Here is a 115,343-nt window from a genome sequence, read left to right as displayed (position 1 = left end):
CCTAAGCGGTGGCCTTTTTTAAGTTGACATGAATTACACAATGAAACAATCGAGCTCTATTTATGTAAACTTATTTTTAAGTTTTTGATTAATAAAATAATCAGATTAAAAATTGTATAACTTTTAAAAACTTACCAAGCCTTTCTCCAATCTAAATGTTTCATTCCATTGTTATTTTCTGTTAAAAACTTCTTACTTTTTAGCATATTTCAGTACTTTTTTAAGCCTTGCTAGTAGCATTTAAAAAGGCGCAGTGATAGCATATTTGCAGACCAGTTAGACTGCTCCTGCATTGTTAGTACCTAACATAATTAGGAATAATAAAAGCACTTAACAGACTAACTTAGGTTTTTTTTAATCTCAATTTTTAGAGAGTGATGCCATGTTATTCAAAAAAATCGCTATTGCTGCTGCAGTTGCTACTACTTTAGCTTTCGTTGGTTGTGCTAAAAAAGCTGACGACGCTGCTGCTGACGCTAACCAAGCTGCATCTGAAGCTGTAGAAGCTGCATCTGAAGCTGAAGCTGCTGCTGACGCTGCTGCTGTAGAATCTACTTCTGAAGTTGCTGCTTCTGAAACTGCTGCTGTTGCTGAAGCTGACGCTGCTGCTGCTGTTGCTGTTGACGCTGCTGCTGACGCTACTGCTGCTTCTGAAGCTGCTGCTCAATAATCTTTTAGATTATTCAGTATAAAAAAAGAGAGCCTTGGGCTCTCTTTTTTTATTTTAAATACTGAAATTTAAAAAATAGCAGAATTTAAAAAAAGCAGATCAGTTGATCTGCTCATTTCCCACACGTTGACGAAACTTCTGTCCCGCACGGAAGGTCACTACACGGCGTGCAGAAATCGGAATCTCTTCACCCGTTTTCGGGTTACGGCCTGGACGTTGACGCTTGTCACGCAACTCAAAATTACCAAAACCCGAAAGTTTTACTTGCTCGCCTGAGATTAGCGCCTGGCTAATCTCATCGAAGAACAACTCAACCATTTGTTTTGCTTCACGACGGTTTAAACTCGTGAGCTCACTTAAATGATCAGCCATTTCTGCTTTAGTTAGTGCTGTCATGAAGCCCTCAATGTCGCTTGGTAAGTGTTTTCTAACACTTGAAGGATATTATCCATACCTGATTTAATTTCAGCATCTTCCAGTGTACGGCTTGGATGCTGCCAGAGAAGTGCAAATGCCAGTGAGCGTTTCCCTTCTTCTACTCCTTGTCCAGTGTACACATCGAACAACCAAGTTGAGTCTAAAAGCTCTCCGCCTGTTTTTTCGATAAGTCCCTGAATTTCGCTAACATTAATCTTATCATTAATTAAAAGAGCAATATCACGTCGAACCGATGGAAAACGTGATAATTCTGTAAAATTAGATACATAAGTTTGCAAAACAGCCGCTTGATCCAATTCTGCTACCCATGTGGTTGCCAGATCAAGCTCGTCTTCAAGTGAGGGATGTAAACGACCCAAGTAACCAATTGATTGACCATTCACGAGAATCTCTGCGGATTGTCCTGGATGCAACCAGCTACGCTCTGAACGTATATATTCCACTTTGACACGACCAGCAGCCAGAATTTCCTCTATATCGCCCTTAAAGTCAAAGAAGTCCATTGGCTGTGCCTTGCCATGCCAAGACTCAGGGGTACGTGCACCCGTTGCAATCAGGGCAAAGGTTGGAATCTGTTTTAAATCATGAATACTGTTCGCTTCTTGATAGTCAAAACGCAGACCTAGCTCGAAGAAACGTACCCGACTTTGCTGACGATTGATATTGTATTGAACACAAGGAATCAGGCTAGAGAGCAAGGTTGAACGCATTACCGCTAAATCACTTGAAATTGGATTCGCTAATGCTAAAGGTTTCACATGAGAATTAAGTTGCTTTTCAAGTTTTAGGTCTGCAAAACTAAAACTGATTGCCTCTTGGTAACCCAAAGTTACCGCGGTTTGACGAAGTTGGCCCAATTCGAATTGATCTTGATATTTGGCCAGCTTCACATCAATCACAGGCAAACTGATTTGAATATTGTCATAACCATGAATACGAGCCACTTCTTCAATCAAGTCTTGGTAAATCACCATATCATAACGATGTGATGGCGGCACTACAGACCACTCACCTTCTGCTTTTACTGTGACTTCACACCCTAAACGGGTTAAAGCATCAGTAATGAACGCTGAGTCAACACTATAACCTAGCAGTTGATCCACTTGGGCTTGATTCAACTCAATTGCATCGCGTGTTGGCAATAGGGCTGCATTTTCTGCAACCGTAATTGGCCCGAACTCACCGCCGGCAAGTTCCGCAATCAATTGTGATGCGCGGTGCATAGCGATCAATGGCAATTCAAAATCGACACCACGTTCATAACGCTGAGAAGCATCGGTATGCAAGCCAAAGCTACGTGCACGACCGGCAATATGCAGTGGCGCGAAGAATGCAGATTCTAGGAAAATTTCAGTGGTTGCATCGCTGACTGCTGAAGACAAGCCGCCCATAATACCGGCAATGGCCAATGCTTTTTCATCATCTGCAATCACCATCACTTTTTCGTTAAGTTCAACTTCTTGTTCATTGAGCAAAACTAACTTTTCAGCTTCCGTCGCTTGACGTACATGTACCGCACCTTTCACTTTACCGCCATCAAATGCGTGTAGCGGTTGACCCAGCTCCATCAGCACATAGTTGGTAATATCGACCAGAATGCTGTGCTGACGGATACCTGAACGCGCCAATGCACGCTCCATCCATTCAGGGGTTGGCGCTTTGGTATTTACGTTCTTGATCACACGACCCAAGTAGCGTGGGCAGCCTTCAGTCGACACAACGACTTTCTTTTCGTCGCTAATAGTCGCAGCTACTTCTTTAATTTCAGGGGCAGTCACTGGCAATTGGTTGATCACCCCAATTTCACGTGCGATCCCGCGAATACTGAAGCAGTCCCCACGGTTCGGCGTAATGCTGATGTCAATCACGTTGTCATCAAGATCCAGATATTCACGGATATTGACGCCAACCGGTGCATCTGCAGGCAGCTCTAAAAGACCATCGATTTTATCTTCCAGATCGATTTCTGAAGCGCCGCACAGCATACCTTGTGACTCGATACCACGTAGCTTGCCTTTCTTGATTTTGAAATCGCCTGGAAGTACTGCACCAATGGTCGCAACTGGCGCTTTCATGCCGGCACGTACGTTTGGCGCACCACATACAATTTGCAGTGGCTCACCTGAACCGATATTGACAGTAGTCACACGTAAACGGTCAGCATCTGGATGCTGTTCTACTGTCAGGACTTCACCAACCACTACACCAGTAAATGCTTTTGCTGCAGGTGCAAGCTCATCCACTTCCAGACCCAACATGGTCAATTGATCAGAAAGTTTTTCGCTATCGATGGCTGGGTTGACCCATGTGCGTAGCCAATTTTCGCTAATTTTCATTGATATAAAACCTGTAATTCAAATCTCTAGAATCCCCTCTAACTCCCACTTTCTTCCAAAGAGGGAGAGCCCTATGTCATATCTAGACACCCGTCTCCTTTTAGGAGAGGTTAGGGAGAGGTATAAATTTGTTTTTAAGCAAACTGGCGTAAGAAACGCACATCGTTTTGGAAGAACATACGTAAGTCATTCACGCCATAACGCAGCATTGCAAAACGTTCAACACCCAGACCAAAAGCAAAGCCTTTGTATTTTTCAGGATCAATGCCTGCAGCTTGCAGCACATTCGGATGCACCATACCGCAGCCCAGTACTTCCAGCCAGCGACCCCGTTCATCCATAATATCCACTTCCGCACTTGGCTCGGTGAACGGGAAATAAGATGGACGGAAACGTACTTTCAAATCTTTTTCGAAGAATTCGTTCAGCAGGTTAATCAGCAAACCTTTCAGTTCCGCGAAGCTGGTATTTTCAGCCACGTATAAACCTTCGATCTGATGGAACATCGGCGAGTGGGTTTGATCCGAATCACAACGGTAAACACGGCCTGGACACACGATCTGGATTGGTGGCTGCTGGGTTTCCATGGTACGAATCTGCACACCAGACGTATGCGTACGCAGCAAATGGTTCACATCAAAATAGAAAGTATCATGCATAGCACGCGCTGGGTGATGACCTGGAATGTTCAGTGCTTCAAAGTTGTGATAGTCATCTTCAACTTCAGGACCTGTTGCAACCGTAAAACCTGCCTTGGTAAAGAACTGGCAAATACGCTCTTGCACTTGGGTCACTGGATGGATACTGCCCACCTGCTGACCACGACCTGGTAAAGTAATATCAATGGTTTCGCTTGCCAGTTTTTGTTCTAAGGCAGCTTTATGCAGTTCTGCCTGACGTGATGTCAATGCAGCGGTAATGGTTTCACGTACAGCATGGATTTGTGCGCCGAAGACTTTACGTTCTTCAGGATCCATTTTACCAAGCGACTTAGATTGTTCCGCGAGCTGGCTTTTTTTCCCCGTAAATTGCACTCGTACTTGATCAAGTGCAGCAAGGTCTTGAGCTGCTGCAATCGCAGCGAGCGCTTCAGTGGTCAGGGCTTCCAGTGACATAGTAACTCTCAAAGCAACAGGTTAAAAAATATTTTAAAAACCCCACATTCTAACAGTTTTTAGACACTTTGATGAAGATGCGTTTTAAGGAAAATTAGATTGGCATGATTAAATATAAAAAGTATAAGATAAACACAATATCAATCAGATCAAATCACTATGGCACTCGATCAAATTTGGAAACAGCAACTGACCCTGGTCACTTATGGCAATGAATATTTGTCTCAGGGCCTGAGTTTCAATCGTTGGATTCAACATGCCATTTTTAATCAGCATCAGTTTGCCTTTCGGGATCTGATGTCACAACACCTGCTGGCTCAGCATTTTCAGATCTGGCTGGAAGGCCTGAAAAAACAAGGCGTACGCCGACTGAGCTTGCATCGCTCTGATTTACTGATTGATGAAAAAAATCCGAATGCCAATGTCGAGCTATTACCACTGGCGCATTTTATTGTCAGTCATGGTGCCAAAACCAAAACAGCCTGGATCATCGGCAAGGAACTGCCTGAATGGTACAGCGCAGACAATGATTACGAAGCTCCTAAATCACAGCAGTCCCCTTTACGCCATGAAACTTTCTGGTGTTATGAGTTAAATCCTAAACTGGCCAAGCGCATTGATGTCGATCTGGAAGCCCCAAACTGGGATGATATCCAGGCTTATACCGATCATGAACTGTTTGAAAGTAGCCTTGCCCAAGATTTTACCGAACCAGCGTATACCAATTTGCCCTATTACGGCACCATGCCTGCCATTCAGGCCGATAACGAAAGTCATTTGGCCTTAATTCCCACTGACTATTCAGCGGATTATGCTCACCAGACTTTGTACCGCCTAGATGCCTTAAATGACTTTATTCAAACGAAAATCCAGCATCCCTATCGTGCAGATGGCGAAGTACTCAGCCCGGAGCAGCAACTTAACCTGCGACATTTTTCGCAAAAAATTGATGATTTAAGTGCTAAATTCATCAGCAAAGTCGCCAACCACTATAAAACGGCACAGCTAACACCTAAAGTTGCGCCTGATCCATTTGTGGGTATGAGTACCGAAGACCGCTCACCAAAAATTTCTAAAGCAGAAAAACCTCAGGACCCAGGAAAATCCAGTTCGTCTGCAAATGTGCTGACCTTAATTGTGATTACCGTGATTATCTGTCTGATTGGCTACTATTTCGGCCTTTAACATTTTGCCAGAAAAGCTTACATCCCGGGCAGAATTCAATAGAGACGTTGATACTCAGGAGCAGACATCAGCTTGAAATAATGCTGAAGATTTTGTGATAGGTTTTGATTATCCAACCTATGATGGAATTAAGGTCAAGCAGCTGTCTGAAAATTGCAGCATTGTCGGAATGAGACCAAAGCTGTTATTTATGCTGATCGCCCGGAAATGCCCTTTTGATTGACTGGTGGAGATATTGAGATAAAAGGATAAATCAGCCCTACAGTGCAAGGGCTGATTTATTTCCCATCGTCTTTTTCCAGGGTTTAGATTTTTCTACGTTGAGCCAGCTTGCCCAGAGTCTTCAAAAATTAAATGTCCCACTGATAATATAAATCTTTAAGATTCTCACCCAGATCACTGGCATCTCCTTCACTGACAAAATAGGCGCCGGTCTTTTCATAAAAATAACGACTGGAATTCAGGTTCAATACGCTACATTGCATATGCTGATAGGATTTTTCTCGACTTAAGCCCAGACCCAATTGAACCAAATCACGTCCAATGCCGCGATCTTTAATATTTTGAAGCAAATAAAGTGCTCTCAATTCACTGATGGGTGCATCTACCGGAAAATTGAAAGCAGCAAAGCCCAGCACCTGAGCATTTTCTTCATAGACAAATACCCGTCGATTCGCCCCTTCAAGAACAGAACGCCACAAGGCGGCTCTTTGCTCTACACATAATGCATCTAAAATTTCTTGTTTGATGATGTTTTTATAGCTTTCACGCCAGCTTTGTACGTGCACTTGAGCAATCGGCAGGACATCCTGTTGAGTGGCAAGTCGAATCATTATTTTTAAGCCTTATTTTTGATTATGCAATTTAACAATGACTAAAAAATATAGGATTTACAATACTGATTTTTAAATAATATTTAAAATGACTACTTTTATTTAAGCATAAAAAAAGACCGCTAAAAGCGGTCTTTTTCAAGTCATAAAGACTTATGCAGCCAATGCATCTTTAGCTTTAGAAGCTAAAGCAGCAAACGCAACTGCGTCATGCATAGCGATGTCAGCAAGTACGCGACGGTCGATAATCACTTGAGCTTTTTTCAAGCCAGCGATCATACGGCTGTACGACAAACCATTTTGACGAGCACCAGCGTTGATACGTGCAATCCACAAAGCGCGGAATTGACGTTTCTTCTGACGACGGTCACGGTAAGCATATTGACCAGCTTTGATTACCGCCTGGAACGCTACGCGGTAAACGCGTGAACGAGCACCATAGTAACCTTTAGCGCGAGCAAGAATTTTTTTGTGACGGCGATGAGCCTGTACACCACGTTTTACACGAGCCATTTATAATCTCCTTAGATGTACGGGCACATACGACGAACTGAAGCAACGTCACTTACGTGAACCATTACACAGCCGCGCAATTGACGAATACGCTTAGCAGATTTTTTGGTCAAAATGTGGCGTTTGAACGCTTGTTTACGCTTAAAACCGTTAGCAGTCGCTTTAAAGCGTTTAGCTGCACCACGGCGAGTTTTCATCTTAGGCATAACAACCTCTTTTGAACACCTGTTCGGCTCGTTTGCACCATTACAAAACGACCTGCAGGTAAGGGAGCGAGTATTCTAAAGCATCTTTGTTTAAAACAAAAGCATCTTCACCCAATAAGCGAATTTAAAGAATGATTTCGCTCTGAAATAATATCCAAGACTGAATCAAGAAAATAGCTTCAGGCTTAGAACAAGGCAAAGGCCGCATAGACAAACAGATAACGTCCAATTTTAGCGATGCTGACCATCAGCAGAAAACGGGCGAAGTTTTCTTTTAATAGTCCCGCAATCAGGGTAATCGGATCACCAATGATAGGCACCCAGCTCAGCAGTAAAGACCAGTAACCATATTTCTGATAGGTCGTTTGCGCCTTGAGCATCTTGTCTGCCGAAACCGGAAACCACTTTTTATTTTTATAATGTTCAATCTTGAGGCCCAGATACCAGTTCACGCAGGAACCCAGTATATTCCCCAGACTGGCCACCGCAATTAACAGCACTTCATGCTGCTTGTTCTGCACTAAAAGCCCCAGCAAAACAGCTTCAGACTGTAAAGGCAATAAAGTCGCTGCACCAAAGGCCGACAGAAATAGTAGCAACAGACTCATACAGCTATTAACGGCTCAAACCCAGCTTTTTCTTGGCTTTGCTGTATTCCCAACTCGACCAAATTACTGCTGCCACCATGACAATAATCCGCCCCCATTTATACTGCTGAGTAATGGGTTCAATCGCTGCACGGAGAATCTGCTGATCTTTGGTATTCAAGGCTGCAATCACCTGATCAATATGCACAATTTCAGCAATATAAAGCACTAGACATGCGGCAATTCCAAAGAGGATACTCCAGTAAATTCGGGTATTGCTTTCAATAATCTTGGTAAAGTTCAGAAGAAAATCGTTCATATATCCATCCAATAAAAAACCACCGTAAGGGTGGCTTTATTTGCTTAAGGCTATTTTAGCATAAAGGCTACAGCTTAACTGACCTGTATCGCCAACGCTTTCTGAACTGCAGGACGTGCATTCAAGCGATCAATATATTTGGAAACTTCAGGATAATCTTCCAGATTGATCTGCTGCCAGTCGTATCGCAATAACCATGGAAATATCGCCATATCGGCAATCGAGTATTCGCCAGCCACATACTCCTGCCCGACCAGCTGTTTATTCAACACACCATACAGACGTTTGCTTTCATTGACATAACGATCTGTGGCATAAGCAATCCGCTCAGGTGCAAAACGGCTAAAGTGATGATTTTGTCCGAGCATTGGTCCCAGACCGCCCATTTGCCACATCAGCCATTGTTCCACCTGAACACGCTTTACTTCATCAACTGGATAAAACAAACCTGTTTTTCGACCCAGATATTGCAAGATCGCGCCTGACTCAAAGATTGAAATGGGCTGACCATTCGGCCCATTCTGATCAACGATTGCCGGGATTTTATTGTTGGGAGAAATAGCCAGAAAATCGGACTGGAACTGGTCATTTTCTAGAATATTGATTGGAATAATTTGATATTCCAGCCCCATTTCTTCCAGGGCTATACTGATTTTGTGGCCATTCGGGGTGCCCCAGTAATATAAATCGATCATTTTCTTTTAATACTCCCTGCACTTGTCACGTGCGATGATGTCTCCAACATAGAGGATTTAGAAGGAAACAACAAGCCTGGAGATAAAAATTATTTTATAATAAAAATCAATATATTATTAAAATTTTATATTTTTTATATTGGATATCTTGAAAATTTCAGCCACATACACATATTTATTTTTGCATAAGAATTAAGTCAGTCTTCTGCACTGTAGATGTCTCACCTGACAGATCTTATTTTCTTGTTTTTATAACTTTACTTAAATGAGAAGGTTCTAATCATGAGTAACTTAAATCTTCATCCCTTGTTTCGTCGTAGTATTGGTTTTGATCGCCTGAATGACTTTATTGATTACGCCGTGCAAAGCGATACACCGAATTATCCGCCGTATAATATCGAAAAGCATGGGGAGAATAATTACCGCATCGTGATGGCAACTGCGGGTTTTCGTCAGGAAGAACTCGACATTCGTCTGGAAAACAAGTTGCTGACCATCTTGGGGCAACCTGAAAATCAGGACAATAACGCTATCGAATTCCTGCACAAAGGAATTGTACGACGCGCGTTTAAATTGTCTTTACGCCTGGATGAGTATATTGAGGTACAACAGGCAGATTATGAAAATGGATTGCTGATCATTGACTTGCAGCGCATTATTCCAGAAGAGAAATTACCTCGACAAATTCCGATCGGCAAGAAACTGCTCATTGAAAATAGTGAAAAATCAGTGGAATAAGCTTGATTAGGCTAAAAAGCAAGGTCCGAAAGGGCCTTTCTTTTTGGCTACGGATTACCTAAGCTCATTGAGGCAATACGCTTTCTGATCATTAAAATAAACCATGAATGCGCCAGAAAATATCCTGTTTCATCAAGCCAGCCCAATCATGCGCGCAACTGGATATCTGCTACTGTGCTGTCCGGTTGGAATATTCGGCATTTTCTATTTGAGCAGTATGGGTAGCAATTCCAGTTTTCTTCAAGGGCTGCTATTTTTATGGCAGGAGGCTCCTGGCTTTTATATTTATATTGGTGGCTTTCTTGGTCTTGCCGTACTTATGCTTGGAACTAAATTAAAAATTACCTCACACGCCATTTATTATACTTTGGCAGATTTCCGAATCAGCCTGTGCTTAAAACGGCACTCGGTACAGTATAGTTTTCTGAATCCGCGCTATGATTCTCTCAAAGCCCATCTCAAACGCTGGCTCTATAACATGCCAGCGCATGTCATCAGTCAACGCGATGGCACTTTGGATTTTAAATTGCACCACCCCGGTCGGATAAATCAATTTTGTCTTGGATTTTTCCGGATTCAACTGTCGATGTTTTCTCGTCAGCAGGCTCAACAGATTATGCAGGCCATACAAAGTGCCTGGAATTTCAGAGCATAAAAAAGCCATCAACTGAACACTTTTTTATACCGGGTGAACAGGTTATGGTAATAAACACGCTGTCAATTCATCCACTGTTTGACACAAATAGGTTGGTTTGGCCTCTGCCAATGCATGCGCATGGTTAAATCCCCATGTCACCGCTGCCACAGGCATACCCAAGGCTTGTGCGGAATGAATATCTGAAATTTGGTCACCAATATAAATGGCGCGTTGTGCTGAACAATGGGTATGGCGTAATATCTTTCTGATTTGTCGCTGTTTACCATAAATTGAGGCATTTGGCATAATCCAGTCGAACAGAGCAAGACGCTGTTGGCCAAGACTGGCATGACAGTTCTCCAGCGAATTGGAGGTCACGACCGCCAAGCATATACCAGCTTGCTTTAACTGTTGCAGCAATTGATCCATTCCGTCGAACACGACAGGTTGCTGGCTGTGCTGTTGCATAGTCCGTTTACAATCCAATGCTAAACGAATCGCGCTTAAACGTGACAAGCCCAACTCTCTACGAATGGTACGCGGTGGAAAAGATCTAAAATATTCAATGCGTTCAGCATTCAACTCAGCATATTGGTACTTGGTAGCATGCCGGTTTAATAAACCGATGAAGAGCGGGAAAGAATCGACCAAAGTACCATCCACATCAAAAATCACCACTTGATAGGGCAAGTGATGCTGATGATCGATCATCGAATCATTTTTAAAAAACTCTTTAACCCACTGCATCATAAAAAAAATCATTAAATAATAAACGAATCAGGCTATAACAATTTTAATCTATCTGATTGTTTTATACTCTACATTTTCTGATTTTAATAAAAAAAGCCCTGCTGATGCAGGGCTTTTTTCGCTTAATGAGAGCTTACTTTTTCTTTTTAGGACCAAGCAGCATACCCATTTGACGGCCTTCCATTTTCGGCATCTGTTCAACAGTACCGAATTCAGCCACGTCAGCTTCAATTTTTTGCAATTGAGCTAGACCCAACTGTTGGTGTGCCATCTCACGACCACGGAAACGAAGCGTGATTTTCACCTTATTACCTTCTTCAAGGAACTTGATGATTGCACGTAATTTTACGTTGTAATCACCAACATCAGTACCCGGGCGTAGCTTGATTTCTTTCACCTGGACTTGATGTTGTTTTTTCTTCGCTTCTTTCTGCTTTTGCTTAAGATCAAACAAATGCTTGTTGAAGTCCATGATCTTACATACAGGTGGCTCAGCATTTGCTACGATCTCTACAAGATCAAGTTCAACACTTTCTGCTGCACGTAGGGCTTCAGCTAAGCTTACAATCCCTTTTTGCTCACCATTTTCGTCTACAAGACGGACTTCTTTCGCACGAATTTCATCATTCAAGGCAGGACGGTTTGATTTGTTACCGCCCTGTTGATTACGGTCAGGCTGTTTAATCGCTGTTACTCCACAATGTACCGGCCGCGTTCGGCTACGGCTGTTTTTACTAGATCAACGAAAGCATCGATTGACATAGTACCCAAATTTTTTCCTGAGCGGGTACGCACGTTTACTGTACCTTCCTCTACTTCACGGTCCCCAAGTACCAGTAAGTATGGAATACGCTCTAATGTACGTTCACGAATCTTAAAGCCGATTTTCTCATTTCTCAAGTCAGAAATTGCACGGATACCGTTTTCTTTAAGTTTTGCGACGACTGACTCACACGCTTCTGCTTGTGAATCGGTAATATTCATCACACAGGCTTGCACTGGTGCCAGCCAAGGTGGCATGAAGCCCGCATAGTGTTCAATCAGTATACCAATAAAACGCTCGAAACTACCAAGAATTGCACGGTGCAACATCACAGGCTGGTCACGATCGTTGTCTTCAGTTACATAAGATGCATCCAGACGTTCTGGCAAGTTGAAGTCACACTGAATGGTACCACACTGCCAGACACGGCCTAAGCAGTCTTTTAATGAGAATTCGATCTTCGGACCGTAAAATGCACCTTCACCCGGTTGAAGCTCCCACTCAAGACCCGCTGCATCTAAAGCATCAGCTAAAGATTTTTCAGCCATATCCCAAAGCGCATCATCACCTACACGTTTTTCAGGACGTGTCGACAACTTCATTTGTACTTCTTCAAAGCCGAAATCTTTGTATACGTCTAGTGTCAATTTGATAAAGTCTGCAACTTCAGGACCAATCTGTTCTTTAGTACAGAAGATATGCGCATCATCTTGAGTAAAGCCACGAACACGCATAATGCCGTGTAATGAACCCGATGGCTCGTTACGGTGACATGAACCGAACTCTGCCAAACGAATTGGAAGATCACGATAAGATTTCAAACCCTGGTTGAACACCTGCACGTGACATGGGCAGTTCATTGGTTTCACCGCATAATTACGGCTTTCCGAATGCGTGGTGAACATGTTGTCTGCATAGTTCGCCGCATGGCCCGATTTTTCCCACAAGCTAAAGTCTACGATTTGTGGTGTTTTAATCTCTAGATAGCCATTGTCCTGCTGCACTTTACGCATGTACTGTTCAAGGACTTGGTAAATGGTCCAACCATTTGGATGCCAGAACACCATACCCGGTGCTTCTTCTTGCATATGGAACAAGTCCAGCGCTTTACCAATTTTACGGTGATCGCGTTTTTCTGCTTCTTCAATACGCTTGATATAAGCTGCAAGCTGTTTCTTGTCTGCCCAAGCTGTACCGTAGATACGCTGTAACTGCTCGTTCTTCGCATCACCGCGCCAGTACGCACCTGACATCTTGGTGAGTTTAAACGATTTCAGGAATTTGGTGTTTGGCACGTGGGGACCACGGCACATATCCACATATTCCTGATGATAGTAAAGACCCATCTGGGTCTCATCTGGCATATCTTCAATCAGACGTAGTTTGTAATCTTCGCCGCGCTCAGTGAACACTTTGATCACTTCATCACGTGGCGTCATTTTTTTGATGACATCGTAGTCCTGATCGATGAGCTTTTTCATGCGCTCTTCAATCGCAGCCATATCATCTGGGGTAAATGGTTTTGCATTAAAAATGTCGTAATAGAAACCATCTTCAATGACAGGACCAATCACCATCTTCGCTTCTGGGAACAGCTGTTTAACCGCATGACCCACCAAGTGCGCACATGAGTGACGAATAATTTCGACGCCTTCATCATCTTTAGGCGTGATAATCTGTAAAGTTGCGTCTTCGGTAATTAAATCGCATGCATCAACCAGACGGCCATTTACACGTCCAGCGACTGTATTTTTTGCAAGACCAGGACCGATGCTTTGAGCAACTTCCATCACAGATACGGCATGATCAAACTGTTTTTGATCGCCATTTGGCAAAGTGATAATTGGCATAAGAAAATCCTTAAGGAGTGATGCCCCGTACCATGGAGCATATCACCGCGAGATTATGATCGAGGGAAAACCTCAAAAGATAAAAACGGTGGATAAATAAAAATCGATTCGAATTTTACACGGCTTGGCCGCATGATTAAACCTTTTCCCCAATAAAAATAAGATTTATCACCAAAACCATATCTGATTTAAAAAAACTTAAGCTCATTTTTTAGTTCAGAATTTTATTATTCCCGAAAAGTGTCCCATGCCATAAATTTTCTCTTGCTGTAGCTATAAAGCTGGGCAAATTGCGGAATGACAGCTTCACTTTGTGTCGGTCTCAAAAAGACATAATCATCCACTTGTAGCCCGCAGTATTTAGGCACCAAAACCATTTCCTGATTACTGCTGCGACCATACAACATATGCAGTCGACTTTTTTCAGGATAACAGTAACTTGCCTGCCAATAACCGCCATAAATAAATAATGCTTTATACGGATGTGGCAGATAATCAAGTACTTCGAGACCGGGAAGCTGACTATAAGGCAATACTTTTAGAATTGGCGCAGCAATCCATAAAGCGCAGTTCAAGGTAGAGAGATGATCCAGATCAAAATCACTGGGTTTGAGCAGCATGGAACCAAAAGACAGATCATTGCAGACACTTTGCTGGCAATGCTGCATAAAAGTAGCGCTTCCCCCACCATTCAAACACAGACCTTCATGCCATAAATAAGGGAATTGCTGCTGCAAAATAGTTTTATAGTGCTGATAAATCTGCTGCGATCGCCGATAGCTTTTTTCAGGACATTTCAGTATTTTTGGCAGTTTTGCCACATGCGCATCATAACCCATCAAGCCAGACAGTTTCAGGTATGAGGAATATTGCTGAATCAGTTTAAGTAAGCCGACAAACTGTGCCTGACTGCTTACACCTCCGCGATGCAGGCCCACATCAATTTCAATATTGACATTCAGGCAAAGATTCAGGTTCTGCGCGAGTTGCAGATATTGCTTCAGACGCTCTATATCATCAATCAGCCACTGGATATTTGCTTTATTCTGACTAGAGGATTTTTGGTAAAAATGTTTTAGCGCCTGAACCGGCATGGGTTTTCCCAGCAAAATATCGGCCTGTTGAAATGTCCCTATAATCTCCAGCAGATGGGGCAAATGAAAGACCATAAAGCGCCGGGTATTCAGTTTCTCACTGGCCAGTTGAAGTAACGGGGGACTCGCCAAGGATTTTACTACCAGACGTGGTTTTAACTGCGCAGGTAATCTTGATTGTACCAGACCCAGATTATGCTGATATTGGGTCAAATCCAGAATCAGTTGCGGTGTACCAGTCCCCTGCTGTTTTAAGTCCTGCGTCAGTTGCTGAAAATACTCTGTTTGCATCGCCAAAGCCTCAGTTTCCAGATAAAAATAATTGTTTTAGGTACGGATTCAGCCATTTTTTCTGTGGATCCAGTTGCTGACGTACTCGCATAAAATCATCCCATTTCGGATAGAGATCACGTAGCGAAGCAGCGCTCATGCTATGCAACTTGCCCCAATGCGGCCGTCCCTGATATTTCTGTAAAATCGGTTCAATCAGATCAAAGATGGTCCGGTAATCCTGTTTATAAAACTGGTGAATCGAAATCGAAACCGCGTCACACTGATAAAAAGGACTCAGCCAGATATCATCGGCTTTGACATAACGAAACTCGATGGGAAAAAACATCGGCACCTGATGTTTGCGTAAAATATGCAGAATCTCGTCCAGACACTGCAATCCCGAATCGACCGGAATCTGATATTCCATTTCATTAAATCTGGTCTTACGCGGAGTTGGAAAAATTCTGGATGACCAGTCTACATAACGAGTCGGTTTGACAAATACACCGAGCAGTTTTTGCAGATAAGGATTCGTCTGGGGGAAAAGCCGTGTCAACTCGGAACATAAGGTCAATAAAGTATCTTCCGAAGGCCAGCTCTCTTGCCTCGGCTGAACGTCATCTTCTGTTTCATCCAGAGTTTTCAGCATTACTTGATCAGCATGCAGAAAAGCCCAAAACTCAATATGTCGATGCTGATATTTCCATTGCTCAATATGCGTAAAAACATCTTTTAATGAACACAAACGGATTTGTTCTTTTAATTTATAGCATGGCCGATTTTGCAGGGTAATTTTGGTCAACACCCCCAAACTACCCAGCGCTACCCGTCCAGCCTGAAATATCTCGGTATTCTGCTGGGCATCGCATTGCAGCAGCTCTCCCGCTGCAGTCAGTAATTCAAAGCCTTCCACAAAAGCAGATAAACAGGGTAAATCGATACCGGTGCCATGGGTTCCGGTGGAAATTGCACCAGCCAGACTTTGCTGGTCAATATCACCCTGATTGATTAAAGCCTGATTAATGGCTGCCAGTTCTTTACCTAGATTATATAAACGGGTACCGGCCTGGACAGTGCATTGGGATTTCGCTTGATTAAAGGCCACCACACCTGTGAACTGATCAAGATTAAGCAGTCCTTTATCTGTTTTGGCGAGTGGGCTAAAGGAATGCCCTGCACCCACTGTACGCATCTGCGCCTGGGACTTCACCAAATTTTGTAATTCATTCATTTCTCCAGGCTGAAAAATGTGAGGAGAACTCAACTGGCTTCCTGACCAGTTTCGCCATGTGGCATCTGCCTGTTGTATTTTCATTATTATTCCTTGGCTTATATAATTTGAATGGCTCAATTAGAGTAAAATACCTAAAAAATCAAACATGGGAACCCATGGGTTCAAAACATTTAAACAGGATTAAATATTTTTATTAATATTCAATTACTTAAAATTATTAAAATCGTACTCGACTAAAGCATAAATGCAAGATTTCCAAGAAGTACATATCTTTTCAGCAGGATATCAAAATAAATATAGAACGGAGTTTTACCATGGTTAGCGCATATGATGAATTACCGCGTACACCCGCGAATTTTGTAGCTTTGTCACCTTTACGCTATCTGGATCGTGCAGCTTATATTTATCCAAATCAGAATGCGATTATCCACGGAAAGCGTCGGATCACCTGGCGTGAGAAATATAACCGTTGCCGTCAGTTTGCTCACCAGCTGCAGAAATTAGGCATCGGTAAAAATGACACTGTTTCTGTCCTGCTGCCTAATGTCCCTGCCATGATCGAAGCGCATTTTGCCGTACCGATGGCAGGCGCAGTCCTCAACACCTTAAATACCCGTCTGGATGCCAAAACCCTTGCTTTCATGCTGGAGCATGCTGAAAGTAAAGTCTTGCTGGTCGACCCCGAATTTACTGCACTTGCAGCAGAAGCACTGGCTTTGATTTCACAAGACATTTATGTGATTGATGTGGCTGATGAAGAGTTTGAAGGTGAAGAGCAGCGTATTGGTCAAATCGAATATGAAGACTGGATTGCCCAAGGCGACGCAAACTTTGAATGGCATTTACCCCAAGATGAATGGGATGCCATCAGCTTAAGCTATACCTCTGGCACTACCGGCAACCCGAAAGGTGTGGTCTATCATCATCGCGGTGCTTACATTAATGCAGCCAGTAATATCATTGCCTGTGGCATGACACCCCGCGCCACCTATTTATGGACCCTGCCGCTATTCCACTGTAATGGCTGGTGCTTTGCCTGGACCATGGCGGCCAACGGCGGAACCAATGTCTGCCTGCGTAAAGTCGATGCTGAACTGATCTTTAAGCTGATCGCTGAACATAAGGTCGATTATTTCTGTGGTGCACCGATTGTCCTGTCGATGCTGATCAATACGCCTGAAGAGAAAAAGACCAAGTTTGAGCACCGGGTCGAAGTCATGGTGGCAGGTGCTGCTCCTCCTGCGGCCATTATTGAGGGTATGCGCAATATCGGCATTAATGTAACGCATGTCTACGGCTTGACAGAAACCTATGGCCCTTCTGCCCTATGTGCATCTCAGGCAGGCTGGAGTGATTTATCCATTCAGGAACAGGCGCAGTTGCACTCCCGTCAGGGCGTACCTTATCCGTTGCAGGATGGCATGAAAGTGCTTGATCCCGACACCATGCAGGAAGTACCACACGATGGACAGACCATGGGTGAGATCATGTTCCGTGGTAATATCGTGATGAAAGGCTATCTGAAAAATCCCGAAGCCACCGCGGAAGCCTTTGCAGGAGGCTGGTTCCATACTGGCGATCTGGCAGTATGCCAACCGGATGGTTATGCCAAAATCACTGACCGCTCCAAAGACGTGATTATTTCCGGTGGGGAAAATATTTCCTCGCTTGAAGTCGAGGAAGTATTATATCGACATGCGGCCGTACTCACTGCAGCAGTAGTTGCCAAGCCTGATCCACGCTGGCAGGAAGTGCCATGTGCCTTTATTGAACTTAAAGAAGGTACCCAGGCCACTGAAGAAGAAATTATGGAATTCTGCCGTGAGCATCTGGCCCGCTTTAAAGTGCCTAAGGATGTGGTGATTACCGAGATTCCAAAAACTTCGACCGGCAAACTGCAGAAATTTGTTTTACGTGAATGGGCTAAAGAACGCGCACAAGGTGAGTTCTCTTAACTCCAGATAAGCAGGTTCCCGCAAAATCTGTCCGATAAAAAAATCGTGCTAAGTTTTATTAGCACGATTTTTTATTTGAAATAACCTCTCCCAAACCCTCTCCTATAAGGAGAGAACTTTAAGGAACTTACATCTCAACCATTTCTACGCCATCAATGCGTGCCACAGTCATCAAGTCCTTATCACCACGACCTGAAACCGTCGCAATAATAATCTGATCCTTGTCCATGGTCGGTGCAAGTTTAGTGACATAAGCCATGGCATGTGCACTTTCCAGCGCCGGAATAATGCCTTCAATCTTGGTTAAATCACGGAAACCCTGTAATGCTTCAGTATCTGTAATTGGTACATAGTTCACACGATCCATATCTTTCAGGAAGCTATGTTCCGGCCCCACACCCGGATAGTCCAGACCTGCAGAAATTGAATGAGTTTCAATGATCTGACCTTCTTTATCAGACATCAGGTAAGTCCGGTTACCGTGTAATACGCCCACATGTCCGGCATTTAACGGTGCAGAGTGCTTACCAGTTTCAATACCCAGACCTGCTGCTTCTACTCCGTACATTTTCACGTCCTGATCATTCAGGAATGGGTAGAACAAGCCCATGGCATTGGATCCACCACCGACACATGCGACCAGTGCATCTGGCAGACGGCCTGCCTGTTCCTGAATCTGACGGCGTGCTTCACGACCGATGATCGACTGGAAATCACGAACCAGTTGCGGATATGGATGTGGACCTGCCACGGTACCAATGACGTAGTAAGTTGAATCCACATTGGTCACCCAGTCACGCATGGCTTCGTTCATGGCATCTTTCAATGTTTTAGATCCACTTTCTACCGACACAACCGTCGCACCTAATAAACGCATACGGTAGACGTTCATCGCCTGACGTTTTACATCGTCTGCGCCCATGAATACTACGCATTCAAGACCTAAACGTGCTGCAATCGTTGCCGTTGCTACACCGTGCTGGCCTGCCCCTGTTTCGGCAATAATACGTTTCTTGCCGGAAAGCTTCGCCAGTAAGGCCTGACCGATTGTATTATTTACTTTGTGAGAACCGGTATGGTTCAGGTCTTCACGTTTCAGGTAAATCTGTGCGCCACCCAACTCTTTCGACCATCGTTCAGCATGATATAAAGGACTCGGACGACCGACGTAAAACGCCATGTCACGGTCAAATTCTGCCAAAAACTGCGCATCATCTTTCATACGAAAATAGAGCTTTTCCAAGTCTTCTAAAGCCGCCATGAGTGTTTCTGACACAAAACGTCCGCCATGAATACCGAAATGCCCGCGTTCATCCGGGAATTGGGTATAGTCAACTGCCTGACTGTTCTGGCTAGTACTTTGCTGATCCACGATGGACTCCTTGCATAAAGCGTTCTATGAGTTGTTGGTCTTTAATACCTTTTGCGGACTCGACACCGCCACTCACATCCACGGCATACGCCTGTGTGGTGAGAATTGCCTGTTCGATATTGTCAGGATTTAAACCGCCTGCCAAGATCAAGGGAATATTGAGTTTGGGAAATGTATCCCAATCGAAGCTGTGCCCTGTGCCACCTTTCAGGTCAGGATGCCATGCGTCTAACAGTACTGCACTTGCGCCTGCATCTTGATAACGCTGAATTTCTGCAACCACATCCAGATCAGGTTGCACCTGAATGGCTTTATACCAGCGGCGCCCCACCTGCTGGGCGATGGCCTGACATTGTTCAGGCGTTTCATCACCATGAAATTGTAAAATATCCAGTGGAACAGTTTTCAGAATATCCTGAATTTCATCTGCGCGACTATTTACAAATAAACCTACGGCCTGCACATAAGCTGGAACCGCCCGGATCAGGATTTCAGCCTGCTCTAAAGTGACATGCCGCGGACTCGGTGGATAAAATACAAATCCTATCGCATCACAGCCAGCATTGACTACGGCATGTACATCTTCAACTCGGGTGATTCCACAAATTTTGGCACGGGTTCGCATATTATGTTGGCTCTATATCTACCAATGTATTGAACAATCTATAAGATTGGGGCAAATCATTGTAATGCAATTTTCCTGACTTGCGTAAAGTTCATCCGGATTATTCTTGATGCAGATTGTGTATCCGCCATCCTGACTTTATACTGCGCTCACTTTGCAGCAAGTCCAAGCCTTCAGGCTTTAGGGAAGCTGGTGTAAATCCAGCACTGCCCCCGCAACGGTAAAAAATGAAACGTATCTCAATTTAAACCCTTCGGTTTACACCACTGCATCTTGATGTGGGAAGGTGGATATACAGCAAAGTCGCTGCTTTGCACATTTAAGTCCGGAAACCTGCTTGTTGTGTTCTATAACTCAATCATTCACGGGGAAGTGAATGTATGGAGCATTTCATGTCTATTCAATTTCAACCTACTGCCTTGGTAGGTGCGATCGCACTTGCGTTGGGTACCACTTCATCTGTTCATGCCACCGAGCAAAAAGTTGCAAAAGCATCTTTAGATACCATTGTAGTCACGGCGACTCGCTCTGGAGAAAAAATTGAAAATGTGCCAGCGCGTATTTCGATTATTGAACCTGCAATTCTTGAGCAGTCACCTCTTAAAGCACTACCAGATTTACTTAAAACAGACCCAAGTATTAATGTCGTGCAATCGGGTGGTTATGGCCAGCAAACTTCTATTTTCTTACGCGGCACCAATTCCAATCAAGTTTTGGTACTACGTGATGGTGTTCGTTTAAATACAGCCACCACAGGTGCAGCGTCTATTCCATTTTTAGACACCACAGATCTTAAACAGATTGAAGTCTTAAAAGGCCCTGCTTCTGTGCTTTATGGTACAGATGCAATTGGTGGTGTAGTGCAGTTTGTAACAAAAACGCCTGAAAAAACGGGTGCCTTTGTAACAGGTGAAATTGGTGAGAATCAAACCTACAAATCAATTATTGGGGCTGACTTGGCAGAAAATGGGGTGTATGCGCAGATTCGCGGTCAAGTTATAGAAACTGATGGCACACCTGTATTCAATATCAATGACAACCGTAACTACAGTTATGATCAAAAAGGCTATAGTGCAAAATTCGGTATTGAAAAAGAGCGTTATGCAACATCACTCGATTACAGTCAAAATTCAGGAAATGTCCAATACAGTAATTGGGGTGCATTTTCCAGCCAAGATTTTCAAAATGAAATTGTAAATTTAAAAGGTCGTATTAACCCAACACAAGCCACTGAAATTAATGCACGTCTATCTCAGTTTAAAGATGACTTAGATCAGGTCACCTCAAGCAGCTTTGTACATAGCACCACGCAAGAAGCAGAAATCTATGGCAAATGGAATTTCACGGCAGCACAAAATGTTTTACTGGGCATTACCCAGCGTAATACCGATGCAAAAACCCAGGATCTTGATGAAGACATTAATTCAACAGGCTACTATATTCAGCACCAGTATCAGACAAATAGCTTAAGCACTCAGGTGGGTGTGCGTATCGAAGATAACGAAAAATTTGGCTCACATACCGTTGCACAAGGTGGTATCCGTTATCAACTGCTTCCTAATACCAGCATTTATACCAATATTGGTTCAGCATTTAAGGCACCGACTTTAAATGATATGTATGCTTTTGGCGGCAATGATCAATTGAAGCCTGAAGAAAGCATTTCGTATGAAATGGGGATAGATCAAAAACTTCCATTAAATATTTTGGCAGGTGCTTCCGTTTTCTATACGGAAGTCGATAATTTAATCAACTCCATTTGTGTCAGTACCTGTAATGGCGACTGGGTCAATACCTTTCCGATTTACCAAAACCAGAACATTGATCAAGCCAAGATGACTGGCGGCGAATTGACGGCACAATGGGTAAAAGATCAGTTCTTTATTAATGCCGGTTACACTTATGTCAAAACTGAAGATACGAAACAGAATTCAGAGCTATTACGTCGCCCTCGTCAGTCATTCACTGTATCGACAGGTCTACAAAATGCGGATTACGGTTTAAGTGCTGCACTGGTAGCAAAATCGAAAGCGAAGGACTTTAGTCGTGATATTCCAGGTTATGCACGTGTTGACTTAAATGCCTATTGGAATATTAATCCCACAGTTAAACTGTTTACTAACATTGAAAATGTCGGTGATGTGAAATACAAAACTGTGCATAGTGCTGGCGACCAGTACTATGTGAACGGTGGCCGACTCGCTTCTGCGGGTGTGACCTTTAAATACTAAGTGCAACCTTTTTAGAAATACTTTTGAGAATCATGTCATGCCTATGGCATGATTCTTTTTATATTCAGCATTTAAAAAATCAAGGAATTCAAATGGGTCACCGTTTAAGTAAAATCTACACGCGCACAGGCGATTCGGGCACTACAGGGCTTGGTGATGGCTCACGCGTTGCCAAAGATGACTTGCGTATTACCGCGCTGGGTGATGTCGATGAGCTGAATGCAGTAATTGGCGTATTACGCGCGCAGATTTCTGCAAGCACTATTGAAGATAAAACTCCTTGGGATAAATCCCTAAGTCTGATCCAGCACTGGCTATTTGATCTGGGTGGTGAAGTGTGTATTCCGGGTTTTAATCTGGTGCAACCGGTATCGATTGAGTTTCTGGAAAATGATATCGACCGTATGAATGAAACTTTGCCGATGTTAAAAGACTTTATTCTGCCTGCTGGAACGCTGGTGTGCAGCTTTGCCCATCAGGCTCGTGCAGTCTGTCGTCGCGCCGAACGCAGCGTGATGTCAGTCCACCACCGTGACCAAAATATTCAGGCTGCATCGCTACAACTACTCAACCGTCTATCCGACTGGTTATTTGTCGCATCACGTACCCTGCAACGCGCTGAGGGTGGTTCTGAAGTGCTCTGGCAAAAAAATATCAATGACAGCATCGAAAAGTAAAATCAGCTTCCAGATTAGCATCTAAAAATACGCGTCAGATGTGTCTTGATTTTATAGGGCATCTGACGAAAATAGATAGTGTCATCCTTCTGTCACGTAGCCCTCGCAAAATGAACTTAACTTTCCCACTCATGAGCATCTTATGCGCATAATTGGACATCGTGGTGCACGTGGCGAAGCCCCTGAAAATACCTTGGGCGGTTTTCAGTATATTCAGGAAATCGGCATTCGCGCCGTTGAGTTTGATGTTCGTCAACTCAAAGACAATGCTTTAATCATCATGCATGACGACAATTTTGTTCGTACCACCGGCTTGCAGAAACCTTTGTATGAGTGTAACCGTCAAGATCTTGTCCAATATAATCATGCAGTCAAATGGTCAGAATGGAATAAAATCGAAGCCACTCCGCTCCTTGATCAAACCTTAAATGTCATTCGAAATTTTGAACATATTGAAGTTGAAATCAAAAGCGTTGACTCCGAAGCAGCAGCCGAAAAAATAGCATTAGAAGTCGAACAACAACTGCAAGGCTATGAGCAGGCAGCTATTGTTACCAGCTTTGATGCGAAAATCCTGAATGCCTTGAAACAGCAAAACTCCTGCTTAAAACGCGGTTTGTTGATTGAAACCGATGTCAAACACCAAGCCATTGATCAGGCGCTGGAACTGGGATGCTGTCATATTGGCTGGATGAATGAACTGGTTAGCCAAGACCTGATCCAGGCTACGCAGGCAGCCGAGCTAAATATCAGTGTCTGGACGGTCAATGATGTGACGCGTGCCAAGCAGCTTCGGGACTGGGGTATTCAGGGCTTAATTACAGATTATCCAAAACTGATGCTGCAACAGCTTTAAAGTACTAGTCTCATTTACATAATAAATTTGCAGTTATCTTCTTGTTTATATCTTTACCCTCATCAATTTTTTAAAAATAGAGAATCTGCTTAAACTTATGCTAAGTCTAGGTTAACTTAGGTTTATTTTCCGCATCTGTCTGCAAACTGATATGCAATCTTGTAGAAATTATGAACAACCCTTTCAGCTATCCTAAGCCAAAAATAAAAAAATAAAAGGTTGATAATCCTCAGCCACTTAGACAGAAATCAGGGCTTATCCAGCTTGGAAAAATGGCAGTTTTCGCCGGCTTATTCCAAGACTCACAAGTACAATACAACCGTACAATAATGCTAGTGAAGCCCTAGACCACATGCTAATATGAACAAGATAGGCTGCTGTTAAAACGAACAGCGGTTTCTGCTTATTGTTAAACCTTTCGAGGTTCTAGGAGTGCTGTTGGAGATGAATGCTCCCTTACCCAAAGCCCCCATCAACTGGATTGCTGTGTTTGCCTTGGTATTTTTACCAATCGTAGCCCTGATTGCGATTCCGTTGTATGCGTATCACCATGATTTTAGTGTTGCCGCTTGGATCAGTATGTTTGTTTTACTGGGCGTAAGCAGCCTTGGCATTACAGCAGGATACCATCGCCTGTGGGCACATCGTGCTTATGAAGCCACCTTACCATTAAAAATCATCTTGATGATCATGGGTACCTTTGCAGTACAGAATAGTATTTTATTCTGGGCATCTGGTCACCGTACCCATCACCGCCATGTTGATGACGTGGAGCAAGACCCGTACTCGATTAATCGAGGCTTCTGGTATGCACATATTGGCTGGATGTTACGTGATTATCCATCCGGTGTAGCCAACTACAAAAATGCGCCAGATCTGTTAAAAGATAAAGTAGTGATGTTTCAGGACGAATACTACGTTCCATTAGTGATTGCCGTTCATGCCGCAATTTTATTACCTATTGGCTTGATGGTAGGCGATGTCTGGGGTGTATTGCTGTTAGGCGGATTAATGCGTTTAATTTTGAGCCATCACGTCACTTTCTTCATCAACTCACTGTGCCATATGTGGGGGAATCGTCCATATACTGACGAAAATACTGCGCGTGACAATTTTGTACTCGCAATTGCAACTTGGGGTGAGGGTTATCATAACTATCACCACATTTTCCAGTACGACTACCGTAACGGCGTGAAATGGTGGCAGTATGATCCAACCAAATGGTTGATCTGGACCTGCTCTAAACTCGGTTTAGCAAAAAACTTGCGCCGTATTCCTAGCTTTAATATCAAAAAAGCGGAATTGGCAATGAAGTTTAAATATGCTGAACAGGATCTTGCAGTTTATGGCCATGACGTTTCTGAAGATATCTCGACAGTGAAAACCAAGATTGCACAGGAATATGATGCTTTTACCCAAACTTTAAATGACTGGGCGAAGTTGAAAGAACAGGAAATTCAGGTCAAGAAAGCATCGATGGCTGAAAAGATTCACCAGATGGATGACAAATTGAAAGTTGAATTCCAGCTGGTAGAACAACGTCTTTCCCATCACCGTGAGACCTTGAACTTACTGGTTCGTAATTTGAAAAAATCTGCAGTTTCTCAATAAAAATCTGTCAAAACGAAAAGCCCCGCTCGGGGCTTTTTTTATGCTGAAAGATAACGTGAACTCTCGCTTATACAACAGTTTTATACAACTATCTTTGTTATAGTTCATTTACTCCTAGCCTGTACTGAATGCCATGTATTTTAATTCTCGCTATCAAACACTTCCGTCCTGTCTCTATCATCATCAGCTTCCCCTTCCGTTAAAAGGCGCAAAAGCCGGACATTTTAATGCAGTATTGGCAGAACAGCTGCAATGGTCGGACGAAGACAAGGCACAATGGGTCGAGATTTGTAGTGGTCAGAAAGTCTTTGCTGAGTTTGAACCCTTAGCCATGGTCTATGCAGGCCATCAGTTTGGACAATGGGCAGGACAGTTGGGAGATGGTCGCGGGCTGCTGATTGCGCAAATTCTGGATAAAAATAATCAGACTATTGACCTGCATTTAAAAGGTGCTGGGTCTACGCCTTATTCGCGTATGGGCGATGGCCGGGCCGTACTGCGTTCAGTTATCCGTGAGTATCTGGCAGGTCATGCCTTGAATGCTTTGGGTGTCGCATCCAGTAATGCAGTTGGATTTACCTCGTCCACGCAGGGAATTCAGCGCGAGAAGCTGGAGCCGGGCGCGATGATGTTGCGCACTTCGGATTGTCATATCCGTTTCGGTCATTTCGAGTGGATCAATCAATATCAACCAGATGTATTAGTTGAGTTCACGCAAAAATGTATTGAGTGGCATTATCCGGAATGTCTGCAAGCTAAACAGCCTATATTAGCCTTTGCCAAAAAAGTCATTCAGCGCACTGCCGTCATGATTGCCAAATGGCAACTGGTCGGTTTTGCACATGGCGTCATGAATACCGACAACCTGAATATTACCGGATCAACACTCGACTTTGGCCCTTATGGTTTTATGGAACGTTTCCGTCCGAACTGGATCAATAACCATTCGGACTATCAGGGCCGTTACACCTATCAGCAGCAGCCCAGTATCGGACACTGGAATTTATGGATGTGGTTGAATAACCTGATTTCGCTCTGCCCTATAGACTATGATAAAGAACAGTGGAAACAAGATCTTTCCCAATGTCTGGAACACTATGAACCAACTTTCCTGGAACATTATGAACATGGTTTAAACCAGAAAATGGGGTTGCCAAGTTTCCATAAAGACAGTTTTGACTGTGCAATGGCATTCTTGCGAATTTTGCAAAGTGAGCAACTGGACTACACCCAGAGTTTTATCCGGTTGCAAAATAAAGACTATGAAGCCCTTAAAGATGATTGCCTGGACCGACGCCAGTTTGAAGCATTCCTGGCGCAATATGAATCTATCCGTGAACACCAGGATATAGAAGAATTGGATGCCGCCATGCAACTGGCCAATCCGCATTATATTCTGCGAAATCATATGGCACAGAAAGCCATTGAACTGGCAGAGCGGGATGATTTTTCTGAAGTAGACCGCCTGTTTAAATTATTGAGTCAGCCTTATCAGAAACATTCAGATCTGGAACAGCCTGAAGATTTAGCACCATTGCCAAGTGATGTGCCAGAAGTAATGGTCAGCTGTTCTTCTTAATTTATTCACATCTAAAATAAAAACTGTGGATAATTTAAACACTATCCACAGTTTTTTTATTTATTCACAGCTTATGACCTTACACACTCTTACTGCCCAAACTGCTTTAAAACTTCCTGAAATAACAGTCACCCAGCCTTTTGGTGAGGGCTGCGATGTTTATAAAGTCATGGATAAAGTCTTTATGCTGACTTTTCATTTGCGAGGTAAAGCTGCCATTAATTTAAAAGTCGAGCCTGAGCACGGTGCAATGCTGCGGGATATTTATCCATATATTCGTACTGGCTGGCATATGAATAAACAGCATTGGATTTCAGTTTACGAGAGTGAATATCTGGATGAAGCTTTGATCCAAGATTTGGTACTGAATTCTTATGAGCGGGTGGTAGCAAAGTTAAATAAAACAGATCAACAGAGAATTAAATTACTTAGGAGCATTTAAGCTGTACTTGAATAAACTGATCATATATTTTTAAACTAAGGCTAGAATTTTAAATTAAATAACTATGAAAACTCACAAAGTATTAGCTTCGCCTATAAAAACTGATCGTCTAAATTTACGTAAATTTCAGACTGGGGATGAAAATTCTCTCTTTACTGAATATTTCGGAGACTGGGAAGCGAGCAAATATCTCCAGAGAATGCCACATAAAAATATAAGTCAGACAAAAAACATGTTGGAAAATTGGTGTGGGGTCAACTGGGAAGACCCAGATAAAAATTTTGCCTGGATTGTTAGCGACAAGAAAACGGATTTGGCTCTGGGAATTGTATTGCTTTTTAATAAAGAGAGTTGTGGGGAAATCCACTTTGGACTAGGAAAAAAATTTCAAGGACAAGAATTCATGCAAGAGTCACTAAAAGCTGTAATTACCTATTTAAAAAATAATAGCACTCTTGAAAGAATTGAGACTTTTTGTAATGCAGAACATAGCAGATCAAAAAGCACCCTGATGAAATCAGGTTTCACCCAAACAGGCATTTTAAAAAATTGGGCAAGATTTCCTTTAATCGGTGAGGATACTAGAGACTGTATTCATTATTATATTGAAATAAATTAAAATATTGATAGCCAACAGTTTTTCGCACTCAATCAGAATCTAAAAAAGTAATAAATAATTTTCAGAATAAGTTCTTAACCATCAAAAACCCTAGGTTTCAGAACCCTCTAAAAATGATCCAGGAGGCATTATACAAGTGTCCTGTTCTTTTCATAAAATCAAAAGAATAATGCTTTATAAAAAAAGCGAATAAGTACTCACCCATTCGCTTCTCTTAAACATTAAAAACTTAATCAGTCTTCAGGATATTCAAAACGGTAACCGACCCCATACACCGCCTGAATCCACTCATGACGGTTACCGGTTTCAGCTGCATCGGAAATCTTGCGGCGCAGGTTTTTGATATGACTGTCAATGACCCGGTCTGCGACATCAAAACTGTCCGGATTGATATGATCCAGCAATTGCGCACGAGAATAGACCTGTCCAACATGTTCCAGGAATAATTCCAGTAAACGGAATTCAGTCGGTGTCAGGTTCAAAGCTTTTTGCTGGTACCAGATCCGTTGCTGGGATTTGTCCATGCGGAACAGGTCATTGCTTTCCGGTTCTGATTTACGGTCCAAACGACGTAACACAGCCTGTACCCGTGCTACCAGCTCCTTTGGACTAAATGGCTTACAGATATAATCATCAGCCCCCATATTCAGCCCCAGCACGCGATCAATCTCTTCGGTACGCGCGGTCACCATGATAATTGGCAAATCTGACTGTTCTCGTACTTTACGGCAAATGGTCAGACCGTCCATACGCGGCACCATCAGATCCAGAATCATCAGACTCGGTTTACGCTGGGTAAAGCTGTTATATGCTTCCTGCCCATCATGAAACATACTGACCTCAAAACCAGCAGCTTCCAGATAGTCTCGCACCAACTGTGCGAGTTCGATTTCATCTTCAACCAGCATGATATGTTTCATCAATATATTCCCTTCATGGTTTCATTTGTTTAGGAAAGCTCAGCTTGCATCGCAAACCACCCAACGGTGAATGTGCAAAGCTTAAGCTGCCGCCCAGCGCCTGCGTAATTTTACATGATAATGCCAAACCAAGGCCGGTTCCGCCAGTGGCCCGGGTACGTGAATCATCGACACGGTAGAAACGTTCACCAATACGTGCCAGCTGTTCATCGGTCAGGCCATACGGACTGTCATCAACATACAGGGTCCATTCTTTATCATCCTGTGTGGTATGAATATGAACCTGCCCGCCTGCTTCAGTATAGCGAATACTGTTGCTCAGCAAGTTCGCCACAATCTGTTTAAAACGATCCAGATCCAGATTTAACTCAGTACCTTCACCCTCTGCAGTGACTGTCAATTCAGCCTGTTCAAAGTTCGGCTGGAAGTTGATAAGTTCCTGCTGTACCACTTCCCAAGGATTGACCGTCGAGAAATAAAATTGCAATTGCTGGGCATCTGCCTGTGCCAGTGCAGCCAGATCTTGAGTCAGCTTTTTCAGGCTACTCACCTGCGCCAGCATGGAAGCAAAATGCTCAGGGGTTGGTTTACGGATTCCATCCTGCATTGCTTCAATCTGTGCCTGCAATACTGCCAGTGGGGTTTTTAATTCATGCGAAGTATCTGCCACCCACTGACGGCGTGAGGTTTCATGCTGATCCAGAATTACTGCCAATGCATTTAGTTCATTGGATAAATCACCCAGTTCATCATTGCGGTTCACTTTAATCTGATATTGATAATTACCCTGGGTTAAGGCTCGCGTACCATTCAGCAGACGTTGAATCGGCTTTTTAAAATAAGTCGCCAGTAACAAAGAAGCAATCAGACTTGCCAGAACGCTGAGTGCATATACCAGAAATAAATAACGCTTCTGGTTACTAAAGAAATTGATACTTAAGGCATCATCTTGGTCTAGTACCGGTTTTAAGCCCAAATAGCCGACAATCTGGTTATTTACCATAATCGGACGATAGGAGACCTGCTCATCCGAAGCCTCACCGACCACAAAACGACGCTTGGCATCATACAGGGAAAGACGTGAACTGAGACCAAGACGATCCGGCATCTGGATAAACTGCTTCTTGCCAGTCGGTTGCTGTGCTGGCTGTTCCCCATTCTTGCGGTCAGATCTAAACAGATTCTGATTGGAGCTGAGCGGGAATTTCAAACCTTCAAAGGGCTGAAACTGTGAAGGCAAATTAGATGCCAGCACACGTAATTCTTCTTCATTGACCTGACGTTGTGGCAGCGCCGGATCTACCATACTGGGTGCGACCTGAGCCAGGGTCTGTTCCTGAAAATAACGCTGCTGCAAGGCAATATCATACTGACGGCGCAGCCACCAACGTGATAAACGGTCATAATCATCCGGTGCGGCTTCACCTTCTATCTGGAGAATCTGTGCCTGAACCGCATTACCCCAGTCCTGATAGACCGCATAAACATCTGCCAGATTTTCAATCACATAATCCAGCTTCTGCATTTCGACATCGGCGACATAGCGGGCAAAATTACGCTGCATATTCAGATGCAATACACCCAGACTCACCGTGGTAATGACCAGCGTGGTCAACAGCACAGTCAAAAATAGACGTAATGCAATGGGAATACGGCGAATGTTCAAAATAGAAATCTCAATTTTTCTTCTATATTCATTATTGTAGCGAACACTGCATCAAAAAACCCTTCATTGTTTCTACATCTTTATTGTTTAATCTTTAACGATCAAAAGAATCAGACCTTTAACGGGATAAATCATATGCAAACCATGACAAAAATAGCATTAATCAGTGCCAGTGTTTTATCAATGGGTGCCTTGACTGCCTGTCAATCTACCAGCAATGTGCAAAGTAGTGATCACCCCCACATGATGAAACATCATGAAGGTAAAAAACATCATCTAAGCCCTGAACAGCGTGAGCAGTTTAAGGCGAAACGTGCAGAACGGATGCAGTTTGCCAAACAGCTTCAACAGGCCTGCGACAATAAAGCTGCTGGTTCAGCCATTCAGGTCAAGAGTGGCGATAAAACTATAGATGGTACCTGCCAGATGGTCTTTAAAGCAGATCGTAAAGAGATGAAAGGTCAACGTGGCGAATATCGCGGCATGCAAGCTGAATATGGTCCAATGCGTGGTGACATGCGTGGAAGCATGATGCGTGGCGAAGTCCTGACTGATGCCCAACGTGCAGAATTAACCAAACAGTTTGATCAGCGTCTGGCTCAACGTCAGGCACATCAACAGGCAATGCGCCAAGCCTGTCAAGGTAAAAAAGACGGTACTGCAGTACAGATCAAGATGGGTGAACACACCATCAATGGCAAATGCCTTGTTCGTTTCCAGCCTAAAGCGCCTGCCTATTAATACATAGGAATCAATGCGTCACCATCAGCACCTTCGGGTGCTTTTTTATTGTGTGCACTTTTTTGCATACAGTTGACTATTCCTTTCCTGCAGAATATGACTAAAGTCTTTATACGCAAGACATTTAAGGCACTATTCAGATTAATCTTTGACTTTACAGTCACCAACAAATCACCTCAAAAAGCTTGTACCGCAAGGGAAGTTGTTGCACGATTAGACTATTCCAAACCATGTCAGTGACGACAGGTTTTAGTTCATCTAAGATTATAACGCTGGTTCAACCAGTATTGAGGAACCCGATATGCCACAATACAAAGCGCCTTTACGTGATATGCAATTCGTTTTGCATGAGTTATTAAATGCTGAACAACACTATGCAAATCTCCCTGCATTCCAAGAAAACGTAAGCCGTGAGCTGGTGGATCAGTACTTAGAAGCTGCAGCAGACTTCTGTGAAAATGAATTATCTCCTATTAACCAGACCGGTGACCGTGAAGGCTGTACCTGGAATGATGGCGTTGTCACCACTCCAACTGGTTTTAAAGAAGCATACCAAAAATATATCGAGCTGGGCTTCCCTTCTCTTTCTGCTGAAGAGCAATATGGCGGCCAAGGTCTTCCTAACTCTTTAGGCATCACAATTTCTGAAATGGTCGGTACTGCGAACTGGGCATGGGGTATGTACCCGGGTCTGTCTCACGGTGCAGTTCGTACTTTAGAACACCACGGTTCTCAAGAACAAAAAGATACCTATCTGCCTAAACTGGTTTCAGGCGAGTGGACGGGTACGATGTGTCTGACCGAATCTCACGCAGGTTCTGACTTAGGTATTATCCGTACCAAAGCCGAGCCACAAGCTGACGGCAGCTATGCAATCTCTGGCGAGAAAATCTTTATCTCTGCTGGTGAACATGACATGGCAGAGAACATCATCCACATTGTACTGGCTCGCCTTCCTGGCGCACCGAAAGGTACCAAAGGTATTTCTCTGTTCATCGTACCAAAATTCAACCTGAATGCTGACGGTTCAATCGCTGACCGCAATGGCGTACGTTGTGGTTCGATCGAACACAAAATGGGTATCCATGGTAACGCAACGTGTGTGATCAACTTTGATAACGCAAAAGGTTACCTGATTGGGCCTGAAAACCGTGGTCTAAACTGCATGTTCACGTTCATGAACACAGCACGTATCGGTACAGCAGTTCAAGGTCTTGCAGCATCTGAAGGTTCATTCCAAGGCGCACTTGCATATGCAAAAGACCGCCTGGCGATGCGTTCTTTAAGTGGTCCTAAAGCACCTGAAAAAGACGCAGATCCAATCATTGTGCATCCTGCGGTACGTAATATGCTGTTGACGCAAAAAGCATATGCAGAAGGTGGTCGTGCCCTGGTTTACCTGTTAGCACAATACGCTGACGTGGTTGAACATGCATCGGAAGAAGCAGACCGTAAATTTGCAGACAACATCTTGTCACTGCTCACACCTATCGCAAAAGCGTTCCTGACTGAAACCGGTTCTGAAGCTGCGAAACACGGTGTACAGGTATTCGGTGGTCATGGCTTTATTTCTGAGCACGGTATGGAGCAAATTGTACGTGATACACGTATTGCTTGCCTGTACGAAGGTACGACTGAAATCCAGGCACTGGACTTGTTAGGCCGTAAAGTTCTGGGTACTCAAGGTGCAATGTTGAAAGACTTCACCAAGATCATCCATAAATTTGCTGAAGCAAACAAAGACAATGCTGCAATGCAAGAGTTTGTTGAACCGCTTGCGGCATTGAACAAGGAATGGGGCGACCTGACCATGCAGATTGGTATGCGTGCGATGCAAAACCCTGAAGAAGTGGGTGCAGCTGCGGTTGACTACCTGTACTTCTCTGGTTATGTAACCCTTGCATACCTATGGGCACGCATGGCACTGGTTGCTCAGGAAACACTTGCTGCTGGTACAACTGAAGCAGACTTCTACAATGCCAAGTTGACTACTGCACGTTTCTACTTCAAGAAAATCCTGCCACGTGTTCGTGCACACGTTGACGTAATTGCAACAGGTGTAGAGCCGTTAATGACTTTAGATGCTGAACACTTCGCATTCTAAGTTAGTGCAGTTTTAAATGCATAATAAGAAAAAGGACGGTCATCATCAGGCAGTCCTTTTTCTTTATAAAGCGTTACAGAATTAACCTTTAGTCGTCTAACATTCAGATTTTTAATGCTTTAGACTGAGTCAAACAACCCAATCAAACAATAAAACAGGTGACACACTATGCCAATTTATAACGCGCCACTTGCTGACATGAAATTCATTCTGAACGATGTCTTCAATGCAGAACAGTTCTGGCAAGCCAATGAAAACCTTGCCCACTTGGATACTGCTACAGCAGAAGCTATTCTTGAAGAAATGGCAAAGTTTGCACAAAATGTCACGCTTCCTCTGAACCGTACAGGTGATGAAGAAGGTGCAAAATATGAAAATGGCAATGTCACCACACCTGCTGGTTTTAAAGAAGCATTCAAACAATATGCTGAGGGCGGCTGGATCGGCCTGGGTGCTGATGCTGAATGGGGCGGCCAGGAAATGCCAAAAATGCTGACCGTTCTGTCAGATGAAATGCTTTTTGCCACCAATCCATCTTTCATGCTCTACCCGCTTCTTTCAGTGGGTGCGGGTATGGCTTTAAACAGCTATGGTTCTCAAGCGCAAAAAGAAACTTACCTGCCTAAAATTTACTCTGGTGAATGGTCAGGTACCATGTGCCTAACTGAACCGCATGCAGGTACCGATCTTGGTATTATCAAGACCAAAGCTGAACGTAATGATGATGGTACTTATAGCATTACTGGTACCAAGATTTTCATCACTGGCGGTGACCATGACCTTGCTGAGAACATCATTCATTTAGTTCTTGCAAAAACGCCTGATGCGCCTGCCGGTTCTCGTGGTATTTCCCTGTTCATCGTACCAAAATTCCTGGTCAATGCAGATGGTTCACTGGGTGAACGCAATCCGGTTGGCCCTGGTTCGATTGAACACAAAATGGGGATCAAGGCATCTGCAACGTGTGTAATGAACTTCGACGGTGCGAAAGGTTACCTGGTTGGTAAAGAAAATGAAGGGCTGGCGGCAATGTTCGTGATGATGAACTATGAACGCCTGTCAATGGGTATCCAGGGCTTGGGCGCTTCTGAATTTGCTTACCAAAATGCTGCGCAATATGCGACAGACCGTTTACAGGGTCGTAGTGCGGCTGGCGTTCAGTCGCCAAACAAACCTGCAGACAGTATTCTGGTACATGGTGATGTACGCCGTATGCTGCTGAATGCACGTGCCAACAATGAAGCTTCGCGTGCATTCGCGGTATATGTAGGTCAACAACTGGATATCACCAAGTTCTCGACCGATCCGGAAGCTGTGAAAAAGGCCAATGACCGTGTTGCGCTATTAACACCAATCGCAAAAGCGTATCTGACCGATACTGCATTCCAGGCAACCCTGGATGCGCAAATGGTCTTTGGCGGCCACGGCTATATCCGTGAATGGGGTGTGGAGCAATGCATCCGTGACCTGCGTATTTCCCAGATTTATGAAGGCACCAACGGCGTACAGTCACAAGACTTGATCGGTCGTAAAACCATTAAATGCGGCGGTGAATATATCTCTGAATATATCTCTGAAATCCGTGACTTTGCCAACAGCCTGGATGCAGACCTGAACTTCATTAAAGATGCTACTCTGGATGCAGCCACTGAAGTTGAATCAGTGACTCAGTATATTCTGGAAGCAGCAAAAGAAAGTCATGACTTTCCAAACTCGGCTGCGGTTGACTATCTGCATGCAGTAGGTCTATTGAGCTTCTCTTATATGTTTGCGCGCATTGCCAATGCAGCAAAAGATAAAGAGGGTGAGTTCTATAAAAATAAACTCGCTCTGGCATGCTACTTTGTGCAACGTATCCTGCCTGAACTGGCAGTACGCATTACTAAAGTAAAATCAGGTGCTGACGTAATCATGAACTTCTCTGAAGATTATTTTACCACCCAAGCTTAAACTGAAAAAACCGCAATAAAAAACGCCTGCTGATGCAGGCGTTTTTTTAGACTCCAAAATTAAACTTTTTGGATCAGTAGTGTATCTGGTTGATTATTCGTTTTCGGGTTCAAATGTTTATTTACAATTTTGATATTCCCCTCTGACTCCAATGACTCACAAAGTTCCACCACCTTTTGCATATCCTCAGCCTTAATGCCTACGCCGAGGATTAATTTTTTTCCGGCTTCTAATTGGCTAATTTTTGTTTGAATTTTATCTAACACTTTTTTCTCCTATTTATTCAATGTACCACTCATACAATATAGCAATTTAGTCTAAAAAAAGCGCAAAAGTTCAAATAATTTAATCTTTATTTTTCATTCAATCATTCTGTGCATGATCTTTGCACGTTATTCTGTAACTATCGTTTATATCACATGGAAAATCAGGAGGATAATATGTCCATATCTCGTTCGAAAATTGAAAAATTTGAAGCCCTCCTCGACCGTTTCGGTAATCTTGCTGTAGAAAGCTTCCATTATATTGCCCTGTTTATTATTGGCTGTATGGTGATCTGGTCTGCGGGCCATACCGTCATCGATATTCTGACTGTCAAACAGTTTGCCACTATTGACGATATTCTTTTACTGTTTATTTATCTGGAACTTGGCGCCATGGTCGGTATCTATTTCAAGACCAACCATATGCCGGTACGCTTCCTGATTTATATTGCTATTACCGCACTGACCCGTTTGCTGATTGCAGATATTCAACATACCCATAAGGCCAGCATGGATCTGGTCATTATTACCGGTTCAATCCTGATTCTGGCTTTTGCAATCTTGGTGGTGCGTTATGCTTCATGGACCTATCCATCGGTGATGCGTGACAAACATAGTGAAAAGCCCCTACCGCCCGGCAAAACGCCACGTCCAGAAGATGATGAACTGGCATAGTCTTTTAAGCCTTCTTTTTTTGCACTTCAGCTTAAAGCCATACTTAAGCCTCGCTCAGGGTTTAGGACTATTTATCTCAAGCAACCTATCCCTAGCCCTCTCCTGACAGGAGAGGGAACTATTTTGGTCTTTCTGGTTATTTACGCTTATAACTGAATTATCCGTTCAGAATTTAAAACAGTTTAACGATTCGACATCAGCACATAACGTCCATTTTCATAGATCCAGTAGCTTCCCCGCGGTGGTGCAGGTAAACCCAGGCGCTGCCAGTCACTGATCATGGTATATCTGGAACTTTCAATTCGAGCCACGTTCGGATCACCATTGACCCAGCTATAACTGTTCGAATTTTGGTAAATGGTGGTCGGTGCCTGATACTGAATATTGAGGCCGCTTTGACTCTGCACCGGTGGATGGCCGCCATGTGCAGGTCGTTGCGGATAATACGGTCTTGGTGGCACCGGACGTTGCGGATGATGCTGCCGTGGTGGATCATAAGCTGGTGGTGCACTACGATAATTCGGTACAGAACGGTCTACACCACTGTAGCCCACCCAGGCATTTCCAGCCATGCTCTGTGCAGAAGCTCCCAATAGCAATGTAGCGAATATTGCACCCGATAATACTATTTTCATTTGAGCTTCCTCTAAATATCCTGATTATATTTTAAACAAAATAAATGCAGGAAATATGAATAAGCTTGTAGGACCTGCAATTTTTTGTAATGCACTTTCATGTTTTCATTCTGGCAGGCACATCGGCAGGCGGCTGCTTTATGCTAAAATTGCTTTTTTAATGTTTCGAGTTGAATACCGTGGCTGATTTAAATTTCGATCGTTTATATGAATATTTTTCTAAAGTGCCGAGTGTTCAGAAAGAGCGAATTGATAGCTATGGCTCAGATGGCAAACAGGCATGGTGGTTTAAATTTCAGATTAATGTAGATCATCCGCTGGCGTGGCAAACTGTGCAAGAGCTGGGACATGTCCTGAATTATATTTCTAAAAATGAACGTCTTCCGACTCAGTTTCTTCCCGTATCACCTCCACCGTACATGAATGGTGTTGCCAAAGATTTCCTGTCCTGGGTGATCCAGTGTAATCATGCAGATTTCCCGCCAGACGTGGTCTGTGACTGGCTAGAAGCGCGTCTACCCAATCCGGTCGATGATGAAACCCAATGGAAAATTAAAACTGATATTTCTGAACTGGATCAATTAACGGATAAAGAGCTGGATCAGCTGGTTCCGCCAAATCCAGAATCAAAAAGCTGATCATAAAATATCTCCCTAAGTCCCTCTTTTTCAAAGAGGGACTTTCCTCCCATTTTTTAAAGAGAGGTCAGGAGGAATTTAAAATCAAAACGTCGACCAGCCACTCCATTCCATAAAGCGATACAGCCAGTATTTCCATCGTGAATCATCCTGATAGGCAGCATAATCAAGACTTGCTTTTTGGCCATTCTGGTTCGACCAAGAACTATTAAAATAACGCTGGGCATCGACGAACACACTCGCCTGTGATGACCCAACTACACGCAAATCAGTTTCCAGATTATAGTTTTTCAGGTTACGGGCCGTGAAATTGGCTGAACCTAAAATCATTTCAGCTTGCTGGGTATTACGCTTGATGATCATCTTGCTATGACATTGCTCCCCTTGGGTATTACACCAACGTACCGGAATGCCAGCTTGATGCAGTTCCCAAGCCACCTGCCGGTTTGGAATCCCGTTCTTTTCACGGCCAAAAGCATCTTTATTGGGATCGAGCAAAACCCGAACCTTGACACCACGATCATGAGCCGCGATCAGGCTTTTAATAATTTTGCGTTCAGACAGATAAAACATCGCCAGATCAATCTGTTCATTGGCTTTTGCCGTCTGGATCAGGTTCAGAATCGCGTCATAAATGGCTTTTTCTGTCAGCACCTGCACCTGTGGCTGGGTATTCTCTGCCTGAAAATCCCCCGCAACGATCGCTGGCATATTGGCATGTGACATCATGCCTACAGACTGTTCCGTTTTCAGAATGTCTACGGCTGTAGTCCCCCAGACTAACAAGCCAATATTGGAATGCCGTGAACTGCCATCATGCGGGTTCATGGAGGTGACTAGAGCTTTCCAGCCCTGATCGGTATCCACCACTAAAGTTTTACGATGATTGGCTTTAAAGTTAAATAAATCAAAATAACTGCGCAGGGTAATTTTTTCTGGTCCAAATGGATTTGGTAACCAGCCTTTTTCCGGGTTATTGCCAATGCCTTGGCAACATAAATACCAGAAGCCTGACCAGCCCGGATTGGAAGCTCGTAAAGGAAGAAGATTGGTTTCAATGACATCGATGCCGTGCTGGCGCAACTCCCGATACTGTTCGGACTTGACCCCGCCATAGACCGAATTGATCGGATCAGTAATAAACTTGATTTCCACCTCGGGCTGTACCAGACGTTTACTGACCAGAGCATCCGTCAGCTGTTGACTCAATGCCTGATGCTCCTGTTTCGAGGTTCCGGTTTGCTGATTAAACAAAAACATATCCAGCACAATCAGTGATTTGGCCTCTTCAATCATTTTCAGCATTTCATTGAAAATGCGATGATCCAGATGCTGTTTTCCTTCTGCATCCAGATAGGTCTGATCGGCCAGAAACTTGACTTCGGCATGACGCAGCTTGCCCGTGTAATTCAAGCCTTCCGGTAAAGGCTTATAAGTATGATAAATGGCAGATGCCAGATAACTGACTGCCAGCAGACTGATGGCTAAGGCCGCATAACGGCGAGTCGACCAGTTCAGTTTATTGTGAATTCGTTGAAAGATACGCATAAGAAAAAACCTAACCCAATATGTTCAGGCTAGGTTTTATCTGATGATTTTTCAAGTAGATTTCAGTGATCTCTATTTGATTTGACCTGTTAGTTTATGAATATATTAGAAATCATACTGTAGGCCGACGGTAAAGTTGCGACCCACCTGAGGAATATTGGACAGGAATGAAGTATGTGAATACACCTGATCATCAAGCAGATTATTGGCTTTGAAATAAACCCGGTAAGCATTTTTATCTGCGATGCTATTGGCATAACTTAAGCCAACATTCACCATATTGTAGCCTTGGGTTTCATTTTCATAACTGGCAATCTTGTCCTGATTAAAGACATGATAATATTCAGCCAGACCTGACCAGCCATCGGCAAAGTCTGCTTCAACTTTGGTGCCTAAACGACCCGCGGGTACACGTGGTGCATTCTCAGCTTCAATCTTGCCACGCACATAGTCACCGAAAACACTGACTTTATACATGTCATTGATCTGGTAACCTGCCTGTGCCTCAGTCCCATAGAATCTGGCTTTGTCTTGGGTATACTGCACACCGCGTAAATTACCTTTCTGCGCTATTGTTTCGCCATAAATATAATCATCGAACCAGTTGTGATACACATGCACATGGTAATCCAGCTGATCGCCTTCATAATGCAGACCCAATTCAAGATTATTTGAAGTTTCTTTATCGAGATCAGGGTTACCGAGTTCATACGTATTGGTGGCAAAATGCAGGCCATCCGCGTACAGCTCTTGGGCCAAAGGCAAACGCTGCTGATGTGATCCCACCACAGAAAGCTTGTAGTTCGGTGCAAATTCCCAGTTGGCCGCAGCAGATGCAGATACGCCAGTGCCTGAATAATCTTTCTGCTCAGAATCCACTTTCACTTTTTGATGTTCAACGCGTGCGCCCAACTCGACATGCACATCGCCAAACTGTTTATGTTCCAAAGCAAATAAGCTGTATTTCTGGGTTTTGGTGTCTGGCATGAACACATCATGATTATGACCAGCGTGTTCGCTATGATCATGCTCATGTCCTTCATCATCATGCTCGTCATGGCCATGGGATTCTGGAGCGGATAAATTAATTTTCTGCTGTGAAAGCTGGGTTCCAACTACCCCTTCCCAGCCTGCAACTGGCACATGCACCAGTTCTAAACGGCCGTCATAGCCCTTACTTTTAAAATTACTGATCACTTCGCTTTCTTCAAGCTCATCATGTTCATAGTCAGTAAAGCTGGCATGCGCACGCAGTTTTTCAACACCGGCAAATGGTTGCTCCAGTTCGGTACGCACCTCATAACGCTCGGATTTTAAATCCACCCAAGGGCCAGCTGTTTCTTCATGATCGTGCTCATCTTCATCTGGTTTTGGGCAGTGAAAATGATCTCCATGAATTTCACAGCCATGATATTCATGACTATGACCGGGCAAGCCATACTGATCCTGACGGTTGCTATAAGACAGACCAACAAAACCACGGTCATGAATCCATGAACCGCCAATATTCACCGTTTGTCCTTCGGCAAAGGTATTGCCTACACGGCGTTCTTTATGAAAATGGGAGTGATCTCCATGCGGCTCTTCGACCACATAATCCGGAGCAATATAATCATTAGCTTTACGTTTTGAACCTTCTACCCGCAAAGCAAAGCTTTCACCAATACCTGCTGTCACACCAGCACTCGCCAGTTTCTCGTCACTGCCTGAGTTATAACGTAGACCCACTGTACCTTCCAGACCATCTTCAGGCATTTGGGTCGGAATTTTCTGATCGGTGACATTTACCAGACCACCGACTGTACCGGCACCATAAAGTAGCGTAGATGGACCACGAATCACTTCAACCTGTTTGGCAAGAATCGGATCAACGGTGACAGCATGGTCAGGAGACAAAGTGGACACATCCGCTGTTTCAGACGCATGCTGCAATACTTTTATGCGTGGGCCATCCTGACCACGAATAACGGGACGGCTGGCACCGCTGCCAAACTGATTGGAATAAACCCCCAGCTCATCTGCCAAGGCATCACCAATGGTCGTCGCCCGTTCAGACAGCGCTTTCTGATCTACAACATGATCTGCAACCGCAAAATCTGCCGCTGTTTGCACCAATGGATGAGCTTGCACCTGAATGGTATCCAAAGTCTGTACAGGTATTGAAGATAAAGTTTGTTCTGCAAATACCGTAGGCGCAGCTATAGCAAAAATTGACAGTGTTATTAGATTCTTAGGAAAGGACATGACCGAAGCTCAAATTCAGTATTTTGGATGAATGTTATAATATAACATTTCATTATTTTTGCAATCCTTTACGATAATGAGCTGAATATTTTATTAGAATGTCTTTTGAATATTTTTTATTACATTAAAAACACTATTTTTATGCCCTTTACCTTGTCGCATGCTGTGCTTGCTCCCCCCATTTCACGTTTAAGCGGAAACCGGCTTCCGATTGCTGCACTGGCGATTGGCTGTATGGTGCCCGATTTATATCGTCTCTTTACTTCGAGCAATTCAAATATCACGCATTTATGGTCTTCACTGATACATCCTGACCTGTGGATCGGACTTGTTTTCTGCATGATCTGGTATGGTCTATATCGCCCAGCCATTTACCGTTTCATCGGTATTCAGCATGAGTTAAATATTTGCAGCATCCTTTCAGCATTAAAGTTTTTCTTGGCAGTTTGTCTTGCACTGATTGTCGGTACAGCAAGCCATTTAATCTGGGATGGACTAACGCATGTCGACTTTCGTACTTTTGCCTTTCATGATTTTTTAGCCCAACAGTTTCAGCTGTTTGGCAACAGTTATCCCTTGCATCGGATTTTACAGATCGGCACATCCGTGATTGTTTTGCCGTTTATGCTGTGGATGAGTGTGCACTACTATAAAAAGCATCAGCAATATCTGGCAGTCAGCCGAAAAATCAAAGTGTTTGCGTGGAGCTTAGTTCTGTTTTCTGTATTGACCGGCCTGTTTTCTGTTTGGGATTATGCGCGCTATATTCCTACAGATGTCTGGCGATCGGATCTGTACTATTTTACTGGCCGCTCGATCAATGAATTTAGTCAGGGCTTTCTGATCACCTTCAGTCTGGGTTGTTTATTGTTTTTATTTTTGGACAGAGATCGCCGGATGGGTTAAATAAAGCACTGGCTCCAGGTTCTTTCACCGTAAAATAATATTGTTTTTGACTCAAGTTCTTGTGACAACATGCCCAAAGAGGCATAATCTTAACTTTACTCAAAGCGGTACGCTGTTTACGTATTCGCTGACCTTAAACCATATAGTTGGATTTCTAACGCTATGATGCGAACTCATTACTGCGGTTCTTTAACCGAAGCTCAAATTGACCAGACCGTAACATTATGCGGTTGGGTGCACCGTCGCCGTGACCACGGTGGTGTCATCTTCCTTGACATGCGTGACCGTGATGGTCTTGTTCAAGTGGTCATTGACCCGGATACTCCTGAAGCATTCGCAACTGCTGATAAAGTACGTTCAGAATTTGTCTTAAAAATTACAGGCCGTGTACGTCGCCGTTATGCAGGCACAGAAAATGCCAATATGGTGAGTGGTCAAATCGAAGTTCTGGGTAAAGAAATTGAAGTTCTTGCTGCGTCTGAAACTCCGCCATTCCCTTTGAATGACGAAAATACCAATATTTCTGAAGAAATTCGTTTGAAATACCGCTTTTTGGACATTCGTCGTCCAGAAATGCTAGATCGCCTACGTTTCCGTTCTAAATTGACTAACCTGATTCGTAACTACTTCGAGGAAAATGGTTTCCTGGACGTTGAAACTCCGATCTTGACTCGTGCAACCCCTGAAGGTGCACGTGACTACTTAGTGCCTAGCCGTGTATCGAACGGTAGCTTCTATGCACTGCCACAGTCTCCACAGCTGTTTAAACAGTTGTTGATGGTGGGTGGTATTGATCGTTACTACCAAATTGCTAAATGTTTCCGTGACGAAGACTTGCGTGCTGACCGTCAGCCTGAATTCACACAAATCGACGTTGAAACATCGTTCATGAGTGACGATGACATCATGGATTTAATGGAAACTTTAACGATCAAGATGTTCAAAGAACTTCTAAACGTTGAGTTTGATAAATTTCCACGCATGACATACAACGATGCAATGCGTGACTATGCGTCTGACAAACCAGATATGCGTATTCCTTTGAAACTGGTTGACGTTGCAGACTTGATGCAAGACGTTGAGTTCAAGGTATTCGCAGGTCCTGCAAAGGATCCTAAAGGCCGTATCGTTGCGCTTCGCGTACCGGGTGCTGGTTCACTCCCACGTAGCGCAATTGATGAATACACCAAATTTGTAGGCATCTACGGTGCGCGTGGTTTGGCTTATATCAAAGTTAACGAACTTGAAAAAGGTATCGAGGGTCTTCAATCTCCAATCGTGAAATTCATCGAGCCAATCGTGCTGGATCTGTTGAAACGTGTGGGTGCTGAAAATGGCGATATCGTGTTCTTTGGTGCAGACAAAGCCAAAGTTGTAAATGATGCAATGGGCGCGCTTCGTGTGAAGATCGGTCATGACATGAATCTTGCGACTTGCGAGTGGGCTCCGCTTTGGGTAGTTGATTTCCCAATGTTCGAAGAAACAGATGACGGCAAATGGACCTCTGTTCACCATCCGTTCACGCTGCCTAAATCAAGCGTTGAAGAAGTGAAGAATAACCCAGGTGCTGCACTTTCAGTTGCGTACGATATGGTATTGAACGGTACTGAAATCGGTGGTGGTTCATTGCGTATCTATAACCTTGAAATGCAAAAAGCCATCTTTGAAGCACTAGGTATTTCTGAAGAAGAAGCAGAAGAGAAATTCAGCTTCTTGCTAAATGCCTTACGTTATGGCGCGCCTCCACATGGTGGTCTGGCCTTCGGTCTTGACCGTCTGGTGATGTTGATGACAGGTGCATCTTCAATTCGTGACGTAATCGCATTCCCGAAAACCAAAACTGCTGAATGTCCATTGACTCAAGCACCAGCACCAGTTGAATCAAACCAGCTGCGTGACCTTGGTATTCGCTTGCGTGAAAAACCAAAAGCTGAATCTCAAGAATAATTCTTGACGTTTTAAGTGAAAAAGCCCTGCCTTGAGCGGGGCTTTTTTGTAAGATTGAGTCGCATCTGGAACAGTGGCATAATAGCCATAGTTTTTAATCTAAGGTAATTAGCAATGGCTATGCGTCCTGCAGTTCGTAATCGCAGCATTATGCTTATTGTATTTTCAGTGGTTCAATGGCTGTTTATGCGCTATATCCTTGCCAACAACCTGTTCAATCTCGATACCAACGACCGTATTGTATATTTTTGCCTGAGTAGTATTTTAGGTGCCCTGCTGATTTTTGTGGGTTTGATTTATATGGTGCTGAAGGGCAATCCAGATAAAGATCTATAATCTGACTATCTGGATCACATGTACACCCTACTCAAAAATTTCTCCAAGCTTCCGTTAAGATTCATTCAAAATCTTGCACAACTGGCCGGATCTCTTTTGTATCTCAGCCACTCTTCTGCACGCCAGGTGACAGAGATTAATCTGACATCTGCCTACCCTGACCTATCTGAAGCTGAACGGTCTGACTTGACCAAACGCAGTCTGAAAAGTCAGTGCATGACCTATGCAGAATCAGTCAAGATTTGGGGCTCATCTCCCGAATACGCGCTGTCTTTAATTCAGGATGTGCATGGCGAAGATATTTTCCTGCAAGCTTTGCAAAATCCTCATGGCTGTTTGGCCGTGGTACCACATTTTGGTACTTGGGAGCTGTTGAATGTCTGGGTGAATCAACACACCTCTCCTGTGATTATGTACAAACCCAGCAAGAATGAAGACATCGATCGTTTTATGCTGGAAGCCAGACAACGGCTCAAGGCGACCCTTGTTCCAACAGATGATTCTGGTGTGCGTGCTGTGTTTAAGCATCTTAAGCAAGGCGGTTTTTCTGCAATTTTGCCAGACCATGTTCCTAAAGAATCCGGGGGAATTTATTCTTATTTTTATGGCCAGAACGCTTTATCTTCTACCTTGCTTTCCAAACTGGCAGCTAAAACACAATGTTCAGTGGTCGGGCTGAGTTGCCTCAGACGCAAGGATCTTTCAGGCTATGATATTGTGGTGACCCCAATTTCTGACGATATTTTATCGAAAGATTTACAGCTTTCTGTAGATACTTTAAATAAAGAAATGGAGCGCATGATTAATGTCGCACCAGAACAGTATTTGTGGGGTTACAAGAGATTCAGACGTCTAGCAGGCGGTGTTAATCTTTATAAACCGACTCATTAAAATCATGCGGTGTAATAATTGTCAGAAGATAGACCGTCGCGAACTGAGCCAGTTTTTATACCAGTAGAACAGTTTTGGATATTGTAACATCAGTCGCTTTTCCCGGTTCAAATGCTGTAATTTATCCTGTAAATAATCCAGATCGTGATGAATACGATATAAAAATTTGCTGTAGATAGCAAAACCCAGTTTAAGGTTCCGTTCAAACAGTGCCAAAATGAGGTGCTCATACAATATCTGGAAATAAGGATTTTCCAGTTTGTCTCTATACAGGCTTAAGCCATATTCCAGACTCTTGATATGTTCTGGCTTAATTTCACCATTGGTAATACTGTCTGCCCTATAACGGTACCTGAACAGAGGCTCGGCAATTTCATAAATGATGAGGCCTTTACGATACAGGAATGGAATCGACAGCATGTCTTCGTAGAAATGATTTGGTGGAAACTGAAAGTCCTTTAAAAGTTTACGGTTATACACTCTTAACCATGTATACCAATAGTTTTTAAGAAACACGCGTTTTAAATAATCTGTATCGGCATAAACCAGGCCTGTCTGTTCAGCCAGCACCAGCGGTTTAGTCCCATACTGTTTATTTTCCATCAGTGCATTAAAGTGAATTAATTCCACCTCTGGTGTCTGCCTAATGACCTCTAAAATACGCGCTAAAAAATGAGGCTCAACATAATCATCAGAATCCAGATAGGCAATATACTGCCCCTTCGCCACCGCATAACCATTATTACGCGCCATGCTAAGACCCTGATTTTCTTGGTGGATAATACGGATATTGGCCTGAGATGAATGGGTAGCAAGATAGGCTTCCAAAATTTCTATTGAACGGTCTTTACAGCCATCATCGACAATAATGCATTCGACCTCTGAACTCAGCTGGGGTAATAATGATGTAATACAAGCTTCAATATAGTCCTCTACCCCATATACAGGGATAATGATAGATAACACATAAGGATAGCTTGAACTCATTTTTTTTCTTCACTCAAATTTAACTAAGCCTTTATTATTGCTTTTATCAGAAATTTTTCTTCTTATTGAGGTATTTTTGTTCTAGCCGGAGTGTTAAGTGTAAGTACCCGTATACAGATATAGCTAACTTTATAACCAATATATAAGCATCATGCAAAGGAGCCATACTTTTGCAGCTTACACCCTTTAGTTCAGATGGATCATCATAGTGATGATTGTCGTTTAATGCCAAGGCATGCAAAATAGCAGTACTACAACTCCTCGAAAGCGATAGACGCCATCATGACTTATACATGCGGGTTATAAAGCTGATGAAAATAATCTGATGTCTGGTGCTTAAGCAGCTTTAAAAATCAAAACAGTCTGTATTTATCAAATGGCATCTAAAAACTCAATATTCAGTGATCAGGCCAAGTTACCTTAGACACAGTTCATTAGCAGGTTATGATATTGTGACCGCCCAAATTTACGGTGACATTTCATCAAAAGATTTATATTTCTCTATCAATATCTTAAATCAAAAACAGAATATGTGATTTATATCACTCTAAAACAGTATTTGTCAGGATATAATCAGTGGAGAGCCTTACAAGACATACCTAAAAATCTTTATAATAAAGATCATCAATAAATTTCTACTTAATAAATCTACAGCGTCTAATGAAAAAAGAATTTAATCAATACCATATATTATTTATAGTGGATCATCTTAAAGGAGGGGGTGCAGAAAAAATTCTTCTTGATACCGCTACAAATTTAGAAAAGACTGGGCATCAAGTCACGGTTGTACCATTAAATCATCATGAGATTAAAATGGACATTCCCACGAATCTTAACTTCATAAAAGAAAGTTTTAATCAGTGTATTTGTTCAGGTAAATTACTCAGAAAACGAGAAACACCAACAGCCGATATAGAAAAGATTAATACAATAATTTCAGATATACAGCCAGATCTTATTATTTTATCGCATGCATTTGCATTCTGTCTTTCCGATTTTATCAGTGGAAATATATGGTTATGGATACATGGCGAGATTTTCAAATCATCCAGAAAACAGACCAATAATCCTTTCAGATGGTATAAAGAATACCGAAGACATTATCTCGATAAGAAATATTTTATTAAACTTTTTGACGGAAAAAATATTATTACCGTTAACCAGAATCTGGAAAAAGATTATAAGCACTTATTACCCCACTCACAAATTTTAACAATTTATAATGGTCTTGATATAAAACATATTGAGCAACAAAAATTAATAGAAGCCCAAAAGATCTGGGATTGCATATTTGTTGGTCGTTTAAGCCAGGAAAAACAGCCAGAACATGCTATCAGGGCATTTGCAAAATCTGAAAAAGCGAAAAACCTGCTCATTGTAGGAGAGGGTGATTTAAAGCCTTCACTACAGGATTTATGTAAACAACTAAATATTGAAAGTCGCGTAGAATTTATGGGATGGGTCAACAATCCGTATCAATATATTCAGCAAAGTCGGTTATTAATTTCCAGCTCGGTCAGTGAAGGTTATGGTTTAGTCATCTCAGAAGCACTTTATCTGGATGTTCCTGTAATTGCCTATAATGTAAGCGATGCGATTTCTCACCAATTGAGCATCGCAAATTTAGAAGAAAATTTGGTTACTCCCCAAAATATAGATGAATTGGCAGAGAAAATAGATCAAAATCTGAATCAAACCTATCGTACTTCTTTTGAGAAAAAACTGCTCTCAAATGAAACGATGGTTAATAAATTTTTAAACCTTATCAAGAATGATCATTACTAAAATGCTTTATTTAACTATCATCATCCCCATTTATAATGTTGAGAAGTATATTGTTGACTGTCTTCAAAGCATCATCGACCAGTTAGATGATCGGATTGAGATTCTATGTATTGACGATGGCTCAACAGATCATTCTATTGAAATTTTAAAAGATTATTTGAATCAGCAACCTAAATCTCTCGTAAAAAATATCAGAATCTTTCAACAGAAAAATTCAGGTGTCAGTTCTGCTAGGAATCTCGGTATTTCACATGCAAAAGGTACATATCTTACTTTCGTGGATCCAGACGATGTACTTTTAGAGACTTACGTTAAAGAGATAAATTTAGCTCTTTTAAATAATGTAGATGTAGTGAGTTTTGGATATAAAAAGCTTTCTGAAGATTTAAAATCAAGTACTGATCAATTTATTCCTCACTTTGTCAATCAACAGATTAGTAATTTACCCAGCAGTGAAAATGCTCTCATTGAAATTTTCAACTATAATCGCTGGTTTTCTGGAATTCATGTCTATAAAACCAGCCTGTTTAAAGATACTAAATTCCCAGAACTAACTCACTATGAAGATGCAGCAACCATTCCAAGTATAATGATAAAAGCCACATCATTTTATACGATTCCTAAACCCTTATATGGATACCGGATACGCTCAAGTAGTGCTACAAACTCTAAACAAGGTGCTAATATTGATAAGTCGCTGGCCTGTCTCGAACAACTTATTCCAATACTCATTGAGAAAACCAAGGTACAGGCGATTTTTATCATTCCATTAATGCATTTTTTTTATATTTATATCCATCAAAGTACCAAATACAAAAATAAGCAGACTGCAAAACTGAACTGGAAAAAATTTTCTCAACAAATTCAGCAATTGCCTTTTTCTGGCAAATTAATCAAAAATGAGCATAATCGACTTTTATACCAGTGCTTAAATTTGGGAATAAATGGGTTTTACCTGTCCAAATTAATGAGTCGCCTTTTACGTTCCCTCAAAAAGCGCTTAAGGAAGCCTTATCATCAATAATCAGCTTTAAATAATTTAAATAATGAGATCTAAATATTGGCTGGCTGCATAATCAGGTAAAAATTTTCGATCCAACCTAACTGGATTATTATCTGTTTGCTGTGAATATGCAGAAATTTTATCTGATAATGCCGAAATGTCGCCAGGTTTAACCAAACAATCAGATGGCAAAATTTCATTGGGACCTGATGGGCAATCAGTACTAATTACAGGTGTACCCAAAGCTAAAGATTCTAAAATGACCAACCCCAACCCTTCAAAATCAGATGACAACACCATAAATTTTGCATGCTTCATATAGGGATAGGGATTTTTTTTAAAACCTGTAAAAACAACTTTATCTTCAATACCTAACTCTTTAACTAGTCTTTGAGATGCCTCTAATAATTCGCCCGTACCCACCAAAACCAATTTTTCCTGAACATTCGCTTTTGCATACGCTTTAATTAAAACATCATGGCGCTTCTGTTGTTTAAATTTTCCAACATTCACAATATAGGGTGTATCAATATCTGGCACATATTCACTAGCTGTTGAAACGACTTGCTTAACATCAATCGGGTTATAAATAGTGGTTATTTTGCTTTTACGGCCAAAAACCTCAATAAAATCTTTCTCAACACCTTGACTGACTGCTACGCATGGTTTCGCCAAATAAATCTTGGTCAGCTCTTTTCGCATCCCTTCCAGTCTTTCACCATATTCCAGACTAGTCGTATTATGAATAACTAAATGAACATTAGGCAACTGGCTTTTAGACAAAATAAAATCGACAGGCAATAAGTTTGAAAGCACTAGATCAGGTGTGCCGATATTTTTTAGTACAAATTTATCAAATGCTTTGGCTGCAATACCGGAACGCATAAATTTAGGAATTGCACGATATTTTTGATAATCAAAAAAGTGGAGTTTTACGCCTTCAGGTATCGGTAAATCTATAATATTTTTAAAATAAACAATATGCGCTTCATGACCCGCATCAATTAAACCCTTTGCCAAAGTTAAAGCAAAACGTTCCGCCCCATTTCCCTGTAAAGTAAAAATAGCCAATACGATGGTTTTTTTCATACAGTATTAATCCTGAATAAATTTTTCTTGATTCAATTTAATCATTCTTTTTTCTGCTCTCCCCATCACTTGTAAATATCGTATCGCCAGCGCAATTTGTCCCGCTAATCGTCTTTTTTTAAACGTGTATTTTTCTTTGATAGAGCTGAATTCAGGCTTAAAGTGTTCAGAACGGCCAATGGTCGAATCAAAACACCCTTGTTGCAGGAGGCCATATGCGCCAAGCTGGTCTTCTTGAATAATCACTGCAGGTTCAGCTTGCAAACAATGTAATTCATAAGCAGAAAATATAAATCCATCTGCAATTGCCGGTGCAGTTTTTGCTAAACGATTTAATAATTTTTGCGCGCCACTCGGGTAGAGGATATAACCTGCTGCTCCGGTACGATCTTGATATAACTCATATAATTCGACCTGAGTATGATCTAAGGTACACACGGGTGTCCGACTTATAATTTTTTTACGGCTTCTTACTTCCAGATTGATTAAGTCCACATCTGGAAATTGTTGCTGTTCAATTTCGTTTAAAATTTCTTTTGCATTGGAAGCCAGTACTGCATCATCTTCAAGAATTAAACAGGGCTGATTCCTTTTTAGTACTTCTTCCCAGGCTTTTTGGTGACTGAGAAAGCAAGCCACCTCAACTTTACGCAAAGGCCTTTGCCAGCCAAAACCGAATTTTTGGTATTGCTCTTCGCTCAGATCAGCAACTGAAAATGCTTCTAATATTTCAAAATCCAGTCCTAATTTCTCAAATTGTCTTTTTTGAAAATCACGACGATCCTGTGAACTTTTTAAATTGATAATTAAAGTATTCACAATTACCACCATCTCGTCTTTTCACGAGTGTGACGCTGTTTAAAACGTGAATATACATTATTATTCTGATCAAGCTGTAATCTGTCAAAAATCTCAATTACAATTTGACCCAGTTCATGGGCCTCACATATTTGCTCGAGACGCCAGCGCATATTACGTAAAGTATCATCAGTTCCAACCGCAAATGCAGCCGTACCATCAAATAAGGCATAACGCTGTTGCTGCAATAACTGCTGATGTTCCGGATTTACTGTTAAAGACTGGTCACATAAAAAACGTTCAGTTTCCTGTAGTTTAATAGTGTTGATCAGTACCACTGCATTCATCAGAATTGCTTGTAATAGCGGATCATCTTCTAAATCAATAAAAGTATCACAGGCAGAAATTAACCAGCGTGTATTTAATGAAGCCAGTAAATAGTCACGCTCACTCAACCATAATTCTTTAAATCTTGCATAGTTATTCTGAACATCAACTTCACGACGAATGAGTACAATCAAGCTGGCATGATAATGATTGAGCGCAGACTGACCCACAAATTCCTGTTCAAGCTGTTCAATATGTTCATTTAAATCTTTAGCCGAACCATAGGTATAGCGAACTTCTTCACCACCAATCATCTGGTTTTTAAGTGCATCGAGGTCTACGTCATTAAACTGAGCGTAGACCTTGTCTGCCCCAAATCGACGTTGATGGCGACTAAATGAAAACCATTGTTCGAATTTACTTTTTTTTCTCACAGGCATTTGAAATCAAGTCTCTTCCAATCCTACATTTATTCCGCTTACTGCCACGCATCCTTAATCCACTGCGATGGCAGCACATAACGATACCATTTACCACCCCCACCATTCACTGCATCTGGCGGATTAATCTCACCATGAAAAACAATGATTTTGGCACCTTCAGGTTTTACCGGCGGCTTAAAATAAGCCATCGGAATTTTTTGCAGGCAATGATATTTGTAGCTCTTACACCAGCTCTCTGGCCAGTAGCTCAGTTTCTTCTCCCGATCTACATACCAAGACAGATAAGCCTGCTCATTACGGAATTTTTGACGAATTTCATCAAAATGTTCACGGAAATAAGGTAACAGACCTGGGAAAGCACCCAGTTTAAACCGGTAAACCGAACTGTTACCGGTAATACGCCACGGCCGTTTCCAGTCATGAATAATCAGAAAGTCGCCCGGATAGGTAAAGAACTCATCGATATTATCGACAATCACCACATCAAGATCGAGGAAGAGTGCATTGCCTTCTAAACCATAAAGATCAGGTTCAAAAGTGGACAGCTTGTTCCAGCCACGCTCAGGCGCACCTTCAGGCAATGCCAAAGGTGGAATAGGGAAACATTGTACTGCAGGATCAATGCCTTCAGTACGATCCGTCAGACAGACCATTTTAAAGTCCACTGTCGTATGTCGTTTAACCATATTGTATAAACGATTGACGTATTCCGAACCGTATTTGGTTCCCCATTTCATACAAATAACGATGTTACTCATTGCGTATGCCTAAGCTCATCTTAAAATCTTCTTGATGCTGAATATGATGACATAAGTTCGGCAGAATAAGTACATCAGTTAAAAAAAACCTCTCAAATGAGAGGTTTTTTCAAGCAGTAAATTCTGAATTACTTCACATAAGTTAACCAGTGTGCATATTTAGGATCTTTGCCCTGAACCGCATCAAAGTAAGCTTTCTGGATTTGAGTGGTGATTGGACCACGTACACCCTCACCAATCTGACGATCATCGTATTCACGGATTGGTGTTACTTCTGCAGCAGTACCGGTAAAGAATGCTTCATCTGCAATGTAAAATTCATCACGGGTAATACGGCGTTCAATTACGTCATAACCCAAGTCTTTAGCAATGGTAATAATGGTTTGACGGGTAATACCATCCAACGCACCACCTGCGATGTCAGGCGTATGAATCACGCCATCACGTACCAGGAATACGTTTTCGCCTGAACCTTGACACACATAACCTTGCGGGTCGAGCAGCATTGCTTCGTCATAACCTGAATGCGCCACTTCCTGATGTGCAAGAATCGACAGCGTGTAGTTGCCTGATGCTTTGGCCTTACACATGGTCACGTTCGGATGATGATGGGTAAATGAAGAAGTTTTTACGCGAATACCCTTCGCCATTGCTTCTTCACCGAGATAAGCACCCCAGCTCCATGCCGCAACTACGGCATGAATGGTATTGTCAGTTGCAGCAATACCGAGTTTTTCAGAACCAATAAAAATAATTGGACGTAAATAGCAAGACGCTAATTTGTTTTCACGAACAACATCAATTTGAGCTTGCTCTAATGCTGCTTGATCAAATGGAACTTTCATTTGATAAATTTTTGCAGAATTCAACAAACGCTTCGTATGTTCTTTTAGACGGAAAATAGCCGTTCCATTCGGGGTTTCATAAGCACGGACGCCTTCAAACACACCCATGCTGTAATGCAAAGTATGTGTTAATACGTGAGTTTTTGCCTCACGCCAGTCAACTAGTTGTCCATCTTGCCAAATGAAACCATCACGATCAGCCAAATTCATGCCACAAACTCCAATTTCTCACAATTATTCACTATCCAGTACAAAGTCTGCACTTGGATCAATCAGTCTTTGCCATAACTTGCAAACGGTCATTCGGGTATCGTGCCAATCGCTTGCAGACACTTGCATGGATTGATTTGCAAGGGCTAAGCGATGGCTCTCGGCGCGTTCACGGAGATAAGCTTGAATCAGAGCAGTCGCATCGTCGCTGGATAAGCAACCTGATTTTGCGGCATCCTCAAGAATTCGTACATTGTCGGAGAAATGGGCGAGATCTTTATTCGTCCCACTCCAAGCCAACACCGCATACTGTGCCATAAATTCGATGTCTACGATACCACCTGCATCTTGTTTTAAATGAAAAATACCATCTTTTTTTTGCTCTTTAGAAGAACCGAGATGCTCCTTCATTTTCTGACGCATTTTCAGTACTTCTGCCCGTACATAATTTTCATCGCGAGGCTGAGTCAGAATATCTCGCCGTAAAACTTCGAACTTTTTCCTTAAACTCATTTCACCCGCAATTGGACGGGCTCGTACCATGGCCTGATGCTCCCATAACCAGGCACTTTTAAACTGATACTGTTCAAAAGCTTTCAAACTGGTTACCAAAAGTCCAGCTTCACCCGATGGACGCAAGCGGGTATCGACCTCATAAACACGCCCATCCAGAGTTTGTGTGGTCATCAGTGACATGAATTTTTGCGCCACACGCATGGCAAATTCAAAGCCACTAATCGGCTTGAGTCCATCTGTATCGGTCTGCTCACTCATATAGTGAATAAAGACCAGATCCAGATCCGAGCCATAACCCAATTCAATTCCACCGACTTTACCATAACCAATGACTGCAAAAGCCGTATGCTCGACTGAACAGCGTTGCCCTTCGGCATCTAGAGGAAAACCATGTTTTTTCGCAACAATCTGATAGGCCAGATGCAGCGCTGCATTCACCGATACTTCAGCAATATCGGTCAAGGCATCGGAAACTTTCATTAAAGCACTTTCAGCCAGCACATCACTGGCGGCTACAGCAAGTACATTGGATTTTTTAAACAGGCGCAAAACCCGCATCTGGTCTTCGACCTGATCAATTTCAATCCGTAAAAGTTGCTGGCGCAAGGAATCTTCCAGATCCTTACGTTTTGGCAATTCAAAATCCATCGACAGGAATTCATCCAGTAGCACCGGATAATGGGTCAGTTCTTCACAAATCCATGGGCTGACCGTGGCCATCTTCACCAGTCGCTGCAAAGCCCCTTTACTCTCAATTAACATCACCAGATATACCGTACGGCGCATTACCGATTCCACCAAGGGCATCAGTCGTACCAGTGCTGTCTGCGGATCATCTGACTGTAAAACTGCTTCGATTAAATGTGGCCAAAAAGTTTTTAAACGCTGCACTGCTTTGGCTGGTAATTTTTTTAAGGCATGCCCATTCCAAAACTCATAGACAAGATTTTTTGCATTGTCATCCAAAACTTCTTGCAGTCGGTTTTCTAGCTGTGAAAAACTTTCAATCAGGGTATCCGGACCATTTTCCTTAATCAAATGATCAAACTGATACATCACCTTGCTACGCTTCGCATTGAGATACGCCATAAAGCTGTCCCAATCGGCAAAACCCAGGGTATCTGTTATACGCGCCCTTAATTCTGGCTCAGTCGGCAATGATTGTGTTTGCTGATCATTCAGTGCCTGAATCGCATGTTCAACCCGGCGCAGAAAAAGATAGGCATCTTCCAGTTCCTGTACTGCCTGTTCGTCCAGCAATTCGGCATCATCCAGATGATTCAGATTCACCAGACACTGGCGATCCTGCAATTCAAGCTTGGCGCCGCCGTAAATCAACTGGAAAACCTGCACGATAAACTCGACTTCGCGAATGCCGCCAGCTCCGAGCTTGATATCATCTTCTATATTCCGGCGTTGTACTTCACGCTCGATCATGGCTTTCATTTCGCGCATGGCTTCAAAAGCACTGTAGTCGACGTATTTACGAAATACAAATGGTCGGGTCATCTCCAGCAGCTCATCGCCTTCCGGACTTGGATTGACAATTCGTGCTTTGATCCAGGCATAGCGTTCCCATTCACGCCCATGCTGGCTCAGATATTTCTCCAAGGCCACGTGACTGATTGCCAGTGCTGAACCATCTCCCCAGGGACGCAGGCGCATGTCGACGCGAAATACAAAACCGTCAGCAGTGATCTGATCCAGCAAATGAATCAGTTTCTGCCCCCAGAGTATGCAAAATTGCTGTACATCAATACATTTACGCCCATCGGTTTCACCCTGCTCGTCGAAGGCGAAAATCAGATCAATATCACTGGAAAGATTAAGTTCTTGTGCCCCGAGTTTCCCCATGGCAATGACAATAAGATCCTGTACTTTTCCATTATAGCCAATCGGTTGGCCATACTTGGCAACAAGCGGAATACGGGCAAAATCTTTTGCTGCACAGATGCTGGCATCAGCAAAATCGGAGAGTTCTTGGGTCAGAGTGATAACATCGGTCAGTTGGTTGGCATCCTGCCAGATCCAGCGAAACATCAGACGGGCCCGCAGAATACGCATTGCACGCATCCAGGCGGCTTCATCAGTAATATTCAGGATGCAGTCCTGTACCAGCTGATCAATGTATTCCCGACTGAGTGAGCCCTGAAACTGGTCAATTGCATAATCCTGTTCCAGTAAACTCTGGTGATTGGCCAATACCTGTTCCGCATATTGGCTGGCTCTTAAGGTTTTCTGCAATTGTACTGCATTCATCACTCAACTCTTCCCCTGAAACATTCTGCTTAGTTATAGCAGGAGTTTTGTCTCAAGGGGAATGTTTTAGTTTGAAATTTATTTTTAAGACTGCTCGGCCTGCAGGTCTTCAAGCACCAGTGCCTGATGATCATTGGTGACCATCGGTAAATACACGGTAAAGATAGTGCCTCTGCCCTCTTTGGAATCCACACTAATTTGACCATGATTCAGGTCAATAAAGCGCTTGCACAGTACCAAGCCTAAACCGGCACCTTTCTCTTCAGCCGTACCTCTGACACTGACACCCAGCGTCGGTTTGAACAGATTCTGCATCTGCTCTTCAGTCATGCCCAAACCTGTATCCTGAATGGTAATTTTAACCTGCTCGCCTTCCATTTCGGCTGCTAAAATGACTTTACCGCCTTGATCGACTGGCGTAAATTTCAGCGCGTTGGACACCAGATTCTGCAATACCGAGGTAATCATATTAATATCCGCATGGACCTTAATGTCTTCTGGGATATTGTCGATTAATTCAATCTTTTTCTTCAAAGCCAGACTTTTCAGTACACTGCAGACAATTTTACTGGACTGCTTGAGCTCATAATTAATCGGATGATAAACAAAGCGTCCACCCTCTGCCATCGCCCAGGTCAGCAGGCTTTCCAGCAGATTATAGGTAGCTTGCGCATTATCATATAAATAATCCGCAATGCTCTGAATACTAGATTCATCCAGTGTGTCACGTTCCTGCGCCAGGACTTCGGAAAAACCCAGCAAGCCATGAAATGGCGCACGCAGATCATGCGCGATAATTTGGAAAAATTTGGTTTTACTGAAGTTTTGTGCACATTGCTGTTCATATAACTCTTTCAGATTATTATGTTCCTGATTGAGTTTGATACGATTCACTAAACTTTCAGCAAATTGTTTTACAGTGGCAATATCTTCCTGATCAAACAGGTCAGTCTGATCATCAAAGAACACAACCTGACCTAAAGAATCACCTTGGCCCGATTTTAAATTAAATGCGACAAGTCGCTGATGCATCACGCCCAGACTTTTCAAGTAGTCTGACAGTTCTGCATATGCGGGATGCAGGCAATCTATCACATCTGCCTGTAGCAGATATGCAGGTATACTAACATCCTGGGGAGCATGCAGGCCCCGGAAACCCCGCGGACAGCTGTACCAGATATAAGGTTCCGTATGAAAGCCGATAATACTGGTTTTAACATCCAGGACTTTACGGGCAACATTACAGAAGGTGTCTAATAAATTATCAGAGGTATAGACACCTAAAATGAGAGATATACGGCACGAGCTTAAGAGCTCCGTATTCTGACCGACCTCTAGCAGTTTTAGTTCCATGTCTGCCTCTTTAAATGTTTATAGAATATAGGAAACACAGCCGACCAAATTTATACAATCAATAACAAAGATTCTATATTTACTCAACGATAAAAACTCACATATAGATTAAAGGATTTGTTAACCTGTTTCTATCCAGATACATTAACAACCACAAAGCACTGATATTTAATTAATTAAGAATAACTTGAAAATTTGTTATTCAAAAAAAATACTACATAAGTGTTTGAAATTAATATATCTCACCTTAAATAAACATGTTTATTTGTACTCACTTTAACACACTATTGACCAAAAAATACCCAGCATCGCTTTTTACCGTGCTTTAAATAAAAGCTAATCTTTTTTCAATGATATAGCTTTAGAGTGAGATCAAATAAATTACTTCCCCACTGATTATTTTCACTCCTATCCAACTCAGAATGAGCTTTTAATTATTAAAATTATCTTAACAATTATACGATAGAACATCTTTGAAATTTAGAATTTCGATCAAAAAAAATTCACAAAAGCAGCTGAGAGTTGTAAATGAATTACATTCGTTAACAAATTAATTGCGGAATTTTTTTGTTTTATTGATCTATCCAGTGATAGAAATGAAAATCAGGAGAAGAAAAGACAGAGGCTATAGGTAATTCATATTTAAGTAAATTAAAATAAATCTGGCATACAAAAGCGGCCTATAAAGACCGCTTTTTCAGAAAGTAGCGATTAGTTATCTGAAATCAGCGCTACTTGCTGTACATAGTTAAACAGCTTTAATTTAGACGCATTCACTTCTTCTTCAGCAGCCTGATTTTTTAAATCACGATGCACCCGAAGATAATGCTGGCGCAAGGTATGACGCTCTGTCGCATTAAAGGTTTTGGTAAACTCATTGATGGCTGGATCACCATCTTTGACAATTCGATCAACCCAGCGCTGTAATTGGGCTGTCTTTTTCAAACCTTGCTTCGGGGTAAGATAAGACAAAATCACGGTTTCATTTTCATTGCGCAACAATTTGCCTATCCGTGAAAATTGACGACGACGTGCTTCATGAGAACTAATTGCTTGAACATCAAGCAAAGCCTCAATCAAACGCTCATCCACAGGTAGGTTTTTAATTTGTTTAGCGCTCAGCTCTGCAAGCTGTGCACCTAAAGCGGCCATACGCTGGACCGCTTTTTTCTGTTCGGTTTTACTTGCGCGCCCCTCTAAAGACTCAAAATCTTCTTCAGTTAAACTGTTCGGTCGACGTGCCACGATTAATCTGCCTCATAAAATTTTGCTGCAAATAGTGCCTGAATTTCAGATAAGGCCTTGTCCTCGTCTGCTCCTTCAATCACTAAGCGTAAAGTTGTTCCTTTGCCTGCACCAAGCATGAGCAAGGACATGATATTTTTAGCATCTACCAGTTTTTCAGTCTTGCCAATCTGGATACTGGAACGAAACTTAGTGGTAACTTCTATCAGTTTACCAGATGCGCGTGCATGTAAACCCAGTTTATTAATTACGTCAACTGTCGTATCTATCATGACCAGTGCTTCATTTCTCGATGGAGGACTTGAATAGACCATTTTGCCTCAAGCGCTTTTTTTAGTCTATCCACAATATAAACAGAACGATGCTGACCACCGGTACAGCCAATCGACACGGTCATATAATGGCGGTGTCCCTCGGCAAAAGTTGGCAACCATTTATCCAGAAAATGATAAAGGTCATTAAACATCTCTTCGACCTGATCGCTCTTTTGTAAAAATTCCTGCACCGGCTGATCTAATCCAGAAAATTTGCGCAGTTCTAGCTCCCAATGCGGGTTCGGCAAGTGCCGGACATCAAAGACATAATCCGCATCGAGTGGAATCCCGTGCTTATAACCAAAGGATTGCAAAATCAGGATCAGGTTATCGGCCTGTCCCAGCTTGGACAACAGAGTATGTTTCAGGTCATGCACGCTTTTGTCGGTGGTATCGATATGCACCGTAGAACGCAACTGAATCGGCATCAACAGGATTTTTTCCTCCTGGATACACTGATTCAGACTTTTAAAGCGTGACGCCAGAGGATGTGGCCGGCGCGAGGCACTGAAGCGTGCAATCAGCTCCTGATCCTGCGTAGTCAAATAGATAATATCGACCGAACCATGCTGCTGTAACTGCTCAAATACATGATCAAATTCTTGTAAATCTGCCCGGGTACTGCGTACATCCACACCCAGCGCCAACTGTTCCAGATTGTTTTCACTGTCCAGTTTTGCCACGATTTCGGGAAGCAATGCCAAAGGCAGATTATCAATACAGTAATAACCCAGATCTTCAAGCACCTGTAATGCAGATGATTTACCTGAACCAGATTGCCCTGTGACAATTAAAATGCGCTTCATGCATGCTACCCTTTCATCTTAGCCGGCAGTATATTTGACCTGCAAGTTGTCGATTAGACGCGTATTTCCCAGCTTTGCAGCTACAAATAACACAAGATCTTGATTAAACGTATGAATTTTTTGTAATTCCGGAGTGCGGGCTTCAACATAATCAATAACGAAACCGGCATCGGTTAGGCTCTGGCGAATTTCGGCCAATACCATATCCAGTTCTACGCCTGCGTGTAGCTGCTGTTCAGCCTTTTGCAAGCTCTGGTAAATGACCGGTGCGATGGCACGCTGTTCTTTGCTTAAGTAACCATTACGAGAACTTAAAGCCAGACCATCTTCTGCACGGGCAATCGGCACACCAATCACTTCCAGCGGAATATTCAGGTCTTGTACAAACTGCCGAATGACCGCCAGCTGCTGATAATCTTTCTGGCCAAAGAAAGCATAATTCGGCTGTATGATGTTAAATAATTTAGTAACCACCACCGCCACACCATCAAAATGGCCAGGGCGCTGCGAACCGCATAAATCATTGGTAATTTCAGACACACTGATATTGGTCAAGCGCGGTTTTTTGCCATACATCTGTTCCACACTTGGAGCAAAGACAATGTCACAACCGACTTCAGCCAAAAGCTGCTGATCCTGTTCAAGCGTGCGCGGATAGCTGTCAAAATCTTCATTGGGTCCAAACTGGATCGGATTGACAAAGATACTGACCACCACCACATCACACAACTTACGCGCTTCACGTACCAGATTTAAATGTCCCTGATGCAGATTGCCCATGGTCGGTACAAAACCAATGATCTTGCGCTTGGCACGTGCGGGATTTAATGATGCGGCTAATCCCTGAATGGTGGTTTCTGTTTTCATCTTACAATTCAACCTGAAAAGTCTGTTCTGGTGCCGGAAAAGATCCATCTAAAACTGCAGCATGGTACGCTTTAAAAGCATCAAGAATGGCAGTAGCACCCGATTGTTCCTGCATAAAATTACGTACAAATTTTGCGGTATGGCCAAAGGTCAGACCCAACATGTCCTGAACCACCAGTACCTGGCCGTCTGTAGCTGCACCCGCGCCAATACCAATCACGGGAATCTGTGGAAACAGTTCGGTGATTTCCTGGCCAAGCTGTGCAGGTACACATTCGAGTAGCAATAGCGCAGCACCTGCCTCTACCACTGCCTTACAATCTGCAATGAGCTGATTAGCAGCTTCACGGGTACGGGCCTGCAGTTTATAACCACCAAAAACATGTACCGATTGCGGAGTAAGACCCAGATGCACACATACCGGAATACCGTTCCGGGTCAGTACCTGTACGGTTTCCGCCAGCCATGTACCGCCTTCCATTTTCACCATTTGTGCGCCGGCTTGCATCACGGTTTTCGAGCTTTGCAAGGCATCATTTAAGGTGGCATAGCTCATAAATGGCAAGTCAGTCATGATAAAGGCATGCTGATTACCACGGCGTACCGCAGCAGTATGATAAGCCATATCAGCAACCGTAACAGGCAAAGTCGAATCGCGGCCCTGAATTGACATTCCCAAAGAATCGCCAATTAAAATGCTATCGACTTGGGCAATTTCCATGGCTTTGGCCATACTGGCATCATAACAAGTCAGGCATGAAAATTTGCGTCCATCTGCTTTGAAGCGTCTTAAATCACTCAGACTGACCATGAAGATGTTCCTCTATGATTGAAGTTCTCTCGAACATACCAATAACTCAAAAATTAAATATTTGCCCAGTTGCTGTCATCGAGTACCGTGAGGGTCGATTGTTTGACGATGTCCAGATCTTTTAAGAATGTGTCATTGACCTGTATTTCAGAATCAATATCCAGAAGTGGAATCAAGACAAAATCACGCTCTAATACCCCGACATGCGGCACGGTGAGACGTTCATTTTGAATCTGCTCGTTACCGTAGATCAGCAAGTCCAGATCCAGCGTACGTTCACCCCAATGCCGCAAACGTACCCGACCTGCTTCCTGCTCAAAAGCTTGCAAACGATCCAGCAAGCTTAAAGCAGCCAGATTAGTCGTTAACTGTACAACGGCATTCAGATAGTTTGGCTGGTCCTGAGGTCCCATGGGTGGACTTTGATACAGATGCGAGGTTTTTACCTCACCCAATGTCGCCAGTTTCTGTACAGCTTCTGCCAGAATCTGGCGTGAATCGCCCAAGTTACTGCCCAGGCCAATATAAGTCACGATCATTGTGTTGGCCCAAATACCACCTGACTCAGATCACGTTTTACCCGCTTGCGTTTCATAATCGGATGATCTGCGCCAATTTCACCACTGGCACTGGCTGCCACATGCGACAGAGGTTTTACCTTGTCTTCAAACTTGGCTTTACGCGCCCGGCGGTTACGCGGCTCAGGTTCATTTACCAACGGTTCGATCTCAACGGAATCTTGCTGCTGCGTCAGTTTCTGTTCCAGAGGTTCTTCTTGACTTGCCTTACGCCGGCTCTTGGCACGCTGACGGTTATATTGGCTAATAGCACGCTCTTTCTCATCACCACTCATTTGCTGGTAAGCATCCCACCAGCTGCCCATCTCCTGTGCAGTCGCATCACCTGATTTTTCACGCAACAGCAAAAAGTCAAAGCCGGCACGGAAACGTGCATGGCTGGACAAAGCTTCAATTTGCTGTGGTTTAGGATTCAGCAAACGGGTCTGCATTTCCCAGATTTCACGAATAAAGGTTTCTGCAAAGCGCGGAATAACAGTACGGGTTGCCTGGCGTTTTAACACGTCAAGACCAGCTTGGGCACGTGCTTCAGCCGCTACTACACCTTTATTCAGATAGAATTCGCAACGTTCCAGAAATGGCTGCCATAACAGCACTGCATAGAAAAATGCCGGGTTGATGGTTTTGCCGATAGAAATGCGCTGATCGGTATTTTTTGCAGCGCGTTCCATAAACGGCGTAATTTTAGGTTTGATATCTGCAAATAACTGCTGCCAGATTCCAAAATCGATCAGCATCGGCAAGACACGATTCAGATGTCCCATGGTGAACAGTTTCTGTGATTCATCATAAAGTCGATGTGGGGAAACATCACGCAGCAACTGGGTCATTTCCGGAGTGAAAACCTCCAGAATTGCTTCATCAATATTGAAGTTCAGTTTGGCGGCAAAACGCAAGGTTCGTAGCATCCGCACTGGATCTTCTTCAAATCTTAAAGCTGGATCACCCAGTAAGCGTAACGTTTTGCTGTGAATATCATCCACTGCATTGCAGAAATCCAGCACAATGCCCTTACGCGGCTGGTAGTACATCGCATTGATAGAGAAATCACGACGGGAAAAATCCTGTTCGATGCTACCCCAGTTATTATCACGCAGAATCATCCCCGCGGCCGAGGTCACTGCTTTTTTGGGTGGTGCACGGAAAGTTGCTACTTCAACCAGTTCCCGTCCCGAATAGACATGGGCCAGTTCGAAACGTCGCCCGATAATTCGACAACGCCGTCCGAAAACTTCCTTGACTTGAGCCGGGGTGGCATTGGTAACTGCATCGAAATCTTTAGGATTCAAACCTAACATCAGATCTCGAACACCACCACCCACGATATAAGCTTCATAGCCTGCCTTGTTTAAGGCATCAATCACATCGAGAATATAAGAAGGTAATTGAGCGGTTGATAAACCACATTTTGACGCGCGCAAAGTTTGCAAAAGACGCTGTCTCCTACGTCTGAACGTAAAATTCTAAGATGACGCTAATCATATCGCTTACACGACTAAAGGGCAATTTGATTATGTCAATCCTGCGAGTCAAATCAATCAACTAATCCATGATCCATATGGTCACTCTACAAAGCGAGTTTCGCCTTGTTTTTGGCAAATAAAGCCGGTCCAATGCCTTTGACCTGCTGAATATCTTCAATACTTTTGAACTTACCGTTTTTTTGCCGATACTGAATAATGGCTTCAGCCTTCTTCTGACCAATCCCGTGCAATTCCTGCAACTGTTCGAGGCTGGCACGATTCAGACTGATTTTGTCAGTAGCGGAATCTGACAATGCAGGCTTGGCCAGATAATGATTGCTTTCTGATGTGGCGGTAACAGCGGCTTTTTTCTTCAGCCGCGCATCATGTTGCTGCTGTTGGGTCTTCCATTCCATATAATCGGTGGCAGTTGCATGCACAGTCCCGATAGAAATACAGCCGAGCCAGCAACCCAGAACAAGATTAATCCATGTCGGACCGATTTGATAAGATATTTTTTTCATGTGCCACTCTTTGTTTTAATTGTAATTTGGCCTGTTCCCAGAGCTGATCAAGTTCAGCCAGTGACAGTTTTTCCAGGTTTAATTGTTGTAATTGTGCCTGATCTTCCATCAGGGCAAAGCGGGTCCGGAATTTATGGATGGTTCCCAATAATGCCATCTCGCTGGAGATGCCAAGTTTACGTCCAACATTGACCAGAGAAAATAAGCAGTCGCCAAATTCTTCCTGTATTTCATCGGAATTCTGTCCGGCTACCGCTGCTTTTAATTCAGCCAGTTCTTCTTCCAGCTTGGCATAAGCACCCGCCATGTCCGGAAAATCAAAACCGATTTTGGCGACATTTCTCTGAATCTCATCCGCCTGATGCAGTGCAGGTGCGTGCTTAACATCGTCTAAACGTGAACGTGGCTTGCCTTGTTTTTCTTGCTGCTTGATTTCTTTCCATAGCTTGGACACATCTTCAGGACTAAGCTGCTTAAACTGTTCCGCCTGAAATACATGGGGATGACGACGAATCAGTTTCTCGGTAATGGCCTGCACCACATCCTGAAAATCAAAAGCACCCTGCTCACTGTACATCTGCGACTGGAACACCACCTGTAGCAACAAATCGCCCAGTTCATCGCGGATATCATCAACCTTTCCTGAGCGCACAGCTGCTTCGACTTCATAAGCTTCCTCAATCGCATATTTGGTCAGCGATTCGGGAGTTTGCTGCTGATCCCATGGACATTTTTCACGTAATTCGCGCATGACCTGAAGTAGTTGTTCCATTTTCAAAAACCTCTCTTTTTTACCAAATAGTCGCGTCAATCTGCCGGTTTCTTGTTATGCTCAAAAAAAAGACAATAAGGAGATCAAACACATGCACAGTATATTGATTAGTGGAGCAGCACAAGGAATTGGAGCAGCAACCGCCCAGCTATTTTACCAGCACGGCTATAAAGTCGGTATTTATGATATCAATACGGCACAGGCTGAACAGCTGGCCCAGCAACTGGGCGAACATGCCAAAGCCGGCTTTCTCGATGTGGCCGATTATGCTTCCTGGGAAACAGCCTTGTCTGAATTTTCGGCCTGGGCGGGGACAATCAATATTCTGGTCAATAATGCCGGGATTTTATATTCAGGCCCTTTTGAAGAAACTGATATTACGGCACATTATCGGACTCTGGATATTAATGTTAAGGGAGTCATGAACGGCTGTCATGCCGCTTTCCCTTATTTAAAAGAGTCTGCATTTGCCCGCATCATTAATCTATCTTCAGCTTCGGCAATTTATGGACAGGCCGATTTAAGCAGTTATTCTACCAGCAAGTTTGCAGTGCGTGGCCTGACTGAAAGTCTGGATATTGAGTGGCAACCCTATGGAATCCGGGTATTGGATGTGATGCCGCTTTTTGTCAGTACTGCGATGGTCAAAGATATGCAGGCGGAAAGTATTAAAAAAATGGGCGTGCATTTAAAAGCAGAGGATGTAGCGCAAGAGATTCTTAAACTGGCACAGCTCAAAGATTCAATCTGGCAGGCAACCCATCATCCGGTTGGTTTCAAAAGCCAGTTTTTATTTCATTTATCGCGAATGAGTCCGCAATTTGTGAATCGGCTGAGTAACCTGCTCATCGCCAGAAAATAAAATCTGAGATTGATTCCGGTCTAGACAAGGTGATGAAGCTGAATCACCGGAAATTTCAACCCGTTGCAAGAGTGCTCACTTTGCCAGGCCACAGTGAGCATGCAGCCAGCAAGCGTATAATTTTGATAGGCATAGACGCCAATCTCTGGATGTTCGCAGCGCCCGCCATTTTGCTCAGGATGAAGATTAGTATTCAGTTCATTCAGGTTGATCCGGATTCCCAAGCCTGATGCCTTTAACACCGCCTCTTTGGTCGTCCAGACTTTAAACCAGTATTCGGGATCATAATCCAGCACTTGCCACTTTTTGATTTCCTCAGGATGGAAGGCATGTTGTGCCAAGGCTTCAAAACGGACTTTTCGGCTCAGTTCTTCAATATCGATTCCCAAGTTCTGAACTTGCTTGCTTGTGGCCAAGGCGTAGAAATTCTGGCTATGGCTATGATTAAAACTGAGGTCTGGATAATCATTTAAATAAGGCTTGCCAAAATTCGTCCGTACCACCTGTTGATCGCTAACAGGCAATTCAAAAGATTGGGATAAAAGCTGATTGCGCAAACACGCCACTTCGCGTTTCCGTTCGACAACCTGGGTTTTGTGGTCTGACAATTGATCACATGCCAGATCAGAAAGTTGATGCAGATGAATTTGAATCAGCCGAGCCACGTGAATCCATTAAAAAGATGTCAATTGATTTGAGTGTAAAAGAATTTACACTTTTATTGGGAAAGAAATTCATTATTTTCTCAAAATAAAAAGCCTGCTTTACGTAGGCTTTTTATCCGAAAAATTTAAACTATAGAATTAGCGTTTAAATTTCTTCTCGGCTTTCTTGAATTTCTGTACATAACGACGTTTACGCGCAGCTGCACGCTCATCCACTTGCGACTTACGGCCTTCAAACGGGTTTTCAGAAGTTTTAAACTCGATTTTAATCGGTGTACCTTCAAGCTTGTACACTTTACGGAACACGTTTTCCAGGTAACGGCGATAATCTGCAGGAGTTTTATCCACCTTGTTACCATGAATCACGATCGTTGGCGGATTTTGTCCACCCATATGTGCATAACGCATTTTAATACGACGACCCTGAACCATAGGTGGTTGGTGAGCCTCTGTCGCATCATTTAAAATCTGGGTGATTTTTGCCGGTGACACTTTTAAGCGCGATGAATCATAAGCACGGTGAATCGATGGATAAAGATCGCCCACGCCCGTTCCATGCAATGCAGAAATCAAATGCACTTTGGCCCATGGAATAAAATCGAAGCGACGCTCTACATCGAGCTTACATTGCTTACGATCATATTCAGTCATGTTATCCCATTTATTGACTGCAATGACCATGGCACGACCTGCTTCAAGCGCATAGCCAATCAAATGCAAGTCCTGCTCAACAATACCATCACGTGCATCAACCACAACAACAATGACATTGGCATCTTTCATTGCCTGTAAAGTTTTAACAATCGAGAATTTCTCAATCATTTCATCAACTTTACCTTTACGGCGCACCCCGGCAGTATCAATCAGAGTGTATTGACGGCCATCACGCTCGAATGGAATATAAATCGAGTCACGTGTTGTACCCGGCTGGTCAAATGCCACCACACGCTCTTCACCGAGCAAGCGGTTTACCAGCGTTGATTTACCTACGTTTGGACGACCAATAATGGCTAAACGCAGACCCGTATTTTTGTCATGCTCTTCCGGATTTTCATCTTCCGGTACATCGGCAAGTACATCTTCCAGCATTTGCTGGACACCACGACCATGGCTGGCTGCGACTTGTAACGGCTCGCCCATACCCAGTTTGTAGAATTCAACCAGGGCAGCTTCAGCATGTACACCATCGACTTTGTTGGCAACCAGAAAGACTTTTTTGCCTAAAGTACGCAATTCACGGGCAATCTGCTCATCAGATGCCAGCAATCCGGCACGCGCATCAACCACAAAAATGATGATGTCGGCTTCATGAATAGCAGTCTTGGACTGCTCTGCCATGTAGGAGTCAATCCCACCTTCATTTTCGCCAATACCGCCAGTATCGACCACAATGAAAGATTTATTTTGATAAGTTGCATCGCCATATTTACGGTCGCGTGTCAGACCGGCAAAGTCTGCCACCAATGCGTCACGGCTCTTGGTAATCTGGTTGAATAGCGTTGATTTTCCGACGTTCGGACGACCAATGAGCGCAATTACGGGTTTCATAGAGTAACCTTTATTTAATATCAGGCGTCAAAGTGGCCTGAACATCAGAAAGCATAGGAAGATATAAGGGGTAAATACCCTAAATAAAAACACGGGGCATTGATTTTTCAATCACCCCGCGTTCAAAAAATACGGTTGTGGCTAGTTTAGCATAAGGCTCGTTAAAATTAACGGTTCTGCCAAATGCTTAATGCGCCCTTGCGTGTGGAAACATACAGCTGGTTGTCGATGACGCGTAAGTTACGCACTTCTCCAGAAGTTTTTGCACGACCGGTTATCTGTCCGGTACGCGGATCAATCAGGTGCAAAACGCCATCCAGATCGCCGACCACCAAGTCAGTACCCAGCATCACCGGGTTACTTAACTTGCGATTCAGCAGCTGGTCATTTTCCCAAAGAAGTTGACCTGAAGTAATCTCAAAGGCTTTGATTTTGCCATCAGTTTGCGCCACAAATACACCATTACCCACAACTTCTGGACGCTGGATACTGCTGGCATCTTCACTCCAGACCACCTGTTGTGAAGCCAGATCCAGTACAGTCACCTGACCTTGATAGCTAGTAGTCACCACAAACTGGCCTGCAACCACTGGTTCACCATCAATATCCACCAGACGCTGGATATCAGAACGCCCGTCAGACACTGCTACACGGCGCTGTAATTTCGGTATACCACTTAAGGCATCCAGCACATAGATGTAAGCATTGGAAGAGCCTATCAGCACATTACGCGCATCTAATGCAACCGGTGCAGCCATGCCGCGCAGGCTGAATTGTACATTAGGCAAATTATAAGTCCAGACTTGTGCGCCTGTCGCGATTTCATGCGCATACACAGTACCGTCATTGGTCACGCTAATGACACGCCCGGCATGAATTAATGAGGGTGCCAGTAAGGCACCGGTCAATTGCGCAGTCCATTTTTGTTCACCAGTTTGCTGGTCCAGTGCAAAAAGCTGGCCTTTCTGGTTACCGACAACCACGATTCCCTCAGCTGCTTCCACACCGGAACTTAAACCATCTTTGCTGACTTTTTTCTGCCACAGACGCTGCTTACCATTAAAAGCAGAAACCTCACCTTTTGGATCTATCGCAAAAACCACGCCATTATCTGCATCCAGACGCAAACGTAATGGATCGGCAGCCTCTGTCGCAGCCACACTAGTGGAAAATACGGGCACCAGTGTTTTGGCTTGGGTCAGTTTTGGAAGTGGATTCGGTTTTACTTCTGGAACTTTATTGGTTTTACCTGCACAGCCAGCCAGTGCAAGCGTTAAAACAGTCAAGGCACAGGTAATTTTGTATTTTCTATTCATTCAGCTTCTTCCGCTTGTGTTTCTATAATTGGGCGTTCGATTTCCGGATCATCGACCAATACGCCTACGCTTTCGAGCTTCATCTGTAAAATCTGACGTTCTTCTTTACGTTCAATCAAAGCATCCCATGCACTTTGATATACTTTTTTAGCATTTTCAATATCATTTTTGGCAACATAGATATCGCCACGAGCTTCATCGGCGGTTGCTTTGAATGCAGGCTCAGTCACTGCTTCTAAAGTTTTTAATGCAGCATCATATTTTTTCTGCGCCAATTGTGCATAAGCCAGACGAAGTTTGACTACCTGAACCAGGCCTTTATCGTCTACTTTCGAGTTTTCAACTTTCTGTAGCGCTTTCTCGGCCGCAGCATAATCTTCTTTGTCATAAGCCAGTTTTGCCATCACCAGTTGGGTCTGAATCGCCTGCGCTGAATCAGGGGCTTCCTTGACAATTTTATCTGCAGTTTCAGACAGCTGAGCAAAACCATCGCCTTTCGATGCCTGTGCATCATCCATCAACTGCTGAACTCTGGCAGTGTTCATTTGCGACTCTGCCAGGTTTTTCTTCTGCCAATATTCCCATCCGAAAAAGGCAATCAGCGCAATTAAAATCCCGGTAATCATCGAAGAACCATATTTCTTCGTAAAGGATTTTAAGCTTTCAAATTGTTCATCACCACTCATTGCGCTCATGAGATTACCCTTTTCCTAATGTTTTATCGATTATTTTGAAGAAATTTTAGTACTAAAAAATGCAACGAAGTCCGTAAATGGCACATTCGATTGCTCTGCAGTTGCCAGCTCTTTCACGGTAAATGCCTGAGCTTCCAGTTCACGTTCCCCTAAAATTGCCGCGTATAAAGCGCCCGCCTGATCGGCCTTTTTCATTTGCGATTTCATTGAACCCTGGGAGCCCACTTTCAGTCGAATCTGACTGCCCGCTGCTTCCAGCTGATCCCGAATCTGTTCTGCAATGACCAAAGCTTTACCTTGAGAAGCCGGTTCAGCCACCAGAAATACTTCACAATCACGTGTCGGGGTATTGTTTTCAACCTGTTCCAGCAGAAGCAATAAACGTTCAATCCCCATGGCAAAACCAACAGCAGGGACAGATTGATCAGGCTTGCCTTTAAGTTGTCCCACCAGACCGTCATAACGGCCACCGGCACATACCGTACCCTGTGAACCCAAATGGGTTGTGGTCCATTCAAAAACAGTTTTGTTGTAATAGTCCAGACCACGTACCAGTTTTTGATTGATCACAAAACTGATGCCTGCATCGGTCAAGTACTGTTGTAACTGGGCAAAATGCGCCAGCGTTTCTTCACCCATAAAGTCATGCAGTTTCGGTGCATTTTCCAAGATACTTTGTGTTTTGGCATCTTTAGAATCCAGAATACGCAGTGGATTGGTAGTCAGACGGCGTTGTGAATCTTCATCCAGATCCGCTTTATGTGACTCTAAAAATTCAACCAGTGCCGCACGATATGCTGCACGCTCATCCAACTCACCGAGTGTATTTAACTCAAGCTGAACCTTGTCTGCCACACCCATACGTTTCCACAGACGCGCCGTCATCAGAATCAGTTCTGCATCCATATCTGGCGTTGCCACACCAAACGTTTCTACACCAAACTGGTGGAACTGACGGTAACGGCCTTTTTGCGGTTTTTCATAACGGAACATGGGTCCGATATACCAGACGCGAGGCGTCGCACCGCGCAGCAGGTTATGCTCCAGCATGGCACGCACACAACCCGCCGTCCCTTCAGGACGCAGCGTCAACGACTCAGGCGGATTACCCTTGTCGAGGAAGGTATACATTTCTTTTTCAACGATATCGGTTGCATCACCGATCGAACGTTTGAACAGATTGGTCTGCTCAACCATAGGCAAACGGATTTGTTGATAGCCATAGGCATCCATCAAACCGGATAGATGCTGTTCAAGACGTCTCCAAGCTGGGGTTTGCGTTGGGAGAATGTCATTAAAACCTTTGATTGCGACGATTGAACTCATGATCTACTCAGGAAAACTTGTACGAATAATTTCTTTAGATTTAGCTTCTTCAAGCTCGGAAACACGTTGACGAACCATGGTTTCGATTTCATCAACCAATTGATTCGTGTCAATTAAATGACTCTTTTCACCATTACGGTACACCAGTGAACGCGGACTTGCACCTACCACACCAATATCAGCTTCTTTGGCTTCACCCGGCCCATTGACCTTACAGCCAATGACAGAGACATCCATTGGAGTACGAATATCTTCTAAACGCTCTTCAAGTTGCTGCATCACCGAAATCACATTAAATTCCTGACGTGAACAGCTTGGGCAGGCAATGAAGTTAATCCCGTTGGAGCGCAGACCCAGCGATTTCAGAATATCAAAACCGATTTTAATTTCTTCTTCAGGCTCGGCAGCTAAGGAAATACGCATGGTATCGCCAATGCCTTCCATCAGCAGGCCACCCAAAGCGATCGCAGATTTAACCGAACCGGTACGGTAAATACCCGCTTCCGTGACACCCAGATGGAGCGGATTATCAATTTGCTGTGACAGCAAACGATACGCATCCATGGTCAGGAATACATTCGATGCTTTGACTGAAATTTTGAATTCCTGGAAATCCAGACGGTCTAAAATATCGATATGGCGCATCGCAGATTCAAGCAGTGCCTGACCAGTCGGCTCGCCATATTTCTTTTGAATATCTTTTTCCAGTGAGCCGGCATTGACACCGATTCGCATGGAAATGTCGTTATGACGTGCTGCGGCCACGACTTCACGAATTTTCGCTTCAGAACCGATATTGCCCGGGTTAATCCGCAGGCAGTCTGCACCCAAATCGGCAACTGCCAAAGCAATTTTATAATCAAAGTGAATATCGGCGACCAAAGGCACATTGACCTGCTTGCGAATTTCACCAAATGCCGCTGCCGCTTCCATCGTTGGCACAGAAACCCGCATAATATCCGCACCAGCATCGACGCAGCGCTGGATCTGTGCAACCGTAGCTGCCACATCACAGGTTTCAGTATTGGTCATGGACTGGATACTGATTGGTGCATCACCACCCACATAAACTGAACCCACACGAATTTTACGTGTTGGACGACGTTTAATTGGATTTATGATCATTGTTCTGCTCTACTCTTGATCTGTTAAGGTGATAAACGGAATTCTGCTTTTCCGTTCACAGTGTAGGGTGACAATGAAATATTTTCATTATTCAAACTGAGCGATACAGCCGAGGCATCATCCAGACGAATCTGGAATGGTGCTTCACCATTTAGCTGCAAGCTTGATGCCTGACGGCCAGTTGCTAGAACATTGCCCGCCGAGTCCACAATATGCACAGAGGTCGGACGCTTAAACTCAAGTTTCAGCTGGTCGCCCGAAAGCGCGTTACCTGTATCCAGATTCAGAATCTCGACATTAGAAGTGCCCACTCCAGAGACTTCACTGCTATTTTGTGAATTACTACTTGACCAGTTCTGAATCATGGCAAAAAGTGCACCCAAAATCAGTAGCACTACCAGCGTAATAAAAATGCGCTTTAACCACTTACGATTGCGGTCCCGCTTGGAGCCTGGTAATTTCCCCATAATTTTAATAGGAGAATTGTTCAGGGCATGATTCGGCAGCAACCCGGTATCATTGGTATAAATTTCATCAAAACGCTGAATAATGCTTGAAGCATCAACACCCAGAAATTTGGCATAAGTCCGGTAATAACCTTTAATGAAGGTCGCTTCAGGCAAAGACTTATATTCGTCCTGTTCCAGCGCAGTCAGGGTTTTGAGCGGAATATTCAACTCTTTCGCTACATCTTCCAGATTGCGTTGCTGATTGATACGAATCTGGCGCAAGTACTCGCCCGGACGTTGAATATTTCCTAACGCATTTGGAGCTACGCTCGAATGATTCGATGGTGAATTAGGATTTACTTCCATACGGCCTCAGTACTGTACTGTAATTGCAAATAACGTTGGTATTCCTGGCTTTCAGGAAAGAGTGCACGTAACTGGTTGACCAATACCTGCATACCCAACTGATCACCTCCGGCACGCGCAGTGCGAATGCCAATCCAGAGTGCACGGGCACCCTGATTTTTCTGCCCCACACCACGCACAAACTGTTGATACATTTGTGTCGCCGCCGGGAACTGCTGGTTCAAATAAAATATTTCTGCCAACTCTAACATTGAAATATAAGAATCGCGATTGGCTTGCAGCGCCTGTTTGAATGATTTTTCAGCATTTGCTGTATCACCCAGTTTCAGGTAAATCCGCCCCATATTTTCCAGTGCGCGGAATCGCTGATCATAACCCAACGTGGCACCAGCAATTTGAAACTGCTCGATCGCATCATTATAGCGTTCAAGCTGATATAAATATGTGCCGTAATTATTTCGCGCCTGCGCATTTTTCGGATCGGCCGAAATCGCACGCTTGAAATAATGATCTGCTTTTTCGAGATTAAGCTTACTACCTTCCTGTTGCAGTAGCACGCCCATCATCATATTTGCTTGAGAATCGCGCGGAGTAGTCTCAAGTGCCTGATCCAGCGCGCGTTTGGCTGCATCCAGGTCACCTGTTCTCAGATATTCTACCGCCAATTGGGTACGGACTTTGGTGGCCTTTTCAGGGTCTTTCTGACCCAGATCCGGCGTCTGACACGCGACTAAAACCAAAGACACACATACTGTTGAAATCAAAGCAAACTTTGATGTTAGATTTCTCAACTGGCGACCTCTTATTATCCTTGTGAGCGCATGATCTCATTCGATTGCGCAATTTTCTTTTTCCACTGTTCCGCACGACGGGTACGGTCAGCAACTTGTCCGACTAACTGTCCGCACGCGGCATCAATGTCATCACCGCGTGTCTGACGAATCGTACACACAAAACCGGCATCAGACAAAGTTTTTTGGAAAGAAATAATCCGGTTGCGGCTTGAGCGGCCATATGGCGCATGCGGGAACGGATTAAAAGGAATCAAATTAATCTTGCTTGGCAAATTCTTCAACAGCTTAATCATTTGTTGAGCATGTTCAGGATGATCATTCACGCCATCTAACATCACATATTCAATTGTCACATGTTTACGTGAACTTTCATTCCCATCTTTGGCAATATAACGCTGACATGCAGCAATCAGCTGCTCAAGCGGATATTTTTTATTGATCGGCACCAGCTCGTTACGCAGTTCATTATTTGGCGCATGCAATGAAATAGCCAGCGCCACATCAATATCTTTGACCATCTGATCGATTTTCGGCACCACCCCAGAAGTCGATAAAGTCACACGACGTTTTGACATGCCGTAGGCAAAGTCATCCAGCATAACGCGCATTGAATTCAATACTGCATCGTAGTTGAGCAATGGCTCGCCCATGCCCATCATCACCACGTTTGTGACTGAGCGTTCACGTTCAAGTACAGGCACATCTTCCATATAGGAATAATTCGCCATCCAGAGCTGACCGATAATTTCCGCCTGGGTCAAATCGCGCTGAAAACCCTGTTTACCGGTCGAACAGAATGAACAGTCCAGTGCACAGCCTACTTGTGACGAAATACACAAAGTGCGACGTAAACCACTGCGATGTTCAGCAGGAATCAGTACCGTTTCAACAAGAGAACCTTCGCCATCGCCAACACGGAATACCCATTTACGGGTTCCATCTTTGGAATAGTTTTTATGCACCACTTCCGGTGCTTTAATTTCACAAATCTTTTCCAGTTTTTCACGCAGTTTGCCGGAAATATTGGTCATTTCAGCAAAATCGGTCACGAAGAACTGGTGAATCCATTTCATGACTTGCCCGGCACGGAACTTCTTCTCACCCATATCCTCAAAGAATTTCTCCATTTGCGGACGAGACATGCCGAGTAGGTTCACTTTTTCTACAGCATTTTGCTGTGCCGGAGTGGACGGAGATGGTTGCTGTGCAGCTGAAACTGCAGATACAGCGACGACTTCAGTACTCATGTGTATTACCTAAACCATGCCTAAAGATGAAAGGAGAAGCTCAATATGTGAGCAAAGAATTATTCAGAGAATAAAAAAACCAGATAAGTATAATAACACTTATCTGGCTTGAATACTGCGAATTAACGAGTACGTGGAGCAATCTCAGTTTGCGCGAAGAAGTAGTTAATTTCGCGGTCAGCAGATGCTACAGAGTCAGAACCGTGAGCAGCATTTTCGTCGATGCTTACAGCGAAATCTGCACGGATTGTACCAGGAGCAGCTTCTTTAGGATTTGTCGCGCCAAGGATGTCACGGTGAGCAAGGACAGCATTTTCGCCTTCAAGAACTGAAACAACCACTGGACCAGAAGTCATGAATGCAACTAGGTCAGCAAAGAAACCACGTTCTTTATGCTCAGCGTAGAAGCCTTCAGCTTCAGCTTGAGTCAAATGTTTCATTTTAGTTGCAACAATTTGAAGACCAGCTTTTTCAAAACGAGCAAAGATGTCGCCGATGTGGTTTTTAGCAACTGCGTCTGGTTTAACGATAGATAAAGTACGTTCGATAGCCATGATGGCTCCTTAAGTCAATTGTTGACATGAAATTTTGGCGCATTATACCGAGATAATGCGCATTTTTCTGCTTTTCATCTGTAAAAAAATGCTTTTTTAAGATGAGGGCTTAGCGTGCCTCGTCAATCCATGCCATTTGAATAGCTTCCAGCAGACCTTCAGTCGACTTGGTCGGATCATCTTCAAATTCAGGCAAGGCACATACCCAGGCATGTAAATCGGTAAAACGAACCCACTGCGGGTCCACATCAGGATGCGCTTCGTAGAGTTCAATCGCGATATCGAGAGTATCTGTCCAACGTAAACCCATCTCTATTTCTCACCATAATTGCTTTGATGCTGTACTTTAACAAATCTGTAAAAATCTGCGAGCCTTTGTCCCGGCTTTCATTTATTTTTACAACACAATATTTAAATAAGGTGCAGTCAGGACAATGGTAATTGCCATCATGCCACCCAGAATAGCCCCAACCACGACATCACTTGGATAGTGCAAGCCCAACACCATTCTGGACACTGCGACCAGAACTGTAAAAGGCAACATCAGCATCAGCAATAAAGGGGCGACATAGCCTAAAACAGTGGTTGCCATGACAGCATGCAAGGTATGCCCGGAGGGAAAACTAAAATGGTCCAGAGGATGTTCACCTAGACGGATGACCTGATGCACCTGATAAGGACGTGGTCTCACCGTTTTAATTTTTAGCATCTTGTAAATGATAGTCGCTACGGTGCTTCCCAGAATTAGATAAACAATTTGTGAGGTATAGATCAGGCCTTGCATGATCCAAACCAGTAACAGCATGAAATACCAAAATGCGCCATTCCCTAAGCGACTAATAATTTTAAAAAAAGTAGCAATTCGTGCTGAATGCGAAAAATGATTCAGATAGACACAGCCTTTTAAATCAATTGCCAAAAACTTAATTTTTACATTCTGGAGTTTCACACTGTTGCTCCTTTCTTGTTTTATATATTTTATTCCTGATGCCGTACCAGTGAATACAATGCTTGTTCAAACTGCCGGACAGGATACTGCCAGCCGACCGTTTCTGCCTTTTTACGTGCTTGTACGCCCATCTGTCGCAATCTGTACAGATCAGGTAATCCAAGCAACTGCTGGATAAAATCCTGCTGGTTGCCAAGCCTGCTTAACCATCCTGTTTGACCATGTCGCACATGTAAATTTGCACAGGCATAATCATAAGCAATCACCGGCAAACCACTGGCCATCGCTTCCAGCACCACATTTCCAAAGGTTTCTACCTGACTGGCAAAACAGAAAACATCGGCACTGGCATAAACTTCAGACAGGTTTTTCCCGGTTAAGCTGCCAGTAAAAAGAATGCTGCCATCCTGATTCAGCTGTTGCAGTCGGGTCCGGTCTGGTCCATCTCCCACAACCACCAAACGTATATCTTGCTGGTGAAGCTGGCGCAGAACAAAGTAGGTTTTGATCAGCACGTCAATTTCCTTTTCAGGCGAGAGCCGCCCAACATACAGCATCACACGGGTATCGCCTGAGACTCCCCAAGCATAACGCAAATCCGATGAGCGCCACTTTGGTGAAAATGTATCTGGATCAACACCTCTGCCTACGATTGCCACTGGACAGGATATGTCAAACTGCTTTAAGGCTTGAGCAGTATCCCGACTTGGGACACAGGTTAAGTCAGTATTGTTATGAAACCACTTTAAATAGCCCTGAATGGGTTTAAGCAAAAAAACCAGATCAAAAAACCGGCTGAACTCCTGAAATGACGAATGAAATCCGCTAGATACTGGAATTTTATGAAATTTTGCAAGCTGCTGAGCCGCTAATCCTAAAGGTCCCTCAGTCACAATATGAATAATATCCGGTGCAAAAGCTTCAACAGCTTGATGAATTTTCAGGAATTGTAGTCTGCCAAACTGCAAATTGCTGTACTTGGGAATGCAATGTGCCTTAACCAAACATTCGTTATATGGTTTGAATTCGGTACAGACGTGATGTTGTTCAGGACGAATTAATAAAATCTTATGTCCCTGCTTTTGCAATCCTTTGCAAAGTTGTAATAACGCGTGGGCAACGCCATTGATTTCAGGAGGCCAGGTTTCAGTAACAATGGCAATTTTCAAACGGGAACGGGTCAGATCGTCTAAGACCATTTTGTCATGAGTAGACTGTTTACGTTGTTGTTTTAAATCAAACCGGATTTTTTGAATAACAGGCTGTTGCTTTAATAATTCTGAGATGGACATGGGTTGCATCTCGCACCTATTTTATTTGTATATTTGATCCACTATAAGCAGAAGATATGACCAACTTATGAATCATAAAAAGAAAAGGAAAAGAGGATTATTTTTAAAACTATTAAGCGGATCAATAAATAAATCTCTATCAAATTAATCTCACTCGCCATAGGAACGCATTATTATATAAATCTGTATTTCAACCTGATGCCCACCTCAAATGAAGTGCACCAGTTATGATCTTATTTCAAGAGCAACAGCCTGTGAAAACTAGAAGGAAATATCTATCGAAACCCGATCGCTGTATCTGCCTGCGGGAACTCCATTTAAAGGATTATCCTCAAGCTGAACTGAAACAATGTATTTTTGTCGCTGGGCTGCCCCCTGATTGAGCCTCACCCCCCACAAATTACTGTTGGCGCCGGTCAAATTTAATTTGGTACGCAATTTATAAGGACCATTGGAAACATAGCTCACACCACTTGAACTGACCAGATTCTGACTATTAAACAGGATCGAATAGCCAGTATCGCATGAAATATTAAATGAGGTGGCGGACTGACTACGCTGGTAACTCGCCAGACGCAATTCCGGATTCGTAAATCCATCAATTGAGCAATGTTGGGCATTCGCGATCCCCCCCATGCTCACTAGAATAAATAAAAAAAGTTTTTTCATTTTTACACCTATCTGCATATGGTTTCCAAAATTTGATTTTCTGAATTTTGAAATTGATTTTGAGGAACAATCAATTGAGCCTGGCATTGCTGGCCACCTTGTGTTTTTATTTTAAGCCGGTATTGGCCGGGTTGAATCAGATATAAATAGACAATCCCCTGACTGTCCACAAAAGATGGATCACTGCTTAAGCCCTCAACCACCACTTCTGAACCTGCTATTAAATTATTTTGTTTAAAGTCTTTTATTCTTAATGGAATCCGCTTGGTTTTATGAATAGGGAAATCTAATTTATATCCGCGTTGATCCAGGCCAATTATTTTCTTGGAAGAATGTGTAAAAGTTTCTTCCATCGACAATTGGTTATGGTCAAAAGAAATATCATAATTAATATAAGGAATAATATTATGTATAAACATATAACCGTTATTATTGGTACTTCCTACCAAAGTGGCAGAACGATAGATATCTAACTCTGGATGCTGATCTACATTGACCAATGCAAAGGCATTATCTGCATATTTGGTAAATGCTACCTTATTCCCCAACCAAACTAAGGCCCCGTCAAACACGGCCTGTGAATTGCGCTGGTCTTCAAACTCATCATGTGACAGCTGCAAATTCCCGATGCTGGTTTTCCATAAACCATAGGCATTATAATTAACTTCATTATCGCGCTGATTTACTCCGAGAACATAATCGAAACCATTTTGAGTCATGGTTCTTCTACTATAACTTAAGCCAGTTTCATTATTATCAGTATCATGATCTAGATAAACTTGACCTTTCCCCTCCCAATCGTAAGAAAAAGCAATGTTAAACCCTCCATCATCACCTTCTCCAAAGTCCTTAAAAAAACCAAAACTTGTATATAAATTATCTGTTAGTTTTTTTGATGCTCTAATATCAAAAATTTTACGATCATCTTCGAAAAAATCTTCAGTAGCGTAACTTGACTGCTGAATATAACTGAGATTTAAACTGTCAATAATTTTTAAATTAGAAAAATTAAAATAGATAATATCTGAAGTTTTAAGATTAGAACTGTAATCATCCTCACTTAAGTATTCATATTTTTTAGTAAAATACCGGCTATTAATCCCTAATGACCAGTTTTCAAAATCCCGTGTTATGGCAACAGATCCTGCATAGCCCCGCTGGTTTTCCTTATCATCTTTACTTACTGAAAATGCCGTATCCAGCAAAAAATACTTACTCACCCCTTGGGTCCATAACAAGTCAAAGTTACTTACTTTCTCACTATATAAAAGATCTCCACCCAAGGTAGTTGAAAAGGTAAGTCCTCTCCGGAAAAACAGTTTAGTAAAAAACTCGCGATAATCATTATCAACATAATCATAATTATATCTTAGCTTTCCCAAGGAAATATTATATTCATTGAGTCTAGGCTTTAATAAACGGTTATTAATATATACAGGGAAGCTTCTAACTGTTTTATTCCCTAAAATATCCTCCACCACAATTTGCGCATCGCCTGCCTGATTTACAATTGAGCCTGCGGGCAGATTATAATTACCTGGTACAACTGAATCTTTATATAAATTTATGCCATTAATATATAAATCTATAGTTGAAGGTAGGCTGGCACTGCCATTCAAAGCAGGGATATTCCAGTAAACAAAATCTGGACGATCAGTATAAATGGTCCCAAGACTTAAACCTCCAAAACGAAAGGAACTATTTAAAGTATTATAAGGACTGGTGGTATCCCCTAGTGTTAATCTTAAAAACCTTTCAGGAAATTCAAAGTCCAAACTACTTCTTACTCTTAAGAATTTCTTTTCTTGGCCTTCAGGTTCATTCCGATATAAAAAGGCATTTTTAAATAACCAGTAATCTTTAAATACTCCAACTTCTGAAAATGTATTAAATTCCTGATCACGACTATCTCTACTGTAGAATAAATTATAGTTAATGAATCCCCCAAAATCCGCCTTTGCGGGCTGCAATACTTCTAGATCATAAGCCTGATCTTCAAAATAGCTGACTGGAAAATTAATTTTAATTGCCTGAAGGCTATAGTCATCCTCTACTGTAATTCCTGTTTGAGTGATTAAACAGAAATCTTTTTTCTTTAAATGGCGTTGAAAATTTTCTACTTTAATTCCTAGGTTATGCAAGGGATCACATTCAATAAATTTTTTCCTGTCCTCCGTGAAAGTAATTGCTTCAGTTTTATAATCCAGGCCATTTATCCATATATTTACGATTAACATTTCCGGATCTTTTGTCTGGCCTTGTACCGGACTAGTATTTGCTTTTACAGGCGTCACCCCAATACCACAGACTATCATCATAAGAATTTTAGTGGCTCTCATAGCACTTCCTTTGACTATTTTTATTCTTTTGCCAATCCGTTCTAAGCACTGATAGGGTATTCTAAATATTCCCCATATTCTTCTACTTTTATTTTCAACTTCAGATTTCCAGTAGTTTTTATTTCCCCAATTTCAAATTTAATTTCATTCCCACTCAAAACATATTGGGTAAAATCTTTTTTTAATACTTCATTATTCAGATTATCTAATACTATAACCTCTACAATTTTTGCATGTGATTTGGCTTTATTTCCTACTTTTAAATAAGCTAAACCATTTACCTTTTCCAGATTTACATTAAGTTGTGGTGCTGAGTGTTTTTCTGTAAAAAGCGGCAAGGAAAAATTAAATAAAAAGTTGATCGATGAAGTGTCTTCTACAGGTGTAACTTCTTTAAAAATAACTCTCCATGCTTGCTGCTTTTCAGTACCTGTAAGTGGCTGACTAAATCCGATCCGGACTATCTGTTTGCTTTCCGGCTTTAACTCAAAGGTTCTTGGATTAAATAATAATGTTTTATCTTCAACGAGAACATCATCCCCCCTTTCATTCTGTTGCCATTTAAATGCAGAAATTTCATATATTTTTGAATATCTTAACCCTGTACTCTCAATATTAACCGTTGTACTTCTCTGTTTTTTAGAATTTTCAATATATAACTGGATTGGACTAAACTTTATTCCCGCAGAGAGAGTAGCACTACATAACAATAATAATAAAAATCCAATTATTTTTTTATGCATTTTTTACTCCAAAAACTTATTATAGTTATTATTCAATAAAAAAATTATTAAAATAGGAGATGATTCACACATCTCCTATCCGTTCAATACTTATTAAGAGTAAATTTCTTATTATTAGAATCGAACTTCGACATTATATGTGCCACGATAAGTACCCGCATCAGCTGCTGCAATCGCACTACCAGCCACTGTAGCTGCTACATCCCAACGATGAGCTTGCCCTTTAGTACTTGATTGAGCTCCAGAATAAGCCCGTCCACCACGTGTAGTCGTCACAGATACAGGTACAGAGTTCTGACCACTGCGCAAATTATTTGGTGCATTAATATTTAATCGATAAGGAGCATTTGTGCTTACATTAAAGAAACCTGCATCGCTCCAGTTACCTCCCGTTGTTTGCGCAAGCGTCAATTGTGGTGTTTCCACATCCAAATCACAATGTCTTGGAACTTCCAGGACAATATCAATTTTTCCGTCACACTTATCTCCACATCCATGTTTGCCTGGCTTATGTGGTGTTTGGGAACCCGGTTTTCCTGCAGTCTGATTTGCATAAACTGCTGTTGAACCTAAACCAAAGCTCAATACTACGGTGGCTAATACTACTTGAGTTATTTTATTCATAAGTATGCTCCATTCCTTTTTGGAAGAATATATTTATTAAGTTTTACGCTTACATTTTGGACTCTTATTATTATGAGTAATGTTACTGTAGGCGTGCAGCCATCTTATTATTTTTCATTAAAAAACATATAGAAGCTCTATTATTCACACTACATTTGCTTATACTATATTTTTTAAATTTTTATTAAAAATTCTTTTTTTACAAAGATATATATAAAACAACTATAATCCTGTTAAATTTATATCTATATATTATATATAAGAATGATTTTCTTAGAATCGCATTTTAAAAATATAAAATATTGATATTTATATTATTTTAAATAAAATTATCTGATTACATTAATCTCATTTTTAAATTTTACAAAGTCTTACAATTTACAATTAAATCCAATATAAATTTTGATTATAGAGATATTTTTTAATTAGTTTTCAAATAAAATCTGATTTTAAAATCTTGGCTTCCTTCTCTCCTAATAATTCTACCCAAGTAATATTAAATCTCAAATGATTTTTTAATTAAAAAGTCTAATACGCGATTTTATTTCATTATCCTCAGGTTAATCATTATTCACTTGAATTAATCAAGATAGTAGCTACTTCTCAATTAATTTATTACAACCTTATTCAAAATTTTATTATTTTAATTCATCTTACTTTCGCTTACTTAACATGAAATCAAAAAAGCTTCTCTTTCACTATCAAAAAGCATTGCTTTGCCTGGAGCAAAAGACACGCAATGCTAGGTATAAAAAAACCCACTCTAAAAGAGTGGGTTTTTCGCATTCAAAATCAATTGATGCGAGAAATTAGTTTTTCTCTTTATCAGCGATTTTGTTTGCTTGGATCCAAGGTACGAAAAAAGAGGAAAGCGCTGCTTTCCTCTTTTTAAGGCACGAAACCTTAGTTCTTTTCTTTGTCTACGATTTTGTTTGCTTGGATCCATGGCATCATTGCACGTAACTTGTTACCCGTTACTTCGATACCGTGAGCAGCGTTTTGACGACGACGAGCAGTCATAGATGGGTAGTTCAACGCACCTTCTTGGATGAACATCTTCGCATATTCACCAGATTGGATACGTTTAAGTGCATTACGCATTGCTTCACGAGACTGTTCGTTGATTACTTCAGTACCCGTTACATATTCGCCGTATTCAGCGTTGTTAGATACTGAGTAGTTCATGTCCGCGATACCGCCTTCGAACATTAAGTCAACGATCAATTTAAGTTCGTGTAGACATTCGAAGTACGCCATTTCTGGAGCATAACCAGCTTCAACAAGAGTTTCGAAGCCCATTTTAACAAGTTCAACTGCACCACCACAAAGAACTGCTTGCTCACCGAATAAGTCAGTTTCAGTTTCTTCACGGAATGAAGTTTCGATAATACCAGTACGACCACCACCTACGCCTGAAGCGTAAGAAAGTGCAACGTTACGTGCATTACCAGAAGCATCTTGGTGAACCGCGATAAGGTCAGGAACACCTGAACCACGTTGGTATTCAGAACGTACAGTGTGACCAGGCGCTTTCGGTGCAACCATGATTACGTCAAGGTCTTTACGTGGAACAACTTGGTTGTAAAGAATTGAGAAACCGTGAGCAAATGCAAGAGTCGCGCCTTCTTTGATGTTAGGCTCAATTTCGTCACGATAAAGTTGAGCTTGAAACTCATCTGGAGTCAAAATCATAACTACGTCAGCTTGCGCAACAGCAGCAGCAACTTCAGCAACTTTAAGACCTGAATTTTCAGCTTTTTTCCAAGAAGTAGAGTTCGCACGTAGACCTACAGTTACGTCAACGCCAGAATCTTTAAGGTTAAGCGCGTGAGCGTGACCTTGTGAACCGTAACCAATAATCGCTACTTTCTTAGATTGGATAATAGATAAGTCACAGTCTTTATCGTAAAAAATTTGCATTGCTGTCTCCGCTTGAATGCTTGTTTGTCTGTTTAATCAGGCAGTGACCTTTGTATTTACAACACTGCCTGATACCCCTTCTTTTAAAGATGAGGAAATACTATAAAATTAGATAGTTAATACTTTTTCGCCGCGAGCGATACCGGATACACCAGAACGAACAACTTCTAAAATTGTATGTTCTGCAAGTGCATCAATAAACGCATCCACTTTCTCAGTCGTACCAGCAATTTGAACGGTATAGGTCGTTGGTGTTACATCGACAATCTGACCGCGAAAAATATCCGCCGTACGTTTGATTTCGTCACGTGATGAACCCAATGCCTTGACTTTAATCAACATCAGCTCACGCTCAATGTGCGCACCTTCTGACAGATCCACTACTTTTACCACCTCAACCAGCTTGTTAAGCTGCTTGGTAATCTGCTCAATCTTGTGATCATCGCCATAGGTGGTCAATGTCAAACGTGACAGTGTTGGATCTTCAGTCGGGGCAACATTCAATGTTTCGATGTTATAGCCACGCTGTGAGAACAAGCCGACGAGGCGGGAAAGCGCGCCTGATTCGTTTTCTACGAGTACAGAGATAATATGTCTCATTTCGTGCGCTCCCCTTTAGCCAACCACATATCCTGCATCGACTGACCTGCAACCAGCATCGGATATACGTGTTCGGTACGGTCAACCATTACGTTAATAAATACGCATTTGTCATTGATTGCCATCGCTTCTTCGAGCTTGGATTCAAGCTCGTCTGCATGGTCAATCTGAATGCCGACATGGCCATAAGCTTCCATCAGCTTTGCAAAGTCAGGCAATGAATCTACATAAGAACTTGAATGACGTCCCTCATAGTTCATATCTTGCCATTGCTTCACCATCCCTAAAGACTGGTTATTCAGGCACAGGATTTTGACGTTCAGACCATATTGCTTACAGGTCGAAAGTTCCTGGATACACATCTGAATCGATGCTTCACCAGTAATACACACCACCTGCTGTTCTGGGAAGGCAAGCTTCGCCGCCATCGCATATGGCAGACCTACACCCATCGTACCTAGACCACCTGAGTTGATCCATTGGCGTGGACGCTTGTACTTGTAATACATCGCACCAAACATCTGATGCTGACCCACGTCAGAAGTGATGATCGCTTCGCCATTGGTTACCTTGTCCAATGCCTGAACCACTTGCTGTGGCTTCATTACGCCATTAGTACCCGCTTCAAAACGACCACCATGAACCTTGCGCCATTCATTGATCTGTTTCCACCATGCCGCAATCGCTTCAGGATTTGGCTTGGATACATTCATCTGCTTCAACTGGTTCAGCATTTCATTCAATACCGGCTCTACAGCGCCCACGATTGGGATATGCGCCATAATGGTTTTTGAAATCGTTGCCGGATCAATATCAATATGAATGACTTTGGCATTTGGACAGAATTTTGCAGGGTTATTGGTTACACGGTCATCGAAACGCGCACCTACACACAGAATCACATCTGCATTGTGCATGGTCATGTTGGCTTCATAAGTGCCGTGCATCCCCAACATACCGATGAACTGTTCATCATTACCCGGGAATGCGCCAAGACCCATCAAAGTATTGGTTACTGGATAGCCCAATAAATGCGCTAGCTCTGTCAATTGTTCTGAAGCATTGCCCTGAACCACACCACCGCCAGAGTAAATCACGGGGCGTTTAGCGTTGATCAATTCTTCAATCGCTTTACGAATTTGGCCCGAATGACCACGGAACGGTGGTTGATACGAACGCATCTTCACTTTTTCTGGGTATTCGTAAGCAAATTTTTCTGCAGGATTGGTCGCATCCTTTGGAATATCGATCACCACCGGGCCTGGACGGCCTGAGGACGCGATATAAAAGGCTTTCTTGATAATCGCAGGAATTTCACTGGCATGACGCACCTGGAAGCTATGCTTCACGATCGGACGGGAAATCCCGACCATATCGGTTTCCTGGAATGCATCTTCACCAATCAGATGACTCGCAACCTGGCCAGACAAAATCACCATCGGGATTGAGTCCATATAGGCTGTTGCAATTGGGGTTACCGTATTGGTTGCGCCCGGACCTGAAGTCACCAGCACAACACCGGTTTTACCTGTCACGCGCGAGTAGGCATCTGCCATGTGGCCGGCAGCCTGTTCGTGACGTACGAGGTAATGATTGATTTTGTCTTGTTGAAATAGCGCGTCGTAAATATGTAGTACTGCGCCGCCTGGGTATCCAAAAACATGTTCAACGCCTTCATCCGCTAATGCGCGAACGAGCATTTCACCACCAGATAGAAGTTCCAACGTGATTCACCCTAATATTATTCACTGCACAAATGGGAGGCATTTGCAGTGTTTCATTTGTTAACTGTCTGCACTGTTATAGCACACAAATTTCATAGTTTTCATAGCAATAGGAAAAAAATCTGATCTCTTCGCTGTTCGAGCAATACGAGACCTAAAACATGTTGGGATAAACATATTTTGCTTAGCTTTGTTCAATTTCTCGGCTAGAGAAATCGCCCACTGCATGAAATGACTCTTAGTCGAAGGGTGATCGATCTAAGGCATATAAAACTATTGCAGCATTCTTGTGTTTTCAGGCTTTAAAGTCAAGTTTAAAAAACAGGCAATCTGTACTTATAGCATTCAAATTTGCTGTTTTTAACAGCAATTACTGCTTGCAGCCATTCCCCAGCTTCCTACAACCTCAATTAATTTAATATAATTCATATACTTAATAGTTTATTTTTATAAATTTTTAATATGTCTTATATAAAAAAAATGAATGAATTTTTATTAAATCAAAGTAAACTGCTTATTAATAAATTTTGAATATGAAAATTTGTTAATGATTATTTAAATTCAAGCTTGTACTGGTTTTTTTAATTAATAGTGAATAAAACAGATAAAAATCCATCATTTTTACTAAAAAATTATTACAATAATTGCAGTATATTACGCCTAGAAAGACGAGGCCCAAGAACAATGAAAATATCTTTTTTAACTGCCTTCAGTCTGAGTTGTGCAGTTTCTTTGATCGTTTGTAGCAGCAGCGCTTCCGCGATCCAGTATCATAAATGGGTCGATGCAAAAGGTGTCACGCATTATACCAAAACCCCACCACCAAAATCCGCAAGGAAAGCCACCACAGTAGACACCTATGGCTGGAAAAATTCAGCTCCAACACTGCCTAGAACTGCTGAATCTGTAGAACAAACCGAGAATATTACTCAGGAACAGCTGCAACAATCACCTCAAGTTCCAGCGAATCAAGACCAGCAGCAACGCGAAGCCAATGAAGCATTGCAACAATCTAAAAATCGTGCAGTCGCTTTATAAGGCATCCCTCTATACAACAGTCATTTTTCTTCGGGAAATGCGGGTGCAAAATTCACTTTTAGGTGCATTTTGCGCTATGCTGTGCCTCATAATTTTTTAACCGTTCTCTTGTATTACGTATATGACTACTCACATTGACTCAGAATATCAAGCCAGTGCGATTGAGCCTCAAGTCCAGCAGGACTGGGAATCTCGCAAAGCCTTTAAAGTTGCCGACACTGTAGAAGGTCCACGTCGTTATATCCTCTCGATGTTCCCTTACCCAAGTGGCAAACTGCATATGGGTCATGTGCGTAACTATACGATTGGTGACGTGATCAGCCGTTTCCATCGTTTAAAAGGTGAAACTGTGCTTCAACCAATGGGTTGGGACGCTTTTGGTCTACCTGCGGAAAACGCAGCAATTGCGCATCAGGTTGCTCCTGCAAAATGGACCTTTGAAAACATTGATTACATGCGTAATCAGTTGAAAAAGTTAGGTCTTGCAGTGGACTGGGATCGCGAATTCGCAACCTGCACACCAGAATACTACCGCTGGGAACAATGGTTATTCGTTCAGCTGTATAAAAAAGGCCTGATCTACCGCAAGTTATCTACCGTGAACTGGGATCCAGTGGATCAAACTGTTCTTGCAAATGAACAAGTTGAAAATGGTCGCGGCTGGCGTTCAGGTGCGTTGGTTGAAAAACGTGATATTCCAATGTACTACTTCCGCATTACCGACTATGCGCAAGAATTACTTGATGATTTAGACACACTCAAAGACGGCTGGCCACAACAAGTTCTGACCATGCAACGTAACTGGATTGGTCGCTCACAGGGTATGGAAATCACCTTCCCTTCAGCAAATCCAGCAATCTATGCCGATGGTTTAACCGTCTTCACAACACGTGCCGATACATTAATGGGTGTGACGTATGTTGCAGTTGCAGCCGAACACCCCATGGCGCTTAAAGCAGCTGAAAACAATCCTGAATTGACTGCATTTATTGAAGAATGCCGTATGGGTTCTGTGGCAGAAGCTGACCTTGCGACTGCCGAGAAGAAAGGCATGGCAACAGGTCTTTCTGTAAAACACCCTGTGACTGGTGAAGAAGTTCCTGTTTGGATCGCGAACTATGTATTGATGTCTTACGGTTCAGGCGCGGTGATGGCGGTGCCTTCACATGATGAACGTGACTTCGAATTTGCCAATAAATATGGCCTGACCATCAAACAGGTGATTGATGCCAAAGGCGCAGATGACGCTGAGTTCTCTGCGACAGAATGGCAAGAATGGTATGGTTCTAAAGATGGCAAACTGGTTAATTCAGGCGAATTTGACGGTTTAGATTTCCAAGGTGCATTTGATGCTTTCCTTGCAAAACTGGAACCTCAAGAACTTGCCAATGTAAAAGTTCAATTCCGTCTACGTGACTGGGGTGTATCTCGTCAGCGTTATTGGGGTTGTCCAATTCCAATGATCAACTGCGACACTTGTGGTCAAGTACCAGTGCCTGAAGATCAACTTCCAGTGGTTCTTCCAACTGACGTTGTTCCAGATGGTTCAGGTAACCCACTCAACAAAATGCCTGAATTCTATGAAACGACTTGTCCATGCTGTGGTGGCGACGCACGTCGTGAAACAGATACGCTGGATACTTTCGTAGAATCTTCTTGGTACTATGCACGTTATGCATCTCCAGACTTTACGGGTGGCATGGTAAAACCTGAAGCAGGTCAAACTTGGCTTCCAGTGAACCAATACATCGGTGGTGTTGAACACGCGATTCTACATTTGCTTTATGCACGCTTCTTCCACAAACTGATGCGTGATGAAGGCGTGGTACAAGGCAACGAACCGTTCACCAACTTGTTAACCCAAGGTATGGTGCTGGCTGATACGTATTACCGCGAAGCTGAATCAGGTAAGAAGACTTGGTTCAACCCTGCCGATATCGAACTTGAACGTGATGAAAAAGGTCGTATCACTTCTGCGAAATACAAAGAAGATGGTCAAGACGTTGTCGTTGGCGGTCAAGAGAAGATGTCGAAGTCGAAAAACAACGGTATCGACCCTCAATCAATCATTGACCAATACGGCGCGGACACCGCTCGTGTATTCATGATGTTCGCAGCTCCACCAGATCAGTCACTTGAATGGTCTGATGCAGGTGTTGAAGGTGCTAACCGCTTCTTGAAACGTGTATGGCGTTTGGCGACTGGCTTCCTTGAAAAAGGCAACAACGCATCAACTATCGACAAAGCTGCGCTTTCAACTGCTGCGCAAGACTTGCGTCGTAAAACACACGAAACTATCCAAAAAGTGGGTGATGACATCGAACGTCGTCATGCATTTAACACTGCCATTGCAGCGATGATGGAACTTCTAAACGCGAACAACAAGTTTGAAGCGAAAGATGACAATGATGTAGCGGTTGCACGTGAGTCTATTACAACGCTTCTTACATTGCTTGCGCCATTTGCACCGCACTTAAGTCAAACATTATTGGCTCAGTTTGGCATCGAATTGGAAAAAGTATTGTTCCCATCTGTGGATGAGTCTGCATTAACACGTAATACGCAAACTATCGTAGTTCAGGTGAACGGTAAGCTTCGTGGCAAACTAGAAGTGTCTGTTGATGCATCTAAAGATGACATCCTAGCTCAAGCAAAAGCATTACCTGAAGTTCAACAATTCTTGACCGGTCCAACCAAGAAAGAAATTGTAGTACCAAATAAATTAGTGAACTTGGTGGTTTAAAAATCTCCCCTAGCCCCTCTTTAAAAAAGAGGGGGAAAGCCTCCCTTTTTAAAGGGAGGTTTGGAGGGATTTAATCTTTACCTAGAAAAAGGTAGGGATTAAAAAACAATTCCCAAACAAAGCCCGTTGCCAGTCAACGGGCTTTGACTTTACAATCCAGATCAGAATTTCAAATATTCCCCTTTGGGAAGCATAGAGGGCAACACATGCATTTGGGCAAACGTTTAGCAGCAATTGTTTTAACTTGTGGTCTGAGTGCAGGCTTGACCAGCTGTGGCTTCCATCTGAAAGGAACCAATCCGAGCTCCGCACCTGTTGCTTACTCTGTTATGAGCCTGTCTTTACCACCCGACACTGACGAACTGCAAGAAAAACTGGCGGTTTACCTGGGTGCAGCAGGCATACAACTGAGTAATGCACCGAATGCATATGTGTTGCGTGTCTTGGATTATGCTCCTCGCCGTCTGGAACTGAATGGTAAACTGGTCGAAACCTTGTTGCGCTTAAATGTGACGTTTCAGATTGAAGATGCACAAGGCAATCCGATCACTGAACCACGAACTGTAGTAGCCACCCGTTCTTATCAATACGACATTGAAACAGTAAACACTGATGACCAGGAACAAAAGTTTCTGGATCATGTGATTATTGATGATGTGGCTCAGCAGATCGCACGTCAGATCTCATCAAACCGCTTACCATTAGTCAAACAAAATACCCCACCACAACCTGCTCAATAAGACTGCCATATGAAACTTGATTATCTGCAAGCCCTCAAACGTGTCGACGCAGCTCGCGGTGCCTGGGTATTGCATGGTCAAGAGCCTCTATTAGAACAGAATTTAATTGATGCCTTCCGTTCCACCTGGCAAAAGCAGGATATTGAACGTCAGCGCTATGACATTAGTTCGGTCGCTGACTGGAAAACTGTTTTTAATGCCTTAAACAGCCTGTCGCTATTTTCAACACAATTGGCAATTGAAGTACATGGCAATATCAAGCCGGATGCCAGCGGGCTAAAACTGCTGAAAAGCTATCTACAGCAAGACAGCGATAACCTGCTTTTGGTGGTCATGCCGAAGCAGGATGCCAACAGTCTGAAATCCAGCTTTTTTCAGGTGATGGATGCCAATGGGGTGAATGTCTCACTGGTGGCAAATTATCCCAAAGACCGTCAGCAAATTCTCAGTATTGAAGCAGAAAAGCTTGGCATTAAACTGGCGAATGATGCCTGGCAATGGCTGGAACAGCATCATGAGCATAATTTACTGGCAGCCAAAAACAGTCTGATGCGCGTGGCTGATACTTTTGCTGAAGTAGAGATAATCCAGATTGAACATCTGTATGCCTGCTTGCAGGACCAATCCCGTTACAGTACCTATGACCTGAGTGATGCCCTGCTAAATGGCAACCTGTTGCAATCTATCAAAATCTTTCAATATCTGATTGCTTCAGGTGAACCGATGAGCCTGATTTTGTGGAGCATCAGCAAAGAAATGCGTCTGTTGATGCAATTGTTTGAACAGCCGCAAAATGCGTTACAAATCGGCATCTGGAAGACCAAAGTGAGCTTGTATCAACAGGCCTTGCGTCGTTTGAGTCCGCAACGCTTTTTGACCTGGCCACAGCTGTTAATCCGGATTGATGCCGCTATTAAAGGGATGTCCAGAGAGAACCCTGAACATCTGATCTTACAGGCCATTACTGAAATGTGCGGTCAAACCTTGTTTGCATCCCAGCATGCCTAACTGAAGAAACGTGCAAACCAGCCTTTGCCTTTTTTCTTTTCCTGCGTTCGCAGGTAACTCAACATATTGTCACGTACTGCATCGACATAGTCCTGATCATCATGTTGAATATGGTTAATTAGCCATTTAGATAGCAGACGATATAAATCTTTTTCAATGGACTCGCCTTGTTCAAATCTCAGACGATAATCATTGAGCCGTTTGACAAATAATTCGTGAATACCGCGATGTGGAGGTAAATACTGATAATTTACCTGTTGCAGCAAATTTTCTTCAAAGCTGAAATGTGACTGGGTATAGTCAATTAAATCATCTTGAATTTCCTTGATTTTATCGCGTTTCCCCGTATTTTTAACTTGTTCCAAAGTATTTATATAATCCAGAATTTGCCGGTGCTGGTGATCAATCACCTCAATTCCAATATTGTAACTTTCATTCCATTCCATCTATACACCTCATTAATTTTATTAGTAAAGTCGTATTATTTTTTGCTGACAAATAGGCGATTTTTTCCGCACAAATAAAACCATAATTTTTTTATGGAATTAAATATTACAAGCTTTATTTAAATCTATATGTAAAACATAGATTTTTTTAATTTTTAAAAGAAGGCATGAGCTAATCACAAGAAAAAATAAAAAAAGCCTGCCGTTAAAAAATAATTATTTTTACAGCAGATATCACTAAATCTTTCTATAACTTTTTTGGCTTTAGGGGAAATTTTTATCGTTATTCGTTGTAGAGGTTTAAACAGAAACCAGATTTCAGGACTACCGCTCAAAACAGTGACTATTTAATTAAACAGTCATGTGACTAATACTATAAATTACTTCTTCTATCTCAAAATTCATCAAATTTAGCTATGCCAGCATGAACAGCTGAATGAATCTTTTATATAAAATCAGACTTTATGCCATGTTGTTTTTTTAGCCCGACAATAGAAAACAATTCTCATTATAAATTAAAAAAATACACGATTTATCCTAATTTCACTCTTATAATTGTTCACAATTATCTGATTTTGAAACTATATTGATCATGCCAAAAATAAAACCGACGAAATTGATTATGGTCGCCGTGATTGCCATTGCGTTAATCGCTGCAGGCTGGTATTTCCTCAAACCCAAAGAACAGCCTCCGCAATATATTACCGCTGAGGTGACTGTAGGAGACATTGAAAGCTCTGTACTGGCAACCGGTATTTTAGAAGCCACAAAAATGGTCAGTGTCGGCGCCCAGGTTTCTGGTCAGGTCAAGAAAATGTATGTGCAACTCGGAGATCAGGTCAAGCAAGGTCAGCTGATTGCCCAGATTGATTCTGTCCGTCAGGAAAATGAGTTAAAAACGGCTGAAGCCAGCATTAAAAATCAGATGGCTCAACTGGCGGTCAGACAGGCCAATCTGGCCAAAGTTGAAGCTGAGTATAAGCGTCAGCAGGCCATGTATGCACAAGATGCGACTTCACGCTCTGAACTGGAATCTGCACTGGCAAACTATAAAACTGCCCAGGCGGATATCACTGCTATTAATGCGCAGATTGAACAGTCGCGTTTGACTTTAGCCACTGCCAAGGAAGACCTCGGCTACACCCAGATTGTGGCACCGATGGATGGTACTATCGTGGCGATTGTGACCGAAGAAGGTCAAACCGTGAATGCCAACCAGAGTGCACCGACTATAGTCAAACTGGCCCAACTCGACACCATGACCATCAAAGCTGAAATTTCTGAAGCAGATGTAATGAAAGTCCATAAAGGCCAAACTGTTTATTTCACAACTTTGGGCAATACTGACAAAAAGATTTACGCCAAACTGCGTCAGGTTGAGCCTGCACCAAATTCAATCAATACCGATAACAATACCTCAAGCTCAACTTCAGGCTCTGCGGTGTACTATAACGCCCTGTTTGATGTACCCAATGAAGATGGCAAGCTGCGTATTGATATGACAGCGCAGGTCTATATCATTCTGGATGAGGCACGGAATGTGCTGACTATTCCAGCTGCTGCCATTCAAAGTTCAAACCGTCCACAACGTCCAAATCGTGGTGAAGGATCTCGCGGTGCCGGTGCCCCATCTGGACCTAACGAAGCTCAGAATCAAGCCCGTGGTGATGAACGAGCTGCAGGTGATCGCCCTGCCCGTCTGGTGCTTTCCGATGCTGAACGTGCCCTGATTGAACAAGGTAAAGCACAGCGTGGCATGGTTCGTGTGTTGCAAGCCGATGGTACTGCAAAACCAACCCCTGTACTGATCGGACTAAATAACCGTGTGACAGCGCAAGTGATTAAAGGCCTGAAACGCGGCGATCAGGTGGTGATTGCAGATGGTTCCGACACTTCCAATGATGCAGCAAAACGCGGTGGCAATAGCCGTGGCCCAATGAGAATGTAAGCATGAATTCACAACAACAGCCTCTTCTGGAGGTGAAAAATCTGGTACGTGAATTCCCTGCGGGTGAAAGCACGGTTCAGATTTTAAAAGGGGTCAATCTGGAAATTTATCCGGGTGAGCTGGTGGCGATTGTCGGCCAGTCTGGTTCGGGTAAATCGACCCTGATGAATATTCTGGGTTGTCTGGATAAACCAACCACTGGCAGCTATAAGGTCAAAGGTCGTGAAACCCGGGAACTGGAAGCGGATGAACTGGCACAATTACGCCGTGAATATTTTGGCTTTATTTTCCAGCGTTATCACCTGCTCGGTGACTTAAGTGCAGCCGGCAATGTCGAAGTCCCCGCGATTTATGCCGGTGAGGATTCATCGGAACGCCGTGAGCGTGCGGTCAAGATTCTGACCGATTTGGGTCTGGGTGAAAAAACCCAGAACCGTCCGAGCCAACTGTCAGGTGGTCAGCAGCAACGTGTCTCGATTGCCCGTGCGCTGATGAATGGTGGTGACGTGATTCTGGCCGATGAACCGACAGGAGCTTTGGACAAGAATAGCGGTATAGAGGTAATGCGGATTCTGCGTGAACTGAATGCCAAGGGTCATACCATTATTCTGGTCACGCATGACCATAATGTGGCAAAAAACGCGACACGAATCATTGAAATTTCGGACGGAAATATCATTTCCGATCAGCCGAATGTTCCTGAAGTCGAAGACGAGCTGGAAAAACAGCCGCTGATCCGGAATGAAAAAAAGAAGATTTCTTCATGGCGTTCCGCGGTTGACCGTCTGGGTGAAGCCTTCCGTATGGCCTTGCTGGCCATGAATGCGCACCGGATGCGGACTTTCCTGACCATGCTCGGGATTATTATCGGTATTGCTTCGGTAGTCTCAGTCGTCGCACTGGGCAATGGTTCACAAAAGCAGATTCTGGAAAATATCAGCAGTCTGGGAACCAATACCATTACCGTATTTCAGGGCCGGGGTTTTGGAGATAATTCCCGCTCCTCACAAGCCAAAACCCTGATTCCAGCCGATGCCGATGCGCTGGCTGAACAGCCTTATGTAGATGGGGTCAGCCCGTCAGTAAATACCAACGTCACCGGACGTTATAAAGAAATTGAAGCCTCAACCACGGTAAATGGGGTGAGTGAAGATTTCTTCTATGTACGTGGCATGACCTTCCAGTCTGGTCAGCCCTTTGACCGTAACAGTGTCACGCAACAGGCACAAGACGTGGTGATTGACACCAATACCAAAAATACCTTTTTTAAGGATGGTACCAATCCGGTAGGACAGGTGCTTTTACTGGGCAGTGTCCCGAGCCGGATTATCGGTGTGATCGACGCGCAAAAAGGCATGATGGGTAATAATGACAGCCTGAATGTGTATTTGCCGTATTCCACCGTAATGAGCCGTATGCTGGGACAATCCAATGTGCGCAGTATCATTGTACGGATTAAGGATGAATACCCAAGTGCAGCAGCGGAGAATGCAATTCTGAATCTGCTGGTACAGCGCCATGGGGCACAGGATGTATTTACCCAGAATGCCGACAGTATCCGTGAAACCATTCAGCAAACTACAGCCACCATGACCTTGCTGATTTCAGCGATTGCCGTGATTTCACTGGTCGTCGGCGGGATCGGGGTGATGAATATCATGCTGGTCTCAGTGACTGAACGTACTCAGGAAATTGGGGTACGTATGGCGGTGGGTGCACGTCAAAGTGACATTCTGCAACAGTTCCTGATTGAAGCAGTACTGGTATGTATTTTAGGCGGCATTTTAGGTGTGCTGCTCTCCCTCGGGATTGGCCAACTGATCACCCATTTTGCTGGTAGTACATTCCAGATGGCATATTCAACCACTTCGATCATAGCCGCCTTTGTCTGCTCAAGCTTGATTGGGATTGTGTTCGGCTTTATCCCGGCACGTAATGCCGCTCGTCTGAACCCAGTCGATGCACTCTCTCGCGAATAAGGAATCTGATATGCAAATGAATTTAACCAAGCTTGCCAGTGCCCTGTTGCTAGGAAGCTCGCTGGTCGGTTGTGCCGCAGTGGTAAAAACACCCTATGAGCCACCTGCTCTTCAGGTGCCTAACAATTTTCAAAATAGTCAGGCTTTAAGCCGGCAGATCCATGCCGATATTCTGACAGATCAGTGGTGGACTTTATTTAGAGATCCACAATTGAATAATCTGGTGAATGAGGTTCTGGCAGCCAATAGTGACCTGGCCGTGGCCGGGATTAATTTGCAGCAGGCCCGGATTCAGGCCAGACAAACGCAAAGCCAGCAAGGGGTCCGTATTGGCGATGCCGGACTGACAACACGTAGAAGTTTTGATTTAGAAAATGGTGATAGTTCATCAGGTTTTGGGATTAATTATCCAGGTTTAAGCTATGAGCTGGATCTGTTTGGCAAACTGGCCAATCAGACCGAAGCCGCTCGCTGGGAAGCCCTAGCCTCTGAGGAAGACTTGCAGGCAACCGCACAAAGCCTGATCGGCACCACGGCGCAACTCTATTGGCAACTGGCCTATCTGAATGAGCGTTATAGTGTGGTGCAACAAAATCTGGCGACTGCACAGCGTACTTATGATCTGGTGAATGTCCAGTATCGTGCCGGTGCAGTATCCGGTCTTGATCTGACCCAAGCCGAACAGGCCATTCAAAGCCAGCAGGCGACCTTAAGCCAGATAGCGCAGCAACGGGTAGAAGCGCGTACAGCACTTGCGGTACTGCTGAATATACCGGTGCAGCAACTCTCTCTTCAGGAACCACAACGTTTACCCAACATTGCCTTGCCTGCGATTGAAGCCGGCTTGCCGGCAAGCCTGCTGGCACGTCGTCCTGACCTGAGAGCAACCGAACTGCGTTTACGCAGGGCTTTGGCCAACAAGGATGCCAATAAAGCCAGTTATTATCCGTCTATTAGCCTGACCGGCAGTTTGAGTACCGGTGTGGGCAGCAGCACCTCATTGTCAGATGCATTAAAAAATCCGGTTGCGACTTTAGGTGCCGGTCTGAGCTTGCCTTTCCTGCAATGGAATGACATGAAGCGTGATTTACAGGTGAATGAACTGGAATATGAAAAAGCCATTATCCAGTATCGTCAGACTATATATCAGGCTTTTGCTGATGTCGAAAACGCCCTGTCGAACCGTACTGAGCTAACCAAACAGGTCGCATTACAGCAACGCAATGTTGAACTGGCTGAACGTACAGAACGTCTGACTGAAGTGCGTTATCGTAATGGAGCTATAGCTTTGAAAAACCTGCTGGATGCACAGGAGACCACACGAAATGCCCGGCTGGCTTTGGTGCAAACCAGACAAAACCAGTACAATGCCTATGTAACTTTAATGCAGGCATTGGGTGGTAGCCCCCTCCGGGAATTGCCTTGAATCCAACCTGAATCATAAAAAAACCGCTGTCCAACAGCGGTTTTTTAGTGCGTGTGATTCGAGGAAAATTATTGCATTTGCAAATAAGCATTCACATTTTTCAATAATTCATTGGATCGCTCATGTCCGAGTAAACTGCCTTTTTCCAGCCAGTCTCGTGCGGTTCCGATATCACGCTCCACGCCAATGCCCTTGGTATATAAACGTCCAAGATGGCTATAAGCATCCACATTCACCTGCGCTGCCGCCTGCTGATAATACTGTACGGCTTGTTCAATATTACTCTCAACTCCTTGACCCTGCTCATATGCTTCGCCCAAAGCATTTAGTGCCACACTATTCTGCTGAGCAGCTGCTTTTCGCAGATAGCTCAAGCCTAAGGCAATATCCTGCGCAATCTGTTGCCCTTTAAGATACTTCAAGCCCACTTCTGCTTGTGCCTGGGCATGCCCCAATTGTGCAGCCTGATGCAGATAACGATTGGCCAGCTCTGCATTATTGCTAAACACAGGATAAATACCTGAGAGAGCTTGGTACAGGAACCATGCCGCTTCTTTCGAACCTTTCGCAACTGCCTGATTCAGGTACTGGACAGCTTTATCACGTGTCGACAATGGATATTCAGCCAGACTATAAAACCGGCCGACGCTATAAATTAAATCCGCTTCAGACTGAGCCACAATCTGCCAATACTGCTGTGCCGCGCTCTGAATCATTTGTGTGGCTTTACCCGTATCTTTCGCCGTACCAATACCATTTAAATAACACAGCGCCATCCCCATCTGTGCAGACACATCGTTAGGACTAAGCCGATAGGCAGCCTGATATAACTCAAATGCTTTTTGCGGTTCGTTGGCAACCAGATGCTGCTCAAAATACAGCGCAGCAATTATGCATAAGGCAGGCACATGTTTGCTGTTGGCCGCTTCCGACCAGTAACGAAATGCCATGGTTTCATTTTTATCGACATACCAGCCATGAAAATAGGCCAGCCCGATTAAAGCCTTGGCGTGTGCATCGGCGTGATCTTTGGACTGCTGCAATAAATGCTGAAACACGCGCTGACGCTGATCGGGATCGATACGGCCTTGCAACACACCGGCATAATAATCATAGAGACCTTTCTGGTCACCGAGACTGATACAGCGTTTAATAAATTGCAGCGATTGCGTCAAGTCTTGGGGGAGAATCTGTCCATGCGCATAATCATCGGCGATCTGCTGATTGGCAGCCAAATGATCCTGCCGAGCCGCCAGAAACAGATAATGTATTCCTTGCACTAAATCTTGGGCTGCAGAATCAGCCAGATAATACTGGGCCAGCTGATACTGCGAATTGGCATGACCCTGCCCGGCATTTTGAATGAATAATGCCAGACGCTGTTTTTCTGCAATCATCTCGTTTTGATGGTCTTCGGCAGAAGAAAGTTCAGTGATACGATACTGGGCATCCAGATTACCCCGTGCTACCGCATGACGGTACCAGTACAGGGCTTTTTCCGGGTCAGCCTGCTGATACGCCTCTCCTTCATGAATTTGACCCAGATGATAAGCTGCTTCATCACTACCTAGGCGAAAGGCTTTGTCCAGGTAGCTGATGGCTTTTTCAGTATTTTGCTCATGTCCCAGACCTTGCAGATGCATCAGACCCATCCCGACATAGGCTTGTGGGATTTCCTGTTGCTGAGCCAGTCCCTGATAAATCTGATAGGCACGTTCATAGTTCGGATGCTCCGGATCTGAACTCAATCGTGCTGCATGTTTAAGCTGCGCATCAACCTGCTCAATCCATAAATCATGATACTCGGCTTTGGCCTGATCACGTTTCACCGGATCCGGACGTTTCCACATCCACACCGCTAAAGCTCCTGTCCCCAAAATCAATACCAGCAAAAACCACATAGCTGCTCCAAAACATTATTTTTGTTCTGTGAATGAATCCTTTCATTCTAAACGTCACTTGAAAAAAAGCACAGATACTGTGCTTTTTATTTTTCAAATCAGGATTTTGCTCTTTTACTATCGAGCTTTTTCAGCCCTTCTGCCACGGCGACCATGGCAAAACTGGAGGTCACCACCACAGCCGACCCATACCCTCCACATCGCAAACCGGCACTGGCACAGACATCGGCACTTGAGAATGGATTATCAATTGAATAGACACAGGTAATACCGAATTTTTCTTTGGGCTTTTTACAGATGCCTTTAGCACGTAACTGGGCACGCAATTTGGCCAGCATCGGATCCTGCTCGGTTTTAGATAAATCTGCAACACGAATTTTCAGTGGATCCAGTTTACCCCCTGCCCCGCCCGATACGATTAACGGAATCTTGTTAAAGCGACAATGTAACATCAAGGCGAATTTGGCTTTGACATCATCGATGCAATCTAAAATCAGATCCGGTGTCGGAGCTAAAATTTCTTTGATATTCTCAGGTGTCAGATAATCATCAATCAGATTGATTTTAATCCGTGGATTAATTGCACGACACCGCTCGGCCATAACTTCAATTTTTTCATGACCCAAGGTGGTACTCATGGCAGGTAACTGGCGGTTGATATTTGATGCTGCGACGACATCCATATCGACCAAGGTCAGTTCGCCAATTCCGCTACGTGCCAGAGCTTCTACTGCCCATGAACCGACACCGCCGATACCGATCACCATCACATGACTTTTTTCATAATGGCTAAAGCTATCTTCTCCATAAATTTTGGCAACACCGGCAAAGCGGCGCTCATATTCATCGTCTTGAAGCAGATCAGTCATAAGTCATCAATAGCAGTTAAATCACAGTTTATTTTAGCAAAGTCAGCATTGTTTTACTGCTCCTAAAATTTCGATACAAAATCCATCAAGAAAATCAGAAAGATAAATTCAGGAACACCTTATAATTGAATAAAATTTATACATATAATTTTAAATTAAATAGAATTTTAAATATAGGAGTCAAACCCTGTGCTCATCAATGCTCTTTTGACTCTCAACTTTATACTGATTGCGTTACATTTATATTTTTACAGTAGCCAAAAGCAGAAAAACTATGGGCTGAGTATTTTTATTCGTTTGCTGACTTTAGGCTTGTTTGGTTTTGTGATCTTGGATCGTCATGAAACCCAGACCCATTTGATTTTGGTGCTTGTATCGTGGGCCATATTTGAAATCATAGAGGGTCTTTTTAAAAAGAAAAAAGCCTCAGCACCATAAAAAAAGAGGCTTACGCCTCTTTTTCATCTATCGGAATTAGTCTTTATTCATGATGAAAAAATATTCACGATAGTATTTCAGTTCGGCAATTGAATCACGAATGTCATCCATCGCCAGATGCGAGGCATTTTTCTTGAGGCCACTCATGATTTCCGGGCGCCAGCGTTTGGCCAGTTCTTTCACTGAAGAAACATCCAGATTACGGTAATGGAAATACTGTTCCAGTTCAGGCATCAGGCGGTGCAGGAAACGACGATCCTGACAGATCGAGTTACCACACATTGGTGATGATTTTGGATTCACCCATTTTTTCAGAAATTCAAGCGTTTGCTGCTCGGCATCCTGAGCGGTCAGTTTACTGCGACGCACACGTTCAATCAGGCCAGACTGACCATGTTGACGGGTATTCCATTCATCCATCGCATTTAACAGACGGGCAGGCTGATGCACCGCAAGCACAGGACCTTCAGCCAGAATATTTAAATTGTCATCGGTTACAATCGTCGCAATTTCAATAATTTGGTCATTGTCTGTGTCTAGACCTGTCATTTCCAGGTCAATCCAAATCAGGCGGGTATCAGCGGTACTGCTCATAAATGTGCAATCTTATTGGGTTTAAAAACAACTATAGTAGCAAATTAATTACATCTTGGGTGTCATTCGGGGGCTGCTTCATGCTATTTTTGCCATCTGATTTACCCGGTTTTTTTAGGATATGAATGGCCTTAATACGTAAGCGTCGTCTGACAGAGCAACAACAGCGCCGCATTCAGAAACAACAGAAAACACGTCAAGAAGATCTCGATACCTCCAGCGATCTCGAAGGTCTAGTGGTGCAACATTATGGTCGTCAACTTGAAGTGCAGGCCTTGTCTACCCCCGACATTCATCCTGAAAAACCGGTGGTACAAGAGGGCGAACCTGAACCTTTCTGGAAAGAAATCGAGCTAGGCAGTGTCTGGCGCTGTCATACCCGGACCAATCTGGATTTACTGGTCACTGGTGACCGGGTTAAATGGCAAGCCGATCCAAATACCGGTTTGGGGATTATCACCGCGATTCATCCCCGCAAATCGTTATTGACACGCCCCGACCGCTATCACAAGGTTAAACCTGTAGCGGCCAACATTTCACTGATTGTGATTGTATTCGCTCCTCTGCCTGAGCCAGCGCCGGGTCTGATCGACCGTTATCTGGTGGCCTGTGCCGATGCCGACATTCCTGCGCTACTGGTAATGAACAAAGCCGATTTATTGAAAGAAAACGATCCGATTCTGAATCTGTTACAAGAATATCAGAACCTTGGTTATGAAGTGATGCAGACCCAGTCCGATGGTGACCTGAGTGCTCTGTCTAATCGTCTGGAAAATGAAACCGTGGCCTTTGTCGGTCAATCGGGCGTCGGTAAAAGTACGCTGATTAATGCGATCGTGCCAGATGCTGCACAAAAGACCAATATCATTTCTGAAAACTCGGCACTGGGTCAACATACCACGACTTCGACGCGCCTGATTCCATTCGGGGAAAATGCTGCGCTGATCGACTCACCGGGAATCCGGGAATTTGGTCTCTGGCATCTGACTTTAGACAAGATCCAGACTGGTTTTCCTGAAATAGAAAATCTGCTCGGTCACTGCCAGTTCCGCAACTGTACCCATAAACATGAAAAGCAGTGTGCCTTACGTCAGGCAGCAGCATCAGGTGAAATTTTGCCGCGCCGACTGGACAGCTATTTGCGTTTAATCGACGAAATTACTGAAGCACAGCAAAAAAATTAATTTTCTTAAGGCCTCGCCCTTGAAGCGGTGATTTTGATCACCATATTTATGAGCTATACTCTTGGCAATTTTAAAATTGTAATTAGGTGAATTGTGGAACGTTGGTTCGAGTTTATGGGGAATCACCCCTTCTTATTTGGAACACTCGCGGTATTAGTGGTTTTGTTCTTCATTGTCGAAGGCCAACGTAACGGTCGCAAAATCTCTCCGCAATCGCTGGGAATTTTAGTCAAAGCAAAAAATGCCATGCTGATTGATTTACGTGATGCCAAAGACTTCCGTGAAGGTCATATCAGTGGCAGCCGTAATATTCCATATAGCCAGATTACAAAACATGTTGAAGAGCTTAAAGCATCTGATCGCCCTTTGGTGTTCATTTGCAACCTTGGCCAAGTGGCTGGTACTGCGTTACAACAGGTCGGTCATGCCGATGCCTACCGTCTTGATGGCGGCATAAGCAACTGGAAAGCTCAAGGTTTACCTTTGGTGAAAAGCAAATAATCCACGAACAGGAGATTGATCATGGCTGAAGTGACTATTTATTCGACGACTGTATGTCCTTATTGCGTGCGTGCGAAACAGCTATTGGAACGCAAAGGTGTAGCATATAAAGAGATTAATTTATCTCAGGAAGCACCGGAAGTCCGTCTTGAATTGATGCAGCGTACCAATCACCGTACCGTGCCACAAATTTTTATTAATGATCAGTTTATCGGTGGTTTCGACCAGCTTTATGCTTTAGAGCGTGAAGGCAAACTTGATGAATTGCTGGCTTAACCTTACTAAAATTATCACTTCATATTAAGGATCAAAAAATGAGTGAAGAACAACAAGCTCAACCACAATTGGCATTAGAGCGTATTTATACCAAAGATATTTCTTTTGAAGTTCCTGGGGCGCAAGTTTTTACCAAACAATGGCAGCCTGAGTTAAACATCAATCTTTCTTCTTCTGCAGAAAAAATTGATGAAACTCATTTTGAAGTAACATTGAAAGTCGTGGTTCAAGCAACCAACGAAGGCGATACCGCGTTTATCGTTGATGTCACTCAAGCCGGTATTTTCCTGATTGATGGCGTTGAAGAAGAGCGTCTGCCATATATCCTGGGTGCTTATTGCCCGAATATCCTGTTCCCGTTCCTACGTGAGGCAGTGAACGATATGGTAACTAAAGGCAGCTTCCCACAATTGCTATTGACTCCAATCAACTTCGATGCTGAATTTGAAGCCAATATGCAACGTGCACAAGCCGCTGCTGTGGATGGTCAGGCTTAATCGCTGTCCTTCAAATCTAAAAAAAGACCGCTTATGCGGTCTTTTTTTGAGCCCCTCTTTTTAAAGAGAGATTTGGGGAGATTAATTTCTTAACTCAATCCCTCCTCACCTCCCTTTAAAAAGGGAGGAATTCTCTCATCTTCTAGAAGATGACAAGCACTGCTAGTAAGGGAGAGGTAAATAAAAATTCCCTCATCCCGACCTTCTCCCAAAGGGAGAAGGTGAAAAGCAGATTTTTATTCCGCATCTGCCATCAATTCAGCGCTCATACCAACAGTGTTAAAGCCGGCATCAACATACAGGATTTCACCCGTAATCCCGTTGGCCCATGGCGAGCACAGGAATAAGGCAGCATTACCGACATCTTCAATCGTCACATTACGTTTTAATGGTGCAACTTTCTCATTCAGATCGAGCATTTTACGGAATGATTTAATACCTGAAGCTGCCAAGGTACGGATTGGACCCGCAGAGATCGCGTTCACACGAATCCCTTCCTGACCCAAGCTAGACGCCAAATAACGCACGCCAGCTTCTAAAGAGGCTTTGGCCATACCCATGACGTTATAGTTTGGCATCACGCGCTCAGAACCTTGATAGGTCAATGTTAGCAAACAACCTTGACGGACTTGCAGCAAAGGTTTTGCCGCGCGTGCCATTGCGATAAAACTATAGGCACTGATGTCATGCGCAATATTAAAACCTTCACGATCCGTGATTTCGGTAAAGTCTCCATCCAGCGTATGTGCCGGTGCAAAACCGATAGAATGCACTACGCCGTCCAGACCATCCCAGTGTTTAGCCAATTCAGCAAATGCATTGTCAATTTCAGCATCTACTGCCACATCACAAGGAAAAACCAGTTTCGAACCAAACTGTTCAGCAAAGTCATCTACCCGCTTTTTCAGCTTTTCATTTGGATAAGTAAAAGCCAATTCAGCACCTTCACGATGCAATGCTTGAGCAATACCAAAAGCGATCGATAATTTACTCGCAATGCCCGCGATCAAGAAGCGCTTACCCGCCAAAAGTCCTTGTGCCATGTGAATCTCACCTAAAAAAATGTATATGGCATGATGCCAAGTCTGGAGCATTTTAGAAATTGCATAATGCACCTTTTTTTCTATTTATGATGAACTGGGAATTTAAGACCGAGTTAAGAGTATTAATTTAAATGGTCAAATGCAGAGCCTGATGGGTATTTTGCCAGAGCTGTTCAGCTAGCTCCTCTTTGTGCATATGCAGGCTTTTTGCCAGCCCTTGCAACACATAAGGTAAATTGGCAGGCGTATTTCTAGTACGATGCTCGCTTGAACTTTGACAACAAAGCGGCGTCATATCCGGACAGTCGGTTTCCAGCACCAGATGTTCTGGTCCGACATACTGCACCACTTGATGCAGTTTTTTGGCGTTTGGATTGGTGATTTGCCCAGTAATACCCAGTTTGAATCCCAGCTTGATAAAGGCTTTAGCTTCCTCAATTCCACCACCAAAGGCATGTGCAATGCCACCCTGTTTAAATCGGTGTTGTTTTAACATCTGCAAAACCTCCGCATGGGATTTACGGATATGCAGCAAAACCGGCTTATCGAATTGCTGCGCCAGTTCCAGTTGTGCAGCAAAAAAATCTTTTTGTTTCTGGAAAATTTCAGCCTGTTTGTGCTGTTTTAAAAAGGTATCCAGACCGATTTCACCAATGGCAATACATCGTTCATGATGAAGCAGTTGTTCCAGCTCCTGCAAATGAGTAGTCTGATGCTGTTCAATATAAAACGGATGCAAGCCCGGTGCTAAATGGCTTTGCGGTACATTTTCCAGATCATTGATAAAGTTGTGGGTTCTTAGCAGGTCGGCAAAACGTTTTTGCAAAAATCCTATTAAAACCAGATGCTCAATACCGGCAGTTTTGGCCGCATACGCCAACTGTTCCCGATCAGGGTCGAACTCGGGAACATCAAAATGGGTATGCGTATCAAACAGCTTTAAGGTCATTTGGCTTTTGCAGCAGGTGCTGGCTTTATTTCAGAGGCAGCGTTTTCTGTGTGTGGCAAATATTCCGGTTTTAGCACACCTTGTAACTGCTCATACGGAATCATCAAACGTGGCAAACCAGCGACATAAGGCCCAATTTCATATTCGGCATATTGCAAGACCAGACCTTGCTGGGCCAGATAGAAGTTATCACTAAGCTTGAACTTCCAGGCCTGTTCATACTCGGCCACATCTTTGGCAAGCTTGGAGTCTACTACCCAGTCTTTAAAAGCTTCATAGGCACGCGTTTCAAGTTTGGCTTTTTGCTTGGTCGCAATAATGTCGTCCAGCTTGACCAGTTTTTGCTGCTCGAGATCAAAGTTATAATAAGTCTGTGCAGATGCCCCATGTGCTCCTCCCAAATAATAACTGCTGTTCAGAACCACGGTCGCAAGGGGATACCCTGAATTCAGAATCTTGGGTTTAATCATCAGGCTGATGCTATGACTGGCACTCAGTGCTTTGAGTTCTTTATCCAGATTCAAAAAAGTCTGTATATAGGGCTGAATTTGCTGTTCAAGCTGCTGTTTTGGTGTTGCTACTGTTGTCAAAGCTGCTTTGGGCTTAGAGGCAGCCGTTTCTGCTTCACTAGCCGCAGTCACTTTTGCCGGTTCAATCGCATCTACAGACAGGATACTTTTCAACTGTTGTAGAATCTGCTGATCAATCCATTCATTAATAAAACTTTGATTACTGTTCAGGCGTTCAATCGAGATTTCCGGGCAGCTTTTGTCTTCACATTCCGGAATTGTCAGCTTGAGTTTTTCGGTCTCACCCGTGAGTTTAATTACTTCAGGCTCGGCTTCTACCACTTCAGGAGCAGTCGACTCTTTTGGGGCATCGCCCTTTGGCTGGCAGGCACTCAGCAGCACCGCTGATGCCAGTATGGATAGACAAAAAATATTCTTATATCTTGGCATTCACTCACCTTTTCGGAACCTGTAATCATCTTGCAAGATCATCAGCTTTAAAACATATGCTGATAGATCTCAGCTTTCAAGACCTGTTGTGTTTGTTGTTTTGTTAAATAAATATCCAGTTGCTTGGCGTCTTTACTGATTTCATGACTGCGAAAATGCAGACCGATGCCTTCCTGATCAAAGAACCAGTCAGCTTGGCCCCAATACAGTTTTTTTGGTGCTTTTTGCTGAACTTGCGAATTGTTTTCTTTTAACCAGGTTTGATAAGCCTGCTGAATAATCTGATCCATCAGCAACTGCTGTTTAGAGTCGATAATATCAAGTGGGGTCAGCATTTTCTGCTGGCGGCGATCGGCCACAAAAAAATAATAGCGCTCATGCACGCTGACATTTTCCTGTTTGGAATCCACCCCGATCTGCATCAGCACATACTGATTGCGCTGGTAAGGAATACGGGTATATAGCGACAGTTCATAAGCCTTGTTCAAATTGAGCTGAGCTTGCCAGGCATCCGATTTTTTCACATAGGCATTGATGGCCTGCTGTAAATTCATGTCCTGTTTCAAGCCAATTTGATCCTGAATCACTTTTGCCTGCTGCTTTTCAATCCATTGGTTCATCCATGGATCAACCGTATCTAAGGTCTGAATATCCAGATTGATACAGTTTTTATTTTCACAGAATGGCAAGGCAATCTTGGCCGGCTGCTCTTGAATATTCAGATACGGCAAGACATCAGCATTCTTCGCTACAGTGATTTTTTCATTTTTTGGAGTAGTAAGGGATTCTTTTTCACCTTGATCACAGCCATTTAGGACAAGGCTTAAACCAATCACAGAACCGAGGACGACTTCCTTACTGAGCTTCATTCTCTTTACTATATCTATCGAGTTATTAACTGCTTAAATGTAGCATAAAACAAAACAGCTTCCGGAGAAGCTGCTTCATATTTTTAGACTTTGGCTGCGAACCCTGAAATTTTAGTGTTCGCGTGTATTACGGAACACGATATCCGGATAGCGCTCTTGCATCAGCTGTAAATTCACCCGGCTTGGGGCAAGATAAGTTAAATGACCACCACCATCGACAGACAACTGGTCATGGGCTTTTTTCTTGAATTCATTGAATTTCTTCTCATCATCACAAGATACCCAACGTACTGTGTTGATGTTGACAGGTTCATAAACACAGTCGACCTTATATTCTTCTTTCAGACGGTAAGCCACCACTTCAAACTGTAGCACACCCACAGCACCCACGATCAGATCGTTGTTATTCTGCGGCATGAATACCTGGGTTGCCCCTTCTTCTGAAAGCTCTTTCAGACCTTTTTGCAGCTGCTTGGATTTTAATGGATCCTTCAATCGGACACGACGGAACATTTCCGGCGCAAAGTGCGGAATACCGGTAAACTGAAGTTTCTCACCCGAGGTAAATGTATCACCGATCTGGATAGTGCCATGGTTATGCAGACCAATAATATCACCCGGCCAGGCTTCTTCAAGATGCTGACGGTCTCCTGCAAGGAAAGTTAAGGCATCGCTGATGCGCACATCTTTATCCAGACGCACATGCTTCATCTTCAGGCCTTTTTCATACTTGCCTGAACATATCCGCATGAAAGCAATACGGTCACGGTGTTTTGGATCCATATTGGCCTGAATTTTAAAGACAAAACCGGTAAAACCTTCTTCATTCGCTTCTACAACACGATCTTGGGTCGGATGAGCTTTCGGTGGTGGTGCATATTGGCTGAAAGCATCCAGAACATGGTCGACACCAAAGTTACCCAAGGCTGTACCGAACAGAACAGGTGTTTGACGACCCGCCAGAAACTCTTCACGATCCAAAGGCTCATTGGCCATTTGTACCAGTTCCAGCGATTCTTCAAATGCTGCCCAAGCCAGATCACCTACTTTCTCGCGAAGATCCGGATAGTCATAACCATCGCGTACCTCAATGTCGGTAATCACTGAACCGAAGCCCGCTTTATAAACATAAAACTTGTCTTCGATCAGGTTATAAACACCAGCGAAGTCACGACCTGTACCCAATGGCCAAGTTAATGGTACACATTTAATTTTTAGAACGTTTTCAATTTCATCAAGAAGTTCGAGCGGCTCACGGATTTCACGGTCCATTTTGTTGACGAATGAGATGATCGGGGTATCGCGCATCCGACACACTTCCATCAGTTTAATGGTACGGTCTTCGACACCTTTTGCCCCGTCAATCACCATCAGCGCAGAGTCTACTGCGGTTAAGGTACGATAGGTATCTTCCGAGAAGTCCTCATGTCCCGGGGTATCCAGAAGATTGATCATCTTGTCTTTAAAAGGAAATTGCATCACCGAAGTCGTGATCGAGATACCACGCTCTTTTTCCATTTCCATCCAGTCCGATGTTGCGGCCCGGTCAGATTTACGGCTTTTTACCATCCCGGCTACCTGAATGGCCTGACCCCATAACAGCAATTTTTCTGTCATGGTGGTTTTACCGGCATCGGGGTGGGAAATAATAGCGAACGTACGTCGCTGGGCGACTTGTGCCGCCAGTTCTTGCTTAAAGCTCATGAAATATACCTACTGCTCAATGCACAGCATTCGAGATCAAATTCGATCAATATGAAAAAAATTGGCGATATTGTAGCAGAGTTTCAGGGTGGAGTTCCGTGAGCCATATTGTCTATCCTGACGCTCAATCAATTAGAGCGCTATTAATGGAATTGTAAACTTTCTAAACGTTGTTCATCTACCGGCAAGCCCAGTAAAAAACCTTGTAACTGTTCACAACCGAGCCGGGTTAAAATTTCCGCTTGCGCTTCTGTTTCAACACCTTCCGCGGTCACCACCAATCCCAGTTTCATGGCCAGCTGAATAATGCTTTCCAGAATTATTTCTTCTTTGGAGCCGACTGCCAGATTTTTGATAAATTCCCGGTCAATTTTTAATTCATCTACGGCTAAATTCTTTAAATAGAGAAAACTTGAATGTCCCGTACCAAAATCATCAATAGCCAGACGGATGCCCATTTGTCTTAAGCGCTTGAAGCTGCGAATACTCACATCAATGTGATGCATGGCAGTCGACTCAGTAATCTCGATCATCAAATGCCGAGGACTAATTTTATATTGGGCAAATAACTTTTCCAAGGTACTAAAAAGCTGCTTATGCTCAAATTGTACCGCAGACAAATTAACCGCAACAGGGAAAAATTCGGTATGTGTATCTTGCCATTTTTGAATCTGCTGACAGGCCAACTCTAATGCCCAATAGCCCATTTGAATAATCAGTCCGGTTTTTTCAGCTGCATTGATAAACAGATTCGGGCCAAGCAATCCAAACTGGGGATGGTTCCAGCGGATTAATGCCTCTACCCCACACAAGCTACGGTCCCTGGTCCTAAACTTTGGCTGATAGAACAGTACAAACTGCTGTTCTTCCACCGCTTTATACAGATCATTAATCAGGGTACTTTGACTCTTGCTTTCATCCTGATCGGTAGAATAGTTAAACACCGAATAGGTATTGCGTCCCTGATACTTGGAACTGAGCATGGCAGCATCGGCATTGACTAACAAATCCTGTAAATTTTTGCCATGTTCCGGATACATGGCAATACCAATACTGCCCGAGATATGAATACTCTTGCCTTCAATCAGGAAACTTTCCTGGATCAGCTCGAGAATCTTTTCTGACATTTTTGCCGCTTTGGTAACAGAGGTATTTTCCAGTACCAGCAGAAATTCATCGCCGCCGATTCTGAGCAGCTTGGAGTGATGACCCAATAACTGGTGAATCCGTGTGGTCAACTGAATCAGCAACTGGTCACCGACCAGATGGCCAAACACATCATTGACCGCCTTAAAACGGTCCAGATCAATGTATAAAAAAGCAATTTCATGCTGCTGGGGCTGACCAGAAAATAATTTATTTGCATACTCAGCCAGATATAGACGGTTGGGTAATTTGGTCAGATTATCCTGAATGGTCTGGTTTTCAATTTGCTGATTGGCCCAAGCAAGCTGACGATTGCGTGAACCGACACGCAGTTCGGACACAACGATACAAATCAGCGTTAGCAGTAACAGCCCGCTCATTAATATTATGGCCAGAAAAAGCTGATCCTGTGTATGGGTAAATTGCGGGAACTGTAGCACATTGCTAGCAGTAAAATTGAATGCCATCATGCTGATATAATGCATACCAAAGATACCAAGCGCGATTATCCCGGTGACAAGAACTATTCGAAAAAACGACCAAGTCTTCCGTGTACTCAACCAGAAGATAAAGATAGCGGCAAAGCATACCACCAGAACAGAAAGGAGCAGTATCCCCCAATCTATTTCATATGTATGCAGCATAAAACTTGCTGTCAGCCCGATAAAATGGATCAACCAGATCAATAGTCCCAATAGCATAGCTGTTAGCATTAAACTGAAAGTTTTAACATTTGGCTGCGCAGCCCCTGAAGCAAATTTTTTAATCCGGATAATCAGATAACAAGCAATCAATGCTGAAAGAATGGAAGCGGTGACCAGAGTAATATCATGCTGAATTTCAATCATATAAAATGCTCCCCATCGGTGACCATTTTTATAATACTCTGCACTGGTATTTCCATTTTCATCCGGTCAAATTTGAACTTATTAAAATCATCAAGCTGAACATCAATGCAAGTGAATTCATCTGCAACAGCATCAGTCTTAACTCAAACTTAGAATTTATATTTCTTTCTTTTGAAGTTGAGAATTGCCCCTAAAATCTGACTCAACATAAAAATAAAATATGACTTATATATTAGAAGTGTTTCAAATTTAAGCAAATATTTAGCTTCATTTTTTTAGCTCATTTATTCGACCACCGTCACAATTTTTTTCTTTTTATTTAGATAGATGGCACTTCGTAGCAAAATTTAATTTGGTCTTTTGTGCAAACTGGCCGAATAAAAAAATAGCCTGTCGAAACAGGCTATTTTAATAAAAGATAAATAAAGTTAAATCTTAGGATTTTTTCTGCAGGTTGGCATAATCGAGTAACACATTTGCCGCTTCAATCACAAAAGCTTCTTCTTCAGGCAAAGCCGGACGTTCTTTGGCCTTCATCTTGGCACGCGTTTCAATCAAGGCATCCATCGAAGCCTGATAACTTTCCCAATTCGGATAAGGCTTAAGACCTGTAGCAATACGGCGGGCATTTTCTGCTTCCAGCGTTTTTTGCTCCATTGCAATCAGCTCGGCTTTACGCTGTTGCAAGTCCAGTACCTGACGCTTTTCTTCTTCAGCTTTCTTCATTACGGCTTTACGCTGTTCCAAATACTTGAACTGAGAATCAAGTGAAACCCGTTGCTGAGAAAGTTTAGCCAGTTCAGGGACATATTTCTGTACTGCGCCTTCACGTTTAAATGGCGCAGTTGGAATGGTATCCCACTGCAAGGCATTTTTGGCCTTACGCTCACCGAACTCTTCGTTATAAATATCAACCAGTTTAATGTCCGGAATGACCCCTTTATTTTGGGTACTGCCACCGGTCACACGGTAGAATTTACGCTGGGTCAGTGTCGCCTGTCCATGTGCCAAGCTATCCAGTTGTACCTGTGCCGTACCTTTACCTGTGGTGGTACTGCCAATCACAATCCCGCGCTCATAATCCTGAATCGCAGCAGAGTAAATTTCACTGGCTGAAGCAGATGCCAGATTGACCATCACTGCCAGTGGACCTGCATAGGTTTGTGCGCCGCCATCATCATCTTCAAAGACGCTAACGTTGCCATTACCATCACGGATCTGTACCACTGGACCAGACTTGATCACCTGTCCGAGCATACGTGCCACTTCCTCCAGTGAACCGCCTGGGTTATTGCGCAAATCGACAATAATCCCGGCAACATTCTTCGCTGCCAGCTCTTTCAAGGCCTTGTTGGTATCTTCAGAGACCGAGCGATAATCCGTACCCGCACGGCGTGCACGATAGTTCAGATAGAAAGACGGAATTTCGATCACACCATATTGATATTTTTTACCGTCACGTTGAATCTCAACTACACGTGTACGTACACCTGCATCTTCTTCCTGGATCACATCACGGGTAATGGTCACATTACGTGCCTGTCCCATAGGAGCGCCTGCACCGAGTAAGCGTAAAGTGACTTTGGTGCCGCGCTTGCCGCGAATCAAACCGACAATTTCATTACTTGGCCAGCCAATAACATCGACCATCTGCTCGCCATCTTGAGCTACACCAATGATACGATCCCCTGATTTGACCTGGCCTGACTTACTGGCTGGACCACCTTCGACAATGGTTTCAATCTTGGTGTAATCTTCATTGCCGCGTTCCGGACGAATCGACACACCAATCCCTTCTAACTGCAAAGTCGTCTGACGATTCAGTTCCATCGCATCGACAGGCGGGAAGTAATTACTGTGCGGATCATAGGTCAGCATCATCGCGTTCAGTGTCTTGTCGAGCACATCATCGCTCTTGATGCGGCTGAGGCGTTCGAGCTGACGGGTGTAACGCTTAGTCAAGGTTTGCGCAGGCGTCAGATCTTCAGGACCTGTGAGATCCTGTCCATTGGCCAGTTCCGGATTGGCTTTCAGGGCTTTCTGCTTGGCCTGTTCTTCCTCTTTGCTGATAGTCAGATTGATCAGCTGAGACACCAGCATTTTTGACCAGTGCGCGCGCTGTTCAGCTTCTGTTTTAAAGAACGGTGCTTTTTCACGATCCGTTTCGATATAAACATTCGGCTGGTTCAGATTCTGCGGTTTTTTCAGCTCATTCAACATATACGTATAGAACTGGGTCAGACGCTGACGATATTGTTCATGTATTTCATAAGGACCCGACAAATTGCCGGCTTTCAGATTGGCACCAAAACTGGCACCATAACGTTTCTTGTAGTTTTCAACTTCTGGAGCCAGAAATAGACTATGTTCCGGATCAAGACTATCGATATAGAAATCAAAAATGCGCTGTGAAGTCTGAGCATCCAGACGCATATTCAAATAGTGCTGACGGTCCACTAGGGTTGCCAGCTGGCGTGACACTAGTGCCTGTTCTTGAGATGGCTGAATCGCCTTGCTGAGCACTTCTGTACTATTGGCCGCAATCGCATCATTCACTACATGGGTAAAAAAGAATCCACCTGTCGCAATCGCAACGGCGCAAGCTATCGTTTGAAATTTCATAAATAATTCGTACTTCCTTGGCCTAGAGACCAATGTGACCGTGTTGCTTTTCGACCAGAATTTAAAGTATTCAGCATCTTAAACAACTTAATATGTTTATGTCGTGTAGTTTTATCATATTCTGTGCTGACAAAGTGTAGCAAATCATTGCAGAAATCAGGTATTGTTTCCCCGAAAAATTCTAAAATGGAATCCACATATGATTGGCGCATTGATGCTCGACATCGCAGGCACCACCCTGACTCAAGAAGATATTGAACTATTAAGTGCGCCGCAAGTCGGTGGAGTCATTTTATTTGGTCGCAATATCGAATCTCCAGCTCAAGTCCGTGCCTTAACTGATCATATGCGTCAGGTTCGCCCGGATATTTTAATTGCAGTCGATCAG

Annotated in this window: 106 protein-coding genes and 1 riboswitch (1 of these 107 cut by a window edge); of the genes, 36 read left to right on the top strand and 70 right to left on the bottom strand. The window is 43.2% G+C overall.

Annotation, left to right across the window (positions count from 1 at the left end):
* Positions 1 to 382: 382 nt before the first annotated feature.
* Positions 383 to 670: a hypothetical protein gene (locus H9629_RS01460; RefSeq protein ID WP_064094713.1), complete on the top strand. Its 288-nt coding sequence runs from the start codon at positions 383 to 385 to the stop codon at positions 668 to 670.
* A gap of 99 nt (positions 671 to 769) precedes the next feature.
* On the opposite strand, the gene H9629_RS01455 is transcribed toward H9629_RS01460, so the two are convergent.
* The 3 genes from H9629_RS01455 to pheS all read right to left on the bottom strand — a co-directional run bounded on the left by H9629_RS01455 (position 770) and on the right by pheS (position 4,559).
* The gene (locus H9629_RS01455) at positions 770 to 1,066 is read right to left on the bottom strand and encodes an integration host factor subunit alpha (RefSeq protein WP_004783565.1); all 297 of its coding nucleotides are present in this window, start codon (positions 1,064 to 1,066) and stop codon (positions 770 to 772) included.
* Complete coding sequence (gene pheT / locus H9629_RS01450) at positions 1,063 to 3,444, bottom strand: phenylalanine--tRNA ligase subunit beta (protein ID WP_064094714.1); 2,382 nt, start codon at positions 3,442 to 3,444, stop codon at positions 1,063 to 1,065. The genes H9629_RS01455 and pheT overlap by 4 nt, the downstream gene beginning before the upstream one ends.
* A 134-nt stretch (positions 3,445 to 3,578) precedes the next feature.
* Positions 3,579 to 4,559: a phenylalanine--tRNA ligase subunit alpha gene (gene pheS / locus H9629_RS01445; RefSeq protein ID WP_004278272.1), complete on the bottom strand. Its 981-nt coding sequence runs from the start codon at positions 4,557 to 4,559 to the stop codon at positions 3,579 to 3,581.
* A gap of 159 nt (positions 4,560 to 4,718) precedes the next feature.
* Between pheS and H9629_RS01440 the strand changes: the two genes are divergently transcribed.
* A complete protein-coding gene (locus H9629_RS01440) occupies positions 4,719 to 5,744 on the top strand; it encodes a hypothetical protein (protein ID WP_064094715.1) in 1,026 nt (341 codons plus the stop codon).
* Between the two features lie 350 nt (positions 5,745 to 6,094).
* Here the strand turns inward: H9629_RS01440 and H9629_RS01435 are convergent, their stop codons facing one another.
* The 6 genes from H9629_RS01435 to H9629_RS01410 all read right to left on the bottom strand — a co-directional run bounded on the left by H9629_RS01435 (position 6,095) and on the right by H9629_RS01410 (position 8,897).
* The gene (locus H9629_RS01435; RefSeq protein ID WP_191730423.1) at positions 6,095 to 6,577 is read right to left on the bottom strand and encodes a GNAT family N-acetyltransferase; all 483 of its coding nucleotides are present in this window, start codon (positions 6,575 to 6,577) and stop codon (positions 6,095 to 6,097) included.
* A gap of 153 nt (positions 6,578 to 6,730) precedes the next feature.
* Positions 6,731 to 7,090, bottom strand: coding sequence for a 50S ribosomal protein L20 (rplT, locus tag H9629_RS01430; RefSeq protein WP_004647525.1), 360 nt, complete (start codon positions 7,088 to 7,090; stop codon positions 6,731 to 6,733).
* Positions 7,091 to 7,101: 11 nt separating this feature from the next.
* Entirely contained in the window at positions 7,102 to 7,296 is a 195-nt protein-coding gene (gene rpmI / locus H9629_RS01425; RefSeq protein WP_004278281.1) for a 50S ribosomal protein L35, read from the bottom strand.
* 185 nt (positions 7,297 to 7,481) lie between these two features.
* Positions 7,482 to 7,904 carry a YqaA family protein gene (locus H9629_RS01420; RefSeq protein ID WP_191730422.1) on the bottom strand — a complete coding sequence of 141 codons (423 nt, stop codon included), beginning with the start codon at positions 7,902 to 7,904 and terminating at the stop codon, positions 7,482 to 7,484.
* 7 nt (positions 7,905 to 7,911) lie between these two features.
* Positions 7,912 to 8,202 (bottom strand): hypothetical protein, encoded by a 291-nt coding sequence (locus H9629_RS01415; protein ID WP_191730421.1) that lies wholly within the window; start codon positions 8,200 to 8,202, stop codon positions 7,912 to 7,914.
* A gap of 74 nt (positions 8,203 to 8,276) precedes the next feature.
* Positions 8,277 to 8,897, bottom strand: coding sequence for a glutathione S-transferase N-terminal domain-containing protein (locus H9629_RS01410; RefSeq protein ID WP_064094718.1), 621 nt, complete (start codon positions 8,895 to 8,897; stop codon positions 8,277 to 8,279).
* Positions 8,898 to 9,179: 282 nt separating this feature from the next.
* Here H9629_RS01410 and H9629_RS01405 point away from each other — a divergent pair, with 282 nt between their 5' ends.
* Both H9629_RS01405 and H9629_RS01400 read left to right on the top strand, forming a co-directional pair.
* Positions 9,180 to 9,635: an Hsp20 family protein gene (locus H9629_RS01405; protein ID WP_191730420.1), complete on the top strand. Its 456-nt coding sequence runs from the start codon at positions 9,180 to 9,182 to the stop codon at positions 9,633 to 9,635.
* A gap of 103 nt (positions 9,636 to 9,738) precedes the next feature.
* Positions 9,739 to 10,290: a hypothetical protein gene (locus H9629_RS01400; protein ID WP_191730419.1), complete on the top strand. Its 552-nt coding sequence runs from the start codon at positions 9,739 to 9,741 to the stop codon at positions 10,288 to 10,290.
* A gap of 42 nt (positions 10,291 to 10,332) precedes the next feature.
* Here H9629_RS01400 and H9629_RS01395 read toward each other — a convergent pair whose 3' ends face one another.
* From H9629_RS01395 to H9629_RS01375, 5 genes are all read right to left on the bottom strand, one after another.
* Positions 10,333 to 11,022, bottom strand: a complete 690-nt coding sequence (locus tag H9629_RS01395) for an HAD hydrolase-like protein (RefSeq protein ID WP_171255294.1) — start codon at positions 11,020 to 11,022, stop codon at positions 10,333 to 10,335.
* 133 nt (positions 11,023 to 11,155) lie between these two features.
* Positions 11,156 to 11,707 carry a translation initiation factor IF-3 gene (gene infC / locus H9629_RS01390; RefSeq protein WP_064094722.1) on the bottom strand — a complete coding sequence of 184 codons (552 nt, stop codon included), beginning with the start codon at positions 11,705 to 11,707 and terminating at the stop codon, positions 11,156 to 11,158.
* 5 nt (positions 11,708 to 11,712) lie between these two features.
* Entirely contained in the window at positions 11,713 to 13,635 is a 1,923-nt protein-coding gene (thrS, locus tag H9629_RS01385) for a threonine--tRNA ligase (protein ID WP_004647517.1), read from the bottom strand.
* A gap of 227 nt (positions 13,636 to 13,862) precedes the next feature.
* Entirely contained in the window at positions 13,863 to 15,020 is a 1,158-nt protein-coding gene (locus H9629_RS01380; RefSeq protein WP_191730418.1) for an alanine racemase, read from the bottom strand.
* A gap of 10 nt (positions 15,021 to 15,030) precedes the next feature.
* Positions 15,031 to 16,317, bottom strand: a complete 1,287-nt coding sequence (locus tag H9629_RS01375; RefSeq protein ID WP_064102312.1) for a D-arabinono-1,4-lactone oxidase — start codon at positions 16,315 to 16,317, stop codon at positions 15,031 to 15,033.
* 233 nt (positions 16,318 to 16,550) lie between these two features.
* Here H9629_RS01375 and H9629_RS01370 point away from each other — a divergent pair, with 233 nt between their 5' ends.
* A complete protein-coding gene (locus H9629_RS01370; protein WP_064102311.1) occupies positions 16,551 to 18,191 on the top strand; it encodes an acyl-CoA synthetase in 1,641 nt (546 codons plus the stop codon).
* A 127-nt stretch (positions 18,192 to 18,318) separates the two neighbouring features.
* Here H9629_RS01370 and trpB read toward each other — a convergent pair whose 3' ends face one another.
* Together trpB and H9629_RS01360 are read right to left on the bottom strand one after the other, a co-directional pair.
* Positions 18,319 to 19,563 carry a tryptophan synthase subunit beta gene (gene trpB, locus H9629_RS01365; protein ID WP_191730417.1) on the bottom strand — a complete coding sequence of 415 codons (1,245 nt, stop codon included), beginning with the start codon at positions 19,561 to 19,563 and terminating at the stop codon, positions 18,319 to 18,321.
* A complete protein-coding gene (locus tag H9629_RS01360; protein ID WP_064102310.1) occupies positions 19,544 to 20,188 on the bottom strand; it encodes a phosphoribosylanthranilate isomerase in 645 nt (214 codons plus the stop codon). The genes trpB and H9629_RS01360 overlap by 20 nt, the downstream gene beginning before the upstream one ends.
* A gap of 144 nt (positions 20,189 to 20,332) precedes the next feature.
* Positions 20,333 to 20,543, top strand: a riboswitch (cobalamin riboswitch).
* Positions 20,544 to 20,580: 37 nt separating this feature from the next.
* Between H9629_RS01360 and H9629_RS01355 the strand changes: the two genes are divergently transcribed.
* The 7 genes from H9629_RS01355 to H9629_RS01325 all read left to right on the top strand — a co-directional run bounded on the left by H9629_RS01355 (position 20,581) and on the right by H9629_RS01325 (position 28,203).
* Positions 20,581 to 22,419, top strand: a complete 1,839-nt coding sequence (locus H9629_RS01355; protein ID WP_191730416.1) for a TonB-dependent receptor plug domain-containing protein — start codon at positions 20,581 to 20,583, stop codon at positions 22,417 to 22,419.
* Positions 22,420 to 22,511: 92 nt separating this feature from the next.
* Positions 22,512 to 23,096: a cob(I)yrinic acid a,c-diamide adenosyltransferase gene (locus H9629_RS01350; protein WP_191730415.1), complete on the top strand. Its 585-nt coding sequence runs from the start codon at positions 22,512 to 22,514 to the stop codon at positions 23,094 to 23,096.
* 142 nt (positions 23,097 to 23,238) lie between these two features.
* Positions 23,239 to 23,952, top strand: a complete 714-nt coding sequence (locus H9629_RS01345; RefSeq protein ID WP_191730414.1) for a glycerophosphodiester phosphodiesterase — start codon at positions 23,239 to 23,241, stop codon at positions 23,950 to 23,952.
* A 444-nt stretch (positions 23,953 to 24,396) separates the two neighbouring features.
* Positions 24,397 to 25,563, top strand: coding sequence for an acyl-CoA desaturase (locus H9629_RS01340; protein WP_191730413.1), 1,167 nt, complete (start codon positions 24,397 to 24,399; stop codon positions 25,561 to 25,563).
* Positions 25,564 to 25,696: 133 nt separating this feature from the next.
* Positions 25,697 to 27,142 carry a protein adenylyltransferase SelO gene (locus H9629_RS01335; protein WP_191730412.1) on the top strand — a complete coding sequence of 482 codons (1,446 nt, stop codon included), beginning with the start codon at positions 25,697 to 25,699 and terminating at the stop codon, positions 27,140 to 27,142.
* 73 nt (positions 27,143 to 27,215) lie between these two features.
* On the top strand, positions 27,216 to 27,584 hold the full coding sequence (locus H9629_RS01330; protein ID WP_191730411.1) for an MmcQ/YjbR family DNA-binding protein: 369 nt from the start codon (positions 27,216 to 27,218) through the stop codon (positions 27,582 to 27,584).
* Positions 27,585 to 27,648: 64 nt separating this feature from the next.
* Positions 27,649 to 28,203, top strand: a complete 555-nt coding sequence (locus tag H9629_RS01325) for a GNAT family N-acetyltransferase (protein WP_191730410.1) — start codon at positions 27,649 to 27,651, stop codon at positions 28,201 to 28,203.
* A gap of 233 nt (positions 28,204 to 28,436) precedes the next feature.
* Here the strand turns inward: H9629_RS01325 and H9629_RS01320 are convergent, their stop codons facing one another.
* On the bottom strand, positions 28,437 to 29,123 hold the full coding sequence (locus H9629_RS01320) for a response regulator (protein WP_064094738.1): 687 nt from the start codon (positions 29,121 to 29,123) through the stop codon (positions 28,437 to 28,439).
* A 13-nt stretch (positions 29,124 to 29,136) separates the two neighbouring features.
* On the bottom strand, positions 29,137 to 30,789 hold the full coding sequence (gene baeS / locus H9629_RS01315) for a sensor histidine kinase efflux regulator BaeS (protein ID WP_191730409.1): 1,653 nt from the start codon (positions 30,787 to 30,789) through the stop codon (positions 29,137 to 29,139).
* A 135-nt stretch (positions 30,790 to 30,924) separates the two neighbouring features.
* Between baeS and H9629_RS01310 the strand changes: the two genes are divergently transcribed.
* From H9629_RS01310 to H9629_RS01300, 3 genes are all read left to right on the top strand, one after another.
* A complete protein-coding gene (locus H9629_RS01310) occupies positions 30,925 to 31,530 on the top strand; it encodes a hypothetical protein (protein ID WP_064094740.1) in 606 nt (201 codons plus the stop codon).
* Positions 31,531 to 31,831: 301 nt separating this feature from the next.
* Positions 31,832 to 33,634, top strand: a complete 1,803-nt coding sequence (locus tag H9629_RS01305; RefSeq protein ID WP_064094741.1) for an acyl-CoA dehydrogenase C-terminal domain-containing protein — start codon at positions 31,832 to 31,834, stop codon at positions 33,632 to 33,634.
* 168 nt (positions 33,635 to 33,802) lie between these two features.
* Positions 33,803 to 35,584 (top strand): acyl-CoA dehydrogenase C-terminal domain-containing protein, encoded by a 1,782-nt coding sequence (locus tag H9629_RS01300; RefSeq protein ID WP_191730408.1) that lies wholly within the window; start codon positions 33,803 to 33,805, stop codon positions 35,582 to 35,584.
* A gap of 59 nt (positions 35,585 to 35,643) precedes the next feature.
* On the opposite strand, the gene H9629_RS01295 is transcribed toward H9629_RS01300, so the two are convergent.
* A complete protein-coding gene (locus tag H9629_RS01295; protein WP_064094743.1) occupies positions 35,644 to 35,850 on the bottom strand; it encodes a hypothetical protein in 207 nt (68 codons plus the stop codon).
* A 174-nt stretch (positions 35,851 to 36,024) separates the two neighbouring features.
* Here H9629_RS01295 and H9629_RS01290 point away from each other — a divergent pair, with 174 nt between their 5' ends.
* Positions 36,025 to 36,522: a phosphate-starvation-inducible protein PsiE gene (locus H9629_RS01290; RefSeq protein ID WP_064094744.1), complete on the top strand. Its 498-nt coding sequence runs from the start codon at positions 36,025 to 36,027 to the stop codon at positions 36,520 to 36,522.
* A gap of 182 nt (positions 36,523 to 36,704) precedes the next feature.
* Here the strand turns inward: H9629_RS01290 and H9629_RS01285 are convergent, their stop codons facing one another.
* Entirely contained in the window at positions 36,705 to 37,157 is a 453-nt protein-coding gene (locus H9629_RS01285) for an RcnB family protein (RefSeq protein ID WP_191730407.1), read from the bottom strand.
* 179 nt (positions 37,158 to 37,336) lie between these two features.
* Here H9629_RS01285 and H9629_RS01280 point away from each other — a divergent pair, with 179 nt between their 5' ends.
* Complete coding sequence (locus H9629_RS01280; protein WP_064094746.1) at positions 37,337 to 37,795, top strand: hypothetical protein; 459 nt, start codon at positions 37,337 to 37,339, stop codon at positions 37,793 to 37,795.
* 84 nt (positions 37,796 to 37,879) lie between these two features.
* On the opposite strand, the gene H9629_RS01275 is transcribed toward H9629_RS01280, so the two are convergent.
* Positions 37,880 to 39,343 carry a phospholipase D family protein gene (locus tag H9629_RS01275; RefSeq protein ID WP_191730406.1) on the bottom strand — a complete coding sequence of 488 codons (1,464 nt, stop codon included), beginning with the start codon at positions 39,341 to 39,343 and terminating at the stop codon, positions 37,880 to 37,882.
* Positions 39,344 to 39,448: 105 nt separating this feature from the next.
* Positions 39,449 to 41,587, bottom strand: coding sequence for a zinc piracy TonB-dependent receptor ZnuD (gene znuD, locus H9629_RS01270; RefSeq protein WP_191730405.1), 2,139 nt, complete (start codon positions 41,585 to 41,587; stop codon positions 39,449 to 39,451).
* Positions 41,588 to 41,728: 141 nt separating this feature from the next.
* On the opposite strand from znuD, the gene H9629_RS01265 reads away from it, so the two are divergent.
* The 4 genes from H9629_RS01265 (at position 41,729) to H9629_RS01250 (ending at position 45,667) form a co-directional block, all read left to right on the top strand.
* Positions 41,729 to 42,493: a DUF4184 family protein gene (locus tag H9629_RS01265; protein ID WP_144724112.1), complete on the top strand. Its 765-nt coding sequence runs from the start codon at positions 41,729 to 41,731 to the stop codon at positions 42,491 to 42,493.
* A gap of 162 nt (positions 42,494 to 42,655) precedes the next feature.
* Positions 42,656 to 44,440, top strand: coding sequence for an aspartate--tRNA ligase (aspS, locus tag H9629_RS01260; RefSeq protein ID WP_191730404.1), 1,785 nt, complete (start codon positions 42,656 to 42,658; stop codon positions 44,438 to 44,440).
* A 114-nt stretch (positions 44,441 to 44,554) separates the two neighbouring features.
* Positions 44,555 to 44,776: a hypothetical protein gene (locus H9629_RS01255; RefSeq protein ID WP_004278319.1), complete on the top strand. Its 222-nt coding sequence runs from the start codon at positions 44,555 to 44,557 to the stop codon at positions 44,774 to 44,776.
* 18 nt (positions 44,777 to 44,794) lie between these two features.
* Positions 44,795 to 45,667, top strand: a complete 873-nt coding sequence (locus H9629_RS01250; protein WP_191730403.1) for a lysophospholipid acyltransferase family protein — start codon at positions 44,795 to 44,797, stop codon at positions 45,665 to 45,667.
* Between the two features lie 21 nt (positions 45,668 to 45,688).
* Here H9629_RS01250 and H9629_RS01245 read toward each other — a convergent pair whose 3' ends face one another.
* Positions 45,689 to 46,654: a glycosyltransferase family 2 protein gene (locus tag H9629_RS01245; RefSeq protein ID WP_191730402.1), complete on the bottom strand. Its 966-nt coding sequence runs from the start codon at positions 46,652 to 46,654 to the stop codon at positions 45,689 to 45,691.
* A gap of 660 nt (positions 46,655 to 47,314) precedes the next feature.
* On the opposite strand from H9629_RS01245, the gene H9629_RS01240 reads away from it, so the two are divergent.
* Both H9629_RS01240 and H9629_RS01235 read left to right on the top strand, forming a co-directional pair.
* Positions 47,315 to 48,439 carry a glycosyltransferase gene (locus H9629_RS01240; protein WP_191730401.1) on the top strand — a complete coding sequence of 375 codons (1,125 nt, stop codon included), beginning with the start codon at positions 47,315 to 47,317 and terminating at the stop codon, positions 48,437 to 48,439.
* Between the two features lies 1 nt (position 48,440).
* Positions 48,441 to 49,463 (top strand): glycosyltransferase family 2 protein, encoded by a 1,023-nt coding sequence (locus H9629_RS01235; protein WP_171254890.1) that lies wholly within the window; start codon positions 48,441 to 48,443, stop codon positions 49,461 to 49,463.
* Between the two features lie 15 nt (positions 49,464 to 49,478).
* Here the strand turns inward: H9629_RS01235 and H9629_RS01230 are convergent, their stop codons facing one another.
* The 16 genes from H9629_RS01230 to mazG form a co-directional block, all read right to left on the bottom strand.
* Complete coding sequence (locus tag H9629_RS01230; RefSeq protein ID WP_191730400.1) at positions 49,479 to 50,531, bottom strand: glycosyltransferase; 1,053 nt, start codon at positions 50,529 to 50,531, stop codon at positions 49,479 to 49,481.
* Positions 50,532 to 50,537: 6 nt separating this feature from the next.
* Positions 50,538 to 51,350: a glycosyltransferase family 25 protein gene (locus H9629_RS01225; RefSeq protein ID WP_318245696.1), complete on the bottom strand. Its 813-nt coding sequence runs from the start codon at positions 51,348 to 51,350 to the stop codon at positions 50,538 to 50,540.
* A gap of 2 nt (positions 51,351 to 51,352) precedes the next feature.
* The gene (locus H9629_RS01220) at positions 51,353 to 52,096 is read right to left on the bottom strand and encodes a hypothetical protein (protein ID WP_064094757.1); all 744 of its coding nucleotides are present in this window, start codon (positions 52,094 to 52,096) and stop codon (positions 51,353 to 51,355) included.
* 38 nt (positions 52,097 to 52,134) lie between these two features.
* Positions 52,135 to 52,857, bottom strand: a complete 723-nt coding sequence (locus H9629_RS01215) for a hypothetical protein (RefSeq protein ID WP_064094758.1) — start codon at positions 52,855 to 52,857, stop codon at positions 52,135 to 52,137.
* 128 nt (positions 52,858 to 52,985) lie between these two features.
* Positions 52,986 to 53,912: a branched-chain amino acid transaminase gene (locus H9629_RS01210; RefSeq protein ID WP_004278329.1), complete on the bottom strand. Its 927-nt coding sequence runs from the start codon at positions 53,910 to 53,912 to the stop codon at positions 52,986 to 52,988.
* Positions 53,913 to 53,936: 24 nt separating this feature from the next.
* Positions 53,937 to 56,687, bottom strand: a complete 2,751-nt coding sequence (gene glnE / locus H9629_RS01205; RefSeq protein ID WP_064094759.1) for a bifunctional [glutamate--ammonia ligase]-adenylyl-L-tyrosine phosphorylase/[glutamate--ammonia-ligase] adenylyltransferase — start codon at positions 56,685 to 56,687, stop codon at positions 53,937 to 53,939.
* An 84-nt stretch (positions 56,688 to 56,771) separates the two neighbouring features.
* Positions 56,772 to 58,040, bottom strand: coding sequence for a sensor histidine kinase (locus H9629_RS01200; RefSeq protein ID WP_064102288.1), 1,269 nt, complete (start codon positions 58,038 to 58,040; stop codon positions 56,772 to 56,774).
* Between the two features lie 711 nt (positions 58,041 to 58,751).
* Positions 58,752 to 59,285, bottom strand: coding sequence for a ribosome biogenesis factor YjgA (gene yjgA, locus H9629_RS01195; protein ID WP_064094761.1), 534 nt, complete (start codon positions 59,283 to 59,285; stop codon positions 58,752 to 58,754).
* 2 nt (positions 59,286 to 59,287) lie between these two features.
* Positions 59,288 to 59,557: an HPr family phosphocarrier protein gene (locus tag H9629_RS01190; RefSeq protein WP_064094762.1), complete on the bottom strand. Its 270-nt coding sequence runs from the start codon at positions 59,555 to 59,557 to the stop codon at positions 59,288 to 59,290.
* Positions 59,554 to 60,405 carry an RNase adapter RapZ gene (gene rapZ, locus H9629_RS01185; protein WP_064094763.1) on the bottom strand — a complete coding sequence of 284 codons (852 nt, stop codon included), beginning with the start codon at positions 60,403 to 60,405 and terminating at the stop codon, positions 59,554 to 59,556. The genes H9629_RS01190 and rapZ overlap by 4 nt, the downstream gene beginning before the upstream one ends.
* 18 nt (positions 60,406 to 60,423) lie before the next feature.
* Positions 60,424 to 61,272: a pantoate--beta-alanine ligase gene (gene panC, locus H9629_RS01180; RefSeq protein ID WP_191730398.1), complete on the bottom strand. Its 849-nt coding sequence runs from the start codon at positions 61,270 to 61,272 to the stop codon at positions 60,424 to 60,426.
* Between the two features lies 1 nt (position 61,273).
* Positions 61,274 to 62,083, bottom strand: a complete 810-nt coding sequence (gene panB, locus H9629_RS01175) for a 3-methyl-2-oxobutanoate hydroxymethyltransferase (RefSeq protein ID WP_144724072.1) — start codon at positions 62,081 to 62,083, stop codon at positions 61,274 to 61,276.
* A 53-nt stretch (positions 62,084 to 62,136) separates the two neighbouring features.
* A complete protein-coding gene (gene folK / locus H9629_RS01170) occupies positions 62,137 to 62,622 on the bottom strand; it encodes a 2-amino-4-hydroxy-6-hydroxymethyldihydropteridine diphosphokinase (protein WP_144724071.1) in 486 nt (161 codons plus the stop codon).
* Entirely contained in the window at positions 62,619 to 64,091 is a 1,473-nt protein-coding gene (gene pcnB, locus H9629_RS01165) for a polynucleotide adenylyltransferase PcnB (protein WP_191730397.1), read from the bottom strand. Before pcnB ends, folK begins: the two co-directional genes overlap by 4 nt.
* 137 nt (positions 64,092 to 64,228) lie before the next feature.
* Positions 64,229 to 64,648, bottom strand: coding sequence for a ComEA family DNA-binding protein (locus H9629_RS01160; RefSeq protein WP_064102284.1), 420 nt, complete (start codon positions 64,646 to 64,648; stop codon positions 64,229 to 64,231).
* A complete protein-coding gene (gene mazG, locus H9629_RS01155; protein ID WP_191730396.1) occupies positions 64,608 to 65,420 on the bottom strand; it encodes a nucleoside triphosphate pyrophosphohydrolase in 813 nt (270 codons plus the stop codon). The genes H9629_RS01160 and mazG overlap by 41 nt, the downstream gene beginning before the upstream one ends.
* Before the next feature lie 91 nt (positions 65,421 to 65,511).
* On the opposite strand from mazG, the gene H9629_RS01150 reads away from it, so the two are divergent.
* Positions 65,512 to 66,282: an SDR family oxidoreductase gene (locus H9629_RS01150; protein ID WP_191730395.1), complete on the top strand. Its 771-nt coding sequence runs from the start codon at positions 65,512 to 65,514 to the stop codon at positions 66,280 to 66,282.
* Positions 66,283 to 66,302: 20 nt separating this feature from the next.
* Here H9629_RS01150 and H9629_RS01145 read toward each other — a convergent pair whose 3' ends face one another.
* From H9629_RS01145 to H9629_RS01050, 20 genes are all read right to left on the bottom strand, one after another.
* Positions 66,303 to 66,947, bottom strand: coding sequence for a 4'-phosphopantetheinyl transferase family protein (locus tag H9629_RS01145; protein ID WP_191730394.1), 645 nt, complete (start codon positions 66,945 to 66,947; stop codon positions 66,303 to 66,305).
* A 138-nt stretch (positions 66,948 to 67,085) separates the two neighbouring features.
* Complete coding sequence (gene der, locus H9629_RS01140) at positions 67,086 to 68,495, bottom strand: ribosome biogenesis GTPase Der (protein ID WP_005103252.1); 1,410 nt, start codon at positions 68,493 to 68,495, stop codon at positions 67,086 to 67,088.
* Between the two features lie 167 nt (positions 68,496 to 68,662).
* Positions 68,663 to 69,811: an outer membrane protein assembly factor BamB gene (gene bamB, locus H9629_RS01135; RefSeq protein WP_064094772.1), complete on the bottom strand. Its 1,149-nt coding sequence runs from the start codon at positions 69,809 to 69,811 to the stop codon at positions 68,663 to 68,665.
* The gene (locus H9629_RS01130; RefSeq protein ID WP_064094773.1) at positions 69,808 to 70,506 is read right to left on the bottom strand and encodes a YfgM family protein; all 699 of its coding nucleotides are present in this window, start codon (positions 70,504 to 70,506) and stop codon (positions 69,808 to 69,810) included. Before H9629_RS01130 ends, bamB begins: the two co-directional genes overlap by 4 nt.
* Before the next feature lie 30 nt (positions 70,507 to 70,536).
* On the bottom strand, positions 70,537 to 71,832 hold the full coding sequence (hisS, locus tag H9629_RS01125; RefSeq protein WP_191730393.1) for a histidine--tRNA ligase: 1,296 nt from the start codon (positions 71,830 to 71,832) through the stop codon (positions 70,537 to 70,539).
* A 3-nt stretch (positions 71,833 to 71,835) separates the two neighbouring features.
* Positions 71,836 to 72,957: a flavodoxin-dependent (E)-4-hydroxy-3-methylbut-2-enyl-diphosphate synthase gene (gene ispG, locus H9629_RS01120; protein WP_064094775.1), complete on the bottom strand. Its 1,122-nt coding sequence runs from the start codon at positions 72,955 to 72,957 to the stop codon at positions 71,836 to 71,838.
* A gap of 23 nt (positions 72,958 to 72,980) precedes the next feature.
* Positions 72,981 to 73,772 carry a helix-turn-helix domain-containing protein gene (locus H9629_RS01115; RefSeq protein ID WP_191730392.1) on the bottom strand — a complete coding sequence of 264 codons (792 nt, stop codon included), beginning with the start codon at positions 73,770 to 73,772 and terminating at the stop codon, positions 72,981 to 72,983.
* A complete protein-coding gene (gene pilW, locus H9629_RS01110; protein WP_005261820.1) occupies positions 73,763 to 74,563 on the bottom strand; it encodes a type IV pilus biogenesis/stability protein PilW in 801 nt (266 codons plus the stop codon). Before pilW ends, H9629_RS01115 begins: the two co-directional genes overlap by 10 nt.
* A 14-nt stretch (positions 74,564 to 74,577) precedes the next feature.
* On the bottom strand, positions 74,578 to 75,813 hold the full coding sequence (gene rlmN, locus H9629_RS01105) for a 23S rRNA (adenine(2503)-C(2))-methyltransferase RlmN (RefSeq protein ID WP_191730391.1): 1,236 nt from the start codon (positions 75,811 to 75,813) through the stop codon (positions 74,578 to 74,580).
* Between the two features lie 122 nt (positions 75,814 to 75,935).
* Complete coding sequence (gene ndk, locus H9629_RS01100) at positions 75,936 to 76,367, bottom strand: nucleoside-diphosphate kinase (protein ID WP_064094778.1); 432 nt, start codon at positions 76,365 to 76,367, stop codon at positions 75,936 to 75,938.
* Positions 76,368 to 76,476: 109 nt separating this feature from the next.
* Entirely contained in the window at positions 76,477 to 76,677 is a 201-nt protein-coding gene (gene iscX, locus H9629_RS01095; protein WP_064094779.1) for a Fe-S cluster assembly protein IscX, read from the bottom strand.
* Positions 76,678 to 76,764: 87 nt separating this feature from the next.
* On the bottom strand, positions 76,765 to 77,316 hold the full coding sequence (locus H9629_RS01090; RefSeq protein WP_064102276.1) for a phosphatase PAP2 family protein: 552 nt from the start codon (positions 77,314 to 77,316) through the stop codon (positions 76,765 to 76,767).
* Between the two features lie 29 nt (positions 77,317 to 77,345).
* Positions 77,346 to 78,617 carry a glycosyltransferase family 4 protein gene (locus tag H9629_RS01085; RefSeq protein WP_191730390.1) on the bottom strand — a complete coding sequence of 424 codons (1,272 nt, stop codon included), beginning with the start codon at positions 78,615 to 78,617 and terminating at the stop codon, positions 77,346 to 77,348.
* 252 nt (positions 78,618 to 78,869) lie between these two features.
* Positions 78,870 to 79,277, bottom strand: a complete 408-nt coding sequence (locus tag H9629_RS01080) for a hypothetical protein (RefSeq protein ID WP_064095173.1) — start codon at positions 79,275 to 79,277, stop codon at positions 78,870 to 78,872.
* An 8-nt stretch (positions 79,278 to 79,285) separates the two neighbouring features.
* Complete coding sequence (locus H9629_RS01075) at positions 79,286 to 81,616, bottom strand: fimbria/pilus outer membrane usher protein (RefSeq protein WP_191730389.1); 2,331 nt, start codon at positions 81,614 to 81,616, stop codon at positions 79,286 to 79,288.
* A gap of 41 nt (positions 81,617 to 81,657) precedes the next feature.
* The gene (locus tag H9629_RS01070; RefSeq protein ID WP_064102273.1) at positions 81,658 to 82,359 is read right to left on the bottom strand and encodes a fimbrial biogenesis chaperone; all 702 of its coding nucleotides are present in this window, start codon (positions 82,357 to 82,359) and stop codon (positions 81,658 to 81,660) included.
* Positions 82,360 to 82,473: 114 nt separating this feature from the next.
* Entirely contained in the window at positions 82,474 to 82,944 is a 471-nt protein-coding gene (locus tag H9629_RS01065; RefSeq protein ID WP_225215684.1) for a hypothetical protein, read from the bottom strand.
* Positions 82,945 to 83,886: 942 nt separating this feature from the next.
* Positions 83,887 to 84,903, bottom strand: a complete 1,017-nt coding sequence (gene ilvC / locus H9629_RS01060; protein ID WP_191730388.1) for a ketol-acid reductoisomerase — start codon at positions 84,901 to 84,903, stop codon at positions 83,887 to 83,889.
* 108 nt (positions 84,904 to 85,011) lie between these two features.
* Positions 85,012 to 85,503 carry an acetolactate synthase small subunit gene (gene ilvN, locus H9629_RS01055; RefSeq protein WP_064094785.1) on the bottom strand — a complete coding sequence of 164 codons (492 nt, stop codon included), beginning with the start codon at positions 85,501 to 85,503 and terminating at the stop codon, positions 85,012 to 85,014.
* Positions 85,500 to 87,227: an acetolactate synthase 3 large subunit gene (locus tag H9629_RS01050; RefSeq protein ID WP_064102271.1), complete on the bottom strand. Its 1,728-nt coding sequence runs from the start codon at positions 87,225 to 87,227 to the stop codon at positions 85,500 to 85,502. Before H9629_RS01050 ends, ilvN begins: the two co-directional genes overlap by 4 nt.
* Positions 87,228 to 87,911: 684 nt before the next feature.
* Here H9629_RS01050 and H9629_RS01045 point away from each other — a divergent pair.
* The 4 genes from H9629_RS01045 (at position 87,912) to holA (ending at position 92,756) form a co-directional block, all read left to right on the top strand.
* Positions 87,912 to 88,265, top strand: a complete 354-nt coding sequence (locus H9629_RS01045; protein ID WP_064094787.1) for a DUF4124 domain-containing protein — start codon at positions 87,912 to 87,914, stop codon at positions 88,263 to 88,265.
* A 121-nt stretch (positions 88,266 to 88,386) separates the two neighbouring features.
* Positions 88,387 to 91,008, top strand: coding sequence for a leucine--tRNA ligase (leuS, locus tag H9629_RS01040; protein WP_064102270.1), 2,622 nt, complete (start codon positions 88,387 to 88,389; stop codon positions 91,006 to 91,008).
* 206 nt (positions 91,009 to 91,214) lie between these two features.
* Complete coding sequence (locus H9629_RS01035) at positions 91,215 to 91,748, top strand: LPS-assembly lipoprotein LptE (protein ID WP_064102269.1); 534 nt, start codon at positions 91,215 to 91,217, stop codon at positions 91,746 to 91,748.
* 9 nt (positions 91,749 to 91,757) lie between these two features.
* Entirely contained in the window at positions 91,758 to 92,756 is a 999-nt protein-coding gene (holA, locus tag H9629_RS01030) for a DNA polymerase III subunit delta (RefSeq protein ID WP_064102268.1), read from the top strand.
* Here holA and H9629_RS01025 read toward each other — a convergent pair.
* The gene (locus tag H9629_RS01025; protein ID WP_191730387.1) at positions 92,753 to 93,202 is read right to left on the bottom strand and encodes a bacteriohemerythrin; all 450 of its coding nucleotides are present in this window, start codon (positions 93,200 to 93,202) and stop codon (positions 92,753 to 92,755) included. The genes holA and H9629_RS01025 overlap by 4 nt on opposite strands.
* Before the next feature lie 592 nt (positions 93,203 to 93,794).
* On the opposite strand from H9629_RS01025, the gene H9629_RS01020 reads away from it, so the two are divergent.
* Genes H9629_RS01020 through H9629_RS01010 form a run of 3 tightly spaced genes read left to right on the top strand, consistent with a single transcriptional unit; the run spans position 93,795 to position 98,555 of the window.
* A complete protein-coding gene (locus H9629_RS01020) occupies positions 93,795 to 95,150 on the top strand; it encodes a MacA family efflux pump subunit (protein WP_064094792.1) in 1,356 nt (451 codons plus the stop codon).
* 2 nt (positions 95,151 to 95,152) lie between these two features.
* Positions 95,153 to 97,129 carry a MacB family efflux pump subunit gene (locus tag H9629_RS01015; RefSeq protein WP_064094793.1) on the top strand — a complete coding sequence of 659 codons (1,977 nt, stop codon included), beginning with the start codon at positions 95,153 to 95,155 and terminating at the stop codon, positions 97,127 to 97,129.
* A gap of 10 nt (positions 97,130 to 97,139) precedes the next feature.
* Positions 97,140 to 98,555: an efflux transporter outer membrane subunit gene (locus H9629_RS01010; RefSeq protein ID WP_191730386.1), complete on the top strand. Its 1,416-nt coding sequence runs from the start codon at positions 97,140 to 97,142 to the stop codon at positions 98,553 to 98,555.
* Between the two features lie 68 nt (positions 98,556 to 98,623).
* On the opposite strand, the gene H9629_RS01005 is transcribed toward H9629_RS01010, so the two are convergent.
* The 3 genes from H9629_RS01005 to orn form a co-directional block, all read right to left on the bottom strand.
* Positions 98,624 to 100,456: a tetratricopeptide repeat protein gene (locus H9629_RS01005; RefSeq protein ID WP_191730385.1), complete on the bottom strand. Its 1,833-nt coding sequence runs from the start codon at positions 100,454 to 100,456 to the stop codon at positions 98,624 to 98,626.
* A gap of 98 nt (positions 100,457 to 100,554) precedes the next feature.
* A complete protein-coding gene (locus H9629_RS01000) occupies positions 100,555 to 101,325 on the bottom strand; it encodes a tRNA threonylcarbamoyladenosine dehydratase (RefSeq protein WP_191730384.1) in 771 nt (256 codons plus the stop codon).
* Between the two features lie 474 nt (positions 101,326 to 101,799).
* Positions 101,800 to 102,357: an oligoribonuclease gene (gene orn, locus H9629_RS00995; RefSeq protein WP_005103209.1), complete on the bottom strand. Its 558-nt coding sequence runs from the start codon at positions 102,355 to 102,357 to the stop codon at positions 101,800 to 101,802.
* 125 nt (positions 102,358 to 102,482) lie between these two features.
* Between orn and rsgA the strand changes: the two genes are divergently transcribed.
* From rsgA to secB, 4 genes are all read left to right on the top strand, one after another.
* Positions 102,483 to 103,541 carry a ribosome small subunit-dependent GTPase A gene (gene rsgA / locus H9629_RS00990; RefSeq protein WP_191730383.1) on the top strand — a complete coding sequence of 353 codons (1,059 nt, stop codon included), beginning with the start codon at positions 102,483 to 102,485 and terminating at the stop codon, positions 103,539 to 103,541.
* Between the two features lie 93 nt (positions 103,542 to 103,634).
* Positions 103,635 to 104,042: a rhodanese-like domain-containing protein gene (locus H9629_RS00985; RefSeq protein WP_064094799.1), complete on the top strand. Its 408-nt coding sequence runs from the start codon at positions 103,635 to 103,637 to the stop codon at positions 104,040 to 104,042.
* A 21-nt stretch (positions 104,043 to 104,063) separates the two neighbouring features.
* Positions 104,064 to 104,318, top strand: coding sequence for a glutaredoxin 3 (grxC, locus tag H9629_RS00980; RefSeq protein WP_004278388.1), 255 nt, complete (start codon positions 104,064 to 104,066; stop codon positions 104,316 to 104,318).
* A 38-nt stretch (positions 104,319 to 104,356) separates the two neighbouring features.
* Positions 104,357 to 104,815: a protein-export chaperone SecB gene (gene secB, locus H9629_RS00975; protein WP_064094800.1), complete on the top strand. Its 459-nt coding sequence runs from the start codon at positions 104,357 to 104,359 to the stop codon at positions 104,813 to 104,815.
* Positions 104,816 to 105,051: 236 nt separating this feature from the next.
* Here the strand turns inward: secB and H9629_RS00970 are convergent, their stop codons facing one another.
* The 7 genes from H9629_RS00970 to H9629_RS00940 form a co-directional block, all read right to left on the bottom strand.
* Complete coding sequence (locus H9629_RS00970; RefSeq protein WP_144724052.1) at positions 105,052 to 105,858, bottom strand: enoyl-ACP reductase FabI; 807 nt, start codon at positions 105,856 to 105,858, stop codon at positions 105,052 to 105,054.
* 127 nt (positions 105,859 to 105,985) lie between these two features.
* Complete coding sequence (locus H9629_RS00965; RefSeq protein WP_191730382.1) at positions 105,986 to 106,807, bottom strand: TatD family hydrolase; 822 nt, start codon at positions 106,805 to 106,807, stop codon at positions 105,986 to 105,988.
* Positions 106,804 to 107,766, bottom strand: a complete 963-nt coding sequence (locus H9629_RS00960) for an RsiV family protein (RefSeq protein ID WP_191730381.1) — start codon at positions 107,764 to 107,766, stop codon at positions 106,804 to 106,806. The genes H9629_RS00965 and H9629_RS00960 overlap by 4 nt, the downstream gene beginning before the upstream one ends.
* A 47-nt stretch (positions 107,767 to 107,813) precedes the next feature.
* On the bottom strand, positions 107,814 to 108,635 hold the full coding sequence (locus H9629_RS00955; RefSeq protein WP_191730380.1) for a hypothetical protein: 822 nt from the start codon (positions 108,633 to 108,635) through the stop codon (positions 107,814 to 107,816).
* A 111-nt stretch (positions 108,636 to 108,746) separates the two neighbouring features.
* Positions 108,747 to 110,339, bottom strand: a complete 1,593-nt coding sequence (locus H9629_RS00950) for a peptide chain release factor 3 (protein WP_064094805.1) — start codon at positions 110,337 to 110,339, stop codon at positions 108,747 to 108,749.
* A gap of 143 nt (positions 110,340 to 110,482) precedes the next feature.
* Positions 110,483 to 112,333: a putative bifunctional diguanylate cyclase/phosphodiesterase gene (locus tag H9629_RS00945; RefSeq protein WP_191730379.1), complete on the bottom strand. Its 1,851-nt coding sequence runs from the start codon at positions 112,331 to 112,333 to the stop codon at positions 110,483 to 110,485.
* A gap of 435 nt (positions 112,334 to 112,768) precedes the next feature.
* The gene (locus H9629_RS00940) at positions 112,769 to 114,955 is read right to left on the bottom strand and encodes a carboxy terminal-processing peptidase (protein WP_064094807.1); all 2,187 of its coding nucleotides are present in this window, start codon (positions 114,953 to 114,955) and stop codon (positions 112,769 to 112,771) included.
* A gap of 199 nt (positions 114,956 to 115,154) precedes the next feature.
* Here H9629_RS00940 and nagZ point away from each other — a divergent pair, with 199 nt between their 5' ends.
* Positions 115,155 to 115,343: the start of a beta-N-acetylhexosaminidase gene (gene nagZ / locus H9629_RS00935; protein ID WP_191730378.1), read on the top strand. It continues 834 nt past the right edge of the window; the window shows 189 of its 1,023 coding nt (coding positions 1-189); its start codon is at positions 115,155 to 115,157; its stop codon lies beyond the right edge, outside the window.

The sequence above is a fragment of the Acinetobacter pecorum genome (genome assembly GCF_014837015.1).
GTDB lineage: Bacteria > Pseudomonadota > Gammaproteobacteria > Pseudomonadales > Moraxellaceae > Acinetobacter > Acinetobacter pecorum.
The sequence above is the reverse complement of the archived record's forward strand: the minus strand, read 5'-3'. Positions and strand labels throughout refer to the sequence as shown.

Bases quoted from the DNA above. Each gene is read 5' to 3' on its own strand.
- H9629_RS01360 (WP_064102310.1), bottom strand. From the start codon at position 20,188: ATGCGAACCCGTGCCAAAATTTGTGGAATCACCCGAGTTGAAGATGTA.
- H9629_RS01035 (WP_064102269.1), top strand. From the start codon at position 91,215: ATGCATTTGGGCAAACGTTTAGCAGCAATTGTTTTAACTTGTGGTCTG.
- H9629_RS01435 (WP_191730423.1), bottom strand. From the start codon at position 6,577: ATGATTCGACTTGCCACTCAACAGGATGTCCTGCCGATTGCTCAAGTG.
- H9629_RS01045 (WP_064094787.1), top strand. From the start codon at position 87,912: ATGAAAATATCTTTTTTAACTGCCTTCAGTCTGAGTTGTGCAGTTTCT.
- H9629_RS01200 (WP_064102288.1), bottom strand. From the start codon at position 58,040: ATGGAACTAAAACTGCTAGAGGTCGGTCAGAATACGGAGCTCTTAAGC.
- rplT (WP_004647525.1), bottom strand. From the start codon at position 7,090: ATGGCTCGTGTAAAACGTGGTGTACAGGCTCATCGCCGTCACAAAAAA.
- H9629_RS01190 (WP_064094762.1), bottom strand. From the start codon at position 59,557: ATGATAGATACGACAGTTGACGTAATTAATAAACTGGGTTTACATGCA.
- pheS (WP_004278272.1), bottom strand. From the start codon at position 4,559: ATGTCACTGGAAGCCCTGACCACTGAAGCGCTCGCTGCGATTGCAGCA.
- H9629_RS01245 (WP_191730402.1), bottom strand. From the start codon at position 46,654: ATGAGTTCAAGCTATCCTTATGTGTTATCTATCATTATCCCTGTATAT.
- H9629_RS01250 (WP_191730403.1), top strand. From the start codon at position 44,795: ATGTACACCCTACTCAAAAATTTCTCCAAGCTTCCGTTAAGATTCATT.
- der (WP_005103252.1), bottom strand. From the start codon at position 68,495: ATGAAACCCGTAATTGCGCTCATTGGTCGTCCGAACGTCGGAAAATCA.
- secB (WP_064094800.1), top strand. From the start codon at position 104,357: ATGAGTGAAGAACAACAAGCTCAACCACAATTGGCATTAGAGCGTATT.
- H9629_RS01220 (WP_064094757.1), bottom strand. From the start codon at position 52,096: ATGCCTGTGAGAAAAAAAAGTAAATTCGAACAATGGTTTTCATTTAGT.
- rapZ (WP_064094763.1), bottom strand. From the start codon at position 60,405: ATGAAGCGCATTTTAATTGTCACAGGGCAATCTGGTTCAGGTAAATCA.
- H9629_RS01340 (WP_191730413.1), top strand. From the start codon at position 24,397: ATGAATGCTCCCTTACCCAAAGCCCCCATCAACTGGATTGCTGTGTTT.
- H9629_RS01015 (WP_064094793.1), top strand. From the start codon at position 95,153: ATGAATTCACAACAACAGCCTCTTCTGGAGGTGAAAAATCTGGTACGT.
- holA (WP_064102268.1), top strand. From the start codon at position 91,758: ATGAAACTTGATTATCTGCAAGCCCTCAAACGTGTCGACGCAGCTCGC.
- H9629_RS01070 (WP_064102273.1), bottom strand. From the start codon at position 82,359: ATGCATAAAAAAATAATTGGATTTTTATTATTATTGTTATGTAGTGCT.
- H9629_RS01440 (WP_064094715.1), top strand. From the start codon at position 4,719: ATGGCACTCGATCAAATTTGGAAACAGCAACTGACCCTGGTCACTTAT.
- H9629_RS01215 (WP_064094758.1), bottom strand. From the start codon at position 52,857: ATGAGTAACATCGTTATTTGTATGAAATGGGGAACCAAATACGGTTCG.
- H9629_RS01290 (WP_064094744.1), top strand. From the start codon at position 36,025: ATGTCCATATCTCGTTCGAAAATTGAAAAATTTGAAGCCCTCCTCGAC.
- mazG (WP_191730396.1), bottom strand. From the start codon at position 65,420: ATGGAACAACTACTTCAGGTCATGCGCGAATTACGTGAAAAATGTCCA.
- H9629_RS01415 (WP_191730421.1), bottom strand. From the start codon at position 8,202: ATGAACGATTTTCTTCTGAACTTTACCAAGATTATTGAAAGCAATACC.
- ilvN (WP_064094785.1), bottom strand. From the start codon at position 85,503: ATGAGACATATTATCTCTGTACTCGTAGAAAACGAATCAGGCGCGCTT.
- znuD (WP_191730405.1), bottom strand. From the start codon at position 41,587: ATGTCCTTTCCTAAGAATCTAATAACACTGTCAATTTTTGCTATAGCT.
- thrS (WP_004647517.1), bottom strand. From the start codon at position 13,635: ATGCCAATTATCACTTTGCCAAATGGCGATCAAAAACAGTTTGATCAT.
- H9629_RS01020 (WP_064094792.1), top strand. From the start codon at position 93,795: ATGCCAAAAATAAAACCGACGAAATTGATTATGGTCGCCGTGATTGCC.
- H9629_RS01025 (WP_191730387.1), bottom strand. From the start codon at position 93,202: ATGGAATGGAATGAAAGTTACAATATTGGAATTGAGGTGATTGATCAC.
- H9629_RS01455 (WP_004783565.1), bottom strand. From the start codon at position 1,066: ATGACAGCACTAACTAAAGCAGAAATGGCTGATCATTTAAGTGAGCTC.
- H9629_RS01275 (WP_191730406.1), bottom strand. From the start codon at position 39,343: ATGCGTATCTTTCAACGAATTCACAATAAACTGAACTGGTCGACTCGC.
- H9629_RS01160 (WP_064102284.1), bottom strand. From the start codon at position 64,648: ATGAAAAAAATATCTTATCAAATCGGTCCGACATGGATTAATCTTGTT.
- H9629_RS01080 (WP_064095173.1), bottom strand. From the start codon at position 79,277: ATGAAAAAACTTTTTTTATTTATTCTAGTGAGCATGGGGGGGATCGCG.
- rsgA (WP_191730383.1), top strand. From the start codon at position 102,483: ATGGCCTTAATACGTAAGCGTCGTCTGACAGAGCAACAACAGCGCCGC.
- H9629_RS01075 (WP_191730389.1), bottom strand. From the start codon at position 81,616: ATGAGAGCCACTAAAATTCTTATGATGATAGTCTGTGGTATTGGGGTG.
- H9629_RS01255 (WP_004278319.1), top strand. From the start codon at position 44,555: ATGGCTATGCGTCCTGCAGTTCGTAATCGCAGCATTATGCTTATTGTA.
- ispG (WP_064094775.1), bottom strand. From the start codon at position 72,957: ATGATCATAAATCCAATTAAACGTCGTCCAACACGTAAAATTCGTGTG.
- bamB (WP_064094772.1), bottom strand. From the start codon at position 69,811: ATGAATAGAAAATACAAAATTACCTGTGCCTTGACTGTTTTAACGCTT.
- orn (WP_005103209.1), bottom strand. From the start codon at position 102,357: ATGAGCAGTACCGCTGATACCCGCCTGATTTGGATTGACCTGGAAATG.
- panC (WP_191730398.1), bottom strand. From the start codon at position 61,272: ATGAAAACAGAAACCACCATTCAGGGATTAGCCGCATCATTAAATCCC.
- H9629_RS01000 (WP_191730384.1), bottom strand. From the start codon at position 101,325: ATGACTGATCTGCTTCAAGACGATGAATATGAGCGCCGCTTTGCCGGT.
- H9629_RS01265 (WP_144724112.1), top strand. From the start codon at position 41,729: ATGCCCTTTACCTTGTCGCATGCTGTGCTTGCTCCCCCCATTTCACGT.
- panB (WP_144724072.1), bottom strand. From the start codon at position 62,083: ATGGTCAGTCTGAGTGATTTAAGACGCTTCAAAGCAGATGGACGCAAA.
- H9629_RS01300 (WP_191730408.1), top strand. From the start codon at position 33,803: ATGCCAATTTATAACGCGCCACTTGCTGACATGAAATTCATTCTGAAC.
- aspS (WP_191730404.1), top strand. From the start codon at position 42,656: ATGATGCGAACTCATTACTGCGGTTCTTTAACCGAAGCTCAAATTGAC.
- H9629_RS01010 (WP_191730386.1), top strand. From the start codon at position 97,140: ATGCAAATGAATTTAACCAAGCTTGCCAGTGCCCTGTTGCTAGGAAGC.
- H9629_RS01460 (WP_064094713.1), top strand. From the start codon at position 383: ATGTTATTCAAAAAAATCGCTATTGCTGCTGCAGTTGCTACTACTTTA.
- H9629_RS00960 (WP_191730381.1), bottom strand. From the start codon at position 107,766: ATGCCAAGATATAAGAATATTTTTTGTCTATCCATACTGGCATCAGCG.
- H9629_RS01310 (WP_064094740.1), top strand. From the start codon at position 30,925: ATGCAAACCATGACAAAAATAGCATTAATCAGTGCCAGTGTTTTATCA.
- glnE (WP_064094759.1), bottom strand. From the start codon at position 56,687: ATGAATGCAGTACAATTGCAGAAAACCTTAAGAGCCAGCCAATATGCG.
- H9629_RS00940 (WP_064094807.1), bottom strand. From the start codon at position 114,955: ATGAAATTTCAAACGATAGCTTGCGCCGTTGCGATTGCGACAGGTGGA.
- H9629_RS01230 (WP_191730400.1), bottom strand. From the start codon at position 50,531: ATGAAAAAAACCATCGTATTGGCTATTTTTACTTTACAGGGAAATGGG.
- H9629_RS01335 (WP_191730412.1), top strand. From the start codon at position 25,697: ATGTATTTTAATTCTCGCTATCAAACACTTCCGTCCTGTCTCTATCAT.
- H9629_RS01210 (WP_004278329.1), bottom strand. From the start codon at position 53,912: ATGAATTTGGCTGATCGTGATGGTTTCATTTGGCAAGATGGACAACTA.
- H9629_RS01320 (WP_064094738.1), bottom strand. From the start codon at position 29,123: ATGAAACATATCATGCTGGTTGAAGATGAAATCGAACTCGCACAGTTG.
- H9629_RS00970 (WP_144724052.1), bottom strand. From the start codon at position 105,858: ATGGCACAAGGACTTTTGGCGGGTAAGCGCTTCTTGATCGCGGGCATT.
- H9629_RS01325 (WP_191730410.1), top strand. From the start codon at position 27,649: ATGAAAACTCACAAAGTATTAGCTTCGCCTATAAAAACTGATCGTCTA.
- H9629_RS01240 (WP_191730401.1), top strand. From the start codon at position 47,315: ATGAAAAAAGAATTTAATCAATACCATATATTATTTATAGTGGATCAT.
- H9629_RS01355 (WP_191730416.1), top strand. From the start codon at position 20,581: ATGTCTATTCAATTTCAACCTACTGCCTTGGTAGGTGCGATCGCACTT.
- rpmI (WP_004278281.1), bottom strand. From the start codon at position 7,296: ATGCCTAAGATGAAAACTCGCCGTGGTGCAGCTAAACGCTTTAAAGCG.
- ilvC (WP_191730388.1), bottom strand. From the start codon at position 84,903: ATGCAAATTTTTTACGATAAAGACTGTGACTTATCTATTATCCAATCT.
- H9629_RS01005 (WP_191730385.1), bottom strand. From the start codon at position 100,456: ATGTGGTTTTTGCTGGTATTGATTTTGGGGACAGGAGCTTTAGCGGTG.
- iscX (WP_064094779.1), bottom strand. From the start codon at position 76,677: ATGGGTTTACGTTGGACAGATACTCTCGATATCGCGATTGAACTCTAC.
- H9629_RS01370 (WP_064102311.1), top strand. From the start codon at position 16,551: ATGGTTAGCGCATATGATGAATTACCGCGTACACCCGCGAATTTTGTA.
- ndk (WP_064094778.1), bottom strand. From the start codon at position 76,367: ATGGCTATCGAACGTACTTTATCTATCGTTAAACCAGACGCAGTTGCT.
- H9629_RS01150 (WP_191730395.1), top strand. From the start codon at position 65,512: ATGCACAGTATATTGATTAGTGGAGCAGCACAAGGAATTGGAGCAGCA.
- folK (WP_144724071.1), bottom strand. From the start codon at position 62,622: ATGATCGTGACTTATATTGGCCTGGGCAGTAACTTGGGCGATTCACGC.
- H9629_RS01380 (WP_191730418.1), bottom strand. From the start codon at position 15,020: ATGCAAACAGAGTATTTTCAGCAACTGACGCAGGACTTAAAACAGCAG.
- H9629_RS00950 (WP_064094805.1), bottom strand. From the start codon at position 110,339: ATGAGCTTTAAGCAAGAACTGGCGGCACAAGTCGCCCAGCGACGTACG.
- H9629_RS01130 (WP_064094773.1), bottom strand. From the start codon at position 70,506: ATGAGCGCAATGAGTGGTGATGAACAATTTGAAAGCTTAAAATCCTTT.
- H9629_RS01420 (WP_191730422.1), bottom strand. From the start codon at position 7,904: ATGAGTCTGTTGCTACTATTTCTGTCGGCCTTTGGTGCAGCGACTTTA.
- leuS (WP_064102270.1), top strand. From the start codon at position 88,387: ATGACTACTCACATTGACTCAGAATATCAAGCCAGTGCGATTGAGCCT.
- grxC (WP_004278388.1), top strand. From the start codon at position 104,064: ATGGCTGAAGTGACTATTTATTCGACGACTGTATGTCCTTATTGCGTG.
- H9629_RS01285 (WP_191730407.1), bottom strand. From the start codon at position 37,157: ATGAAAATAGTATTATCGGGTGCAATATTCGCTACATTGCTATTGGGA.
- H9629_RS01235 (WP_171254890.1), top strand. From the start codon at position 48,441: ATGCTTTATTTAACTATCATCATCCCCATTTATAATGTTGAGAAGTAT.
- rlmN (WP_191730391.1), bottom strand. From the start codon at position 75,813: ATGAGTACTGAAGTCGTCGCTGTATCTGCAGTTTCAGCTGCACAGCAA.
- H9629_RS01330 (WP_191730411.1), top strand. From the start codon at position 27,216: ATGACCTTACACACTCTTACTGCCCAAACTGCTTTAAAACTTCCTGAA.
- H9629_RS01400 (WP_191730419.1), top strand. From the start codon at position 9,739: ATGAATGCGCCAGAAAATATCCTGTTTCATCAAGCCAGCCCAATCATG.
- H9629_RS01395 (WP_171255294.1), bottom strand. From the start codon at position 11,022: ATGATGCAGTGGGTTAAAGAGTTTTTTAAAAATGATTCGATGATCGAT.
- H9629_RS01305 (WP_064094741.1), top strand. From the start codon at position 31,832: ATGCCACAATACAAAGCGCCTTTACGTGATATGCAATTCGTTTTGCAT.
- H9629_RS01345 (WP_191730414.1), top strand. From the start codon at position 23,239: ATGCGCATAATTGGACATCGTGGTGCACGTGGCGAAGCCCCTGAAAAT.
- H9629_RS01350 (WP_191730415.1), top strand. From the start codon at position 22,512: ATGGGTCACCGTTTAAGTAAAATCTACACGCGCACAGGCGATTCGGGC.
- H9629_RS01375 (WP_064102312.1), bottom strand. From the start codon at position 16,317: ATGAAAATACAACAGGCAGATGCCACATGGCGAAACTGGTCAGGAAGC.
- H9629_RS01405 (WP_191730420.1), top strand. From the start codon at position 9,180: ATGAGTAACTTAAATCTTCATCCCTTGTTTCGTCGTAGTATTGGTTTT.
- H9629_RS00945 (WP_191730379.1), bottom strand. From the start codon at position 112,333: ATGATTGAAATTCAGCATGATATTACTCTGGTCACCGCTTCCATTCTT.
- H9629_RS00965 (WP_191730382.1), bottom strand. From the start codon at position 106,807: ATGACCTTAAAGCTGTTTGATACGCATACCCATTTTGATGTTCCCGAG.
- H9629_RS01410 (WP_064094718.1), bottom strand. From the start codon at position 8,897: ATGATCGATTTATATTACTGGGGCACCCCGAATGGCCACAAAATCAGT.
- H9629_RS01115 (WP_191730392.1), bottom strand. From the start codon at position 73,772: ATGGAAGTAAATCCTAATTCACCATCGAATCATTCGAGCGTAGCTCCA.
- hisS (WP_191730393.1), bottom strand. From the start codon at position 71,832: ATGAGTTCAATCGTCGCAATCAAAGGTTTTAATGACATTCTCCCAACG.
- pheT (WP_064094714.1), bottom strand. From the start codon at position 3,444: ATGAAAATTAGCGAAAATTGGCTACGCACATGGGTCAACCCAGCCATC.
- H9629_RS00955 (WP_191730380.1), bottom strand. From the start codon at position 108,635: ATGAAGCTCAGTAAGGAAGTCGTCCTCGGTTCTGTGATTGGTTTAAGC.
- H9629_RS01085 (WP_191730390.1), bottom strand. From the start codon at position 78,617: ATGCAACCCATGTCCATCTCAGAATTATTAAAGCAACAGCCTGTTATT.